Source organism: Stenotrophomonas sp. DR822, assembly GCF_019793815.1.
In the GTDB taxonomy this organism is placed as follows: Bacteria; Pseudomonadota; Gammaproteobacteria; order Xanthomonadales; family Xanthomonadaceae; genus Stenotrophomonas; species Stenotrophomonas indicatrix.
Genome location: NZ_CP081826.1, coordinates 112,715 through 227,123 on the forward strand (window position 1 = coordinate 112,715; position 114,409 = coordinate 227,123).

Here is a 114,409-nt window from a genome sequence, read left to right on the forward strand (position 1 = left end):
GGATGGCCACTGGCCAGATGGTCGCTGGCCTGCCCCTGGCGTGCCGGCCCGCGCCAGACCTGGCGGCCGTCCAGCAGGCGGTCGAGTGCGACGACGGCGCCCATCAGCCGGTCCTCCGGGGGAGGCGCCGGGCTGGCGGGAAGCGGCAGAAGTGGGCGGAAACGGCAGGCATGGAGCGAGTATCGACAGGCCGATATCAGGGGCTGAGACCGGACATGCTACTCGGCTTGTGAGTAATATTACTAATGAAATCGGAGGGCAGGGTTTCAGCTTGCTGAAGGAGGCAAAGCATCCACGCATGGCGTGGATCTACTGGGGAACGGGGGCCTGGATGCGGGAAAGCCGGCCTTCGCGCAGTAGATCCACGCCAGACGTGAATCGCCCACCAAGGTGGGCATTCAACGTGAGCGGACGCGGGGTTGCGCTGTTTGTTCAAGCCGGCAGCCCGCATGCCGCGCCAGCATTCAGGCCCCTCACTTTCAGAGTCAGCCATGAAGCACTGGATGCTCCGCCTGTATGCCCCGTTGTTCCTGCTGGGTTTTGTCACTGCCGCCATCGTATGGGTCGGTCACCATCACGGTGACCCATTGTGGCTGCTTGCCTTGCTGGCTGTCGCCATCGCGGTGTCGTTCGCTGCCGAACGGCTGTGGCCATACGATCCGGCGTTCAACCACGACCAGGGTGACCGCCTGCGCGATGTCCTGCATGCGCTGGTCAATGAAAGCCTGAACCTGCTGTCGATCGCCACGGTGCCGCTGCTGGCGGCAATCATGCCCTGGCACGTATGGCCGACGCAGTGGCCATTCGCGCTGCAGGTGCTGGTGGCGATCATCGCCGCTGACCTTGGCATCACCCTGGTGCATTACGCCAGCCATCGCATCGGCTGGTTGTGGCGGTTGCATGCGGTGCATCACAGCGTGACCCGCATGTATGGCTTCAATGGTTTGATGAAACACCCACTGCACCAGGCCGCCGAAGCGGTGGGCGGCGTACTGCCGCTGCTGCTGTTGGGCATGCCGATGCCGGTGGCCGCGGTGCTGGCGTTCGCCATCGCGATCCAGCTGCTGCTGCAGCATTCCAACGTGGACATGCGCCCGGGAGTGTTGGGCCGGGTGATGGCATGGGCACCGCTGCACCGCTTCCACCACATCCGCTATGGCACCGCAGGTGATGTCAATTTCGGTTTGTTTTTCACCGTGTGGGACCACCTGCTGGGGACCGCGTTTGATGCACCGGGCTATCGGTTGCGGCAGCGTGACCTGGGCATCGGCAGCCAGCCGGACTATCCGCAGGCGTATTCCGCACAACTGCTGGCGCCCTTCCGCGCGCTGCCCCATGGCGAGGTGCCGAAGCTTCCGGAAGGACTGCGCAGGCGCGGGTGATCGATGCGTCAGGCCGCGCGCAGCTGCAGGCCCTGCAGTTGCGCGGCACCGATGCCGAACATGCGGCGCAGGCTGCGCGAGAGGTGGGGAAGATCGGCGAAACCGGCGGCATGCGCGCTGTCGGTCAGGCTGTGCCCGCGCAGATGATGCGCCAGCGCACTGCGCAGCCGTTGCCACAGCACCCAACCGCGCAGGGTCACTGCCAGCTCGGACTGGAAGCGCCGATGCAGCTGGCTGGTCGACAGATGCGCGGCCTCGGCGATATCGGCGGCTGGCACCGGGCCGGGCAGGTGCTGGGTGATGCGGGCCAGCGCCGCCTGCACACGGCGGTCCAGGGGCTGTGGGCGGCTCAGTCGCGGCAGCCACTCGTGCAGCTGCGCAGCATTGCCGGGCAACGACTGCAGATGCTGCTGGATCTGTTCGAGGTCGGCATGTGCCGGTTCGAGGAACACCGTGCAGCCGTCAGCGGGCGCCGACAGGATCGCGTGCGATTGGAAGGAGCGCAGCCACAGCCGTTGGCCCTGCTGCTGCACGCCATCGATCTCGACCTGCCAAGGGTCGCCCTCGCTCAGCAGCAGCTGATGGGCGTAGTGCGCGTGCGTGTCACTGTCACCGGCGTGGCCCTGCAGCACAGCCACGTGTGCATCCAGCAGCAGGGTGCCATTCCAGGGTAGAGCGGGGGAGGACATGGAGGAATTGTAGATCTACGCCATGCGTGGATGACGTATGCCGCAAAAGTTCATGGGAAAAACATCCACGCATGGCGTGGATCTACTGCGCGCCGGGAATCTGTCGAAGGCGGGGTGGGTCCGGTTGCGGGGGCGTGAGCGCCATGGGCCCGAGGCATGCCTCGGGCGGGTTGGGCAGGATGCCCAACCCCGGTCTTGCCGTGTGCGCAGGACAGCGCACACGAGCAAGCGGCGACCGAGGCTACATGGACGTACTTGCGCCGTCCCCCGCAACCGGACCTGCCCCGCCTACCAACAGGAGCCCAGCTTTTGCTTCGGCTATTGCTGTTGCAGTTGCCGTTGCCTCTGCGGGTGCCGGGCGCAGCCCGGCCGCCACCTCACCGCCCCTGCGGGTCCGGCCGGTGGTGCACGTACTCGACCACGGTGCCATCGGGATGCACCGCATTGAACGCCGCACCGGTCGGTACCACCTGCAGCGGAAAGATGATCTCGGCGCCGGCGGCCACCAGCTTGTCGTGATAAGGCCGAACGTCGTCGACCAGCAACGTGCCCGTGGTCGACGTGAACGGCGCCAGCGCCTCGTCGCAGCCTTCGATCAGCAGGAACGCACCGACCATCGCCAGCCGCAGGCCCGCATCGGGAAACGGAAAGCCGGCATCGGCGACCACGCCCTGCAGCTGCTCGTAGAAGGCCACGCTGCGTTCCAGTTCGCCGGGGGCGACGAACACCCGGATCAGCACGCGCGGGCTGCGCTGGCTGGAGGTGTCACAGCGGTCGCGCCAGAGATGGTCGAAGTCGCGATGTACGGTCATGGGCTCGAATCGTCGCCGGGGAGAACCATTATCGGCAGCGCCGTGCAGCCCGTTGATGACCGCCGGTGATGGGCTGATAACCAGTCCGCACATCGCGCCTGTGACTTAGGTCCTGTTGACAGCGATGAACGCCCTCGCACACTCTTCACATGATGGGTCGCCCTGCGCGGCCCGGACAGGCAGGTTGTCACGCACGGGAGGAGGGTCCCGCGCGCAGACCGGCCCGTCCTCTGGCCTGCAAGGCGTTGCCCGGCAACGCATGCGCGGCATGACGCTGCACCCTTCGGCGGCACTTTCCCTGGACCGATTGCCTTGGCAACGGAATTACGCCCGTCGATGAAAACGTTTACAAAGCCGCTCGCCCTGTCCCTGGCCCTGTCTGCCGCACTGGCCGCCCCGGCCTGGGCCGACTCCGCCGCCTTCACCGTGCTGACGCTGGAACAGGCGCCGACCGCGGACGCGATGCCGGCCCTGGCTGCCCAGTTGAAGACCCTGCAGGTGGATGCGGTCAGCGTTCGCCAGGTACAGCGCGGCATCGGCCAGGTCGATCCGCTGCAGCTGCTGGCCGATGGCCTGGGCTACCAGTACCGCTTCATCGCCGCCAGCAAGGATGACGGCCAGACCCAGCACGGCCAGGCCGTGTTGACCCGGCTGCCGATCGCCGCCGAATCCGGCCCCGACCAGCCGGGCCTGAACTACCTGCGCCTGGATGACGGCCGCCATGCAGTGGCGGTGTACACCGACGCTGGCGCCGGTGCTTCGCAGTTGCCGGCACTGGTGTCGCGTTCGCGACTGGGCGCGCCGGCGGTGCTGCTCGGTGCGGTGGCCGGTGAGTCGGCCAAAGCGGCCGGCTTCGATCCGGCACGCGTGGCCCTGGAGGCCGATGCCAGCTATTTCAGCGATGGCTTCCAGGCCGCCAGCAGTGCGCCGTTCAAGGTTGAAGGCAGCGCGCTGCGTGCAACCCTGCTGACCCTGGCCTATGCGGCGGACAAGGGCGGCGAGCAGCCGTGGATGGATACCACGCTCACCGCCGATGCGCGCGCTGCGCTGCTGCTGAAGGCGATGACCGAGGACGAGAAGTTCCAGATGCTGCACAGCTACTTCGGGCTGGGCAAGGACGGTGGCAAGCTGCCGGAAGGTGCAGTGGGTTCGGCCGGTTTCGTGCCGGGCGTAGCGCGCTTGGGCATTCCGTCGCAGCAGTCGGCCGACGCCGGCGTGGGCGTGACCAATCCCGGTGGCATCCGCCCGGGTGATTTCGCCACCGCCATGCCGTCGGGCCCGTCCACGGCGTCCACCTGGAACCGCGGTGTTGCCTTTGCCGGTGGCGCGACGATGGGTCGCGAAGCCTGGCAGCAGCGCTTCAACATCCTGCTGTCCGGCAGCGTCAACCTGCAGCGTGACCCGCGTAACGGCCGCAACTTCGAATACGCCGGTGAAGACCCGCTGCTGGCCGGTTCGATGGTCGGCGCAGTGATCCAGGGCGTGCAGAGCCAGCACGTGATCTCCTCGATGAAGCACTTCGCGCTGAACGACATGGAGACCCGCCGCAACTTCCACGACGTGCGCATTGGCGAGCAGGCCATGCACGAGTCGGATCTGCTGGCGTTCGAGATCGCGCTGGAAGCTGGCCGCCCGGGCGTGGCGATGTGCTCGTACAACAAGATCAACGGTACCTACGGCTGCGAAAACGGCTACCTGATGAACCAGGTGCTGAAGCAGGAGTGGAAATTCCCCGGTTTCGTGATGTCCGACTGGGGCGGCGTGCACAGCGGTTCGAAGGCGGCGCTGGCCGGCCTGGACCAGCAGTCCGCCGGTGAAGTGTTCGATGCGGCGGTGTTCTTCGATGAGCCGCTGCGCCTGGCCGTGCACGGCGGCGTGGTACCGCAGGCGCGCCTGAACGACATGGTCGCGCGCATCCTGCGCACGATGTTCCTGCACGGCAACTTTGACAACCCGCCGCAGCACCAGAAGGTCGACGCCGAAGCCGGTTTCGCCGTGGCCCAGCGCACGGTGGAAGAAGGCAGCGTGCTGCTGCGCAATGAAGGCAGCCTGCTGCCGCTGGCCGACAGCGCCAAGCGCATCGTCATCATCGGTGGCCATGCGGACAAGGGCGTGATCGGTGGCGGTGGTTCGTCGATGGTGGGCGTCACGGCCAAGGGCACCAACGCGGTGCCGGGCGTGCTGCCGACCACCTGGCCGGGCCCGGTGATCTTCCATCCGTCCTCGCCGTTGGAATCGCTGCGTGCCGCGCGTCCGGACGCCACCATCACCTATGTGGACGGCACCAATGCCGCCGCTGCGGCCAAGGCTGCTGCACAGGCGGATGTGGCCATCGTGTTCGCCACCCAGTGGGCGGCCGAATCGGTGGACCTGCCGGACATGCAGCTGCCGGACAACCAGGATGCGTTGATTTCGGCGGTGGCCAAGGCCAACCCGAAGACCGTGCTGGTGCTGGAAACCAACGGCCCGGTGCGTACGCCGTGGCTGGCGCAGGTGCCGGCGGTGCTGCAGGCCTGGTACCCGGGTATCCGTGGCGGTGAAGGCATTGCCGCACTGCTGACCGGCCAGGCCAATCCGTCCGGCCGCCTGCCGGTGACCTGGGTGGTGGACGAATCGCAGTTGCCGCGCCCGCACATCGATGGCCTTGGCTTCAAGCCGGCCAAGCCGTTCGGCGATGTGTTCGATTTCGATATCGAAGGCGCCAACGTCGGCTACAAGTGGATGGCGGCCAAGGGCCTGACCCCGACCTTCGCCTTCGGCCACGGCCTGTCCTACACCTCGTTCGCCTATGAAAACCTGAAGGTGAGCGTGGAGGGTTCGCGCCTGGTTGCCAGCGTCGACATCCGCAACACCGGCAAGCGCGCCGGTGCCGACGTCGCCCAGCTGTACCTGAAGCTGCCGGCCGGCAGCACCACGCCGATCCGCCTGATCGGCTACGACAAGGTCGAGTTGCAGCCGGGCGAGCAGCGCCGCATCCGCATCGAAGCCGAGCCGAAGACCCTGGCCCATTACGATGCACAGGCCCGCCAGTGGAAGATCGATGGCGGCACCTACCAGGTGCAGCTGTCGCGCAACGCCGCCGAGCCGCTGCAGACGGTGGACGTGCAGCTGGTGGAGCAGGTGCTGCGCTGATCCGCTGCGGTACTGATGGTTGAAGACACGGCCCCGCAAGGGGCCGTGTCTGTTTACGGGGTGCCGCTGCGCTGGCCGGGCATGGCCCGGCGCTACCCGATTACGGGCATCCCGGTAGCGCCGGGCCGTGCCCGGCGGGCGAAGGATTCAGCTGGCGTCGTCACCAAACCACCCGCGCAGGAAATCGATCAGCTGCCGCACCTTCGGCGAGGGCTGGCTGCTGTGCGGGTACACCGCGTACACGCTCTGCTGCGGGAATCGATGCTGGCGCAGCACCGGCCGCAGGCGGTCGTGGGCGAGATCGTCCTCGATCAGCCAGCGTGGCAGCACGGTCACTCCTGCACCGGCCACGGCGAACGCGCGCAGGCTGCTGGCCCCATCCACGCGGATCACCGCGTTGCCCGGATTGGTGGCAAACAATGCATCGCTGCCATCCGGCGCGACCACTGGCACATCGGCCAGGCGCGGATAGCCGAGGCGGGGCAGGGTGCCCAGCAGCACCGGATCATCCACCGCCCTGCCGGACCCCAGGCGCGCCAGCAATGCCGGAGCGGCGACTGCGCACAGCGGGTGACGTTCCAGCTCGGTGGCATGCAGTTGCGAATCGGGCAGGCGGCCGAGGCGGATCGCCAGGTCGAAGCGCTCGGGAATCAGGTCGGCCGGGGCTGGCGAGGTCGATAGATGCAGCACCAGCGCTGGATGCTGCGCGCGGAAGGCTTCCAGAGCTGGAATCAGCCGCAGCTGCGCGTACTCCGGGGTGGTGGTCAGGCGCAGTACGCCCTGCAGTTGATGCTGGTCGCGGCGCGCGGCATCGATGGCGGCCTGCGCGGCATCCAGTGCCTGCACGCAGTGCTGCAGGAACTGTTCGCCGGCCTCGGTCAGCGCCAGGTGGCGGGTACTGCGCAGCAGCAGGGTTACCCCCAGCTCCTGCTCCAGCCGCTTCAGGTTGAAGCTGACCACGGCCCGGCTCAGGCCCAGGCGCTCGGCGGCGGCGGTCAGGCTGCCGGCCTCGACCACGGCACGGAAGATATCGAAGCGATCGAGGCTGACCATGGTGGCTGATTGTCAAAACAGGTTTGACAGTGTTGCAGCTGCCGTCGTGTTTTTCCAACAACGCTGGTCCGCGATGCTGTCGCCTTCGCTGCCGGAGCCTGCTGATGCCTTCCCCACGCCTGCGCCATGAGGCGATCTTCCTGCTGGTGTTCGCCCTGGACCTGGTCAACATGTTCATCGCCACCGTGGCCTACCCGGCGCTGGCGGCCGAGCTGCATGCGGACATCGGCACCCTGGCCTGGGTGGGCACGGCTTACATGCTGGGCCTGAGCGTGGTGATTCCGCTCGCCCCGTGGCTGGCCGCGCGCTGCGGCGAGCGTCGCCTGCTGCTGGCTGCCTTGGTGCTGTTCGCAGTGGCTGCGGGCCTGGCCGGCGCCGCGCCGTCCATCGGCTGGCTGCTGGGCTGGCGGCTGCTGCAGGGGTTGGCTGGCGGGCTGCTGATTCCGGTGGCGCAGGCGGCGGCGTACCGGCAGTGCACGCCTGAGCAACGCGGTGCGCTGACCCGGCGCATCCTGCTGGTGGCGTTGCTGGTGCCGGCACTGGCACCGGCTCTTGGCGGCCTGCTGGTGCAGTGGCTGTCCTGGCGCGGCGTGCTGTGGGCCAGCCTGCCGCTGGCGGTGCTGGCGATCGCCCTGGTGCTGGCGTGGATGCCGGCCGATGGCCTGCGCAGTGCGCCACGCCTGCAGGGCTATGCACTGGCCACCGCGATGTCTGCGCTGGGCGCGTTGCTGCTGGCATTGACCTGGCTGGGTGAGCCCGACCATCGCTTCGCCGGCGCAGGGTTGCTGCTGCTGGCAGCAGTGCTGGCCGCCGCCCACCTGCGTAATGCACGCCGGCAGCCGCAGCCGCTGCTGCGCTGGTCGCTGCTGTCCCATCGAGGCCTGCGCATGGCGATGCTGGTCTATCTGGCGGTGCCGGGTGTGTTCATCGGTAGCCAGCTGGCCAGTACCCTGCAGTTGAACCACGCCGGTTACAGCGCCGCGCAGATCGGCGCCTTGATGTTGCCGTGGGCGCTGGCCTCGGCACTGGCAATCACCGGCAGCCGGCGATTGCTGGCGCACTTCGGGCCGGGCGCGGTGCTGCGGCTGGGCATGGTCCTGCAGGCCAGCGGTCTGCTGCTGATGGCGCTGCAATCGCAGCCCCCCTTCGCGCTGGCCGCCATGCTGTTCGCCCTGATGGGCGCTGGCGGCAGCCTGTGCAGCAGCACCGCGCAGACGCTGGCGTTCCAGGGTGTGGACGCCGAGGCGCTGGGCGATGCCAGTGCACTGTGGAACCTCAACCGCCAGCTCAGCTTCTGCCTGGGTACCGCCGCCATTGCTCTGCTGCTGGCCTTGGCCATGCAGTGGTGGCCGGCGCATGCCACCGGCGTGGCGCTGGGCCTGGCGGCCGTACTCACCCTGTTGCCGCTGGCGCTGCTGCGCCGGTCGCAGCTACATTCCCTTTCCGCTCCGGAGACTGCTTGATGGACATGACCGCCGAACACGAAATCCACCTGCTGCACGACACGCTGCAGGCCTGGTTCCGCGCAGAGGTCGCGGCCGATGCACTGGCTGATCTGATGGAACATTTCTGCGCGGACTTCAGCATGGTCGGCATCTCCGGTCGCAGGTTGGACCGCGCCGCCGTGCAGGCGCTGTTCGTGGGCGGACACGGCGGCCGGCCGGGACTGCGGATCGCCATCGAGGCCGTGCAGGCGGTGGAAGCGCCGTCGCCCTTGGCGGTGCTGCGTTATCGCGAGGGACATGCCGTGGGTGGGGGAGAAACCGAATGGCGGGAATCGCTGGCAGTGCTGCGGCAGGAACGAGGGCGCTGGCGCTGGCTTGCCCTGCATGAAGTACCGGTGGCGTGATGGATCCGCCGGGCATGGCCCGGCGCTACCGTGGTTGGCCGTGAACGGGTAGCACCGGGCCATGCCCGGTGAGCGCAGCGGCAGCAGACCGCACATGTGCCATCAGTCCTGCCTGTAAACGCCGCAGAATGCAAAGCAGGCACACGCTTTGCCGGGGGCTACGGGAGTAGGCTGGGGCCTTTCCTGCCCGAGGGGTCGTCCATGCGTGTGCGTGCCGTTGCTGTTGCCGTAGCCCTGAGCCTGTCCAGCGCCGTGCTGGCCGCCGACACGCCGCCGATGACCCCGGACATCAGCGGAAAACCCTTCGTCGCCCCCGATGTGGGCCGCGACTACGACAAGCGCGTGGTGATGGTGCCGATGCGTGATGGCACCAAGCTGTACACGGTGATCGTGGTGCCCAAGGGTGCCCGCAATGCACCGATCCTGCTGACCCGCACACCGTACGACGCCGCCGGCCGCGCCAGCCGCAGCGATTCGCCGCGCATGCGCGATCTGCTGCCGCAGGGCGATGAAGTGTTCGTCGATGGCGGCTACATCCGCGTGTTCCAGGACATCCGTGGCAAGTACGGCTCCGAAGGCGATTACGTGATGACCCGGCCGCTGCGTGGGCCACTGAACGGTACCAAGGTCGATCATTCCACCGACGCGTGGGACACCATCGATTGGCTGGTCAAGCATGTGCCGGAGACCAACGGCAAGGTCGGCATGCTCGGCTCGTCGTACGAAGGCTTCACCGTGGTGATGGCGCTGACCGATCCGCACCCTGCACTGAAGGTGGCCGCGCCGCAGAGCCCGATGGTCGATGGCTGGATGGGTGACGACTGGCTCAACTACGGTGCCTTCCGCCAGGTCAATTTCAACTACTTCGCGATGCAGACCGAGAAGCGGGGCAAGGGCACGCCGCTGCCGTCGCTGGGCTACGACGATTACAGCACTTTCCTGCGCATCGGCTCGGCCGGTGACTACGCCCGCTTTACCGGCGTGGACCAGCTGACCTGGTGGAAAAAGCTGGTACAGCACCCCGCATACGATGCGTTCTGGCAGGGCCAGGCGCTGGATGCGGTGATGGCGAAGACGCCGCTGAAGGTGCCGACCATGTGGCTGCAGGGCCTGTGGGACCAGGAAGACATGTGGGGTGCCAACCACGCCTACCAGGCGATGGAAGGGCGCGACACCGGCAACACCCACAACTACCTGGTGATGGGCCCGTGGCGGCACAGCCAGGTGAACTATGACGGCAGCCAGCTTGGGGCGCTGAAATTCGATGGCGATACCGCGCTGCAGTTCCGCCGCGACGTGCTCAAGCCGTTCTTCGACCAGTACCTGGTGGATGGCGCGCCGAAGGCCGATACGCCACCAGTGCTGGTCTACAACACCGGTGAAAACCACTGGGACCGCCTGCAGGGCTGGCCGCGCAGCTGCGAGAAGGCGTGCGCGGCAAACAGCAAGCCGCTGTACCTGCGTGCCGGTGGCAAGCTGGCGTTCCAGGCGCCGGCGGCGGGCGAGGGCGACTTCGAGGAATACGTGTCCGATCCGTCCAAGCCGGTGCCGTTCGTACCGCGTCCGGTGCGCTTCGGCGACCGCGACATGTGGACCACCTGGCTGGTCAAGGATCAGCGCTTCGTCGATGGACGTCCCGACGTGCTGACCTTCATCACCGAGCCGTTGACCGCACCGCTGCGCATCGGAGGTACGCCGGTGGTGAACCTGCAGGCGTCCACCAGTGGCACCGACAGCGACTGGGTGGTGAAGCTGATCGACGTGTATCCCGACCAGGAGGCATCGACACCGGAAATGGGCGGCTATGAGCTGCCGGTGTCGCTGGCGATCTTCCGTGGCCGCTACCGCGAGAGCTTCAGCGACCCCAAGGCGCTGGCGGCGAACCAGGTGCTGCCGTACCGTTTCGACCTGCCCAATGCCAACCACACCTTCCAGAAGGGCCACCGGGTGATGGTGCAGGTGCAGTCCAGCCTGTTCCCGCTGTACGACCGCAACCCACAGACCTACGTGCCGAACATCTACCTGGCCAAGCCGGGTGACTACCAGAAGGCGACGCAGCGGGTATGGCACAGCGCCGCGCAGGCCAGTTACATCGAACTGCCGGTGTACTGAGACAGAGGGGATGACGCCGGGCACGGCTCGGCGCTACCCCGGTCGCGCGATGTCGGTAGTGCCGGGTGAGGTAGTGCCGGCCGCTGGCCGGCAACGCGATGGTGCGAAAGCGTGTCGACCAAGGTCGACACCTGCCCGGGCAGATGCGCTTCAACCAACCTTCGAAGGGCCGGTGCGCCAGCGGCTGGGCACCAGCCCGAAGCGCTTGCGGAATGCGGCAGCGAAGTTGCTGGGGTGCCGATAGCCGGTTTCCGCAGCCGCCTGTTCCACGCTCCAGCCGGATTCGCGAAGGCCCTGCTCGGCATGTCGCATGCGTTGTTCGTGCAGGTAGTCGAACACCGAGCAGCCATACGCCTGGACGAAGTGCCGGCGCAGTGCGCTGGGGCTCATGCAGGCCAGTTGGGCAAGTTCCAGCAGGCTGTGCGCATGGCCAGGATCGTCGTACAGGAACGTCCGTACGCGTTCCAGCCGCGCCCGCTGGCCACTGCGCAGCGCACGCGCACCTTCGGCGTGCAGATCATCGGCCTGCAGACCGGTGGACAGCAACTGCAGGGCAATGCCCTCGCGCCACAGCGCGTCCAGGCCATCCTGCCAGGGGCTGTCGAACAGCTGCGCGAGAGGCGGCAGCATCGCGTGTGGAATCGCCCAGTGCCTGCATTCCATGTGTGAACCCAATGCCCGCTGCAATTGCGGTTGCCGCAGCAGGTCCGGGTCCAGATCGGCTGGCACCATCAGGCTGATGCCACGCAAGCGCATATTGCCGGGATGGACGCCGACCATTGCCACATGGTCGCGGTGGCTGGTGGTCACTGCGGTGCCTGCGCGCAGGCTGAAGTCACTGCGGTTGGGAACCTGCACGTCGACCTGGCCCTGCAGCATCACACGGATGACCAGGCCGGGCCGTTCGTGCGCTGTGGCGGTGTAGGCGATGCGGTTGTGCACATCCGAGGCGAGCAGGCTCATGCCGCCACGCAGGGTCTGTTCGTGCAGGTCGCCGTGACCGGCCCACTGTTCTTCGCGCAGGTGGCCTGGATCGGCACGGTAGTCATAGCCGTGTCGCTGGCCAAAACGGCGGTAATCGGCAAACGTGAAATATCGGGACATCGCTCGGCGCTCAACCATGGATGATGGGTGCCGGCGACGATGTGCCCGCACGTTCCATCGTGCACCTGCAGCGCGGATCGGTCCTGCGCTTTCAGAGTTGGAAATAGATTCCTGTCATTTTCTCCAATGCGAGCCCGAATGCGATATCCAACGGGTCAATCGATTGGCATTTACGGCCAAGTTGAAGATCGCGCAGCAATGCGCGTGCGTACTGTAACTGCTCGGGACGGGTGATCGATTCGTCTTCGTAGTGGTCAAAGAGCAGGCCGAACCGGGTATTGAGGGCAGTGAGGAAGCCGCTGTCGAACAGCAGATCGACCGTGGCATCGCTGAGCATCACTTCGTACAGGTCGCCAGGCAGGCAGGAATCGGTATCCAGCCGCCGTTCGGCATCGGCAGAAAGTGGAACGCAGGCTGTACGCATGCAAGCTCAGGTGGCGGGCATGCGCGCAAGTATCCCGCATGCAGCGCTTTCGTCACGAAGAAGGGCGTAGTGTCGGTGAGGTCGGACGGTTTGTCCGAATCGATTTCCCAACAGATGGAGACCACAGATGATTGATTACCGACTCAACGGAAAAACCGCGATCGTCACCGGCGGTGTATCCGGTATCGGCCTGGCGGTAGCGGAAACGCTCGCTGCATCGGGTGCGCGCATTTCGGTGTGGGACCTGAAGCAGGATGCGGTGGATGCCACGGTGGCCACGCTGCGCAACCAGGGTGCCGAGGCCATCGGTGTCGCGTTGGATGTCACCGACGAGGCGGCGGTGGAAGCGGCGGTGCAGCGCACGGTGAAGGAACTGGGCGGCGTGCATGTTGCAGTGAATAACGCTGGCATCGGCGGGCCAGCGGCAAGCAGCGGCGACTATCCCATCGATGGCTGGAAGCGCGTGGTCGATGTGAACCTGACCAGCGTGTTTCTGTGCCAGCGGGCGCAGATCCAGGCGATGCGCACGGCGGGCAGCGGCGGCAGCATCATCAACATGGCCTCCATCCTGGGCCAGGTCGGGTATGCCGGTTCGACCGCCTACGCGGCCGCCAAGCACGGCGTGGTCGGCCTGACCCAGACGGCTGCATGGGAGCACGCTGCCGATGGCATCCGCATCAATGCGGTGGGCCCGGGCTTCATCAACACGCCGTTGCTGGAAAAGATGGACGCCAAAGTGCGTGCCACCCTGGAAGGCCGGCATGCACTCAAGCGGTTGGGAACGCCGCAGGAAGTGGCCGCGCTGGTCGCCTGGCTGGCCAGCGACGATGCCTCGTTCGCGACGGGTGCCTACTACGCCATCGACGGTGGTTATCTGGCGCAGTAGTGCCGGCCGCTGGCCGGCAACTCCCGTTGCATGGAACAAGGCGGCATCGCCCGGTGAAGAGGGCGTGCCATCGCCTTCACCCCCGTCCCACGGCCGCCGGGCAACGCTCCGGGAAACTTCCGGAGCCTCCCCATGGAACTTACCCAGGACATGTCCATTCTGCTGCGCGTGGCCGCCGCCATGGTCTTTGGCGGCGTGCTGGGCGTTGAACGTGAGATGGGCAAGCACGCTGCCGGCCTGCGCACGCACATGCTGATTGCCGGTGCCGCCGCGTTGATCGTCGGCCTCGGTGATTCGGTGGCCGAACACTTCCAGCAGGAACGCTACCGCGATCTGCTGCAGGTCGACCCGGTGCGATTGATCGAAGCAGTGGTGGCCTGCGTGGGCTTCGTTGCCGCCGGCACCATCCTGCGCGGCAATCGCGAAGACCAGGTCAGCGGGCTCACCACCGCCAGTTCGCTGGTGATGGCTGCGGCCATCGGTATTGCCGTGGGCATCGGCAAGTACGTGATCGCGCTCGGTGTCAGCGTACTGTGCGTGCTGGTGCTGGCGTTGATACGGCGGGTGGAAAAGAAGTTGTAACCGCTAAATGGTACTACCAATAATTCCGTATAGCCCTATGGTCTAATAGGCTGTCGGCAGGATTGGAGGTTCAATTCGCGCCTGCGGTCCGATTGTTGGTCAATGTGGTACGACCAATATATGGCGGGCCCGACGCCCCCACCCGGTGGGGAACCTCCTGTTCCTGTCGAGAGCCCTATGCAGCCCTGGCAACACGTGTACGACCCCGCCGGCAATCTGTGGTTGTCGAGCCTGATCGCGCTGCTGCCGATCGCCTTCTTCTTCATCGCCCTGGCCGTGCTGCGCATGAAGGGCTGGATCGCCGGCACCCTCACGGTGGCCATCGCGCTTGCCGTGGCGCTGCTGTTCTATCGCATGCCGGTGGCGCAGGCGCTGGGCGCGGCCGGCTTCGGCTTCGTCTATGGCCTGTGGCCGATCGCCTGGATCATCATCGGCGCGGTGTTCCTGTACAAGGTTTCGGTCAAGACCGGCCAGTTCGACGTCATCCGTGCCTCGATCCTGTCGGTCACCGAGGACCAGCGATTGCAGATGCTGATGGTCGGCTTTGCCTTCGGTGCCTTCCTGGAAGGTGCAGCCGGGTTCGGTGCGCCGGTGGCGATCACCGCCGCGCTGCTGGTCGGGCTGGGCTTCAAGCCGCTGTATGCGGCCGGCCTGTGCCTGATCGTCAACACCGCGCCGGTGGCGTTCGGCGCGATGGGCATCCCGATCATCGTGGGGGGGCAGGTGACCGGCCTGGATGCCTTCGAGATCGGCCAGATGGCCGGCCGCCAGCTGCCGTTCCTGACTGTCATCGTGCTGTTCTGGATCATGGCGATCATGGACGGCTGGCGCGGCGTCAAGGAAACCTGGCCGGCGGTGCTGGTGGCCGGCGGTTCGTTCGCCATCGCCCAGTACCTGACCTCCAACTTCATCGGCCCGGAACTGCCGGACATCACCGCCTCGCTGGCGTCGCTGGTCTGCCTGACCCTGTTCCTGCGCCGCTGGAAGCCGGCACGGATCTTCCGCTTCGATACCGAAACCAGCGCCGAGGCGGCCGCACAGGCAATGGAGGCGCCGCGCCACAGCGTCGGCCAGATCGCCAAGGCGTGGTCGCCGTTCCTGATCCTCACTGCGATGGTCACCGTGTGGAGCATCAAGCCGTTCAAGTCGCTGTTCGCAGCCGGTGGCCCGCTTGAAGGCTGGGTGCTGAAGATTCCGGTGCCGGGCCTGGACCAGTTGGTGCAGAAGATGCCGCCGATCGTCGATGCGCCGCTGAGCTATGAGGCGGTGTACAAGTTCGACTGGTTCTCGGCCACGGGTACCTCGATCATCCTTGCCGCAATCATTGCGATCATCGCCCTGCGCATGCCGGCGCGCTCGGCGCTGCAGACCTTCGCTGAAACCGTGCGCGAACTGCGCATGCCGATCTTTTCGATCGGCATGGTGCTGGCGTTCGCCTTCATCGCCAACTATTCGGGCCTGTCGGCAACGCTGGCGCTGGCACTGGCGCACACCGGCAAGGCGTTCCCGTTCTTCTCGCCGTTCCTGGGCTGGCTGGGCGTGTTCCTGACCGGTTCGGATACCTCGTCCAATGCACTGTTCTCGGCGCTGCAGGCGACCACCGCGCAGCAGATCGGCGTGTCCGACGTGCTGCTGGTAGCGGCCAACACCACCGGCGGTGTCACCGGCAAGATGATCTCGCCGCAGTCCATAGCCATTGCCTGCGCGGCGGTGGGCCTGGCCGGCAAGGAGTCGGACCTGTTCCGCTTCACCGTCAAGCACAGCCTGATCTTCACCACGATGGTCGGCCTGATCACCTTGGCCCAGGCCTACTGGTTGACCTGGATGATTCCCTGAGCCATGCAGTACAGGCCGACCAACAGCGGCGTGCTTCGGGCCACAATGGCGCCATGAGCACACAACGGGTTTCGGACAAGGTGGCCGCGCAGCTGCGTGCGCTGGTGCAGGAACAGCAGTTGCAGCCGGGCGACAGGCTGCCGGCCGAGCGCACGCTGGCCGTTCAGCTGGGGGTCTCGCGCACTGCGCTGCGCGAGGCCATCGCGCAGTTGTCCAGCCATGGTCTGCTGACCGCGCGGGTAGGCGGTGGCACTTACGTGAGCGAGCCCGCCGCACGTGCGCGGCAGGCGCTGGATGAACCGCTGGTGCCGTACCTGCCGCTGTTCCAGGGGGACCCGGAATACCGCTTCGATGTGCTGGAAATCCGCCACGCGCTGGAAGGCGCCACGGCCTGGCACGCCGCGCTGCGCGCCACCGACGAGGACCGCGCACGCATCGCCCAGGCGTTCCAGACCATGATGGATGCGCATGGCAAGGACGACCCCGCCGGTGAGGCGCAGGCCGATGCGGCCTTCCACCTGTCCATCGCCGAGGCCTCGCACAACCTGGTATTGCTGCAGGTGATGCGCGGCCTGTTCGAACTGCTGCAGACCAATATCTCGCAGAGCCGCGAAAAGCTCTACACCTCGGCCAGGACCTTCTCGCCGCTGTCCGACCAGCATCGCGAAATGATGGATGCGGTGCTGGCCGGCGACCCCGAACGTGCGCGCGCCGCCGCGCATGCCCACCTCGAGTTCGTGCACACCACCCTGCGCACCCTCGATGACAACGAAGCCCGGCGTGCGCGGGCTTCACGTCTACCTTCCCCACACGGTTGACCCCATGATCATCTCCGCCTCCACCGATTACCGTGCCGCAGCCGAACGCCGGCTGCCGCCGTTCCTGTTCCACTACATCGATGGTGGCGCGTATGCCGAGCACACGCTGAAGCGCAACGTGTCCGATCTGTCCGACATCGCGCTGCGCCAGCGCGTCCTGCGCAACATGTCCGACCTGAGCCTGGAAACCGAGCTGTTCGGCGAGAAGCAGGCGATGCCGGTGGCACTGGCACCGGTCGGCCTGACCGGCATGTATGCCCGTCGCGGCGAAGTGCAGGCCGCGCGTGCAGCCGACAGCCGCGGCATTCCGTTCACGCTTTCCACGGTGTCGGTGTGCCCGATCGAAGAAGTCGCCCCGGCGATCCAGCGCCCGATGTGGTTCCAGCTGTACGTGCTGCGCGATCGCGGTTTCATGCGCAATGCGCTGGAGCGCGCGCAGGCGGCCGGTGTAACCACTCTGGTATTCACTGTCGACATGCCGGTGCCGGGCGCGCGCTATCGCGACGCACACTCGGGCATGAGTGGTCCGAACGCTGCAATGCGCCGCATCGGCCAGGCCATCACCCATCCGCGCTGGGCGTGGGACGTGGGCCTGCGCGGACGCCCGCATGACCTCGGCAACATCTCCACCTACCGTGGCAACCCAACGGGCCTGGAGGACTACATCGGCTGGCTGGGCAGCAACTTCGATCCGTCCATTTCGTGGAAGGACCTGGAGTGGATCCGTGAGTTCTGGAAAGGCCCGATGGTGATCAAGGGCATCCTCGACCCGGACGATGCGCGTGATGCGGTGGCGTTCGGCGCCGATGGCATCGTGGTCTCCAACCATGGCGGCCGCCAGCTTGATGGCGTGCTGTCCACCGCACGGGCGTTGCCGGCCATCGCCGACGCCGTACAGGGTGACCTGAAGATCCTCGCCGATTCGGGCATCCGCACCGGCCTGGACGTGGTGCGCATGCTGGCGCTGGGCGCCGACACCGTGCTGCTGGGCCGCGCGTTCGTCTACGCTCTTGCCGCGCAGGGCGAGGCCGGCGTGGCCAACCTGCTGGACCTGATCGCCAAGGAAATGCGCGTGGCGATGACCCTGACCGGCGCGCATCGCATTGCCGACATCGGCCGTGATTCGCTGGTGCGCCTGCCATGAGTGATCGCAATACGGTGCTGGAACAGTTGCGTGCCGCGGTGGGGGACCGCCACGTACTGACCGGCGACAAGGCCACCCGTCGCTTTCGTCGCGGCTATCGCTTCGGTGATGGCCCGGTACTGGCGGTGGTACGCCCGGGCACGCTGCTGCAATTGTGGAACGTGCTGCAGGCCACGGTGCAGGGCGGGGCCGCGATCATCCTGCAGGCGGCCAATACCGGCCTGACCGGCGGTTCCACCCCGGACGGCGACGACTACGGCCGGCCGATCGTGCTGGTCAGCACCCTGCGCCTGACCGGCATCCAGCTGTTGAACGAAGGCCGCCAGGTGCTGTGCCTGCCCGGCACGACGCTGGACCGGCTGGAGCAGACGCTGGCGCCACTGGGCCGCGAGCCGCACTCGGTGATCGGCTCGTCGTGCATCGGCGCCTCGGTGCTGGGCGGCATCTGCAACAACTCCGGTGGCGCGCTGGTGCGCCGCGGCCCGGCCTATACCGAACTGGCGCTGTATGCGCAGGTCGACGCGCGGGGTGAACTGCAACTGGTCAACCATCTGGGCATCGCGCTGGGCGATACGCCCGAGCAGATCCTGCAACGCCTGCAGAGCGGTGACTACAGCGCTGCCGATGTCAGCGACGGTGATGGCCGTGCCGCCTCCGATCCGCGCTACGCCCAGGAAGTGCGCAAGGTCGATGCCGATACCCCGGCACGCTTCAACGCCGACCCCAGCCGCCATTTCGAGGCGGCCGGATCTGCCGGCAAGCTGGCGGTGTTCGCCGTGCGCCTGGATACCTTCGAGAAGGAGGCCGCCGAGGTCTTCTATATCGGCAGCAACCGCACCGACAGCCTGACCGCGATCCGCCGCCAGCTGCTGACCGGCTTCGAGCGCCTGCCCATCGCCGGCGAGTACATCCACCGGGATGCCTATGACATCGGCGAGCGCTACGGCAAGGACAGTTTCCTGCTGATCGACACGCTCGGTACCGCGCGCGTTCCGGCCGCATTCGCACTGAAGAGCCGGGTTGATGGCTGGTTCGAACGGCTGGGCCTGCGCGGTGTCACCGACCGCGTGATGCAGGCGCTGACCGGCCTGTTGCCCTCGCACCTGCCCAAGCGCATGGGCGAGTTCCGCCAGCGTTACGAGCATCATCTGCTGCTGAAGGTTTCCGCACAGGATGCGGCTGCCACCGAGGCCTGGCTGCGCGGCTTCTTCAACGACCACGAAGGCGGCTACTTCCATTGCACGGCGGACGAAGGGCGCAAGGCCTTCCTGCATCGTTTCGCGGTGGCCGGTGCGGCGGTACGCTACCGCGAAGTGCATCGCGACCAGGTGCAGGACATCGTCGCGCTGGACATTGCGCTGCGCCGCGATGACGCCGACTGGTTCGAGCAGCTGCCAGCCGATATTGATGTGCGCCTGCTGCACAAGCTGTACTACGGCCATTTCCTGTGCCATGTGTTCCACCAGGACTACATCGCGCGCAAGGGGGAAGATCCGATGGCCATCGAGCATGCGATGTGGGCGTTGCTGGACCAGCGCGGCGCGGAGTACCCGGCCGAGCACAACGTCGGCCACCTGTATCCGGCCAAGCCGGCGCTGGCCGGCTTCTACCGCACGCTGGACCCGAGCAATACCTTCAACCCCGGCATCGGCCAGACGTCGAAGGCGAGAGGGTGGGGCAGCTGCGACTGCGACGGGCACTGATGGTGAACTCGTCGAAAATTCGGATTCTTTGTATTCCAGACTCATCGCCTTGGCACTAGCCTGAGCCCTTGCCTTAGGCGGATACAGGATCGATGCAGAGCGCAAATGAAATATGGGTGTCCATCAAGGCGTCGCTTTTCGAGAAGAACTGTCTGGATGAGATGCAGCTACGGCCAGGAGCTTCCGAAAGTGAATTGATTGGACTGGAGACCAAGCTGGGAGTTGTTCTGCCAGATCTGCTGAAGCAGATGCTGATGATTCACGACGGACAGGATGGGTTCGGGCTGCTTTTCGGAAATCAGATGCTCTCGATAGCGGAGATCCTGCGACAGTGGCAGGGATGGCGGGAGATCGAGGCTGACGGGATGAACGAAGACTGCGCTGAGTTCATGGAGGCTAGCCCCCCTGGGGTGGTGAAGCCCATGTACACGAATGCGCGCTGGATACCGCTCACGCATGATGGTGGTGGAAATCATATGGGCCTGGACTTCGATCCGGATGCGGGAGGGGCTGAGGGTCAGATGATTGCATTTGGCGCCGACGAAGATACGAAATATCTTCTCGCACGTACTTTTGATGATTTTGTGGCGAAGGCCTTGGAGTGGATCCAACAGTCGCGTTGGAATGACGGCGACCTGCAATCCATGGCCGATGATGGTTTTGCTCCTCCTGCGATTCTGCGTAGCATCAGCGGATAGCCTTGGATTTCGCTCTCTTGATGGCTCCCTGCATTGCTCGCGACGTGATCGGAAATTGATTCGGGGAGCCCGTTCTTCTCTGCGTTACCATCCGTGTTCCCTAGGCACGCACCGATGCGCAGGAATTGCGATGCAGAGAACGATTGTTCGCACCGTGCTGAGCACGCTGCTGCTGTCCGCTCCGCTGCTTGCGGAGGCTGCCGCGCCCGTTCAACACGATGCCGCAGGCAACCGACTTGAAGCGCTATTGCTGCAGGGCGGGCAGGGGCCGGACGGCCCGGAGCGCTACTGCACTGCTGATGGCCAGTGGTGCGTGCAGGCGCTGCCTTCAGCGGGCGAAGACCAGCCGGCCTCGCTGGAAGTTGCCGAGCGCGCGGATGCTGAAGGCGAGCCGCAGATGCGCTACGTGCCCATCGACGTGGTTGACGATGGCGACCTGCGGGTCTGGCCCTTCATCGTGCGCCTGGCTCCCGGCGCCGGGGCAGCCCAGGCCGTGGCCGATCCACAACAGGCCGCATTGCAGAACGTGCTTGTCGGCGGTCTGGTGGAGGCCCGTGCGATGTATTCCGGCGGCGGTGCCAGCGCATCGACCCTGCACCTGGCACGCATCCGTCATCTCGACGATGGCATCCAGGTGGACGCCGACGTGCTGTCCGTTGCGTGGTCGGCCAACAAGATGATCCGGGCCTGTTTCAGCGAGCGCGATTTTGATCAGCGTGCCGGCGCCTGCCATGACGAGTACAGCTTCGATGCGGAACTTGCGCTGGCAGCCGAAGCGCAGGACATGCCCGTACTGCGCTACCAGGCCGGGGCCACCAACTATCCAGCCGGGGTATCACCGCAGCGGGACTCGCTGGCCAAGGGGCGGTTGACGAAGAAGGACCTGCGCACCGAACAGGATGCGCAATGCAGCTACACGCGCACCTTCCGCTTCACGTCAGGGGCGTACCAGCCGGACCAGCCGCTGCCGGAGTGCTCGGCCTACACCGAGCCCTGAACCATGGAGCCGGGCGCAAGCCCGGCTCTGCGCAACGGCCGTGACGCGCTTACTCGCAGCGGGTGGCGGTGATGATGTTGTCCTTGTCCACGAACACGCGCAGGCGGTCCTGGCGGATGTCCTTGCTGGTGATGGTGGCCGGGCCGATGGGGTTGACCATGCCGGCTCCGCTTTCGCTGGACAGGCGGCGGATGTTCGGCTCGTTGGCCGGCTGGCCGATGGCCCAGCCCAGCTGGCTGGCATCGCAGCGGCCACTGCCCTTGACCTCCGGGCCGGGAGTGCTGACACAGGCCGACAGCAACAAGGCCGAGGCGGGCAGCAACAGAGTCAGGCGGATGGTCATGCGGGCGCTCCTGCGCAGGGGATTGGCGGCACGATAGCACTGACCGCGCGAAACCCGGCAGCGTTCGGGTCATTGCCCGCGCGGCCGCCGCACTGCATAGTGGCCGGCGTTGCCGGCAACGTGCCGGCGGGCAGGCCGGGCCACTCCGGTGCAGGTGTTGGGTCCGGTATGAGGTCAGGCAGTTTCCGTGGCAGGCAGAACGCAGTGAAGGCGACGGCAGTGCTGTCGTTGCTCTGCATGGCAGTGGCAGCCATGGCTGCCGAACCGGCGCCAGCGCCCGCGGCCGAAGCGCCGGTATTTGGTGGCTGGCGCAACCTGCAGACCGAAGCCGGTTACCAGCCGGCGCAGCGCAACCTGGCGTTCGCGATGCTGCCGCAGGCCGCAACCCGTGGTGATCGCTTCGCGATCCTCGACCGTGAAGGCAAGCGCACGGTGTGCTGCCTGCAGGTGGACAGTGAGTCGCTGGGTGTTGCCGCGCTGCGCGAGCAGTACCACCTGCCGCAGGCCGGGGTGACCGATCTGAGCAACGGCCGCAGCCCCGCGCGCCCGTATCTGCCGCATGTCTATGCGATGCAGCGGGTGGATGAACTGGCCGATTATGGTTTCGCCGATGTTGCCGGCGCCTACAGCGACCTGGGCGGGCTGCTGCTGCCCGACGCTGCCGCCTTGGCTGCTGATGGCACTGAAGTGCGCGTGGGCGAGGGCCATTATCGCCTGCAGTTCCACCGCCAGCCGCTGGCCGATGATGACGGCGCACTGGACCGGTACACCCTGCAGGTGCTGCCTGCCGGCGCCCCGGTCGTGGTTGAAGTGCCGTTCGGCACCTACTGATTGCCACATCCCACTGGCTAGAATGGCGCGCGGCGCTGCCTGCGCGCCTGATCCTGCGAGTTGTTGCCGTGCGATTTCTGTTGCTGCCCCTGCTGTTGCTGGTCGGTTGTGCCAGCGTGCCCCCTGCGCCGCCACCGGCCCACTCGGATGCGCTGTGGCGCCTGATCGAACGTGATTGCCAGGGCGCACAGTCGCCACGCGGCGATTGTCTGCAGGTGCGCCCGGCCGTTGATCACCGCGATGTGCTGGTCAAGGACGCACACGGCCGCTATCAGTTCCTGCTGATGCCGCTGGACAAGGTCAGTGGCATCGAAAGTCCCGCGTTGTACCGGCGCGGGGCACCCAATTACTTTGCTGCCGCCTGGCAGGCCCGCGCTCGTACCGAGCAGGCACTTGGCCAGCGGTTGCCGCGCAGCGTCGCCAGCCTGGCATTGAACTCGCCGCATGGACGTTCGCAGCACCAGCTGCACATCCACGTCGACTGCCTGCGCGCCGACGTGCTGCGGGCGCTGGAAGACAATCGCGCGGCCCTCGGCACGCAGTGGGCACCGCTGCCGGTACGGCTGCGCGGCCATCAATACCAGGCGCGGTTGCTGCCGGGCGAGGCGTTGACTGCCAATCCCCTCAACCTGCTGGCCTATGGCCTGAGCGGTGTGGACAGGGTTGGCCAATGGAGCCTGCTGGTGGCGGGGCACGAGGACGTGCATGGCGCGCCGGGTTTCATCCTGCTGGCCACGCAGCTGGATCCCGGCAGCGACAACGATGCCAGCGCCGAGGAGCTGCAGGACCATGCCTGCAGCGTGTTGACCGGCGCGGATGCTTCGCTGGAGCGGGTGCGCTAGTTCTCTGCTGACTGCCGTTGCCGCCAGGCAGGGGCTGTCAGGGCGTAGAGCTGGCGGTCCTGCCAGCCTTCGACATCCAGGTGGTGGTCGCGCAGCAGGCCTTCGCGCTCGAAGCCGATCGCCTGCAGGGTAGCGACCAGCGCGCTGCCTGCATCGGGCGGCAGCAGCACGAACAGGCGACGGATTCCCACCTGTTCGAACAGGAACGTGCACAGCGCCTGCAACGAAGCGTGCAGCTGCCGCCGCTGGGGACAGCCTGCGGCATGCAGCCAACGCAGTTCAACGCTGCGCGCATGCGCGCAATGCAGGCGCAGGTTCAACTGGTCCAGCAGCTCACCCGCTGCGTCGAAGCTGCCCAGCAGCAACTGATCGTTGTCGTGTTGCAGCTGCGAACGCTGAACACCGCAGAGGAAATGGGCTTCGGCATCGAAATGGTCAGGCGGGTTGCCGCTGCGTTCGACCTGACGATAGTGGTGACGCCAGGCGGAAAGGTCTGAACGCTGCAGCGGGCGCAGCACCACAGGCCCGTGCTGGAGCAGCAGGAGGTGGCGGCGCAGCACCGGTCGCAGCGGTGGCAGGGAAGTAGGGAAATACCGGTTCATGGGGTGGGACGATGCCGCAGGCCGCCGAGGGGGAACAATGAAAGAAGTTGCAAATGCAGTGCGGTCGCTGCCTGCGGTCTGATTCGGTTCAGGCATAACGCCATCAAGCCTGGTCATTTCCGTTGCAACCATCCGTTCAGGACACTTTCGTTACGGGATCGTTATGCGCGCACCGTCGCCAGCGCCCCGGACCACCCGCCCAACTCCCCCAGGAAGCCCATGTCCGCCTCTCCCCTGGCGCTGCGCCCGCGTCCGCTGGTGCTTGCCTTGTCGTCCCTGATGCTGGCCTCGTTGCCGGCCTTCGCGCAGGAAAGCGCACCCACCTCATTGCAGGAAGTGAAGGTCACCGGCTCGCGCATCCCGCGTGCCAGTGTCGAGGGGCCGTCGCCGGTCACGGTGATCAGCCGCGAGCAGATCGATGCGCAGGGCTATCGCAATGCATTCGATGCGTTGAGCGCGCTCACCGAGAACACCGGCAACGTGCAGGGCGAGGACTTCGGCAATACCTTCACCCCGGCGGCGAACACCATCAACCTGCGTGGCCTGGGCCCGAACCGCACGCTGGTGCTGGTCAACGGCCGCCGTCAGGCCGACTATCCGCTGGCCTACGAAGGCTCGGTGAACGTGGTCAACCTGGCCAACATCCCCAGTGCGCTGATCGAGCGCATCGAGGTGCTGGCCGCAGGGGCATCTGCGGTGTATGGCTCCGATGCCATCGCCGGTGTGGTCAACATCATCCTCAAGGACCGCTTCGACGGCGTGGACGTCAACGTGCGTGCCGGCGGCACCCAGCAGGGCGGTGGTGACAACCAGCGCGTGCAGGTGGTGGGAGGCAGCTCGGGCGACCGCTGGGAAGGCCTGTTCGGCTTCGAACTGGACGTGCGCAAGGCGATCCATGCGCGCCAGCGCGATTTCATGGATTCGCTGGACGATGACCCCACCGGCAAGGCGCCGCAGCCGACGGCCGTCGCCTATCGTCGCAACGCAGCCACCGGTCGCAACATCGATCCGGGCGCCGCCGGCTGCAATGCGGCTTCGGCCATCTACGGTGGCAGCGTGCTGCGCGCCAACAACCCGCGGCAGGGCTGGTACTGCGGCAGCAACGAAGCCGCTGCCAGCTACTGGACCGTGCAGACCGAGAAGCGCAACCTCAACGGTTACGGCCTGCTGACCTTCCACGTCAACGAGACCACCGACCTGTTCGCCGATGTCGCGCTGGGCAGCGCACGGATCAACAACAATACCCGTGCGCCCACCTGGACCTCGTCACGCAACTACTTCTACAACCAGAACACGGGCAACCTGGAGAGCTGGTACCGCCGCTTCGCGCCGGAGGAAATCGGCGGCCTGCCGCGCAATGCCAATCGCTTCCTGGAAAGCTCGTGGTCGTTCAACGTCGGTGCGCGTGGCCAGATCGGCGACAGCGGCTGGGACTACGAGGCCGTCTACAGCCGCTCGCGCTACGAGAACCGTACGCGCCGCCCGGTGCTGCTGGCCGGCATCAACGAGTACCTGCTGGGCCCGCAGCTGGGCGTGCGCAACGGTGTGGAGGTCTACGCACCAGACCCTGCGCGCCTGTTCCAGCCATTGACGCCCGACGAGTACGGCCGCCTGTCCGACTACCAGGAAAGCCGCAATGCCGCGTGGCTGCAGACCTTCAGCGCGACGGTCAACGGCCGCCTGTTCGCGTTGCCCGGTGGCGATGCCGCATTGGCCGCGGTGGTCGAAGCGGGCAGCCAGGGCTACCGCAACCGCCCGGACCCGCGCTTGGGCACCGGCGAATTCTGGAACACCAGCGCCGGCATCGGTGCTGGTGGCGAACGTGACCGCTATGCGGCCGGTGTTGAACTGCAGCTGCCGTTGCTGCAGTCGCTGACCACCACCCTGGCAGGTCGCTACGACCAGTACCGCGCCGGCGGCGAGCATATCGGCAAGGCGACCTGGAGCTTCGGTGTCGAATTCCGTCCGATCGAAAGCCTGCTGATCCGCGGCACCGCGGCCACCAGCTTCCGTGCGCCGGACATGAACTATGTGTTCGCCACCGAGACCCGAGGCTACAACCCCGGCATGACCGACTACTGGCGCTGCCGCACCGCCGGCCAGTCGTATGACAACTGCGACTACAACGGCCTGTCGATCGACTACAGCAACCGCGCCAACCCGCAGCTGCAGCCGGAGTCGGCCAAATCGTACGGCTTCGGCGTGGTCTGGTCGCCACTGTCCGGGCTGGATTTCAGCGCCGACTACTACGACATCCGCATCGACAACGAAGTGACCAGCCTCGACACCAGCCGCATCCTGCGTGATGAGGCCGATTGCCGGCTGGGCCGCACCCTCGGCGGCGAAGCGCGCGACATCAGCTCGTCGCTGTGCCAGGACGCGCTGTCGCGGGTGATCCGCAACCCCTCCACTGCCACCGTGCAGCCGGACCAGGTGACCCGCGTACTGATCAACCCGATCAATGCGGCATCGGAGTCGGTGCGCGGCATCGACCTGAAGGGCAACTGGCGCTTCGATGCGGGCCGCTATGGCCGCTTCACCACGCGCCTGGCCTACACCCTGGTGCTGGAGCATGAGTACAAGCAGTTCGCCGATGACGAAGTGCGCGACATCCGCAATTCGCTGGATGACTACCAGTGGCGCAGCAAGGCCAATGGCAGCGTCACCTGGAACCAGGGCGATTGGACCACGACGCTGTATGGCAACCGTTTCGGCTCGCTGCCCAAGACCGATGGCAGTGGCCGCATCGCACCGTACATGACCTACAACGCCAGCGTGTTCCGCCAGTTCGGCGAAAACCTGTCGGTGGGCGTGATCGTCAACAACCTGCGCGACAGCCGCCCGCCGGCGGACAAGAACGGTGGCGGTTGGCCGTTCTATCCGGTCGGCAACTACGACCCGTATGGCCGTCAGTTCTGGGTGCAGCTGGATTACCGGTTCCGTTAAGCGATGCAAAACGAAAGGCCCGGCATTGCCGGGCCTTTCTCTATCTGCGGGTGGATCAGGGCAGTGCCTGTGTGAGGTATGACTCGATGACGTAGCTGAAAGGCTGCTGCTGGCGGTCGCGCAGCAGGGCGCGCACTTCCAGGATCACGCCACGGTCGCCTTCGCCGCGCGGCGGCCAGAACGTCTGGTCGGTCACGGTCTGGCGCTGGAAGCCGAGCGGACCGACCACGCGGCCGAACGGCTCGTCGGTGGTGTCCAGGACCTGGTTCATGGCCGCGCTGAGATGGTCGGGCAGGTACCAGTTGTCGGCCTCGGACAGCACGCGGCTGCCGCAGGCCAGCTGCACGCGCCGGTAACGCAGGGGCGTGGAGGCAGTGGCGCCCAGGGCCTGCAGCACGTCGGCCGGCGCGGTCTTGTCCTGGCCGTGCACACGCACGGCACGGACCCGGGCCTGCTCGGCCAGGCCGTGCTCGGCGCACCAGCTTTCCAGGGTGGCGGTGGCGCTCTGGCCGGCCAGCACGCGCTGGTGCAGTACCTCCACCAGCGCGGCGGAGGCAATCCGCTGCTGGCCCGGCGGCGCCTGCAGGGGCGCGCTGGCGCTGGCATCGGTGGCGGACAGGCTGGCGATCGGGGCAGCGGCCAGCAGGGACGCGGCCTGCCAGCGGCGCAGACGATCGTGGCGGTCGGACGGGCCCATGCGGCATCACAGCGGAAACAGGCGCCCATGTTACCCGTTCAGGCGTGTATCCGGTGTCCCTGCGGCGCACGGTCGCGGACGGGATTCATCGTGCCGGTGAATGCATGGCATGCAGATATTTCGTTGGCCGATGGACGCGGCGGCGGGCAGGATGGCGCCAGTGTTGGTTTTCCGGGAGAACCTGATGACCCTGCAGTTCGTCCATGGTGGCGTCGATCGCGACGGTGCCCCGCTGCATTTCCACATCCGTGATGGGCGGTTTGCCGGCATCAATGGCGACGATGCAGCCGTACAGGGAGCCGAAAGCGTCGATCTGACCGGCTTTACCCTGCTGCCTGGACTGGTCGACGGCCATATCCACTTGGACAAGAGTTTCGTCGGCGACCGCTGGCATCCGCATCAGCCGGTGAACAGCCTGCGCGAGCGTCTGGCGGTGGAAAAGGCCGCGATTGCCACCGCCGCACCCATGGCCGATCGTGCCGAGGACCTGATCCGCCAGTGCAGCGGATTCGGTACGGTGGCGATGCGGTGCCACGTCGACATCGATGGCAGCACCGGCCTGCGTCACCTGGAGGCGGTGCGTGAAGCGGCGCTGCGTTGTGCCGACATCATGCGCATCCAGTGGGTGGCATTCCCACAGGCCGGCGTGATGTCGTGCCCGGGTACGGCGGCCATTCTGGAACAGGCGATTGCTGCCGGGGTGGAGGTGCTTGGAGGCATCGACCCGAGCACGCTGGACGGGGATGCCGAAGGCCAGCTTGCGCTGTTGTTCGGGCTGGCCGAGCGCTATGGCGTGCGTCTGGACATCCATCTGCACGAGCCGGGCGAGACCGGGCTGGCGCAGCTGCTGAGGATCGCCGCGCGCACACGCGCGGCGGGCCTGCAGGGCAGGGTGGCGGTCAGTCACGCCTATGCGCTGGGCGAGGTGCCGTTGGCGCGGGCGCTGCAGGTGGGTGAGGCCTTGGCTGCCGCAGGCGTAGCGATCATGAGCAATGCGCCGGGCGACCATCCGTTCCCGCCGCTGCGTGCTCTGCACGACGCCGGTGTGCGCGTGTTTGCCGGCAACGACAACATCCGCGACTGCTGGTGGCCCTATGGCAATGGCGACCTGCTGCAGCGGGCGATGCTGCTGGGCTATCGGTCGGGTTTCTACACCGATGCGGACCTGATGCTGGCGCTGGACATGGTCACCACCCATGCGGCGGAGGTGATCGGGTTGCCGCAGTACGGCATTGCAGAAGGTCGTCCGGCTACCTTCGTGGCGGTGCGTGCCGACCATGGCCCGGCGGCGGTGGCCGCAGTGCCGGCCGAGCGACGCGTGGTGGTCGACGGCCGTTGGCTGTAGCGGCCGGGCGGTGCCCGGTAGCACCTGGTAGTGCCGGCCGCTGGCCGGCAACTTCAACAGCAACAGCCGAAGCAACAGCGGCATGCCGTGGGAGGGCGGTGCGGTGTCGGATTGCGGGGACGCCGCAAGTACGTCCCTGTAGGCTCGGCAGCCGCATCCATGCGGCTGACACCCCGCAATCCGACACCGCACCGCCTCCGACAGTTTTCCCGGTAACCAGTAGATCCACGCCATGCGTGGATGAATCTCCATTGGAAATCGAATATCTCGAAAAGCATCCACGCGTGGCGTGGATCTACTGGTCGACCAAGGTCGACACCTGCCAACAGCATCACAGAGCGCCGTCCCGCAGAATGCCAGCTTCTGCTGTTGCTCTTGCTGTTGCCGTTGAGGTTGCCGGCCAGCGGCCGGCACTACCCATGCGGTACAGGGCGCAGCCCTGGCGACTATTCCGGCTCGCGCTGCACCTGGCGCCACAACTCGCTGGCCAGCGCACGCACTGCATCATCGGCATCGGCACGATGCAGCAGGCCGATCTCGTAGTTGTCGACAAGGGGCAGGTCGCGCTGCCCATCGATGATGCGGTGTTCGCGGTTGACCGCGCGCCGTGGCAGCAGACTGATGCCGATGCCGTCGGCCACCGCGCCCTGGATGCCGCTCAGCGAGGAACTGGTGAACGCGATGCGCCAGCGCAGGCCCAAGGCCTCGACGGCCTGGATCATCTCGTCGCGGTACAGCCCGCGCGGCGGGAAGGTGACCAGTGGCAGCGGGTCCTGCTGCAGGCTGCTGCTGCGCAGGCTGTCGATCCAGTGCATCGGTTCGCGCCGGCAGTGCACGGCCTGGCGGGTGTTGCGACGCTGCTTGACCAGCACCAGGTCCAGCTCGCCATGGTCGAAGCCATGGGCCAGATCACGGCTGAGGCCGCTGCTGATTTCCAGCTTGACCTGCGGGTGGCGGCGACTGAAGGCGGCCAGCATGTGCGTGGTCTGCGGGTTCACGAAGTCCTCCGGCACGCCGATGCGCACCGCGGTCTCCACGGTGGCGCCGGCCAAGGCCTGGGCCAGTTCCTCGTTCAGATCCAGCATGCGCCGGGCATAGCCCAGCAGGGTGTGCCCGGCGTCGGTGGGATGCACGTCGCGGTGGCTGCGTTCAAGCAGGCGGTGGCCGGCAAGCTCCTCCAGGCGGCGGATCTTCTGGCTGACCGTGGACTGGGTTGAATGCAGACGGGTGGCCGCGGTGGTGAAGCTGCCACAGTCGGCGACCATCACCAGGGCCCGCAGCAGGTCCAGTTCGAACACTGTTCTATTCGATTTGGCACTGTCTTGCATTTGAACATTTCACTTCTGGATACCCGTGCCGACTTCTACCATGCAGGGCAGGGGCCGGCAATGGTCGGCGCCATTGCGCATGAGGAGAGTCACCATGCACCACCCTCGCTCCCGGCAGCGCCGTTCGGCAGTGGCCCGCATGCTGCTGCTGTGCCTGCTGGCCATGGTCATCCCGGCGTGTACGGCGACGTCCCGAAGCGACGCCGATGCGCAGCTGCGCGATGCCGCCAGCCGCGGTGACGCCCGGGCCGTGCGCGAGGCACTGGATGCGGGTGCTGATCTGGAGGCGCGTGACGGCCAGGGCCGCACGGCCCTGCTGCTGGCCACCCACGGCAACAACGTGGACGCGGCGCGGGAACTGATCGAGGCCGGTGCCGATGTCAACGCCAAGGACGCGATGCAGGACAGCGCGTACCTGTATGCCGGCGCGCGCGGCCTGGATGAGATCCTGGCGCTGACGCTCGCCCACGGTGCAGACCTGCGCAGCACCAACCGCTATGGCGGTACCGCGCTGATTCCTGCGGCCGAACGCGGCCACGTCGCCACCGTGCGTACGCTGCTGCGCGCCGGCGTGGCCGTGGATCATGTCAACCGCCTGCACTGGACTGCACTGCTGGAGGCGATCCTGCTTGGCGATGGCGGCCCGCGCCACGTGCAGATCGTACAGCTGCTGCTGGACGCTGGTGCCAACCCCGAGCTTGCCGATGGCGACGGCGTAACACCGCTGGCGCATGCCAAGCAACGCGGCTACACCAACATCGAAACCCTGCTGCGCCAGCATGGCGCGACGCGCTGACACCCGCCCCTTCCACCCGCACGCTGCCGTGCCCACCAGGATGCCGTCCATGTTCCGTTCCCATCCGTTGTCCCTTGCCGTCCTTCTTGCCGTTGCACCGCTGTCGGCCTCTGCCGCCGAACGCGCCGATCTGCTGATCCGCAACGCCACGGTGGTCGATGTCGAGCACGCACGCAGCGTGCCCGGGCAGAGCGTGGTCATCCGTGGCGAGGACATCGTCGCGGTCGGTCCCGATGCGCAGCTACGCAGCCAGTGGAGCGCCAGCCGGCAGATCGACGCCAAGGGCAAGTACCTGATTCCAGGCCTGTGGGACATGCACGTGCATTTCGGTGGTGGTCCGGCGCTGGTGGAAGAGAACAAGGCGCTGCTGCCGCTGTACATCGCCCATGGCATCACCACGATCCGCGATTGCTCCGGTGATCTTCCGCAGCAGGTACTGCAGTGGCGCGGCGACATCGCCAACGGCACGCTGTTCGGTCCGCGCCTGCTGACCTCCGGTGCGAAAATCGAAGGCATCAAGCCGGTCTGGAAGGGCACCATCGAAGTGGGCAGCAAGGCCGACGCGGACAAGGCGATCGAGCGCCTGCAGCACGACAAGGTCGACTTCGTGAAGATCACCGACAGCACGCTGACGCCGGAGCTGTTCCTGTACTCGGCCAGCGCGGCGCGCAAGGCGGGTCTCAAGGCCTCGGGCCACATTCCGATGGCGTTGACGGTGGAGCAGGCCGTGGATGCGGGCCTGGCCTCGATCGAGCATCTGGACTATGCCTTCAAGGCTGGCAGCAAGGACGAGGCGCAGATCGCGGCCGATTTCGGCGCCGGGCGCATCGATCGCGCCGAAGCCAACCGCCGGCTCGACGCCAGCTTCGATCGCGAAACCGCGCTGCATGCCTACCGTGATTTCGCCAAGCGTGGCGTATTCGTGACGCCGACCCTCAACGGTGGCCGCATCCTCGACTTCCTCGACCAGGACGACCACGCCAACGACCCGTATCTGGCCTATATCGGCCCGGGCCTGCGCGCGACCTACACCTGGCGCATCGAACGGGCGGCCAAGGCCACCCCGGCGCAGATCGAGGCGCGCCATGCGCAGTACCACCAGGTGGCTGCGGTGCTGCCGCTGCTGCAGGAAGCGGGAGTGACGATCATTGCCGGTACCGATGCCGGCTTCCTCAATTCGTTCAACTACCCCGGCATCGGCCTGCACCAGGAACTGCAGCTGTTCGTGAAGGAAGGCCTGAGCGCACCGCAGGCGCTGTCGGCCGCGACCCGTTCGGGCCCGGCCTGGTTCGGCCAGATGCAGCGCTATGGCGGCGTCGCCACGGGCAAGGCGGCCGATCTGGTGCTGCTGACCGCCAACCCGTTGCAGGACATCGCTGCCACCGAAAAGATCGACAGCGTGATCCTGCGCGGTGATGTGTACGATCGCGCGGCGCTGGACAAGATGCTGGCCGACACCAAGGCAAAGGTCGCTGCATGGAATGCCGTGGCGAAGCAGGACCACGCATCGCAGTGATGCGGCCGGTAGCGCCTAGCGCGGTGCCGGCCGCATGCCATGCAGCTGCGGCAGCGTGGTTTTCATCGCATCGATGAAGGCGCGCAGGCGCAGCGGTTGCTGTCGCGCAGCGGGGAACACCAGATGCACCGGCAGTGGTGGTGCCTGCCAGTCCGCTAAAAGCTGCACCAACCGGCCTTGGGCCAGATCCTCGGCCACCAGCCAGGCCGACACCACTGCGGCCCCCAATCCCGCACGTGCGGCCTGCTGCACCACGAACAGGTTGTCACTCAGCAGGCGCGGCGTGATCGACAGCGTGTGCGCACGGCCCTGCGCATCGTGCAGCAGCAGACGTTCGCGGTAGTAGGTGACCAGCGAGATCCACGGCAATGCCTGCGCCTGTTCGGGGGTGGTGATCGACTCCGCATCGGCCAGCGACGGTGCGGCCACGACAATGCGAGGTACTTCGGCCAGGGGCAGGGCAACCACGCGCGGCTCATCGACCGCGCCGACCCGCACCGCGCAGTCGATGCCTTCGGCGATGAAGTCCGGGCGGCGGTCCTCGAGGATCCATTCCAGGCTCAGTTGTGGATGCTGGGCCAGGAAGTCGAGCATGGTGGGCAGCAGCTGCGCCTGGCCGAACGCATGCGGCACCATCACCCGCAGGCGGCCGCTGAGCCTCTGTGTCTGCCCGTGCAGCTCGGCCTGCAGCGCTTCCCATTCGTCCACCACCCGCTGCGCATGGCGTTGGCAGCGCTGGCCGTCCTCGGTCAGCAGCAGGCCGTGGGTAGAGCGCTGCAGCAGGCGCAGGCCCAGCTGCCGTTCCAGGGCTTGAAGCCGACGGCTGACGGTGGGCTGGGTGGTGCCCAGCTGCACGGCGGCGGCCGAAAGGCTGCCGCTGTCGACGATGCGCAGGAAGGTACGCAGCAGGTCCAGGCGGTCGCCGCCTGATGCAAGGTCATTCATGCGCATCGCGTATGTAAAGTATGTGATTTAGCCTACTACAGGCGATACACGAATGTGGGCACGCTAGGCTCCAATTCTCTCCCTGGTGTCCTCCATGCCCACTCCTTCGCTCTCCATCGTCTCTGCGCCCAGCGCTGCGCCCGCGCCATCACTGGTGGTGGCAATGGCCGCCGGCGCCGGCTTTTCGGTGGCCTCGCTCTATTACAGCCAGCCGATGCTGGGCCTGATCGCGCAGGATCTGGCTGCGGGCGAGCGTGCCGTGGGCCTGGTGCCGACCCTGACCCAGCTGGGTTATGCGCTGGGCATCCTGCTGCTGGCTCCGTTGGGCGACCGCTTCGACCGGCGCAACCTGATCCTGCTGAAGTCGGTGCTGCTGGCGTTGGCTTTGGGGGCGGCCGCCCTGGCCGGCCAGTTGCCGGGGCTTCTTGTTGCCAGCCTGCTGGTGGGGCTGATGGCCACGCTGGCACAGGACATCGTGCCGGCCGCCGCAGTGCTGGCACCGGATGCGCAGCGCGGGCAGGTGGTGGGCAGGGTGATGACCGGCCTGCTGCTGGGCATCCTGCTGTCGCGCGTGGTCAGCGGCGTGGTGGCCGAAGCCTGGGGCTGGCGCGTGCAGTTCGGCCTGGCAGCGCTTTCGGTGCTGGCGATGGGGGCGGTGATGGCACGCGCACTGCCGCACTTCGCTGCGACCAGTACGCTGCGGTATCCGGCGCTGCTGGGTTCGTTGCTGGCGCTCTGGCGTGAGCAGCCGCAGCTGCGCCGCGCCGTGGCCAGCCAGTCGCTGCTGGCGGTGGGCTTCAGTGCGTTCTGGTCGACGCTGGCGCTGATGCTGCACGCACGGCTGGGCCTGGGCAGTGCCGCCGCGGGTGCGTTCGGCATTGCCGGTGCTGCCGGTGCATTGGCGGCACCGGTTGCCGGTCGTTTTGCAGATCGGCTGGGCAGCCCTGCAGTCGCGCGGTTGGCGATTGCCGTCGCCCTGGTTGGCTTTGCGCTGTTGCTGGTTGATTCGTGGCTGCCGGCCGTGGCGCTGCTGCCGCTGCTGGTGGTCAGCGCGCTGCTGTTCGACTTCGGTTTCCAGTCGGCGCTGGTCGCGCACCAGACCTTGGTCTACGGCCTGGTGCCGCCGGCGCGCAGTCGCCTCAATGCACTGCTGTTCACCGGCATGTTCATCGGCATGGCTGGCGGCGGTGCGTTGGGCAGCCTGGCGCTGGCGCAGTGGGGTTGGCACGGCGTGGCGTGGCTGGCGACGATCTGCGCCGGTGGCAGCCTGCTGATCCGTCTGCGTTGAGGGTGGTTCGGCAGGGCTGCGCCCTGCACCTGCTGTGGTGCCGGCCGCTGGCCGGCAACCTCAACCGCAACAGCAACAGCAACAGCGGGTATTCCGTGGGGGGCGGGGCGGTGTCGGATGGCGGGGACGCCGCAAGTACGTCCTTGTAGGCTTGGCAGCCGCATCCATGCGGCTGACTGATCAGACACCCCGCAATCCGACACCGCCCCGCCTTCGACAGTTTTCCGGTGTCTGATGGATCCATCCCATGCTGGATGAATCTCCATCAAAGTCCAATATTTCGACAATTGAACGTAGAGCATCCACGCATGGCGTGGATCTACGTGTCGACCAAGGTCGACACCTACCAAAAGCAGGCCATGTCATCCAGACAGATTGCGGAGATCTGTCGAAGGCGGGGTGGGTCCGGTGGCAGGGGCGTGAGCCGCATGGATGCGGCGACCGAGCTTACATGGACGTACTTGTAGCGGCCCCTGCCACCGGACCCACCCCGCCATCCCGCAGAAAACCCGCTGTTGCTGTTGCAGTTGCCGTTGCTTCGGCCGTTGATTCGGCGGGTGCCGGGCGCAGCCCGGCCGAAACCCCTTCACTCCTGACCGGTGTCATCCAGGCTGATGATTCCGCGACGCAGTGCCTGGGTTACCGCGTGCGTCCGGTCGCCAACGCCCAGTTTTTCCATCAGGCTCTTCATGTGTGCCTTCACCGTCTGCTCGGAAATCTGCATGCGTTCGCCGATGCGCTTGTTCGACAGGCCGCCGGCCACGTGGCGCAGCACTTCGGTTTCGCGTGGCGACAGCCGGTCTTCCACCACGTGCGCGGCGATGCTGGCCGCCACTTCCGCCGGTATCGGTGCGCGGCGGCCACTGGCCACGGTGCGGATGGTGGCCACCAGTTCGTGGCGCAGCATGTCCTTCAGCAGGTAGGCGCTGGCACCGGCCTGCAGCGCGCGCACGGCGCGCACGTCGCCGCGGTAGGTTGTCAGCACGATGATGCGTGCGCGGGGATCGATCGCACGGATCCGCACGATCGCTTCCACGCCATCCATGCGTGGCATCTGCAGGTCCATCAGCACCACATCCGGGCGCAGCTGCTGGTAGCAGGCAAGAGCCTCCTCGCCGTCGGCTGCTTCGCCGAGCAGGCGCAGGTCGGCATGTGCGCCGAGCAGTGCGGCCAGGCCATCGCGCAACAGCGGATGGTCATCAACCACCAGCACGCCGATGGGAGGAAGCGATTCAGTCATGGGAGGTTCTGCTCCAGGGCCAACGCCAGCGCGATGGATGTCGGTGATACAAGCGACGGGCCGGCACGGACAGCGCGACTTCGGTACCCAGGCCGGGGCGAGTCCACAACTGCAGCTCCGCGCCCAGCCGTTGTGCGCGCTCGCGCATGCCCTGCATGCCCCAGTGTCCGCCGCCCGCATTGTCACTGGCGATGCCGACGCCATCGTCGCGCACATGCAGCAGGAAGCAGCGCGTGCCGTAGGACAGTTCCACTTCGATGGCACTGGCATGCGCATGCCGCAGCGCGTTGCGGATGGCCTCGCGCCCGATCAGGAACACTTCCTCGGCGGCTTCGGCCTGCAACGGCGGTGGGGTGCCTTCCATGGTCAAGCGCAGTGGATTGGTGCCTTGGCCTGCATATTCGGCATGCACGTCGGCCAGCGCAGAGGCGAGATCGCGGCCGGCAAACGGTGCGTCGCGCAGCGCGTTGACCCGTTCCCGGCCTTCGGCCAGATTGCGCTCGGCCAGCAGCATCGCCGATTCCAGCTGGGTGCGTACCGGCTCTGGTGTCTGTGCCGACTGGCTGATGGCGTGCAGGCGCAGGATGAGTCCCTGGCTGCCCTGCAGCAGGGTGTCGTGCAGATCGCGCGCAATGCGCTCGCGCTCGCCGTTGCGTTCCTGCAGGCGGGCGCGGAACAATGCCGCCAGCTGCCGGCTGCGGACCCGCACGGCCAGCGCCAGCGCAGCCATCACCACGCAGACGCACAACAGTTTGAACCAGGCGGTCTGCAGGAACGTCGGTGCGATGTGGAAGCTGCGGCTGGCTGGCGTGCTGCTCCAGATGCCATCTTCGTTGGCTGCTTCCACCTCGAAGCGGTAATGGCCCGGTGCGAGGTTGGTGTAATAGGCGCGCGTGCTCGCGCCGGCCTCCTGCCAAGCGTCGTCCACGCCGGACAGTCGGTAGCGGTAGCGGTTGCGCTCCGGCCGCGCCAGCGACAGCGCGACATAGTCGATCTGCAGCTGGGTAGTGCCGGCCGGAAGGCGCAGTCCCTCCTGCAACGGGGCCTGGGTACTGCCATACAGCACGTCGCCGATGCGCACGCCAGGCGCCATGGTGTTGATGTGCGACTGCCGCGTGTCCAGCCACGCCAGGCCTTGATTGGTGGCAAGCCACAGCAGGCCATCAGCCGCCAGTACCGCAGTGGGGATGGGGCCGCTTTGCAGGGCGATGCCCGGCATGCCGTCAACCGCGTCGAACAGGCGGGGGGCTATCGCCTGGTCGTTGCGCAGCGCGCTGCGCAGGGTGGCAACCTGCAGCCGCACCAGGCCGCGGCTGCCGTTGAGCCAGAGCAGCCCGTTCGCATCGGCGACCATGCCGGTGATGCCTTCCAGTACGCCGGCCATGTCGGTGCGCACCGGCAGGAAGCGGCCGTTGCCGAAACGCGCGGCCAGGCCGGCCTCGCCGGCGACCAGCAGCAGATCCTTGTGCTGCAGCAACGCGGTTACCGGGCCTACCGACAGTCCTTCGGCGGCGCCGAAGGTATTGACCGTGCCGCCGTGCAGGCGGCGCAGGGTGCCATCGGCGTAGCCCAGCAGCAGCGCACCGTCATCGGGACGCGCCAGCGACGAACAGGCCTGCTCGGGAAGCCGGGTTTCGCGTCGCCAGCGGTCGTCCGTGTAGTGCAGCACCGCGCGCTCGCCGGCGCAGGCCCAGGCCTGGTCCGCATCGGCAAACAGCAGGGCGTGCAGTGGCTGCCCGGTGAACGGTGCCGGCAGCGGTATGAGGGTGGTGTGGCCGCTGACGGTACGCGCCAGATTGATCCAGTCGAACTGCCACACCGGAGTGGGTGCCTGCCGTGCCGCGGCCTGCAGCTGCGCAGCGCTGCCGCCCAGCAGCGGACGCCGCAGATCGAACAGTTTCAGGTCTTCGCCATAGCCATACACCCGGCCATCACTGGCGCGTACCAATGACCGGTACGGATCGGTAGGGCCCACGGACAAGGTCTGCACGCTGTGCGCACGGAAGCGGTTGAGGCCGAGGTTGGTGCCTACCCAGATGTTGCCTTCGCGATCGGCAAGGACCGGCACTGCCGACGTCGCGGTAAGGCCCTGCGCGGCATCGAAGCGCTCCATGCGCACAGCCTGTTGGCCGTCGAAGGTGACCCGGGCCACGCCACCGTGCGGGCTGAGCGTGGCCCACAGGGCCCCGTCGGCCGTGAACTGCAGGCGCGAGGCGACCAGTCCGGGCAGCCGCCGTGCTTCACGTTCCTCGGCGGGCAACAGGCCATGCGCGTTGGCCAGCGGCGACGTGCCGCGCACGCGGTCGGCCAGCCAGATTTCGCCGCGCGGGCTCTCGACCAGCGAGGCCATCTGCGAGACCGCGATGCCGGTGGCTTCGAAGCGGGCCGCGCCAGGAGGGCGACGCCATATCTGCAGGTCCGCCAGCACCCAGAATGTGCCGTGGCGGTCCTGCAGCACCCATTGCACGCGTCTCTGCGGCAGGCCGAAGGAAGCCGGCGGCTCCTGCCAGCGATGTCCATCGAACCAGCGCAGGCCGCCATTGACGGCAGCCCACAGGCGGCCGTTGCGGTCATGCGCGAAGCGGGGGACCACACCCACCGGCACGCCCTGCGGGCGGCCGAAGCTGCGTAGGCGTTCCTGCGTGAACTGGCTGATGCCTGCCTGGAAGTAGCCGATCCACAGGCCACCATCGCCGCCATCAAGGCCGAGGGTAACCATGTTGGTGGAGGGAAAACGGGTGCCTGCCGGTGCGGCCTGCCGCTCGAAACGCCGGCCGTCGAAGCGGTACAGGCCCGAACCCGTCGCCAGCCACAACATGCCCTGGCGGTCCTGGACGATATCCCAGATATCCCCCGGGGCGCCCTGGCCGACGCGCCAGGCGGTGTGCTGATAGCCGGGCATTCCATCGCTCACTGCGGGTTGCTGCACGGCGAAGACGGGCAGGGCAGTCAGCAACAGCAGGCACGACAGCAGCGCCGGCAGGCGACGCAGGAAGGGGAAGGGGCGGCCACGCATGCGGTCATTCTGGCAGGTGCGGGGCAGGCCGGGGTGACCCGTTCGGGGTAGGCGTACCGCTTCGGTGTCCGCTATCACGCCGTGATGGATGACGGAGCCCGGCGATGCAGCGCTTGTATGTGATGTTCCCTGACCGCGGCCCCGGACTGGGATTGCTGTGGCTGCGCCTGTGCGTGGCAGGAGGGCTGTTGGCGGGCGGAAGCCCGGCCGGTGTGCCGGGACTGATGTGCCTGGCGGCGATCGGCCTGCTGCTGCCTGGGCTGCTGACCCCGCTGGCGGTGCTGCTGGCGGTGCCGGGGTTGTACGGACAGGGCGCGGCGCTGCCCTGGCTGCTGCTGCCGTTGGCCCTGCTCATGCTGGGGCCGGGCGCGTATTCGCTGGATGCGCGGTTGTTCGGCCGCCGCCTGCTGCAGCGCCGGCCTCCCCCGAATGGGTGAGCGCCGGCCTCGACCGACGGGGGTAGGGCGATCGCAGCCGGCGGCACACCATGGGCGCTCCCGTCGCGGCGCTCCTTCATGGCTACCGTCCAGCCTCCTGCCCTGTCCGCAACCACGTTGGCACCGCACCAGTCGGCTGCCCTGCAACGTGCGCTGCGATACATCGACGAGCACCTGTCGCAGCCGCTGCGGGTGACCGAGCTGGCTGCCGTTGCCTGCGTAAGCCGGTTCCATCTGGTGCGGTTGTTCCGCATGGGTACCGGCGCCAGCCCGCTGCGCTACGTGCGCCGTCGGCGCATCGAACGCGCCACGCAGCTGCTGCCGATGGCCGCGCAGTCGATGACCTGCCTGGCCCAGCATCTTGGCTTCTTCGACCAGAGCCACTTCGTCCGCAGCTTCCGCGCCGAGACCGGCTGCAGTCCCGGCCAGTACCTGGCCGATGGCGCGGCACGTTCCCAGCCCCCTGTTGTTTCCTCCACCGGAGTCCACCCATGAGCCTCGCCACCGCCACCCCCGCCAAAGCACTGCTGTCACCGGCCGACCACGCCCTGATACTGATCGACTACCAGTCGCAGATGGCATTTGCCACCCACACCATCGACATCTCCGCGCTGCGCAACAACGTGTCGTTGATCAGCAAGGGTGCCAAGGGTTTCAAGGTGCCGGTGCTGCTGACCACGGTGGCCGAGAAGTCATTCTCAGGCCCGATGTTCCCGGAGCTGCCGGTGATCTTCCCCGGCCAGGCGGTGTTCGATCGCACGTCGATGAACACCTGGGAAGACCAGCCGGTGATCGATGAGGTGAACCGCATCGGCAAGCGTCGGCTGGTGCTCGCCGGCTTGTGGACCAGTGTATGCATCGTCGGCCCGGCGCTGTCGGCGCTGGAGCAGGGGTTTGAGGTCTACGTGATCACCGATGCCTGCGGCGATGTGAGCGAAGAGGCGCACGAACGTGCGATCGCCCGCATGGTGCAGGCCGGTGCCGTGCCGATCACCAGCGTGCAGTACCTGCTGGAACTGCAGCGCGACTGGGCGCGTGCTGAAACCTACGACCTGACCACCGGCATCGCCCGTGACCATGCGGGTGGCTATGGCGTCGGCATCCAGTACGCCAAGACCATGTTCGGCGCGCAGGAAGGCGGGCACTGAGCGTGCGCGATGGCCATGGTCTCGACCTGGCCTTGTTGATCCTGCGTGTGGCGGCGGGAGGATTCCTGCTGCCGCATGCGCTGGGCAAGTTGTTCGGCTGGTTCAACGGGCCGGGCCTGGCAGGTTTTGCCGGCGAACTGCGCAGCTTCGGTCTGCCGTCGTCGGCGCCGCTGCCACTGCTGCTGGCGCTGCTGCAGGTGGTGGCCGGTAGCGCTGTGATGCTGGGCTGGCAGGCCCGGATCGCCGCGCTTGTCGCTGCCGCCTTCATCGCCTTCACCGCCCTGCTGGCGCTGCGCAACGGGTGGTTCTGGATGCGCGGTGGTGCCGAGTATCCGTTGTTGTGGACGCTGGCACTGCTGGCCATCGCCCTGGCCGGGCCGGGTGCATGGGCGGTGGATGGTCTGCTTCTTTCTGGAGACGTCGCGTGAACAACGAACCTCTCGATCCTGGCCGCCGCAATGTGGTGCTGGCCACCAGTGCCGCACTGGCGCTGGGCCTGGCTGGCGGTACCGCCGCGGCCATCCAATCCCCTTCCAAGGAGCGTCGCATGAGCACACTGGTCATCCGCAACGCACGCATCACCACGCTTGATCCGCAACAGCCGCATGCGCAGGCACTGGCCGTGCAGAACGGCCGCATCGTTGCCGTGGGAAGCGACGAGGACATCATGCGCGGTTGGGGCAGCGAAGCCACGATCGTCGATGCGCAGGGGCGGCGCATCGTGCCCGGCCTCAATGACAGCCACACCCACCTGATCCGCGGTGGCCTGAACTACAACCTGGAACTGCGCTGGGATGGCCTGCGTTCACTGGCCGATGCGATGGCCATGCTGAAGGCGCAGGTTGACCGCACGCCCGCGCCGCAGTGGGTGCGCGTGGTCGGTGGATTCACCGCGACCCAGTTCACCGAGAAGCGCCTGCCGAGCCTGCAGGAGCTGAACGACATCGCTCCGGATACGCCGGTGTTCCTGCTGCACCTGTACGACCGCGCGCTGCTCAATCGCGCCGCGCTGCGTGCCTGTGGCTATACCAAGGAGACGCCGGACCCGCCCGGCGGACAGATCGTGCGCGATTCGCTGGGCAACCCGACCGGCCTGCTGCTGGCCAAGCCGAATGCATTGATCCTGTATGCGACCCTGGCCAAGGGGCCGAAGCTGCCGGTCGAGTACCAGGCCAATTCAACCCGCCATTTCATGCGCGAGCTGAACCGCCTGGGCATCACCTCGGTGATCGACGCTGGAGGCGGTTTCCAGAACTACCCCGAGGACTACCAGGTCATCGAGCAGCTGCATCGCGATGATCAGCTGACCGTGCGCATCGCCTACAACCTGTTCACCCAGAACAAGGGCAGCGAGGTCAGCGATTTCCGCGGCTGGAGCGAGATGCTGCAACCGCGCCAGGGCGATGACCTGCTGCGCCACAATGGCGCCGGCGAGATGCTGGTGTTCTCTGCAGCCGACTTTGAACTGTTCAACGAGCCGCGCCCGGAACTGCCACCGGAACTCGAGCCGGAGCTGCACGATGTGGTGAAGCTGCTGGTGGAGAAGCGCTGGCCGTTCCGCATCCACGCGACCTACGACGAAAGCATCAGCCGCATCCTCGACGTCTACGAGCAGGTCAACCGTGAGGTGCCGTTCGATGGCCTGCACTGGTTCATCGACCATGCCGAGACGATCACCCCTCGCAACATCGAGCGTATCCGCGCACTCAACGGCGGCATCGCCGTGCAGCACCGCATGGCCTACCAGGGCGAGGCATTCGTGCAGCGCTATGGCGTGCAGGCGGCGCGGCACACGCCACCGGTGAAGCGGATGCTGGCCGAGGGCGTGCCGGTCGGCGCCGGCACCGATGCTACCCGCGTGGCCAGCTACAACCCGTGGGTGGCGCTGTCGTGGCTGGTGACGGGACGCACCGTCGGCGGCCTGGCCCTGTACGGTGATGAAAACCTGCTGGAGCGCGAGCAGGCCCTGCGCCTGTGGACACAGGGCAGTGCCTGGTTCTCCGGCGACGAAGCGGTGAAGGGCACGCTGAAGGTGGGCCAGCTGGCCGACTTCATCCTGCTGTCGGCCGACTTCTTCCGCGTCGATGAGCAGCAGATCGCCGACATCACCAGCCTGCTGACCGTGGTGGGTGGCCGCATCGTGCATGGCGACGGCGACTACGCCGGGTTGGCGCCGCAGCTGCCTCCGGCGATGCCGGACTGGTCGCCGGTGAACCGCTTCGGGGGTTACCACGTCGGTGGCGGGGCGACCGGGTTGGCTGCGGCGCACCGTCATCACCACCATGGTGTGGCCTGCAGCACCCACGGTGCGCATGGCCACGCGGTCCGTCATCCCGCACCAACCGACGACCTGACCGCGTTCTGGGGCGCGATGGGGTGTTCGTGCTTCGTGTTCTGACCCTGGCATCGCTGGTGTTGCCGTCGTTGGCGCTGGCCTGCGACGGTGGCGCCTGTACCACGGTGGGCGACGGCCAGTTGCAGTGGGATGCATCACTGCGCCTGCGTGGCATGTACTACGCCCCGACCCGGTTTGGCGTCGGTGGTGGCGACGATGGCTACGGTCTGCTGCGTGCGCTGGCTTCTGCCTCCTTCGCGCAGGGTGACTGGCAGGCGAAGCTGCAGCTGGGTACGCATGCCGAGCGCGGCAAGGCCGGTGGCCCAGGTCGTACCGATCGCGGCGCGCTGGACGTGCAGCAGGCGTACTGGCGCTGGTCCGACGCTGGCATGCACGTGCAGCTGGGCCGGCAGGAAGCGGGCTATGGCAGCTCGCGCCTGTTGTCGGTGCGCGACGGGCCGAACATCCGCCTGGCCTTCGATGGTGCGCGGGTGGGGTGGCAGGGCAGGCGGGGCGCACTGGACCTGATGGCGCTGCGCCCGGTCGAGAATCGCCCGGGCGCTTTCGATGACCGCGGTGAGCGCGGTGCACACCTGCTCGGCGCGTATGCGACCACGGCCAAGGGCGCCGGCATCAGCCAGTGGGACCTTTACCTGCTCGACTATCGTCGCGAGGGCGCGCGCTTCGCCGCGGGCAGCGGCACCGAGCGGCGGCAGACCCTGGGCGCGCGCTGGTTCGGCCAGTCGGGTGCGCTGGACTGGAATACCGAACTGGTGGCGCAGGGCGGTGAACTGCGGACGGTGACCGGCGATCTGGACATCCGCGCCTGGACCCTCGCCACCGATACCGGTTGGCGCTGGAGTGCGCTGCCGCTGCAACCGCGGCTTGGCCTGAAGGCCGACATTGCCAGCGGCGACGCAGACCCGGGTGATGGTCGTCTGGGTACGTTCAATGCGTTGTTTCCCAAGTCCGCCTATTTCAGCGAAGCCAGCCTGTTGGCACCGGCCAACCTGATGGATCTGCAACCGACACTGGCACTGCGCGTGCAAGAGGCGGTGACCACCGAGCTGGGTGTGCAGCTGGCCTGGAAGCATCGGCGCGCCGATGCGGTCTATACCACGCCGGCACCGTTGGCAGCGTTGCCCGGCAGTGCCGGAGGCGCACGCCGCATCGGTACCCAGTACAAATCCGAAACCCGCTGGCAGGTCAATGACCACTGGCAATGGCAGCTGCAGCTGGCCTGGGTCGACGCGGGTCCTGCACTGACGCAGGCCGGCGGCCGGGACACGCTGTTCGCCTCAATCGTTGGAGCTTGGCAATGGTGAACGCATCGGCGTCACAACACTCCCCGCAGGTCGATGGCGCATGGTCGCCGTTGAAGATCCGCATGTTCCGCTCGATCTGGCTGGCGATCCTGGCCAGCAACATCGGCACCTGGGTCAACGACGTGGCTGCGGCCTGGGTGATGGCCGAACGCACCGGTTCGGCGCTGATGGTCGCGCTGGTGCAGTCGGCCACCACCGTGCCGATCGTGCTGTTGGCGCTGGCGGCCGGGACCCTGGCCGACATCGTCGACCGCCGCAAGTACCTGCTGTTCACCCAGGGCTGGATGCTGCTGGTGGCGGCAGCGACCGCCGTGCTCACGGCATTGGACCTGCTGACGCCGCAGCTGCTGGTGCTGCTGACCTTCTGCATGGGCTGCGGTGCGGCAATGGCGATGCCGGCACAGGCCGCGATCGTCTCCGAGCTGGTTCCGCAGCCGATGCTGGCCTCGGCCGTGGCACTCAACTCCATCGGCATCAACATTGCCCGTTCCATCGGGCCGGCCATCGGCGGGGTGATCGTGGCCCAGCTGGGTGCGGTGTGGGCCTTCGGGTTCAACGCCATCACCTTTGCCGCCATGCTGTTCGTGGTGTGGGGCTGGAAGCGTGATCCGAAGGCGTCCAGCCTGCCGCCCGAAGGGTTCGGCGCTGGCCTCAAGGCGGGCCTGCGCTACGCCAGCCGTGCCGGTCGCCTGCAGGCGGTACTGATCAAATCGGCCGGCTTCTTCTTCTTTGCCGCGGCGATGAACGCGATGCTGCCGGTGGTGGTGCGCGGGCAGATGCAGGGCGGAGCGGGTCAGTACGGCGTGCTGCTGGGTTGCATCGGCATCGGTGCGGTGGGCGGTGCGCTGCTGCTGCCGAAGCTGCGGGCCAGGCTTGACCGCGACCTGCTGGTGCTGCTGGCCACCTTGTCGCTGGCAGCAAGCCTGGCCGGCCTGGCGCTGACCCGCAGCTGGTACGTGTTGCCGCTGGTGATGCTGGTCAATGGCTTTGCCTGGATCACCGTACTGTCTTCGTTGCAGATCGCAGCACAGACGGCGGTGCCGGCCTGGGTGAGGGCGCGTGCGCTTGCCCTGTACATCATGGTGTTCTCGGCCGGCATGGCGGCCGGTGGCCTGAGCTGGGGTGCACTGGCGCAGCGCACGTCGCCCGAGCTGGCACTGCTGGTGGCTGCAGCCGGCGCGGTCATCGGCGGCCTGCTGGTGTGGCGGGTACGCATTGCAGGCGCCGAAGATCTGAACCTGAGTCCGGCCGGGCACTGGCCCGCACCGGAACTGTCGGTGCCGGTGTCGAATGATCGCGGACCGGTGCTGGTGACCATCGAATATCGCATCGATGCCGCCGACCGCGCCGCGTTCCAGGCGCAGATGCGCACGCTGGGAACGATCCGTCGACGCGATGGCGCCGTGGTCTGGGGCGTGGTCGAGGATGTGGCGACCCCGGGCATCCATCTGGAGTATTTCGTCGCAGCATCGTGGCTGGAGCACCTGCGCCAGCATGAACGCATCACCGCTGACGACAAGGCGATCCAGGAGGCGCTGCGCGCGCTGCATCGCGGCGAGCGCGCGCCGGTGGTGCGTCACTTCGTTGGCGGCCATGATCCATTGCCGGCGGCGGCGCCGCATCACCACAGCGATATCTGATGGACCCGTGATGGAAGCTGGCCGCTGGCCGGCTCCAAGGCAGGAGCGGCGGCGCACGGGCGCCGCCGCGATACGTCATCTGCGTGCGAATGCCAGCAGGTCGGCGTTGAACTGATCGGCATGGGTCAGGGTGAGGCCGTGCGGTGCACCGGCGTACACCTTCAGTTCTGCGTTGCGGATGATCTGCGAGGACAGCTTGGCCGAAGCATCGAAGGGCACGATCTGGTCGTCATCGCCATGCACCACCAGAGCCGGCACGTCGATCTTCTTCAGGTCGTCGGTGTAGTCCACCTCCGAGAATTCGTGGATGCAGTCGTACTGGCCTTTCACGCCGCCCAGCATGCCCTGCAGCCAGAACGAATCACGCATGCCTTCGGTGACGCTGTTGCCATCACGATTGGCGCCGAAGAACGGCGTGGCCAGATCCTTGAAGAACTGCGAACGATCGCCACCGGTGCCCTTGCGGATGCCGTCGAACACTTCCAGCGGGGTACCGGCCGGATTGCCTTCGGTCTTCAGCATCAGCGGCGGCACCGCGCCGACCAGCACCACCTTGGCCACGCGCTTGCTGCCATGGCGGCCGATGTAGTGCGCCACTTCGCCACCGCCGGTGGAATGGCCGACCAGGATCGCGTCCTTCACGTCCAGCGCATCCAGAACGGCAGCAAGGTCATCGGCGTAGGTGTCCATGTTGTTGCCGTCCCATGTCTGGCTGGAGCGGCCATGGCTGCGGCGATCATGGGCGATCACGCGGTAGCCGTTCTGGCCCATGAACAGCATCTGCGGGTCCCAGGCATCGGACGACAGCGGCCAGCCATGGGCGAATACGACAGGCTGGCCGGTGCCCCAGTCCTTGTAGAAGATGCGGGCGCCATCATTGACGGTCACGAAATTGCTCATTGCAGGTTCCTTGGCGAAACGGAGGGAAGACGCCTGCGGGTTGGCCGGCGCCTGCGGCAGTACAGCGCACGATGGGCGATGTGCATTGCACGGCTGTGCCGGATTGGCGTGGTCGTCACGCTGACGCGACTCGCTCTGGCGGCAGGCCGGTGCTGGTGGCAACCATGGCCATCGGACGCGCGAGGGCCAGTCATGAAGATGCCGGGATGGGCAGTGCTGCCTGCATTGCTGTTGGCTGCTGTAGCGATGGCACAGACCAACGTCTACAAGTGCACCGGGGGTGAGCATCCGGTCTACCAGCAGACGCCCTGCCAGGGGCGCGCTGAGTGGCGCTGGGAAGTGCCCGGTGCCGAGTCGAAGGCACGCGGGCCCACACCTGCAGTCGTGCAGCCTGCCCGCAGCGGTAGCAGGCGGACGCCACGGCGCGGGCGCGCACAGGGCGCGCTGATATCGATCACGGCTGACCCGCGTGGCTGCGAGCGGGCGCGCCGGCGGCAGGTGGCAACGCTGGCCAGGCCGCGCAGGCTCGATTACCTGCAGCGCAGGCAGCTGGATGACGCCGTACGCGAGGCCTGTCGTTGAGCACAACGAAAAACGGCACCCGAAGGTGCCGTTCTGGTCTACAGGCCCGGAAGACCTCAGCGGCCGTCGCTGGCGGCGGCCGGTGCCGTCGCCGCATCCGGCTTGGGCAGGCTCAGCTCCGGGTTGCCCTGTTCGGCCTGCAGGATCTGGATCCGTCGCTGCAGCGCATCGAGCTGGCTGTTGGTGCTCTGCACGTCGGTGCTCAGGCTGACCGCCTGCTGCTGGGCCTGCTGCAGCGCTGCGCTGACCTGCGCCGACTGCGCCTGCTGCTGTTCCATTTCCTGCTGCAGGGTGCGCAGGCGTTCTTCGTTGTAGGCCACCAGGCGCTCGGTGTAGCGCTTGCCGGCTTCCAGCCGGGTGGTGTCGATGTAGACCTGCGCCAGCTGTTCGGACTGCTGCGCGAAGGTGCGGTAGACACGCTCGGCGTTGTCGACGGCATCGGTCTTGATCACCCGCCAGAAGTTCTTCTCCTGGAACAGGGCCACGTAGTAGGTCAGGGTATTGGCGTTGAACAGCAGGCTGGCGCCGTAGTTGCCGTTGTAGGTGGTACGCAGCTCGGTGAGCTGCTGCGCATCCATCAACTGCTTGAGTTCGTCGACGGTGTTGCGTACCACCGGTGCGGCCTTGGCCGGTTCGACCGCGGCAGTGCGATCGCCACGTGCGGCCAGCGCCGACGGCGCCACCACCATCATGGCCACGGCCAGCAGTGCTGCGCCGCGCCGATACCGGGCGAAGACGGTGCCCCCTGAAGTTTCTCGCATGTCTAGACCATCCACGGATGTAGTGTGGGTTGAGTTGAATGTGGTTCCCCGCCGCGAGTCTAGCATGGGCGCGGACGCCGCCAACCGGTGCCCGCGCGGGTCAGAAGACCAGCTGCGCCGAGCTGCACTGGATCGACTGCATGCTGACATCGGTGCGGCCCAGTTCCAGCCCGAGCAGGCTGGCCAGGGTGTTGGTCAGCAGGGTGCCGACGCTGTTGAGTACGGGCTTGAGCGCCGCCAGCACCGGGTTCAGCAGCGCACACAGCAGGCCACTGCAGGTGACGTTGTTGCCGGGGGTGGTCACGCCGCCGCCGTTCTGCCCATCCAGGAATCCGGCCGGGGCGGTCTGGATGTAGGACGCCAGGTTGGTGCGCACGCAGCCGTTGTAGTCGATCAGGTTGCCCAGCAGGCTGTCGCAGCGGTTGATCAGCAGGCCGCCGACCAGCGAGCCCAGCAGGCCGTCGAGCAGGCCCAGGCCCTGGCCGGTCACGGTGGCGCGGTAACCGGCCCAGACCGATCCATCTTCCCAGCAGGTGCTCAGGCCAATCAGGCAGGGCTTGGGTACGCCTTTGGTAACGGTCCAGTTGCCCAGCGGTGCGAGGTTGCGTGACGGATCGCCATCGCGCAGCAATGGAATCACCTGGTCCACGTTGTAACGCCCGCCGCTGGGGAAGGCCGCCTGCAGGTAACGGTCGGCCAGTGCCTTGGCGGTGTCATTGGCGCTCATGCCCTGCTTGGGTGAACTGAGCATGCCCGACAGCACGCGCAGCAGTTCGTTGACCAGGTCTGACACGGCGGTGCCGACGGCCAACGGGTTGATCCGGGTCGAGCCGGTCTGGCCTGCGGCCAGGGTCAGGCTCTGCGTGCTGGTCAGCGCCGGCAGGGTGACCTTGTCGTTGATCAGGGGCTGCCCCAGCAGCTTCAACAGCTGCTCGTTCTGCAGGGTCGCGTCGCAGACGTTGCTCTTGGAGAAGCGATCGGCCGCGTTGACCTTGCCGACACAGGCGCGCAGTACCGAGGAATCGACCTGGACGGTGGCCGTCGGCGGCGCCGCACCGCACTGGATGCTGGTCAGTGTCCCCATCGCATTGGCCACATCCACGTGCACTGGCAGATGCAAGCGGGTGCCGAGCAGGTTCAGCAGCGGACCAATCGCGAACAAGCGGTCGCTGTCGACGTCCACCATCAGCCGCACCTGCGCGTTGTACGCGCGCGCGCCGACGCCACCGATGGCGATCGACGGTGGCTCCACCACGCCGGCCTTGACGTCGATGCCCAGCAGGTTCAGGCCCTGCACCTGCACGCCATTGCCATCGTTGGCGATGGAGATCGCGGCGGTGACAAGATCCAGCACGTTGACCCTCGATTCCAGTGCGCTGCCGATGGTGCCGTCCGGTGAGATCACCTGCGCGAACAGGCCGCCGCCGCCGTTCTGGCTGCCCAGCAGAATGTTCAGCTGGTTGATGTCCAACCGCGTGCCGACCAGGTTGGACAACGCCTGCAGTTGTACGCCGACGGCAGTCTCGCGGCCCACCACCGTGGCAGTGGCATTGACCAGCTGTGCCAGTGATATGCGGTTGACCGACAGCAGCCGGTTGAAGTCGGCCACGCTGAGGTCGGCGGTCACCGGGATGCCCAGTGCCGCCAGCAGCCCCGACGGGGTGACGGTGGCCTGGGCCAGGCCGTCGTAGGACAGAATTGTTGCGTTGGTGACGTCCAGGCCGACAAGCCGAAGGGTCGCCATCAAGGGGGAGTTGCCATTGGTGCGCAGCAGCTGCGAACCCACTGCAAACACGGCGGTGGGTTCCGAACGCTTGGCCACCGCCTGCACGCGCAACGTGGGCAGCGTGCTGTTCTGGCCGAAGAACGGCAGCACGCCGCGTTCGGCAATGACCCGCACCGCGTTGCGTGGATTGCCTGCGTCCACGCTTGGGCTGAAGTGGTCAGCCGTTCCGCGGGTGGCATTCCAGTTGCCACACTGGATCTGCACCTGCCCAGGGAAGGTGTTCTGTGCGAGCGCATTCTGCCGGGCCGCGCTGTTGTCGGCGTTGTCGGGCCGGCACAGGTCCAGCCGTTGTGCGCCTGCCAGCGCAGCCAGATCGACCACCTTCTGCGCATCGCGCTTGGCCCAGAACAGGAAGCCGATCTCGATCAGGCCGAGCATGGCCAGCAGCGCGATCATCACCAGCATCATGGTGACCGACATACCGCCGCGCGGGCGACTGAAGCTGATGTGGCGTGCTCGGTTCATGGCGGGCCTCAGCGTCCGGATCGGGAGGATCCTGCGGACTTGGCGACGTCGGTTTCGAAGAATTGCGGAATGTCGTACTGGAAGCTCTTCAGGTAACGCGCGTAGCTGGATGTGGCCTGGTCGCCGAGGATCGGCAGGCGGGCACCGGCCACCTCGCCGGACGCTTGCAGGCGGAACAGGCTGCGGGTGGTGTCGCCGATCTGCGAGGTGTTGGGCTGCAACTGCGTGCCGCCGAAATCAGGCTTGGTTTCAGGGGCTGCGGGGGCTGCGATGGGCGCTGCGGCTGGTGGCGGCGATACGTCCACGGTAGCCAACGGCTCGCTGTGCAGGGGAGCGGCTGCCGGCGCGGGCGCGGCACCACCCAGCATCTGCCCGGTCAACGGTTGCTGCGGCGTCTGCGCCTGCACAACCGCAGCGAAAGACAAGCCGGCAAGCATCGGCAGCAGGCAACGGATCAGCGGCGTCGAGGTCATGGCGTGTTCCCGGTGGGATGGTCGGTGGAGCCGAAGCGTTCCAGCATCGAGGGCGGCAGTCGTGGCGGGTCGCGTTGGTCGCGGCCATCGCGGCGCGGTTCGGCGGCCAGGCGTGGGCCTGCGTTGGCGGGGGTGGCAGCTACCGAAGCAACCGGCCGTGTCGCTGCCGCCGCTGCAGCAGTGGCAGCGGCCTGGCGTTGCTGCAGCCGCGCGCGGATCTGCTGCGCCTGCTGTTCCACGCTGCGGCGGGTCTCCTCGCTGAAGCTGGCCTGTTGGGCCAGCCGTTCGAAGGTGGCCGTGTCGCCACGCAGTAGCGCCCACAGGGCAAGATTGGCGGTGGCCTTGGCATTGCCTGGCGACAGTTCCAGCGCCTTGGCCAGTGGCTCGCGTGCCTGTTCGAAGCGGCCGGCACGAAGCCGTGCATAGCCCAGGTCGCCGAGGTAATCGGTGTTCAGCGGGCTCAGCTGAGTGGCTCGTGCCAGCGCCTGTTCGCCACCCTGGTCGTCGTCGCGAAGGGCAGCGATCAGGCCCATGCCGTGTGCAGCGGCGGCGGCCTGCGGGCCATTGCCGAGTTCGCGGTACAGCGCCAGCGCCGCATCGATCTGGCCGGTCTGGCGCAGTGCGTCGGCCTGCAGCAGTCGCAGTGCAGGGGTATCGCCGTAGCGCTGGCGGAACGCATCCACGTGCGCCAGCGACGCATACCACGCGCCCTGCTGCTGCATCCGCTGGATCAGTTCCAGATAGGCGTTGCGGCTGTCCTGCGGGGCCGGCGTCGGCTCGGCCAGGCTCGGCGCACGCAGATACTTCGGCGTGGTGGAGCTGCAGCCGGTAGCGGCGGCAACCAGGGCAAGCAACAGGCAGGCGGGGCGCAGGACAGGCATGAAGGTCATCCCATTTTCGACAAGGTAGTGGCCAGCGCGACCAGCGCCGGTCCGGCCAGCACCAGCATCAGTGCCGGCAGCAGGGTCAGCATCATCACCACGGTCATCTTCACCGAGAGCTTGCCGACCTTTTCCTTCAGCGCGTTGCGGCGCTGCTCGCGCAGGCGGACGCTGAACTGGCGCAGCGGTTCCTGCACGGCACCGCCGTGGGCGTGCACCTGCAGGATCAACTGCACAAGGCTGGACAGATCGTCATCGCCGTACACATCGCTCAGCCGCCGCAGCGACTGCGCGCGCGTGCGCCCATGGGTGTAGGACACATTCGCTTCCTGGATTTCCCCACCCAGCACCGGCAGTGCATCGCGCAGCTTGTCGCCCAGTGTCTGCAGGCTCTGATCCATGCTGTAGCCCACGCCCTGCAGCAGGCGCAGCAGGTCGATCAACAGCGGCAGTTCATTGTTCACCGCGCGTCGCCGCCGCTTGACCCACGCACTGAGCGCGAACTTCGGCAGCAGCAGGCCAGCAGCCAGCGCGCCGATCACCACCATGATCCTCGACAACCCCGTGGCGTCACTCAGCGTCAGCGCAATACCCAGTACCAGCACCGCCAGCAGCAGCCGCAGGCCGAGGTAGATGGCGGTGCCGCGGCGGGTGTTCCAGCCGGCCAGGTCCAGCAGCAGGCGATCCTCACCGGCCAGCAGCGCCGCTTCCAGGCGTCCGCCGCTCAGTCCGCGGCCGAACTGCTCCAGCCAGCCCAGTGAGTCCTTGCGTGCGTCGGCCGCTGTGTCTTCGCTTTCGCGCGGACGCAGCGCTGTTTTCAACGTGGCCTCGCTGCGATCCTCGCGATGGCTGCGCACCCAGCTGCCAAGCCCCAGCAGGGCCACGCCGGCGGCCAACACCAGCAGGGCAGCCACGAACCAGATGCTGGCGCTCATTGGATGCCTCCTGCGTGGTCGGGGATGTTCATAGCGATTTGGCCAGGCGGTACAGCAGGAAGGCGCCGGTCAACTCCAGCGCCAGCGCGATCAGCAGGATCTTGTGGCCCAGTGGGTCATGCAGCACCGGCTGGAAAAAATCGGGGCTGGAGATCGCCATCAGCACCGCGCTGGCCGGTGGCAGGAGGCCCAGTACCCACGCCGACATGCGGGTTTCAGAAGTGGTTGCGGCCAGTTCCTGCTGCGCCTGTTCCAGGTCACGCATGAAGTCGCCCATGCGCTGCAGGATCTGGTCGGCACGGCCACCGATGCGCACGCTGACGCCCATCACCACCGCCAGCACCTTCAGCACGTCCATGCGGTAGGGCTGTGCGGCCAGGTTGAGCGCACGGTCAAGGTCCATGCCGCCACGTGCATAGCGCACCGTGGTGTCGAGCAGGCCGCGCAGCGGCGCGTTGGTCTGCATCGACGCGACCTGGAAGGCAGCCTGCAGGCTGTTGCCGAGCGCGGTAAGGCGCACCAGGTTGTCGAGGAAGTCCGGCAGCTGGTGCAGCAGCTGCGCCTGCAGCTTGCCGATACGGCGCATCAGCCACAGCCAGCAGCCCAGCAGGTACAGCAGCAGGGTCAGCGGGAACATCCAGAAGGTGCCCAGGCGCAACACTGCGAACGCGGACAGGGCGATGCCCGGCAGCAGCATCAGCAGCGGCAGCTTCCAGCCCGGTGTCAGGCCGGCACGCTGCAGCAGCCCGTTCCAGGGCAGGGCGCGGCGACCCGGCGTTGGCAGCGGCGCCGGCCGTGCTGCATCGGCCGGCGCGGCGACAGCGCCGGTGCCGCGCGCCAGCTGCTGCTCGGCATGCTGCAGCGAGGCCTGGCGCTGTTCGCGGCTGCTGGCCGTCCCCCACAGCCACACCGCCAGCGCCAGCAGCACCGACACGATGCTCAGCACACCCAGCAGCAGGCCGGTACCCATGCTCAGAAGTCTCCGTACAGGGATTCGCGCAGCAACTGCCGGAACGGCTCCAGCTTGTACGAATGTGGCTGGAAGCCGAGGCCGATCCAACGGTCGATTTCCTTGCCGCTGCCGTCGATCTGCACTTCGTGGCGGAACATCTCCTGGGTGGTGATCAGGTTGTCGCTGACGCCGGTGATTTCAGTGATGGATACCAGCACCCGGCGGCCGCTGCCCAGGCGCGAGATCTGCACGATGAAGTCGATGGCACTGGCGATCTGCCGGCGCAGGCTGTCTTCGCTGCCCTGGAAGCCGGCGAAGCCGGCCAGCATCTCGATGCGGTACAGGCAGTCGCGCGGTGAATTGGCGTGGATGGTGGCCATCGATCCGTCATGGCCGGTGTTCATCGCCTGCAGCATTTCCAGCACCTCGGCGCCACGCACTTCGCCGACCACGATGCGGTCCGGGCGCATGCGCAGGCTGTTGCGTACCAGGTCGCGGATGCTGACCGCGCCCTGGCCTTCGGCGCCACCGATGCGGCTCTCCAGGCGCACCACATGCGGGTGGTTGAGCGAGAGCTCGGCGGTGTCTTCCACGGTGATGACGCGTTCGTTGGCCGGCACATAGCTGGCCAGCGCATTGAGCAGCGAGGTCTTGCCCGAGCTGGTGCCACCTGACACCAGGATGTTGCAGCGGCCCAGCACCATCGCCTTCAGCAGCGCCTGCATCGGCGCATCGAAGGTGCCCTTGGCCAGCAGTTCGTCGGGGGTGAACGGATCCTTGCGGAACTTGCGGATGGACACCATCGGCCCGTCCACCGCCAGTGGCGAGATGATCGCGTTGAGGCGGCCACCATTGGGCAGGCGTGCATCGACCATCGGATTGGAATCATCCAGGCGGCGGCCGAGCGGGGCGATGATGCGGCGCAGGATGCGCAGCAGGTGGGTGTCATCGGTGAAGCGCTGTGGCGCGCGTTTGAGCTGCCCGCCCTGGGAGACATGCACATCCTTGAAGCCATTGATCAGGATGTCTTCGATGGTGGGGTCATGCAGCAGGTCATCGAGCGGGCCGAACCCGGTCAGCTCCTTGACCAGGCCTTCGGCCACCACCTGCATTTCTTCTTCGTTGATGGGGATGCGCCATTCCTGGATGAAACTGACCGTCTGCACTTCCACCCAGCGGGCGATGGTGTCGGGGGCCCAGGAATCGATGTCGATGCGCTCGTCTTCGATGCTGTTGAGCAGATGCTCGTGCGCGGCCGACAGCACCTTCTGGTACTGCTCGGTCTGTGCGAACGGCAGGCTGCCCGGTGCATGCTCCGGCACCGTGCTGCGGGCGACAACGTGCGGGAACGGGGTCACTTTGTCTTCCATTGCGATCCACCCAGGGCAAGGGCAAGTCTTTCCCGCAGGCCGTGCGCCTGGACCGGGCAGGCAGCCGGATCCAGGTGTTGCACCAGCGGGGCGAGGGCATGCAGGTACGGGTCGCGCGGCGCATCCTGCAGCAGCAGATGGCCATGGCTGGCGGAGGCGCGTACCCGCGACCGCTCGGGCAGGGTGGCCAGCAGCGGCAGCTCGAAGCGGCGCGCGATCTGTTCGGGGCTCATGCCACTGTTGTCGTCGTGGCGGTTGATCACCAGCTGCAGTCGCTTCTCGCGGTCGCGCTGGCCGGAAAGGTGCTTCAGGGCGTGGTCCAGCGACACCAGGGTGGCGATCGATGCGTCGGCCACCAGCCAGATTTCATCGGCCTGGTCCAGCAGCAGCGGTGGCAGCTGCCGCAGCGGGCAGCCACCGGCATCGCACAGTACGCTGGAAAACACGCCGCGCAGTCGTTGCAGCAGCGCACCAGGATCGGAGGGCGGCAGTGCGTCGCTGCCGCTGGCACGGTCGAGCAGGACCAGCCCGCTGGTGTGCCGGGCCATCGCCGTGCGGGCCAGGGTGGCATCGATGCGGCTGGCATTGCGCAGCGCGTCTTCGTAGTGGAAGCGGCTGTCCAGGTTGAGGTACAGGGCGAGGTCGCCGGCCGGCTGCGCCAGCTCCATCAGCAGCCCGTCCTGCACGGCCGCATCGCCCTGGGCCAGGGTGCGGGTCTGCTGTGCGAGCACCGACAGGTGTGCGGCCAACGTGCTGGTGCCGACGCCAGCGCGCACGCCCAGCAGCACGATCAGGCGCGCCTTGTGCGCCTGCTGTGCGCTTGCGGCGGGGCGCGGTGACAAAGCGCGACGCAGGGCGGCTTCGATGCCGGTGTTGTCACTGTCCAGGTCCAGTACATCGCGCAGGCCGGCGCGCAGCGCCATCACCACGCCTTCCACCTGGCCGGCGCTGGTGGCGCCCACGGCCACCAGAGTCAATTCGGGTTGGGTCTGCTGCAGTTGCTGCGCCAGTACCGTCGATGCCGAGGCATGCTCCGGGCGGAAGTCCAGCAGCACCAGGTTCTGCGGGCCACGCTGCAGGTCCTGGGCCGAGGTCGGCTCGCTGCTGTCCTGCCAGTGCAGTGCCGTGGTCGGCGGCAGCTTGGCAGCCAGGCGCGGAAGCAGTTCACGGTCGATCCCGTACAGGACCAGGTTCATCGGTGGTCCTTGCGGGTGCAGCGGCAGGGCAGTGGCGTAGGGCATGGGCGTAGTACCGGAGACGTCATGCAGGTCAGCGCGAGAAACCGGGAACCGGATCGCGGCTGATCGGGCCAAGCAGCCACGCGCCCCATTCGGGCATGTTCGGCTTGGCTTCGCGATCGCCGGGCAGCGGCAGTTCGGTATTGCGGGCAATCGGCTGTACCAACCGCGGGGTGACGATGATCACCAGTTCCTTGTCCTGGCGCTTGTAGTCGAAGTTGCGGAAGAACGTACCGATGATCGGCAGGTCGCCGAGCAGCGGAATCTTGTTGACCGTCGAGGCCACGGTGGAGCTGACCAGGCCGCCGATGACGAAACTCTCACCATCGCCAAGCTCGACGGTGGTGTCGGCGCGGCGGGTGGTGATCGAAGGGATCTGCACGCCGTTGAGCGCGATCGCATTGGTGTAGTCCAGGTCGCTGGCTTCCGGGGCAACCTTCAACGCAATGCGGTTCGGTGAGAGCACCGTGGGAGTAACGGTGAGGCCGATGCCGAAGGGCTTGTAGGTAACCGTGGTCGTGCCGAGCCCCTGCGGCTCCAGGATCGGCAGTTCGCCACCGGCCAGGAAGCTGGCGCTCTGCCCGGACAGCGCGACGAGAGTGGGCTCGGCCAGCACGCGCGCCATGCCGTTGGCCTGCAGCAGGTCGACATCGGCGTTCCACAAGCCCTTGGTCGAACCGAACACCAGCCTGAACGCCGAGGAGATCGGTGACTCGCTTTCGTTGCTCGACTCACCTTCCTTCATGCCAGGCAGGATGCCGGTGTTGCCTGGCAGCTGCCCGCCCGGCCGCGCGAATCCATAGGCGAAACCACCGTTGCGGTTCTGGAAGTTGATGCCGATCTGCTTCAGCGCGGTCTTGTTGAACTCGACCACCTTCACCTCGACCTGCACTACGCCGCCGCTGCTGATAGTGGAGGCATCGGCCAGGCTGCCGTCCTTGCCGAGCGCCATCACCGCGGTCTTCTGCTCCTGCATGTGCGCCAGCACGCTGTCGCTGCTTCCCTGCAGCAGCCCCTGCTGGTCCTGCTGGGTGAACACCAGCCCGCTGGAGCCGGCATCGGCGGCGCCCTGCACGGCACTCTGCACCCGCACCTGCACGCGCTGCGGTTCGCTTTGCTTGCGGTGCCACAGCAGCAGGGTGGTGGTGCCCGGTGCCTTGCCTACCAGCAGCGCCTGGCGTGCGCCGCGCAGCATCACGATGTCAGCCACGCCGGGGTCGGCGATGGCAACCCGTTCCAGATCGGCCGGCAGCGTCCATGGCCGCTGTTCGCGGGTCTGCAGCAGCAGATCGTCGGCAGCCACGCTCGCACCCGGTGCCAGCAGCACCAGCAGTAGGGCCAGCCAGCGCTGGCGGACAGTGGGGCGTAGGCGGTGGCGACGTTCAGTCATGTGCGCTCTCGGCAAGGGTCAAAGGGAGCCACGGGGGGCAGCAGTGTCACCGCGGATGATTTCGATGCCTGCCGGTCGCGGCGTCGAGCGACGCTGCACCGGTGCACGCGCCGGCGTTTCGTGAACGCTGCGCTGCACGCTGCTGCCGCGGCCAGCCAGCGCATCGCCATCCAGGCCGGCGTAGGCGTTGTTCTCCGGTCGCTGCAGGGCCTGCTGTTGCTCGTTGTCCAGGCCGCGCACCGGGTCCAGCACGCCGCGCGCCTGTGGGAACAGCGCCACATCCGGCAGGCCGGTATCGGCGGGATTGCGCAGGGCGAGGAACAGCTTGCCCTGCTGTGCGCCGAGCAGCAGGCGGTTGGCGTCGGCCACTGGCACCGCCAGCACCGCGGTGCGTGCGGGCTGCGTGGCATCGCTGCCGTTTCCGTTGCTGTGGGCGCTGCTGGAACCGCTGGTGATATCGGCTGCACGTGAGTCGTTGCCTGCCGTGGCCGGGGCCTCGCCCTGGCTGCCCGTCGGGGCTGCTGCGATATCCTGCTGTCCGTAGCTGAGCACGCGCAGGCGTGACAGCAGCAACCGCGTCTGTGCGATGTCCTGCTGGCCGTTGTAGCTGGTAGCGGCGCTGCGCAGGTTGAGGAAGACGTCGACGAAATCACCGGGCAGGATGCGGTTGCCGGCCGCGACCAGCTCATCGACCGGCACCGCCAATGCCCGTTCACCCGGCCGCAGCTGCAGCGAGAATCCTTGTGCGAGCAGGCTGGCAGCAATCGCGCTGCCTTCGCTGATGTCCTGCACCGGCACCTTGCCAACCACCGCCGCCAGGTCGTTCACCGCTCCCGGCACTTCCGCTGTGCGTTGCGTCAGCCGCACGCCATTGGCGCTGATCGGCTCGCCGGCGGGTAGCCGCGCGGTGGCTTCAACGACACTGAAGGTCTGCGCATCGGCCTTCACGATCGTGCTCGGGTTGTCCGCCGAGGCCGCAGGCTTGCGCCCGATCACGAAGGCCACCACGGCCAGCAGCACGGCGAGCGCAATCAGTGCGATGGCGGCGATGCGGGTCAACTTGAGCATGAAGAACGTCTCCTGTACCGATCGTCAGTTGCTGCCAAGGTCCAGCTGGGCGACCGCGACGCTGCGGATGGGGGCCTGCATCACCCAGCCATAGAGCGTGGCGGTGCCGGGCAGGAAGGGATGGGATGCATAGTCGTAGCTCACCGTCACGGTCATGCATTGCACCGTCGCCAAGCCGGCGCAGGGCGCCTGCGGCGAGACCACGATGGCGCCGGTGCCGCCGCCGCTGCAGTCCGGGTTCTGCCCGGAAAACTGCAACAGCCATTGCATGGAGCGGCGGGCCGCCAGGCAGGCGGCGGTGCGCCGCTCGCCGGCGTTGCCAAAGCGCAGCGAAGCACGCGCGCCCTCGGCCGAGGCCGTCGCCAGCGTCTGCTGCGCGGCCATGATCAGCACGCCGGAAAAGGTGAGCAGCAGCAGCGGCACCAGGCCGAGCAGCAGCATCAATGCGAATTCGATGCTGGCCACGCCGCGTTGGCGTTGGCGTTGGCGTGCGAACGCTTTCATGCGACGCCTCCATAGGTGGTTGCCAACACCCAGCCAATCGCCGCGAAGGCCAGGTAGGCTGCGTAGGGAATGCCCTGTCGCCCCTCGCGCGCGGCATGCAGTTCGCGCAGGGCAGGGTGGCCAGTCAAGTGCGTGCTGGCGCGGTTTACCTGCATCTGCAGGCGCAGCGGCAGGTGACCGGCCAACTGCCGGCCGGCCAGCACCAGCACGGCGTGGGCGCCTGCGGCCAGGCTGGCCAGCACCCACACCGGCAGCAATGCCTTCCAGCCCAGCAGCAGGCCGAGCACGGCGAAGAACTTCACGTCGCCGGCGCCCATCCAGCGCACCGCATAGAACGGCAGCAATGCCAGCAGGCCAACGACGGCGCCCAGCAGGTGTGGCGCCCAGGCCGTGGGCGTGGCATTGAACTGGCCGGCGATGATCAGGGGCACGGCGGTCGCGCACGCGGCCAGCAGCCAGGTGTTGGGCACGCGGCGGGCATACAGATCGCTGATCGCGATCCGCAGGCACACTCCCATGGCCAGCAATCCCAGCAGTGTCATCGCACACCCTCGTTGTCCGTCACTGGACAGTTGCAGAACCCCTCATCGGCCACCGCGGCCGCCATCGAAGCGACCGCAGGTGCTGCACCCTGCGCGCTGGCTAGGTGGTGGTGGCGTCGGTGGCAATGGCCTGCAGGCGGGTGAACAACGTGGTGAAGAACGCGGTGATCTGGGTTCTGCCCACCACGATCAGGATGCCGGCGATCACGGCGGCCAGCAGCCCGTATTCGAGCGCGGTCACGCCATCTTCTTCTTTCAGGAACTTGCGGATCGATGCGTTCATGACGGTTGTCTCCCTCTACCTGTCAGTTGCTGCAGGACACCTGCATGGGCGGTGGCCCGGCTCCGCCGGGACCGTCCGTAGGCCCCCGCCATCCTGGCGGAGGAGGCACGGCGGGCAATCCCGCTGTGCTCAAGCAGGGTGATCATTCCCGGGCAGGGCAGCGGCCGCGCAACCACGACCACCCAGCTCCAGGCCGGTGGTCGAGACGGTATCTCGTACGTGCATGGTCATGCTGTCCCCCTGGGTGTGGCCGCTGTCCGCGTGCCCGATCACCGTGTATTCGACTTTGCCTGAATGGCGGTTCCCTGCAACCGGAACCTATATGCAAATTCGGCAGATTCGCTGGATGCCTGAATATTCCGGCGCGGATCTGTGACGTAAATCCGTTCCTGCGCAAAACCATTCATGGTCGTGCAGATAATGTGATGCCCGCCCGCGCATGCGAAAACCATGCCATCGACGCGCACATTTTCTTCACGCAATCGATAATTCCGCAGCGTCGAAACATCCTGTTTACGGCTGTCGATTATCGCGCATACTCGCATTCAAGGTTTTGCATTTTCAGGGAGGGACGCGCGCGCATCGCAGCGTCCATCTCGGCAACGGACGATGCTCTTGGAAACGGCGTGCGCCCTGTCAGGCAGTGGGGGCGGGGTCGTGCGGCAGGCCAAACGGGGGACGACACTGTCATGGTCGATGGTGGGGTGGAAGACAACGACGACGGCGATCTCAGGTCGATCGACCTGGCCACGCTGAGCGGCGTGCTCCGCGTGTGCGATGTGGAACTGTTGCTGCTGGATGGCAATGGTCCGCGCGCGGCATTCGCTTCGCGCGTACACGAGGAAGCCCTGTTCTGCAGCATTACCTGTGGCTTCCACTGCCGCGGCCGCTTCATGCTGCCGCCGGACTGGGCAATGCTCGGCTACCTGCACACCACCGATGATGCATTGAGCTGGTGCCATGGCGTGCCGCTGACGCCGGGCATGGCCTTGACCGTGATGCCTGAAGGCATCAGTGAATTCACTCTCAGCCCTGGTACCCAGATGACGCTGATGCTGGTGCCGGTCGCGCGCGTGCAGCGCAAGTTGACCGAGCTGAGCCTGCGCAGCACGCCACCGGCGGGGCAGGCGCTTTCATTGTTCAACCTTGGCGATGATGCGATGCCGTTGGTACGCCATTACCAGCAACTGCACGCGCAGCTGGGGCAGGGCGGTGGGCTGCAGCCGGAAGAAACCGAGCGCCTGCTGCACGAGCATGTCCAGGCGCTGCTCGGTGCCGGCCCAGCCGATCGGCCCAGTTGCAGCCGCGCCCGCCGCACGCATTACCTGATCGCGCAGCGGGCGGAGAATTTCATGCGCCTCAATCTTCGCCGCAATATCTACATGAATGAAATCTGCGATGCCGCCGGCGTCAGCGAGCGTGGCCTGCGCTATGCGTTCGAGGATCTGTTCGGCACCTCGCCCAATCGCTACCTGTCGATGCTGCGGCTGTGCGCGGCCTGCCGCAGCCTGTCGATGGCCGATTCCAACCGGCGCTCGGTCAAGGCCATCGCCCTCAGTTGCGGGCTGTGGGATCTTTCCCGCTTTGCCGACAACTACCGGAAAGTGTTCGGCGAACTGCCGCGTGACACGTTGATGCGCGCGCCGGCACAGCTCGGCCAGCCAGCCTGAGGGGTATCGGCCGGGCTGCCGCCCGGCACCCGCAGAGGCAAGGGCAACGGCAACTGCCGAAAGCAAAAGCAGGTTTCCTGTGGAATGGCGGGGTGGGTCCGGTTGCGGGGGGCGCCGTAAACCCCCATACCGGCCCAGCCGCTGGCGGCTGTGCGTTCGGGCGCTTGCGAAGCAGTGCTTCGCAAGCAAAGCGCCCTCACCCTTGGGGGCTTGGCCGCGGCATCCATGCCGCGGACACCCCCGCAACCGGACCCACCCCGCCTTCGACAGTTTCCCGCGCGCTTTGGATGTAGCGCCGGGCCATGCCCGGCCGAGGGAAAGTCGGATCATCAATTTCGATTTAGATCGAAATAATCACTGAAAATCAAAGATCGATCATGTCGACAGTGAATGCACGACGGCAGATCCAACCGTCGTGGGGAAACTGTCACAGGTGGGGCGGTGTGGGCTTGCAGGACCGTTGGCGCCATGGATGGCGCCATCGAGCCCCCATGGACGGGTTTACGGCGTGTCCTGCAAGCCCACACCGCCCCGCCAACCCGCAGAAAACCCAGAGCCGGCTGTTGCTTTGGCTTTGGCTTTGGCTTTGGTTTTCGCCTCTGCGGGTGCCGGGCGGCAGCCCGGCCAGCCCTCCCTGCCGGATTTGCATATGTGGCTGCCGAATCCGGCCGTGGATTTGCCGGAATGCGCAATTGCCCTGCCGGAATGAAGTGCGCAGCCCTCGCTGAAAGGCGCGAAATGTCAGTCACCTGCCTAACGGCAAGTCCACTGACATTCAAGTTGTCCGCCTACGGGGGAAATGCTCATGAACCGCATCTACCGGCGTGTATGGAACCGCCAGCTCAATGCTCTGGTTGTGGCCTCGGAACTGGCCACCGGCGATAGCGGTGGTACCGCACCGCGCGACCGTCGTGCCAGCCTTCTGGTGCCCAGCACCCTGGCCATGGCACTGCTGTGCGTGCTGGCCAGCGGACCTGCGGCGGCGACAGAGGCCAATCAATCGCTGCGCGACCTGCAGGCGCTGGCGGCCAAGTACACCCAGCCGATGCCGGTGAAGGTGGATGCCGAAGTGGCGCTGGCCGCGGCTGCACGACAGGCCCAGGCGAACCCGGCGATCAGTGCCAACGCACGCGTCGGCCTGCAGCTGAGCACATCGTCATTGCCGGTCGTGCGCGACGTGCTGCCGGCCACCGTGCAGGTCAAGCTGGCGGCCGGCGCCGCGCCGCGCCAGGTGCCTGCACCGGCGCTGGGCGCAGAAATTCGCGCCAACATCGGCGTTGCCACTGCAGCCGCTACCCGTGTTGATGCCGCGCTTGCCGCGAACGTCGCACCGGCTGCACAGGCGCCGTTGGATCTGGCTGCCAACGCGGCAGCAAAGGCCGATGTCGGTGTCGCCGGCAAGCCGGTTGCCAGTGTTCACGCCGGCACCCAGGTTGCCGCCGCAGCGGGTGCAACGCCGTCCGGCTTGAAGGCGGCCGTTGATGGCAAGGTCGATGCGCAGCTGGTCGTGGCCGGCAATCACATCGAAGGCCAAGGCCAGGCCGGGGCCACCGCAGCGGTCACATTGCCGGCCAAGGAAGAGCTGCCGGGTGACACCGATGACCGCGCGATCACCGCAGCGTTCGATACCGGCGTGGCAGGCAAGGTGCGGGTGCAGGGCAAGGACGGCGAGGAAATCGTCGCCGATCGCAATCTCAAGCTGGCCGGCACCGCAACCGTCGCCGCGCAGAACAGCGCGCTTGGCCTGGGCGGCCTGCTCAACGGCGTCGGCACTGCGCTCAACGGCGTTGGCAGCGCGGTCGGCAGCCTGCTCAATGGTGACCTCAATGGCACCGTCGGCAACCTGACCGGCGCCGTCGGTGGCCTGGTCGGCAATACCCTGGGCAGCCTCGGCCTGACCTCGCCGTCGGCCATTCCGCCGACCAGCCCGAAGGCGCCCGCCGCTGCCGACCCGAACGCGGGCCTGGTGATCGGTACCGGTGGCCTGGTGGGCGGTGTCACCGAACTGGTCGGACCGACCACCGCCAGCCTGTTCGGCGGCACCGGATACCTGTCCAACGGCAACCTGAAGCTCAGCACCGCCAACGTCATGCAGACCTATTCCACGGTCAACGTGCTCGGCCTGCCGGTGGTCAATGCAACGCCGGTTGGCACCACGCTCAACGGACTGGGCGGCGCGGTCACCGGTGGCAGCTCGCACCTGACCCTGATCGGTGGCGTCACCTCCGACAGCTACATCTACAACATCAACAACGGCAATCCCGGTGGCCTGCTCGGCCTGCTGCTGCCGACGGACTCGCCGGCCTGGGCGGCCAAGTGCCTGGACATCGCGCTGGCGGACATCTCCTGCTGGGCGGTCAACGCAGCTCAGGACTACCAGGTGCTGATGGGCGATGGCGCCTATGCCAACGGCTCCAAGGAAGTGGTGATCGGTGCCAACGCCCGCCATGAGCTGCCGAAGGTCGATGCCAACGTCGCCTTCCCCGGCGCGGGTGCGAATGATCCGAGCGATCCGACCGGTGTTCCCACCGCCGACTATGCAGCACGCATGGGGCACTCGGTTGTGGTCGGCGACAGTGCCAGCGGCACTGCCAACGGGCAGACCCTGCTCGGCGCAGAGAGTACCTCCAACCAGGCCAACTCGGTGGCGCTGGGCTACCGCTCGGCCGCACTGCGCGGCGCGCAGGCCAGCTACAGCGCCTATGGCCTGACCACGGCACAGGTGTCGGCGGGCGAAGTGTCGGTGGGCACCGCAGGCGGTGGCGAGCGGCAGATCACCAACCTGGCGGCCGGCAGCGCCAACACCGATGCCGTCAACGTGGCCCAGCTGAAGGGCGCGATCAGCCAGATCGATGCGGTCGGCGCGGCGGCGGTCACCTATGACCTGGATGGTGCAGGCGACCCCGACTACCGCCGTGTCACCCTCGGCAATGGCACCGGCACCACCACCATCGGCAACCTGGCCGCCGGCGCGGTCAACGCCACCAGCAGCGAGGCGGTCAATGGTGCGCAGCTGTTCGCCAGCAACGACACGATGGCAAAGTTCTTCGGCGGACGCGCAGCGTTCGATCCGCTCACCAGCACTTTCACTGCACCGCTGTTTGAGATCAGCACCATCTCCACCGGTGGCGCCGTGGCCCCGGGGCTGTATGACAACGTCACCGACGCCTTCGATGCGGTGGATGGTTCGCTGGTCAACCTCAACACCCAGATCAACGACATCCGCAACACCGGCACCCGGTACCTGCGGGTGAATTCGACCGGTGCCGACGCCGTGGCCAGCGGCGCCGAAGCAATCGCCGTCGGTGCCGGTGCCAGCGCAACCGCCGCCAACAGCATCGCGGTCGGTGCCGGCAGCCTGGCCGACCGGGCCAACAGCGTGTCGATCGGTGCCGCGGGCGCCGAACGCCAGGTCACCAACGTCGCCGCCGGCACCGCCAGCACCGATGCGGTCAACCTGGGTCAGCTGCAGGCTTCCGAAGAGGGCGCGCTGCGCTACGACCTCAACGGCGACGGCAGCGTCAACTACGCAAGTGCGACGCTCGGCCAGGCCGGCACCGCCACCACGCTGCGCAACCTCGGCCCGGGCCAGATCAGCGCGGCCAGCAGCGAAGCGATCAACGGTGCGCAGTTGTTCGCGGCCAACCAGACGGTGGCCACCCACCTCGGCGGCGGCGCTGCAGTGGATGCCAATGGCGTGGTCACCGCACCGACCTACACGCTCAACAACGTCGCCGCCAATGGCACGGTCAGCCAGGGCAGCTACAACGACGTCGGCACGGCCTTCGATGCGGTCAGCAATTCGCTGGCCAACGTGGCCGAGCAGACCGATGACCTGGACGCACGCGCCGTGAAGTACGACGTGGACGGGAGTGGCAACGTGGTCGATACCGTGACCCTCAGCGGTACCGGCGGTGCTCCGGTGAAAGTCACCAACGTGGCCGCCGGCAGCATCCTGGCGGGCAGCAGCGATGCCATCACCGGCGACCAGTTGTTCAGCACGCACCAGACGGTGGCCAGCTACTTCGGTGGCAGCACCGTGTACAACGGCAGCACCGGGCTGTGGACCGCGCCGACCTTCAACATCTCCACCATCGCCACCGATGGCACCATCACCGGCAACGACTACAGCAACGTCACCGCTGCGTTCTCTGCAGTGGACGGTTCGCTGCGGGTGCTCAACCAGCGCATCAGCAGCGGCGGCGGCAGCCCGTACCTGGCGGTGAACTCCACGGCTGCCGCAGCCACGGCCACCGGTGCCGAAGCACTGGCGGTCGGCCCGCAGGCCAGCGCAGCCGGTGCGGGCAGCGTAGCGGTCGGCAACGGTGCCAATGCCAGCGCGGGCAACAGTGTTGCTCTTGGTGCCGGTTCGGTGGCCAGCGTGGGTGCGCAGACCGGCTATACCGGTGCCTATGGCCAGGCCGGCGCCAGTAACTCGTCCGGTGAGGTGGCGGTGGGCAGCAGTGGCAGCGAGCGCAAGATCACCCACGTGGCCGATGGCTCCGACGACCACGATGCGACCAACGTCGGCCAGCTGAAGAACGGCGTGAACTACGCCATCGACCAGTCCAAGGCCTACACCGACCAGAAGATCCAGAACATCACCAACGTTGCCGGCAGCTTCCGCGCCAACAACAGCAACAACCTGGCCGATCCGGCCGCCACCGGCGCCAACTCCGCCGCAGGCGGTGCCGGCTCCACTGCGGCCGGGGCCAACTCGACCGCAGTGGGCAACGGCTCACAGGCGCAGGCAGACAACTCGGTGGCGCTGGGTGCGGGCTCGGTCGCCAACCGCGCCAATACGGTGTCGGTGGGTGCAGCCGGTGCCGAACGCCAGGTGGTCAACGTGGCCGATGGTTCGCAGGCGACCGATGCGGTCAACGTGCGCCAGCTGCAGGCTTCGCAGCAGGGCACGATCCGCTATGACACCACCACCAACGGCACCACCAACTACAACAGCGTGACCCTGGGCAGCACCAGCAGCGGCCCGACCACGGTGCGCAACGTCGCTGCCGGCACCGCCGGTACCGACGCGGTCAACGTCGACCAGCTGAAGTCGGGCATGGCGCAGACCCTGGACTGGTCCAAGGCCTACACCGATGAGCGCATGGGCGGCTTCGAACGCGACCTGCGCAAGACCGACAACCGCGCCTCGGCCGGTATCGCCTCGGCGATGGCAACCGCATCGCTGCCGCAGCCCAGCGAAGCCGGCCGCAACATGGCCTCGATCGCCGCCGGCAGCTACAACGGCGAATCCGGCGTGGCCCTTGGCATATCCGGTGTCTCCGAGGGCGGTCGCTGGATCTACAAGTTCAGTGGTTCCACCAACAGCCGCGGCGAGGCCGGTGTGGCCGTCGGTGCCGGCATCCAGTGGTGATCGCCTGCGCCGGGTCGCATTCGCGGCCCGGCGCAGCGGGCAACGTCTACAGGGGGAATGACATGAAACCGCATCGCATCGCTCGCAGTGGCCGCGTCGCCGCCACGCTGGGCCTGATCCTGGCCGCGGGGCTGCTGGTTGCCTGCCGCAGCCACGCACCGGCCGCCGACGGGCCCGCCGACAGCACCGCCGTCACCTTCCCGGAGGCCAGCAAGGCATCGCTGAAGGAAGGCATCTATCCGGATATCGCCGACCTGCGCCGGTTCGCACCGGGCATGAGCAAGCGCCAGCTGTACACGCTGCTCGGCACCCCGCACTTCAACGAAGGCATGTGGGGCGTGCGCGAGTGGAACTACCTGTTCAACTTCCGCACCGCACAGGGCGCGGAGTACTTCACCTGCCAGTTCCAGGTGCGCTTCGACAACAAGGGCATCGCCCAGGGCGGCTACTGGAAGCCAGAATCGTGCGCAGCGGTCCTCGACCCGCCGCGTCCGCCGCCACCGCCGGCGCCGGCGCCCTTGCCGGAGCAGCCGCTGCGGCTGGCCGCCGATGCACTGTTCGGCTTCGACAGTGCCGTACTCAGTGCCAGCGGCCAGCAGGCCGTGCAGGGTGTACTGGCGCAGGTGCGTGAGGCCAGCCAGGTGCAGTCGATCCAGGTGGTCGGCTACACCGACCGCATCGGCAGCGCTGCCTACAACCAGACACTGTCGCAGCGACGTGCCGAGGCGGTGCGCATGGCGCTGGTACAGGGCGGCGTATCCGCGGCGAGCATCAGCGCTGAAGGACGGGGTGCTGCCGAACCGCTGGTGCAGTGCGACCAGCGCAACCGGCGCGAGCTGATCGCCTGCCTGGCGCCCAATCGCCGGGTGCAGATCGCAGGCGTGGCCCGATCGCACTGAATCCCCGCGCCGGGGCGTGCCCCGGCATCCCGAGTCCCCCCTGTTCCGCCGGCAGGACGTGGAAACGTCTCCCCCGTTTTCCACGCCTGCCGGTGGGCAGGTTTCTTCCCTGGTGCACCTGATGAATGCCCAATTCCTGCCCTTGTCCATGAAGACGGAAGCCACTCTCAGCGTGTACGGCCAGCTCGGCAACCATGCGGTCGTGCGCATTCCCGGGCGCCGGCTGCCGGGCCTCATCCTGCAGGCCGACACCGTTGCCGGCTTCCTCACCCAGCTGCAGGAAGCACAGGCGTGCCTGCGCAGCGGCCGCGCGCAGCGTGCCGACGCCGAGCTGGACATGCTGGTCGACATGCTCGAGCAGTGGTGCGCGCTGATCGAATCGCGCCTGGCCGATGCCGGCGAGGCCTTGTAGAGAAACAGGGGACGGCGGGGATCAAGTCGTTTCCCGCACAACCGGGGCATGAAAGACTTGATCCCCTCCGTCCCCTGTTCTGTTGCTATGCGCGGGCGCGGATCATCCAGCAGGCGGTGTCCACCCGCACACGGTCACCTTCGATGAACGGTGCGAACGCGGTCAGCGCCTGCGGCAGCAGCGCTTCGGCGCGTGCGGCCGGCAACGCACGCAGGGCCAGACCCACAGGTCCGAGCTGGCCGACGTAGCTGGCCAGCGCATCACGGCTGAGGAAACAGGTCAGGTCCAGCGGCGCGATGTCCACGTCCTGCCATCCGGCACGCCGCAGCAGCCGGCGCACCCGTTCGCCATCGGCGAAAGCGAACTGCCCCGGTGCACCGGGTACCCGCGCCGGCAGCACCAGCTGGTCTGCAAGGGCGCGCTCGGCGGTGGTCATGAACGGATTCTCCTGCGCGCTGCGCCAGGCGATGCAGCGCAGGCCCGCGCCCGTTCGGGCAGCACGGTGCAGGTTGGCGAAGGCGGCCTGCGTGTCCTCGAAGAACATCACCCCGAAGCGCGACTGGATCCAATCGTAGTGCGCCGTTGCGAAGGGATGGCGCTGGGCATCGGCAACGATGAAGTCGATCCCGCGCCCGATCGCGGCGGCGCGCTGGCGGGCCAGGCCAAGCATCGGTGCGGAGATGTCCACGCCCGTGCAATGGGCGTCAGGGCGTGCTGCGGCGGCGCTCAGCGTACTGGCGCCGGTGCCGCAGCCCACGTCCAGCAGTTCCGTGACGGTAACCGGCAGCTCGTCGCGCAGGGCATCGGCCATCGGTTGGAACAGGCCGTCCAGCAGGGTCTGCTGCGCGACCCAGTTCTCGCCGGCGGCGCCGTTCCAGAGCGTGTTCTGATCGAGCGGGAGTGAATCGTCCATGGGCTTGCCTTGCGCGGGGAGTGCGACCATGGTGGCGCTTGAAGCCCACTTGAGGTCAAGCACGATGCAGGAACTGGATATCGGTGAGGTGGTCCGCCGCAGTGGCGTACCGGCCTCGACGCTGCGCTACTACGAGCAGCTCGGCCTGTTGCAGGTGCTGGGGCGTCGCGGCCTGCGTCGGCAGTACCACGAGCAGGTGCTGGATCGGCTGGCACTGATCGGCCTGGGGCAATCGGCAGGCCTGTCGCTGCAGCAGATCGGCGCAGCGATGCCGCAGGGGGCAGGGCTTGCACTGGATCGCACGGCATTGCTGGCCCGGGCCGATGCGCTGCAGCAGCAGATCCGCAGATTGCAGCGGGCGCAGGATCGGCTGCGGCGGGCTGCCGCCTGTCCACACGCCGAGGATGCTCGGCGCTGCGCCTCGTTCCGCAGGTTGCTGCGAGCGCAGCAGCGCGTAGCGCGCGGATGAACTGCCGACACCCGCTCAATCGCGGGTGCTGACTTCCCAGGTGGCATGCAGCACGCCCGGCACCTGTTCCATCCGTGCCAGCACCACGTCCAGTTCGTCGGCGCTGACCGCGGTGCTGACCAGCACTGCGATCACATCAGTGGGCGCATCGGCGTGCTCCACCAGTTGCACGTCGCCAACGGGGTACTGCGCGGCTTCCAGCGCATCGACCAGGCGCTCGCGCACGCGCGGCACCGCGTCGGCATCCACGCTCAGGCGCACTTCGTAGGTCGCTTCGCTGGCGGCTTCGTTGATCGGGATGCGGTTGATCGCGTTCACCAGTGGCCGCAGCAGGGTATTGCCGGCGATGATCAGTACGGTCAGCAGCACGCCTTCGGCCAGCATGTCCGCGCCGGTGCAGCTGCCCACGGCAGCCGAGCACCACAGCGTCGCGGCGGTGTTCAGGCCGCGCACGTTCATGCCTTCCTTCATGATCACGCCGGCGCCGAGGAAGCCGACGCCCGAGACGACGTAGGAGATGACCCGCACGGCCTCGGCGCTGCCGGCGATGCGCATGCCCAGGTCAACGAAGGCGGCAGCGCCGACAGCCACCAGCACGTTGGTGCGCAGGCCAGCGGTGCGCTGCCGGTACTGGCGTTCGGCGCCGATCAGGGTGCCGAGCACGAACGCCGCCAGCAGGCTGACCACGGTGTCGGCGAAGGGGCCGGGCTGGAAGGTTTCAATGAAGCGCATGGCCGCAGTCTACCTCCCGCAGGTGACAGTAGAACCACGCCACGCGTGGAGGGGCAGGGGGCATCATCCACGCATGGCGTGGATCTACTCGTCGACGCGCTCGCCCATCATTTCGCGCTGGCGCTTGTCCAGCTCCTCCGCATAGCGCTTGCGCACGAATGCTTCAGACACCACGCCCAGCACCTGGCCATCGTCGGCCACCACCGCCAGCTCGTCGGCCTGGGTCTGGTCGAACCGCTGCATCACGCTCACCACGTCGGCGCTGGCTGCGAGTGCCACGTCGCGGTTCTCGGCGAACGTACCCACGACGTCCTCGGGCTTCACGCCGTCGCCGAACAGGCGCGGAATCTGCACGATGCCGGCATAGTGGCCTTCACTGTCGATCAGGATCACCCGGCTGCCCGAGCCCAGCGGGAAGCGCTGGCGGAAGGCGGCGGCATCGAGGTCGGCCGGGGCGGTGGCCACACCCTTGCGCATCATCCGCCCGGCGTTGAGGTTGTGCACCCAGCCGATGTCACGCGCGCTCTTGATGGTTTCCCCGCGCAGGTGCATGCGCCAGGTCGAGAAGGAATAGCCGAACCACTGCCGCACCAGGGTGCTGGACACCAGCACGGCGCTCATCACCACGCTGGTCAGCAGGAAGTCGTGGGTGCCTTCCAGCACCAGCATGGCCATGGTCATCGGCGCGCCAACCACCGCCGCGGCCAGTGCAGCCATGCCTGCCAGCGCGGCCGAGGTGGCGTCGACCACCGGGACGCCGGTGGCCATCGCCAGCAGCCCGGCAAACAGCGTGCCGACCAGGGTGCCCATGAACAGCGAGGCGAAGAACAGGCCGCCGCGGAAACCGAAGCCCAGCGAAATGCCCGAGGCCAGGCATTTCAGCGTCAGCAGCCCGCCGATCCAGATCAGCGGCAGATGGGTGGTCAGGTCCAGGTGCAGCGCTCCGTGGCCGGACGACAGTACCTGCGGGCTGGCCAGCGCCAGCGGGATCAGCAGCAGGCCGCCCACCACCGGGCGCCCCCACAACGGCAGCGGGCTGCGCTTGACCGTGCCTTCGATGGAGGCGATCAGGCGCATCACCACGATGCCGACCATCGCACAGCAGCAGCCGAGCAGGCCGTAGATCGCATAGTCGGCGGCGCGCACGTCGATGGTCGATGCCGCCGGCAACAGATAGGCCTCCACGCCGGCCTGGTCGGCAACGAAGGCGCCGGCCAGCGCGGCCACCGCAACCGGCGCCAGTGCCGCCGGCGTATAGGCACCGATGACGATCTCGAAGGCGTAGAACGCCCCGGCCAGCGGTGCACCGAAGGCCGCGGCGATCGCACCGGCGGCACCAGCACCGACCAGGATGCGCACGTCGTTGCGGCGCAGGCGCATCACCCGCCCCAGCTGCGAACCGCTGCCGGCGCCCATCTGCGTATACGACGCCTCCAGTCCGACCGAAGCACCGCAGCCATTGGAGACCAGGGTCTGGGTCAACACGATCAGGTTGTCGCGCATCGACATGCGGCCGCCATGCAGTGCATTGGCTTCCACGGCATCCAGCAAGGGGCGTTTCAGGCGCGTGGCAGCCAGGCTGACCAGGCCCACCACCAGGCCACCCAGCGGCAGCACCAGCAGGGCAGTCCAGGTCAAAGCGGGCAGCGAGCTCAGGCGCATGCCCTCGTCCAGCCCATACAACGCCGTCTGCAGGGTACGTGCCAGCCCAGCCTGCAACAGGGTCAGGCCGCCAGCGATCAGCCCGACCACCAGCGCCAGGGCGATGAACCACAGGTCGCTGCCGCGCAGGCGCAGGCGCAGGCCCTGGAAGGCCAGATGCAGGCGCGATGGCGAAGCGGTGGAGGACATGGTGGCGGCATGATACGCCGCCACCGTGAGCGCTACCGTCACCGCATCAGGCGGTTGCCATGCTCAGAAGCGGTAGCGGCCCTGCACGTAGAACGTGCGCGGCGCGGCCACCATGCGCCCGGCGTTGCCATCCACGTTGCGGGTGTACCAGCGCTTGTCGGCCAGGTTGTTCACGCCCACCGCGACCTCGCTGTCGGCCAGCCAGGGCAGCTGCCAGGCGGCCTGCGCGTTCCACAGGCGTACGCCGGGTACACGGCCTACGCGCGCATCGGCGGTCTCGTTCCATGTGTTGGCGGCGTCGGAGAACTGGCCGCTCTGGTGGGTGCTGGACACGTTGAAGGTCCAGCCGGCCAGCGCATAACGGGCGCCGACGCTGTCGGTATCGCGCGCGTAGAACGGCACATCGAGGCCGCGGTTGTCGCCTGACTGCTGGATGGCCTTGGTCCAGGTGTAGTTCGCGTACAGTTCCAGCCCGGCCAGCGCGCTGCTTTCGGCAAAGCGGTACTCGATCGCGCTTTCCACGCCCTTGTGGTCGGTGGCGCCGATGTTCTGGAAGGTGGGCGGGGTGATGCCCGGCACCTGCAGGATCTGGTTGTCGAAGCGCATCTTGAACACGGTCACTTCCGCACGCAGCGCGCCATCCTGCCAACGCGCGCCCAGCTCGGTGGTCCTGGCGATTTCCGGGTGCAGCGGATTGGTCGCGCTCTGCGAGTTCAACTGGATGTTCTGCACCGGCCCGAACGAAGTGGTGTAGTTGCCGAACACGGTCAGCTGCGGGGTCAACAGGTAGGCGACGTTGAGCGAGGGCAGGGCCTTGTCGTTGCGGCTGCTGAAGGTCGCGCCGCCGCCGGCCTGGCGGCGGTCCATGTCGATCCACTCCATGCGCACGCCAGGCGTGATCCGCCACTGGCCGATGGCGATGCGGTCATCAACGTAGAACGCGTGCGCATCGGTGGCGTTGTCGAAGCGGGTGGTCGCGCCGGTCGCACCGGTACGGCGGGTAACGGTGTAGCTGCGGTCGTTGCCGCGCTCGCGCAGGAAGCGGTAGCCGGCGGTGATGTCGTGCACGCTGCTGCCCCAGTGCAGGCGCTGGGTGTAGCGTGGCTCGATGCCGAGCACACGGTAGTCGCGCGGCTGCACCGTGATCTGTGTGTTGGCCGCGTTGATCAGCGAACTGGCCCGGTTGCTTTCGTTGTAATACGCCAGCACCTCGAACTCGCTGTTCTCCGACAGCGTGTTGGTGTAGCCCAGGTCGATGCCGGTGCGATGGCCCTTCCAGAAGTCGGACGGGCGGGTGTTCTGGAACGGATCGGCCTGGTACTGGGCGCGGGTCAGGCCACCCGGGGTCAGCGAACGCACGTCGTAGTACGACAGCTTGGCGCGCAGTTCCTGCTGTGCGTCGATGGCATAGGCGAACTTCAGCGCCAGATCATCGAAGCGGTCATCGCTGCCCTGGCGCCAGCCGCGGCCGTCCTGCCCCGAATACAGCAGGGCCATGCCCAGGCCGTTGTCGGCGGTGCCGCCGAGGAACGCGTTGTACTGGGTGCTGTCGCCGCCGCCGTGGTCGTAAGCGCTGTAGCGCACGCCGGCCTCGCCGTGCAGGCCGGCCGCAGTCGGAATCGCGCGGGTGCTGAAGTTGATGATGCCGCCGACATTCTGCGGCCCGTAACGCACCGCACCGCCGCCGCGTACCACGTCGATCGATTCGATGTTGGCCAGGCTGGCCGGGGCGAAGGAGAGCTGTGGCTGGCCGTACGGCGCAACCGCCAGTGGCACGCCGTCCAGCAGGACGGTCGAGCGCGGCGAGTAACGGCCGGTCAGGCCGCGCACGCCGATGTTGAGCGAGACCGAGCTGCCAGCGGTGCCTGAGTTGTCGGTGACCTGCACGCCGGGAATGCGGCGCATGGCATCGCCCAGGCTGGCGGCGCCGCTGGCCTCGATGCGCTGGCGATCGACCACGGTACGCGCGCCAGCGAAGCTCTTGACGCTGTCGTGCAGGCCGGTGCCCAACCAACTGCCCGAAACCTGGATGCTGTCGAGCGTGGTGGCGCTGTCCTGCGCGAGCGCGCTGGCGACCGGAAACACGCACAGGGCGAGGGCGGCAGCCAGGGGCAGGCGGGCCGATTGCGGGGCAGGAATAGGCATCGGTGCGGGGCGCGGAAGGTCGTAAATGAGAATTATTGCTGATTCCATTCGCCATTGGAATCGGTCCGCCGTTCAGCGCTTTGGCCCGGTGGTAAAGTGGCCGATTGCCTCCTGACCCGCTGAGAACTGCCATGTCCACTGCTGCTTTCTACCCCGTCGGTACCCCTGGCCAGCCGTGGGGCGTTGCGGAAAGGGAGCAGTGGCGTGCGCGCCAGCAGCGCCTGCGCCGTTACGACGAGGAGGTGCTGCCGCGCATCGATGCTCTGGCCGGGCATTTCGACAAGGTGGCCTACGGCCAGCTCGACTATGCAGGCGAGACCTACACCCTGTTCGCCCTGCGCAGCCGCGACTGGAACCCGGCGTTGCCGGCCGCGCTGGTGACCGGTGGCGTGCATGGCTACGAGACCAGTGGCGTAATGGGAGCGCTGGAGTTCCTCGAAAAACATGCCGCCCACTACGCCGGCAAGGCCAACCTGCTGGTCGCGCCGTGCGTGAATCCGTGGGGCTTCGAGCGCATCAACCGTTGGAACTTCGATGCGATCGACCCGAACCGCAATTTCCGCGCGGACGGCCCGGCCCGTGAATCGACGGCGCTGATCGAACTGATCGCACCGTTGAAGGGCCAGTTCGTGCTGCACATCGACCTGCACGAAACCACCGACAGCGACGAGAGCGAGTTCCGTCCCGCACTCGCCGCGCGCGATGGCAAGCCGTTCGAACCGGGCCTGATTCCCGATGGCTTCTACCTGGTGGACGACAGCGGGAATCCGCAGCCGGCCTTCCAGCAGGCCGTGGTCGCCGAAGTGGAGAAGGTGACCCATATCGCACCGGCTGACGACAAGGGCGAGATCATCGGTTCGCCGGTGGTCGCGCATGGTGTGATCGAGTACGCGCTGGTGCCGCTGGGCCTGTGTGCGGGCATCACCGGGGCGAAGTACACCACCACCACCGAGGTCTACCCGGACAGCCCCCGCGCGACGCCGCAGCAGTGCAACGACGCGCAGGTGGCGGCGGTGTGCTCGGCGCTCGATTACGCGCTCGCCCATCGTTGATCGGTAGCGCCGGCCGCTGGCCGGCAACCATGGGGCAAGGGGATGCCGGCCAGCGGCCGGCAGTAGCTCACCCCAACGCCTCGGCCCACCACAACGCTGCCGGCCCCGGTGGCGTATCGCGGCGCCACACCAGGTCGCTGTGGATGCGCCTCGGCCAGCCCGGCACGCGCAGTTCCAGCAGGCGGCCCCGGTCGTAGCGCTGCACCAGCGCACGCGGCAGCTCGGCCCAGCCGATGCCGTCCTCGGCCATCTCCATCACCATCAGGTAGTCCGACGCGGTCCATGCCGGCCCGCTGATCGGCGGTGCGTGGTCGACCTGCGCGCTCAGCCGCACCTGCCGGTGCCGGGCCAGTTGCGCCGCTGCGCGCACGCCGGCCTGCGCCAGCGGATGGTCGCTGGCCACGTACACCGCCAGTTCGCTGTGGTGGGCCAGGGGCTGGGCCACCAACGCATCGGGGTACTGCGCCTGGCGCGGCAGCAGTCCCAGCCCGGCGCGGCCAGCATCAACCAGTTCCAGCACGTCGCGCCCCTCGGCATCCAGCCATTCCAGCTCGATCTCGGGAAATGCCTCGGCAAACCGCTGCAGCACACGTTGCGCCGGATCGAGCTGGTAGACATCGGAGAACACCACGGTCAGGCGTGGCTCCACGGGTGCGGCCAGGCGCACGCTCAGTTGCTGCAGGCGCGCGTCGGCGGCAAGGATTTCCTGCGCGTGGCCCAGCACCTGCCGGCCGGCGTCGGTCAGCTGCGGATAGCGGCCGCTGCGGTCGAACAGAACCATGCCCAGGTCCGCTTCCAGATGGGCAATGGCAGTGCTGACCGTGGACTGGGTCTTGCGCAGCCGGCGCGCGGCCGCCGAGAACGAGCCCAGCGCGGCGGCCTCGACGAAGGCCTGCAGGGATTCGGGAGAATAGGGCATTGATCCATCGCTCCTGTCGATGGAATCCATTTTGATACCACCGTAAAAGACGATGATACTGACCGCCGTCGCCCCTGTCTGCGGGGGCGTTCCGGATCATCCACGCACGGCGTGGATCTACTGATGACGGGGCGCGGTCCCCGTCGCGCAAGGAGCTTCACATGTCCCGACCTGTTCCCGCCCGTGGCGCCTTCGTCGCCTGGGCCTGCCTGACCGTGGCGATCGTCGCCGAAGTGGTCGGCACGTCCTTCATGGCCCATGCCGCCCGCGATGGCGGCTGGACCGGCTATGTGGTGATGGCCGCCGCGCTGGCGCTTTCCTATTACTTCCTGGCGCTGTCGGTGCGCCGCATCGCCGTCGGCGTGGCCTACGCGGTGTGGGAAGGCCTGGGCCTGACCCTGCTGACCGTGGTCGGCATCAGCGTGTTCGGTGAGAGCCTGTCGCTGCAGCAGCTGGCCGGCCTGGTGCTGGCGGTGGTCGGCATCGTCTGTGTCACCCTCGGGGAGGCGCACTGATGAACTTGATGGCCTTGTTTTTCGTGATCTGCTCGGCGCTGATCGATGTGGCCGCCAACATGATGGTGGCCAGATCCGATGGCTTCCGTCGCTGGCGTTGGGGTGTCGGCGCCATCGTCCTGGTCTGGATCGCCTTCGCCCTGCTGGGCCAGGCCGTGCGCTACATGGACCTGGCGACCGCCTATGCGATGTGGGGCGCGATCGGCGTGATCGGTACGGCCACCTGTGGTCGCCTGCTGTTCGGCAACCGCCTGCGCCCGATCGGTTGGATCGGCATCGGCCTGGTCACGGCGGCGGTGCTGCTGCTCAGTACGGCGTGAACCCGGCTTGATTGCGGCGATCAGTGAGGTGGCCGACACTTGGGCTTTCCCGCAACGGAGTGCCCGCATGTTCAGTCACGTCACCGTCGGAACCAACGACATGGCGGCTTCCCGCCGCTTCTACGATGCCTTGTTCACTGCCATCGGCGGTCGCGCAGGCGTGTTCGATGACGAGGGCAAGCTGGTCTACGTCAAGGATGGACGGATGTTCATGGTCATCCCGCCCATCGATGGCCAGGCGGCGTGCCACGCCAACGGCGGCACCATCGGATTTGCGCTGGCAGACCCGCAGGCGGTGCATGCCTGGCAGGAAGCGGGAGTCGCCCACGGCGGTACCGCGGTGGAAGACCCGGCCGGCGTGCGGCACAAGGCTGGACGCCAGTTGTACCTGGCCTACCTGCGGGATCCCGACGGCAACAAGCTGTGCGCCGTGCATGTGATGGGTTGAATCGTCGGTGCCGGACGCGGCGTGTCGTAATCGGACCAGAGTGACAACGCCACCCGGTACGCCCGTCGGTCTGCCGGCGCGCGCGTAGCACGGAAATCCAGCCGATCGTGCCTGCGCGATGCCACGACTTCATCCTGTGTCCACTGCGATTCAGCCAGAATCGGTAGGCTTACTCTTTGATCGATCCGGAGATGGCTGCCCATGGAAGCACTGGAGCCTCAACATCAGCCGGTGCGAACCCTGCGGCCCGTTTTCGCCTTCGCGGCGATCGTCGTCGTTGCCTTCGCACTGTTCGTCAGCCTGTTTCCGCTCGGCGCCGGTCGCCTGCTGGTCAAGGCGCAGGACTGGGCCGCGCTCAACGTCGGCTGGTACTACCTGCTGGCGATGACCCTGTACCTGGTGTTCGTGGTCGGCGTGGCGTTGTCCAAATACGGCGGCATCAAGCTCGGTGCCGACCATGACGAACCGGAGTTCAGCTACCTCTCCTGGGCCGGCATGCTGTTCGCAGCAGGCATCAGCATCACCCTGTTCTTCTTCTGCGTTTCCGAGCCGCTGACCCACTACCTGCAGCCGCCGCAGGGTGATCCGGCCGCGGGCGAGGCCGGTGCGCGCCAGGCCATGCAGCTGCTGTTCCTGCACTGGGGCCTGCATGGCTGGGGCGTGTTCGCGCTGGCGGCGATGGCGATGGCCTATTTCGCCTACCGGCACAACCTGCCACTGGCGCTGCGCTCGGCGCTGTATCCATTGATCGGCAAGCGCATCAACGGCCCCATCGGCTACACCGTCGATGCCCTGGGCATTGTTGCCACCGTGTTCGGCATCGGTGCGGACATGGGCTTCGGCGTGCTGCACCTCAACGCTGGGCTGTCGCACCTGTTCAACGTGCCGCACTCGAACATGGTGCAGATCCTGCTGGTGGTGGCGATGATGGGCGCGGCGGTCGCGGTGGCCGTGTCCGGCGTGGAGAAGGGCGTGCGCTGGATGGCCAACATCAACATGCTGCTGGCGATTGCGCTGGTGCTGTTCATGCTGTGCGCCGGCCCCACCCAGTACCTGCTCAGCACGCTGATGCAGAACTTGGGCGACTACCTGGGCAGCGTGGTGGGCAAGAGTTTCGACGTATACGCCTATGGCGGCCGGCCGGAATGGCTGGGCGGCTGGACGGTGTTCTACTGGGCCTGGTGGATCGGCTGGGCGCCGTTCGTCGGCCTGTTCATCGCGCGCATCTCGCGCGGCCGCACCATCCGCGAGTTCGTGTTCGGCGTATTGCTGATCCCGCTCGGCTTCACCCTGGCGTGGCTGTCGATCTTCGGCAACAGCGCGCTGGACCAGGTGCTGCACCACGGCCAGCAGCAGTTGGCGCAGCTGGCGGTGGATGACCCACCGACGGTGCTGTACGCGTTGCTGGACAGCTACCCGTGGAGCAAGGCGGTGATCGGGGTGACCGTGCTGGTCAGCTTCATCTTCTTCGTGACGTCGGCCGATTCCGGGGCGGTGGTGCTGTCCACGCTGTCCTCGCATGGCGGTGCGCCGGAGGACGATGGCCCGCGCTGGCTGCGCGTGTTCTGGGGCACGGTGATCGCGGTGCTGACCGCCGGCCTGCTGCTGGCGGGCAGCATCGATGCGCTGAAATCCGCAGTGGTGCTGGCCTCGTTGCCGTTCTCGGCGGTGCTGCTGTTGATGATGTGGGGCCTGACCCGCGCCTTCAGTGACGAGTCGCATCGCAAGCGCGCGCAGCAGTTCAGGCCATCGCCGCTGATCGGCGATGACCGCCACCACCAGGGCTGGCGCCAGCGCCTGACCCAGGCCATGCACTTCCCGGTACGCGACCAGGTGTACCGCTTCATGGATGACACGGTGAAGCCGGCGATGGAGGCGGTGGCCGAGCAGCTGCGCGAGCAGGGCTGGGACGTGCAGACGCGGTTCGAAGCGGGCGACATGGAGCTGTCGGTCAACCACGGCGAGCAGCAGGACTTCCAGTACCGGGTGATCCTCAGTGGCTACCTGACCCCGTCCTTCGCCGCGCAGCAACTGCGCAACCAGCGCTACTACCGCGCCGAAGTGCATCTGTACGAGGGTAGCCAGGACTATGACCTGGTCGGCTACAGCCGCAAGCAGATCATCAACGACATCATCAGCCAGTACGAACGGCACCTGCAGTTCCTGCACCTGAGCCGTTGAACCTCGACCGGAGTGAAAGGTGTGATCTACACTTCGCGTTCACATGAACTGCTAACTTATCGATCATGGATGGTAACGATCTGCGCGCGCTGAGCGCGAAACGGACTTGGGCGTTGATTGTAAAAATCGGGCGTGACAAGGAAGAGCGAGAGCCTCTCCTCGCTCTCGTTTACATAATTTGCCTGTATGACTCATTGAATTATGGGTCACTCAAGTCCGAGATTGAAAATTTTCGCGACATTAAGAGTTTCATTGAGCCCGATAAATTCTCTTCGCTTCTGAATGATCTAGTTGGCGAGGAAGATTCCAAGCAGGGACGGTCTGAAGTTGCTTGGAGTAGATTGGTTGGCGCGCTGGTTGCTTGGGCGGGGGCTCCTCAATGGAGGGCGGAGCCACCGAGCCATGAAAATGTGCGCGCTGTCTATTCATCTCTTCGTCAATGGCTTCCGAGCTTCGATGGGCTTGGCATTGTAGTTTTTTTGAATGAACTCTATTTGCGCTATCGAGGTGCGGCATCGTCTCGCACGGTGGAGACACTCTTTTGCGCTGCCTTGGTAGGGGGCAATTCAAGGCTATCCGAATCAACCGCATGGTCGGGTAATGTTGTGTCGGAGGCCGCTATTCGCTCCCGTTCCACCCCGCGCCTCATCGCCCCGCTTGGTGCTCCTGCGTTGAGTCGAGCCGGAGCTGCGCTGTGGTGGATACGCCTTCGATGCAATGGAGTTGAAGTTCAGCAGTCGGCAGACGTGGTCGATCTTCATGTTATTGAGGGTGAGTCCATCTCGGCGAGTTTTGCGGGTCGAGACTTGCCCCCTTCAAGGAACTGGAGGTGGATTGAGCAGTTGCATGAAATCGTTTCGGGCGAGAGATTGGTCGCTCTAATCTTGCCTTCGTCGTCACTGGCGCGGCCAACGTACCAGCGAAAGCTGTCTGAGCTTGCATCCAAGGGTTGGATACATGGTCTCGTCGCGATGCCGACTGGTTCTTCTAAGAGTGCCCGAGTCGTACTGATTCTATCCAGGCATGAGCGCCGGCGAGATGCGGTGCTTGTGACAGATCTTTCCTCCATTCCCGATGGGCTTTCGCTTGGGCTTGAGGATAAAGCCGAGATCGGAGGCCTAATTGTTGGGAGGGCACTTGGTATTGATCGGGTTTTTGATGTTGGTAGTCGCTGGGCACTCAGTCCGTCGGTTGAGAAGGTTGTAAATAGAGAAGGTTTGGACGAGCTTGCGGCGTCTTCTGGGTTGATCGAATACGTCGAGGATCAGGCTGCTGAGGCGGATCCTAGTATTTTGATTCCCCGGGCTGGAGCTGTATCTATTGCGGGAGAAGATCTGTTTTCTCCAATCCGAAGTGATAAGTTATGGTCTGATGTTAATTCTTCTCCCGGGTCTTGCTTTTATGTGATTGGCGACAATGGTGAAGGGAAAAGTTTTCTGTTGGCGGATTTGGCTCGGAGATTTTCCAATGATGGGGTGGTTTGTGTGGCGATTGCCTTTTCAGTGAATGATAGGTTTTGGTCGATAAAGTCCTCTGTTGACATTGGTTTGAAATATGTTTATCGCGGGCTCCTGGATTCAAAGGGTAGGGCTAGTGGAAAGGAGTTTGAGAGAAGTTTGCTTCGAGATATTGAAGCTATCAGCTCAGATCCAGCTAGACTTGAAAGGTTGAGAGGTTTTCTCGGTGAGTGTGGATTCCAGGAGGGTGTGTACCTGCTTCCGGGTGGAGGGCGGTCCGCGAAGGATTCCGCCTTTGTGGAGATAGGTGAGTTGGCGGGTCGATCTATCGCCGGCTATCAGCCATGCTTCCGGCGAAAAATGAGAGATGGTGAAATTGTTCCATTCGCAGGTTTGAGCTCGGGCGAACGGCACATCGTTCACTTGCTGCTTGTTGTTGTGAGGAATATGGGGCAAGGGGTCGTGTTCCTTGTGGATGAGCCGGAGATTAGTCTTCACGCTAAGTGGCAGAGGTTAATGCCAATTCTGTTCTCAAGAATGTCTGGAGAACTCGGAGTAACGTTCGTTGTCGCAACGCACTCGCCAATTCTTATTGCAGGTGCGAACGATGCGGCGGGAGTTGTCTATTCGGCCTCCTCGGGCAGTTTGCAGGAGATGGAGCTCTCCGACCGGAATTCGGTTGGGCGGGCACTGCTGGATGGTTTCAGCGTGTACACCCCTGGCAGTTTGGATCTATATGAAGATTGTGCGAGGATTGTTTCTACGGCTGTTGAGGCTTGTAACGATGATCAGCCGGTTGGACGCAGGGTGGAAATCGCTCTGGCTGACGCGGATCGTCTTTTGCAATTGATTTCGGCTGCCAAAGGGTGCGTGGATGAGGCGCAGAGAGGCAAGGACATGGAGCTCTTAAGGATGGCGCGCCTGGCAATAGGTGAGGTTGAAAGTCACGCACACCTCAATGCAGGGGGCTGATTGAGGATGCCTGGAGTGAATTCTGCTGTGAAACAGTATTGGTCAAAGCCAACTAAGGTTCTGCTTGATGCTGGTCCCGCGAGAAAAGCTTTGCGCAGTCTCTACTTTTCGTCAATGAGGCGCAGGGTTGATCTTTGGGCCGAAAGCCAGAAGTTTGATGAACTGATTGATGGGAGAAAAATTACGTGGCGCATCCTCCAATCAGGATTCAGAGACTATCGCGCCGCAGTTCAGGGTGGGCGCTGCTGTTATTGTAGGGGCGAATTAATTGGATCCAAAGGTGGGAGGCCCGTTGAACACGTCCTGCCTCGTTCACACTATCCCCAATTTAGTTTTTGCTTTTGGAATCTTGCCATTTCTTGCCCAAGATGCAATGGGATTAAGACAAATCATGACTGGATGTTGGCGTTGGATAAAAGCGGTCGAAGGTATCCGAGGCCAGTTGACTCCGTCCATTTTTTCCATCCCGTTTATGATGCTTATGGGGATCATGTTTGGATGCGCCGGGTTAGTGATGGGCACTCGTCCGTCGCCGTCTTCGTCGGCCTGACCGACAAGGGGAGACACCTGTGTAGTTCTGTGCTTAACAAGGTCTCGAAGGTCGAAACTAGAGTCGCCGGAAGCCCAGGGCTAGCCAAATCACTCGATTTAATAGATGGGTTGGTGTCTGGTATCGCCGTGCCTGCTAACGGGGACTACGTGCGGTTTCGTGAGCAATTGAAAGTGGTTCTTGGTGGTCTTTAGATCGCAGTTCGACCGGCCGCTGCTTCAGCGCAATTGCTAAAGTGCAATTGTTCAATGGCGTCCAGGATTACGACCTGGTCGGCTACAGCCGCAAGCAGATCATCAACGACATCATCAGCCAGTACGAACGGCACCTGCAGTTCCTGCACCTGAGCCGTTGATGCAGCCACGCCGGGCATGGCCCTTGTCTTTGGAGGGTGCGGACCGTTGGTCCGCACCCTCCTGCACGGTCAGAGCCCTTCCCCTTCGGAAAGGGATCCGACCCCGTGGGCATCACGCGCGCAGCAGCACCTTGCCATTGCGGCCCGAGCCGGCGCCGGCTTTCGCCGCCTGGGCGATGTCGTCCAATGCGAAGATCTGCTCCACCGGCAGGGTCAGTTCACCCCCGGCCGCACGCTTCAGCAGTTCACCCACCAACCGCCGCTTGTCTTCCACCGCCATTGCCTGGCTGACCTTGCTGCCCCAGAAGCCCTTCACCGTGGCTTCCTTGTAGATCAGGCCGCCGGCGGGAATGCGCATCGGTTCGCCGCTCATCACACCGAAAGAGACCAGGGTGCCGTGGTGGCCGAGCAGGTCGACCAGGTCGCCGCTGGCATCGCCACCGATGGAATCGACTGCAGCAGCGGCCTGCGCTTGCCCGGTGGCTTCGCGCACGCGGTCCTTCCAGCCGTCCACCGAGGTATCGAACACGTGATCGATGCCCAGTGCCTGCAGTTGCGCCACGGCCTCGGCATTGCGCACCAGGTTGGCCACGTGCACGCCGCGCGCCTTTGCGAGCATCGCCAGCGATTTGCCGACGGCACCGTTGGCGGTGTTCTGCACGATCCACTGGCCCTGCTCGACGTGCAGGAATTCCAGCAGCATCAACGCGCTCAGGGGCATGGCGATCAGCTGTGCGGCCGTTTCATCGGCGATCGCGTCCGGCATCGGGATCACCATCCGCGCCGGTGCGATGAACGCCTCGGCCCAGGTGCCGTGCACCGAGGCGGCGGCAACCCGCTGGCCGATCTGCAGGCCGTCGACGCCTTCGCCGAGCGCATCGACCACGCCCAGTGCTTCGCTGCCGCCGATCGCCGGCAGCGTCGGCTTGTAGCCATACAGGCCACGCACGGTCAGCAGATCGTGGTTGTGGATCGAGGCCAGCACGGTGCGGATGCGTACTTCGCCGGGACCGGGTTCGGGCAGGGGGGCATCGGCAACGGCAAGGACCTGGGATGGATCGCCGAAGGAGGAGTACAGGGCAGCGCGCATGGGCGGTGTTCCAATGAAAGTTGACGTTGTACCGAACTGGGGATGCGCCCGGCGTCGACAAGGCCGCGCACGTGCAACACGGCATCCTGCGACCGATGGTCGCGTTGGCGCACGATCACCGCATCTTGTGTTGACGGCTCGGGATATCCCCACTATGTTGGGGCTGTCACTCCCGGTCAGCCGCCGCCGCCGGACATGCAGCAAACGTCCCGCGGCCCGCCCCTGAAGGCTTGCCGTGTCGACGCGGCCGCCACCGTGCGGACGCAGGTCGCCCCCACGGCCCGGATACCGGCCGCAGGCGCAGGCAGATGCCGACGACCTGTGTTCCCGCCCCTTGGCACTTCACCCGTTCGCCCCGTGCGCCGGTATCGCGTGCAGGGCCGCCATGGCATCGGGCGCCGACGCGCGCACGAGCCTGGAGTTCCACCACCATGACCGACAGTACCTTCCGCGTGGCCGACCTGGCCGGCGCCGGCGACGCCATGCGCGCCAGCGGCGAGCGCGTGCCGACCTGGATCACCAAGGAAGCCGGCAATCGTCGCCTGCCGTTCGATGCGGCGCGCCTGCTGCGCAGCATCGATACCATCCACGCCGAGCTGCCGCAGCTGGATGTGGCCGACTATCGCCGCGTGGTGCTGGCGATGGTCGAACGCAAGCCCAGCATCAGCGCCGATGATCTGGTGGATCTGCTGATCCGCGAAGCGGAATCGCGCGTCGACCTTGTCGCGCCGCAGTGGGAACAGTTCGCTGCACGCCTGTACCTGCGCCGGCTGTACAAGCGCGCCAGCCGCAACCGCTTCTACGATGTCAGCCTGAAGTACGGTTCCTACGTGGGCCTGCAGGAAAGCCTGGCCGATCGCGGCATCTACAGCAACGACATCCTGCGCTGCTATTCGAAGGAAGAGCTGCAGCAGGCCGGCGAGATGATCGACCCCGAGCGCGATCGTCTGTTCGCCTACAACGGGCTGTACCTGCTGGCCACGCGCTACCTGGCTACCGATCGCAGCCGCGAGGTGTATGAGCTGCCGCAGGAACGTTGGTTGACCATTGCCCTGTACCTGATGCAGAACGAGGGCGGGGCTGGTGAGAGCGGCCGCGTGCGCCGCATGCAGCTGGTGGGCGAGGCGTACTGGGCGTTGTCCAACCTGTACATGACCGTGGCCACGCCGACCCTGGCCAATGCCGGCAAGGTCGGCGGCCAGCTGTCGAGCTGCTTCATCGACACGGTGGACGACAGCCTGCAGGGCATCTATGACTCCAACACCGACATCGCCCGCGTGTCCAAGCACGGTGGTGGTGTGGGTGCGTACCTGGGGTACGTGCGCAGCAGTGGCGCGCCGATCCGCGGCGTGCCCAACTCGTCCGGCGGCGTGGTGCCGTGGATCAAGCAGCTCAACAACACGGCGGTGTCGGTCGACCAGCTCGGCCAGCGCAAGGGTGCAGTGGCGGTGTACCTGGACATCTGGCACCGCGACATCGAGGCGTTCATGGACCTGCGCCTGAACAACGGCGACCAGCGCCTGCGTGCGCATGATGTGTTCACCGCCATCTGCGTGCCGGACCTGTTCATGGAGGCCGTCGAGCGCCGTGCCGACTGGTACCTGTTCGATCCGCACGAGGTGAAGCAGGCCAAAGGCTGGTACCTGCAGGATTTCTACGACGAGAAGCGAGGGCAGGGCAGCTTCCGCGACCGCTACGCCGAACTGGTGGCCGACGAGCGCATCAGCCGTCGCACGGTGAAGGCGATCGACCTGTTCAAGCGGATCATGCTCAGCCAGCTGGAAACCGGCAACCCGTTCCTGTTCTACCGCGACGAAGTGAACCGGAAGAACCCGAACAAGCATGCGGGCATGGTCTATTCCAGCAACCTGTGCACCGAGATCCTGCAGAACATGAGCCCGACGCGGATGATCCAGGAGATCGTCAGCGGCGACCAGATCGTCACTACCCGCCGCGCGGGCGACTTCGTGGTCTGCAATCTGTCGTCGATCAACCTCGGCCGTGCCATCACCGCCCCCGAGGATCTGCTGGCCAAGGATGTGCTGGAACGGTTGATTCCGATCCAGGTACGCATGCTCGACAACGTGATCGATCTCAATGCGCTGCCGGTGCCGCAGGCCACCATCACCAACCGCAAGTACCGCGCCATAGGCCTGGGCACGTTCGGCTGGCACCACCTGCTGGCACAGCAGGCGATCCATTGGGAATCGCCCGAGGCCGAGGAACTGTCCGATCGCCTGTTCGAGCGCATCAACTTCCTGACCATCCAGGCCAGCGCGCAGCTGGCCAAGGAGAAGGGCAGCTATCCGATGTTCGCTGGCAGCGACTGGCACAACGGCAACTATTTCCGTGACCGCGATTACAGCGGTGCGGCCTGGGACAGTCTTGCGCGCGAGGTGGCCACCAACGGCCTGCGCAATGGCTGGCTGCTGGCGGTGGCGCCGAACATGAGCACCGCGCAGATCGCCGGCTCCACCGCGTCGATCGATCCGATCTACAGCGCGTTCTACTACGAGGAAAAGAAGGACTTCCGACGACCGGTGGCCGCGCCTGGCCTGTCGCTGGACACCTGGCCGTACTACGAGAAGGGTGCCTACAAGGTCGATCAGTTCGCCAGCGTGCGGCAGAACGCACGCCGCCAGCGCCATGTGGACCAGTCGATCAGCTTCAACCTGTACGTGCCCAGCACGATCCGCGCCAGCACCCTGCTGGAGCTGCACCTGAGCGCCTGGCGGGAAGGGTTGAAGACCACCTACTACGTGCGCTCCAACGACATCGACATCAGCGAATGCGAGTGGTGCTCGAGCTGATCGCTGCGCTCCAGCCGCGGTAGCGCCGGGCCATGCCCGGCGAGCGCACTGCGCGGCCACCGCACCTCACCTTCCGCCGGGCATGGCCCGGCGCTACCTCTGCAGGAAAGACCATGGCAACACCCCTGGACCGCATCAAGATCCTCGAACCGCGCCACCCCAACCGCAGCACCGGCATCATCAACGGCCGCACCAGCGGCATCCTGAACTGGAACGACATTCCGTACCCGTCGTTCTATCGCGCCTACAAGGAACTGTCGACCAACTTCTGGATCCCCGACGAAGTGGACATGAAGGTGGATGCACGCCAGTACGGCGAGCTCAACGCGCGCGAGAAGAACGCCTACGATTCCATCATCGGCCTGCTGGCCACGCTGGATTCGCCGCAGACGCGCTTCATCTACAACGTCGCCGAGTACATCACCGATCCGGCCGCGCACGCCAACGCGGCGATCATCGGCCAGCAGGAGGTGATCCACAACGAGAGCTACAGCTACGTGCTGGCCTCGATCACCGACCTGCCCAACCAGAACCGCATCTTCGAGATCGCCCGCACCCATCCCACCATCATCAAGCGCAACGCACCGATCATGGGGGCCTATGACGATTTCATGCGCGAGAAGACCGCCGAAACCCTGCTGAAGTCGCTGATCCAGTCCTCGATCCTGGAAGGCATCAACTTCTATTCCGGCTTCGCGTACTTCTACAACATGGTGCGGCAGAACCGCATGAACGGCACCGGCAAGATCATCAGCTTCATCAATCGTGACGAACTGGCCCACACCAAGTTCATCAGCGAGCTGATCCGCGCCATCATCGGCGAGAACCCGGAACTGCAGACCAACGAGCTGACCGCCTACGTGCACCAGTCGTTCGAACACGCCATCGATCTGGAAACCCAGTGGTCGGCGGAGGTGCTCGATGGCATCGATGGCATCGACGTGGACGAGATGGTGCGCTACGTGAAGTACCGCGCCAACAAGATGGCCGGCATGCTCGGCATCGAGCGCCTGTACAGCGACACCACCGACAACGTGATGCCGTGGATCAAGGCCTACGCCGACAACTTCACCGAGACCAAGACCGACTTCTTCGAGATGCGCAATGCAAGCTACAAGAAGACCAACGTCGACAACGGCTTCGACGACCTCTGAGCGCGGCCCGGCGCTGCGCATCCTGATCGTGGTGGCGTCGCTCAGCGGCAACACCCGTGAGCTCGGCCGCCACATCGCCGCGCGTTGCCGGGCCGCAGGCCACGCCGTGCACTGGCAGGAGGCCGACGACCTGCGCCAGGGCCCGCCGTTGCCGGTGGATGAGGCCGACCTGGTGCTGCTGGGCTGCTGGACCGACAACGCCGGGCGCACGCCATCGGAGATGAAGGCCTGGGTGGCAGGCATCGCCGAGCGCGGCCAGCAGCCGCGGCAGGTGGCGGTGTTCGGCACCGGTGAAACGCAGTGGGGGCAGGAGTACTACTGCGGTGCGGTGCACCGGCTGATCCGCTATTTCCACAGTGGCTACCCGCCGCTGGAGATCGAACAGATGCCACATGGCCGGCGGCATGCCGCGGCCATCGATACCTGGACCGATGCGGTCCTGGATCACTACTGGAGTACCACCGATGCAGATCATCGACGCCACCACGCCTGAGCAGTTCCAGCAGCTGCTGGCCGACCATCCACGCGTGCTGGTGGACTTCCACAAGGACCAGTGCCCGGGCTGCCGGATGCTGGACATGTCGCTGCAGCGGGTGGCCAGCGGCACTGCAGGGCAGGGCACGACCCTGCTGCGGGTGCAGCTGGAGGTGGTGGGCGAGGCGTTCTTCCGCGAGCTGGGCCTGCGGCAGACCCCTACGCTGTTGCTGTTCCTGGACGGTGACGAGCGCATGCGCATGCCGGGTTTCCAGTCGCCGCAGCAGATCGAAGCGGCCATCGCGGAGTTCCTGTAGCGCCGGTCATGCCACATCCACGCGTGGCGTGGATCTACTGCAGGTCGCCAGCGGTAGCGCCGGGCCATGCCCGGCGGATTCCCACCGCGCGGATCAACCGGCTGCGAACGTATCCACCAGCAGCTTCACGTTCAGCACCACGATCACCAGCGCGATCACCCAGGCAATGCCGCCCAGCCAGCGCGGTGCCACCAGCGCGCCCATCGTCACTTTGTCGGTCACGATGCGTACCAGCGGGATGATCGCGAAGGGCAGCTGCATGGACAGCACCACCTGGCTCAGCACCAGCAGCTTCACCGCGCCCTGGTCGCCGAACAGCATGATGACCACCACCACCGGAATGATCGCCAGTGCGCGGGTGATCAGCCGCCGCAGCCACGGTGGCAGGCGCAGGCGCAGGAACCCTTCCATCACGATCTGCCCGGCCAGTGTCGCGGTCACGGTGGAGTTCAGGCCGGAGGCGAGCAGCGCCACTGCGAACAATGTCGAGGCCAGGCCGACGCCCAGCATCGGTGCCAGCAACTGGTGCGCCTGCTCGATGTCTTCCACGTCGAAGCGGCCGTTGGCATGGAATACCGCCGCCGCCAGGATCAGGATGCTGGCGTTGATGAACAGCGCCAGGGTCAAGGCAAAGGTGCTGTCGGTCACCGCCCAGCGCAGCGCGCTGCGACGGCCTTCATCGGTGCGTGGATAGGCACGGGTCTGCACGATGGAAGAATGCAGGTACAGGTTGTGCGGCATCACCGTGGCACCGATGATGCCGATGGCGATGTACAGCGCGTGCGGATCGGTGACCACCTGCGCGCGCGGAATGAAACCGCCCAGCACCTGCATCACCGGCGGCGCGGCCAGCGCGATCTGCACCATGAAGCAGCCGAAGATCACCAGCAGCAGCGCAATCACGAAGGCTTCCAGCGCGCGGAAACCGCGGTTCATCAACAGCAGCACCAGCAGCGTGTCCAGCGCGGTGATCACCGCGCCCCACAGCAGCGGCAGATCGAACAACAGTTTCAGCGCGATGGCCGTGCCGATCACTTCGGCCAGGTCGCAGGCGATGATCGCCGCTTCGCACAACGCCCACAGCGCCAGGTTCACCGGGTTGGGGTAGCGCGCACGGCAGGCCTGCGCCAGGTCCATGCCGGTGGCGATGCCCAGCCGTGCCGACAGCGCCTGCAGGATCACCGCCATCAGGTTGGAGATCAGGATGACCGACAGCAGCAGATAGCCGAAGCGTGAGCCACCTGCGAGATCGGTCGCCCAGTTGCCCGGATCCATGTAACCCACCGACACCATGTAGCCGGGGCCCAGGAAGGCCAGCAGCCGGAACCACCAGTGGCCCTTTTCGGGCACGGCGATCGACGCGTTGAGCGCACCCAGGCTGGCCGCGGTGGAGGCCGGAGAGTCGGTGGGCGCGACAGTGTTCATGGCTGCCAATATAGCCACTGCTATATCGCATAGCAATGTGAAACAATCGTCTTTACTGCGTCACTGGTCCAGAATTCAGGTTCGCACCCGGCTGACAACTGCAGGACAGGCACACGCGTGGGCAAGACGGACGATTCGACATCGCTGAAAAGCACCCCCTTGATCGAGGCCGAGCGCCAGGTCGAGAGCTTCCGGCAAGTGCGCGAAGCACACCGGATGGAGCTGGTGGAGGATTATGTCGAGCTGATCTCCGACCTGCTGGCCGACGGCGGCGAGGCCCGCCAGGTCGACATCGCCACCCGCCTCGGTGTGGCCCAGCCGACCGTGGCGAAGATGCTGCGCCGGCTGGCCCGCGATGGCTGGGTGGTGCAGCGCCCGTACCGCGGCGTGTTCCTGACCCCGGAGGGCGAGGCGCTGGCCCATGCCAGCCGCCAGCGCCACCAGACCGTGGAGCGCTTCCTGCTGGCGCTGGGCGTGGACCCGGATACCGCGCGACGTGATGCCGAGGGCATCGAGCACCACGTCAGCGAACAGACGCTGGCACTGTTCGACGCATTCGTGCGCAAGGCCGAGGGCGGTTCCGCCGAACGGTAGCGCCGGGCCATGCCCGGCGGAGGCGTTGCCGTCTCACGCATTTCGCCGGGCATGGCCCGGCGCTACCAGGGTTGAACGCCTGGCGCTGGGCGTGGACCCGGATACCGCGCGACGTGATGCCGAGGGCATCGAGCACCACGTCAGCGAACAGACACTGGCACTGTTCGGCGCATTCGTGCGCAAGTGCCGAGGGCGGCTGAACCAGGTTTGCTGGGGAGACCAGCCAGGCGCGGCCTGGCTCTACGTTACAGCTGACTCGACATTACACGGTGCGCACACAGGTGTGCCGGTGGTCATGCACCGGAAGCGGTCAGCCGCGGCGGAAGGCGGCGGGAGTGCGCGCGCCGACGATGATCATGCGGATCATCGTGGAGATCTGTTCGACCAGTTCCGGATCGTTCTCAGGGGGCTGGTCCATGGCCGAAGCGCCCATCGCAAACACCAGCCGGGTGATCGCCATCGACACCAGTTCCGGCTTGTACAGCACCGCGCCATCCAGTGCGGCCAAGCGAACCAGGTCATGCTGCAGTTCTTCTTCGAAGTAGTGCAGTTCGCGTTCGACCGCGTGCTTGAAATCGTCCGAGCCGACCGCGCCTTCGCGCAGCAGTACGTGCAGCAGCTTGTCGTCGGCACGCAGCTGTTCCATGAAGGTTTCCACCGACACGCGTACCACGCTGGTGGCGCTGGACGTAGCGCGCTGGCGGGCTTCACCGATGATGGTGCGCAGCGAGCGCCCAGCCACGTCGATCAAGGCGACGGCCAGTTCGTCCATGTCGCGGAACTGGCGGTAGAAGCTGTTGGGTGCGATGCCCGCCTCGCGCGCGACTTCGCGCAGGCTGAGGGTGGAGAGGCTGCGATGCGGGCCGATCAGTTTCAACGCGGCGGCCAGCAGATCCTCGCGGCTCACCGTACGGCGGGCCGGGCTGCTGGCATCTTCAGGCGGAGACAGAACGGTGGCGGCGGCCATGGTACTTCCGGAGGGGCAAGGCTGAATCATACCCAATCCGGTGCAATATACACATGTATACACAGCTGTGTGTGCGGCCGTATAGTGCATCCATGAGCGCTGTCGTCCGTCCTTCCCTGTTTTCCCCGTACCGCTGGCTGTCGCCGTCGCTGTTCGACTTCTGGGCGGGCCAGCTGAATCCGTTGTGGACCCTGCGTGAGCCGATGGCCCGCCTGGTACGGCGCGAGCCGGCCGGCGAGGGCGCCGCTACCCTGGTCCTGCGCTGCAACCGGCACTGGGCCGGGATGCGCGCCGGCCAGCACGTCACCTTGGGCGTCGAGCTTGAGGGGCGTGTATTGCGCCGCAGCTACAGCCCGACCCGCCTGGGCCGTCGTGAGCTGGCCATTACCGTCAAGGCGGTGGAAGGCGGCAAGGTCAGCCAGCATCTGGTCGCGCATGCCAAGCCGGGCGACCTGTTCCGGCTGGATGCGGCCTTCGGTGATTTCCACATGCCCGCCGCAGCGCCGGTGCTTCTGCTGGCGGCCGGCAGCGGCATCACGCCCATGCGCAGCCTGCTGCGCGACGCCTGCCAGCGCCCGCTGGCGGCGCCGGTCGACCTGTTCTACTGGGAACGCAGCGCTGCGGCGTTCCAGTTCCGTGATGAGCTGCAGGCGCTGGCCGCAGCGAACCCGAACCTGCGCGTGCATCTGCTGACCACCCGCGAAGGCGAGGTGCCGGCCGCGCGCATCGACAGCCACACGTTGGCCGTTGCCGGTGACGATACCCCGCTGGCGCAACGCCATGTGCTGGCCTGTGGCCCCGATGGCTTCGTTGCCGCTGCGCGCACGCGGCTGGCGCAGCAGGTGGCCGGTTTCCAGGCTGAAGCCTTTACGCCGCCTGCGGCACTCAGTGATGCCGACAGCCTGGGGGAGGTCGCATTGACCCTGGCCCGCAGCGGCCGGCGGCTGATCGTGCCGCGTGGCCGCTCGCTGCTGGAAAGCCTGGAGGCGCAGGGCATCGCGCCCAAGCACGGCTGCCGCATGGGCATCTGCAACAGCTGTACCTGTGAACGCGTCAGTGGCACCACCCGCCACCTGCGCACCGGTGACACCCAGTCCGAAACGGCCGTGCCGGTGCGGATCTGCGTGAGCGCGCCGACCACCGACCTGACCCTGGATCTCTGAGGACTCCGCTGCCATGACCCGCGCTACCGACCGTGCCCTGAGCCCTGCCGAGATGCAGACGTTTGGTGAGGAACTCGATGCGATCCGCGACCGTGTGATCGGCAGCCTCGGCGCCTCCGACACCCGTTACATCCGCCGCGTCGCAGCGGCTGTGCGCTGGTCCGGCGTGCTTGGCCGCAGCCTGCTGTTCCTGGGCGCGTTCTCTCCGTTGTTCTGGGCGCCGCTGCTGTGGCCGGCCTGCATCGCCGGCACGCTGCTGCTGGCGCTGGCCAAGATCCTGGAAAACATGGAACTGGGCCACAACGTGATGCACGGCCAGTACGACTGGACCGGCGATCCCAAGCTCAACGGCAACACCTACGAATGGGACATCGTTGCCACCGCCGACAACTGGCGCAAGACCCATAATTTCCGCCACCACACCTACACCAACGTGCGTGGCATGGACGATGACATCGGCTATGGCCTGCTGCGCATCTTCCCGGAACAGCGCTGGAAGCCGTTCTACCTGCTGCAGCCGATCATCGCCCCGATCTTCGCGCTGCTGTTCCAGTGGGGCGTGGCGGCGCAGGACCTGCGCCTGGGGCGCTGGTTCAAGGGCCGCATCAGCAGCCGTGCGATGTGGCTGCAGACCCGTCCAGTGGCCCGCAAGATGATCCGCCAGGTGCTGAAGGACTACGTGTTCTTCCCGCTGCTGGCCGGTCCGTTCTTCCTGCCGGTGATGCTGGGCAACATGGTGGCCAACGGCCTGCGCAACATCTGGACCTACGTGATCATCTTCTGCGGCCACTTCACCGCCGAATCGGAAACCTTCCCGAAGGAATGCCTGCGCAATGAATCGCGTGGCCACTGGTACCTGCGCCAGCTGCGCGGTTCGTCCAACATCAGCGGCGGTTTCGTGATCAACGTGCTGTCGGGCAACCTCAGCCACCAGATCGAGCACCACTTCTACCCGGACCTGCCGGCCAACCGCTATGCGGCCATCGCCAAGGAAGTGAAGGACATCTGCCGGCGCTACGGCCAGCACTACAACAACGGCTCGCTGCCGCGGCAGTTCACCCAGGTGGTCTGGCGCATCCTGCGCCACGCGTTCCCGAGCAAGCCGCGCCGCCTGCCGATGCCGGACATCATGCCGGCACCGGCGTCGGCCAACGCCGGCTGAGTCTTCAGCCGGCCTTCGCCAACAGCGCAGGCGAATCGCGATCGAGCCTGCGCAGGAACACCTGCATTTCCCTGCGGGCCTGCTGGTCGCCCTTGCTGCCGGCCACGCTGAGCCCGCGCTGCCACGCTTCGCGCGCCGCCTGCGGCTGGCCACCAGCCAGCCAGGCCTTGCCCAGCAGCTTCCACGCCGCCGAATAGTCCGGGTCCAGCACCACGCAGCGGCCCAGATGGGTGGCTGCGCGCACCGGGTCGCCGGCATCCAGCCAGCTCTTGCCCAGGCCAAAGCGCAGCAGTGCGCTGTCCTTGCCGGCGGCAAGCATCCTCTCCAGCGTTTCGATGTCCATCAGCGCACCTCCAGCAGGGTTTCCACCGGTCCCGCCTGGAAGCGGCCGCGATGGAACAGCAGCGGTGCACCGCCTGCTTCCTGCACATCGACAATGCGCCCGGCCAGCAACAGGTGATCGCCGACCGGCCACTGCGCGTGGCGGGTGCAGGTGAGATGGATCACGGCACCGGCGATACGCGGTGGCGCATCTTCGCCGTCGTCCAGCAAGGGCACATCGGTGAATCGATGGCGCACCTGCGGATCGGCGAATCGGCGCGCCAGGGCTTCCTGGCCAGCGCCGAGCACGCTGATCGCAAAGCGGGTGGCGCGCTGGAACATGGACAGGCTCTGCGCATGCAGGGCGAGGTTCCACAGCACCAGTGGCGGCTGCAGCGAGATCGGCACGAACGAGTTGATGGTCAGCCCCTGCGGTTTTCCCTGTGCGTCGCGGGCGCAGACGATCGCCACGCCGGTAGGGAAATGGCCGAGCAACCGCCGCAGCGCACGCGGTGGCAGGCTGACCGATGGCACCGGTGCCGGAGCGGGGAACACCCCCGCCCACGGCCCGGCGTATGCACCGGAGTCCGCGTTCATGCGGCCCTGGCCTGGCGGTAGCGCCGGCCGACCTCGGCCCAGTTGATGAGGTTGAAGAACGCGCCGATGTAGTCCGGGCGACGGTTCTGGTAATGCAGGTAGTAGGCGTGTTCCCAGACATCCAGGGCAAGGATCGGGGTGTTGCCGGAGGCGCCCACCGCCGCGCCCATCAGCGGGCTGTCCTGGTTGGCGCTGCTCTCGACCTGCAGGCGGCCCTGGTGATCGACGGTGAGCCACGCCCAGCCGCTGCCGAAACGGGTCTGCGCCGCTTTGCTGAATGCCTCCTTGAAGGCGTCGTAGCCACCGAGGTCGCGATCGATGGCCGCGGCAAGCTCGTCATCGGCGGTGCCGCCATTGGCGCTGAGCACGGTCCAGAACAGGCTGTGGTTGGCGTGGCCGCCGCCGTTGTTGCGCACTGCACCGCGGATCGATTCGGGCAGGGCGTCGAGGTCGGCGATCAGGATTTCCACCGGCTGTGCCGGCAGGCCCGCCTGTTCCAGCGCGGCATTGAGGTTGTTGACGTAGGCCTGGTGATGCTTGCTGTGATGGATTTCCATCGTGCGCGCATCGAAGTGCGGCTCGAGGGCGTCGTAGGCATAGGGGAGGGCGGGAAGCGAGTACGGCATCGGGACAGTCTCCGTGGGGAAGGCCAGGGGTATGGTCGTGGGGAGACTGTTATCGCACCTCAACATTGGTTGAGGTCAAGCGGGGTGATGAAAAGAGGGCGCTGCCGGCGCGTTGACTGTCCCGGGATCGCGTGGGCGGATCGGCCCATGCAGGACAGGTCCACGCGCCGGCGCGGAGGCGACGTCAAAGGCGAGAGCAGAAGCAGCAGGGTAGTGCCGGCCACTGGCCGGCAGCGGGTTATGGTCGGGGCTGCCGGCCAGCGGTCGGCACTACCGCCATCCGTCGAATCCTGCGTCTGGCGTCAGCTCAACCATTCCTTGCAGCCGCTATCAACCTGCTCACCACAGGCCGCCTGCATCCGCTGCTGCAGCCGCGCCAGCGTGTCCGCACCCTTGTGCTTGGCGCTCCACGCCTGCAGCTGTCCGGCCAGCCGTTCGAAGCGCTGACGCGTGCGCTGGTGGTAGCCGGACGGCTGCTTGTCCAGCTCGGCGATCAAGGCCTCGGTGGCCTGCTCGATACGCGGTGCATCATCGGGTGCCAGCCGCAGCAGGCCTTCCACGTACAGCACGCCCCACTGCACGCGCGTGGCAGGGCCCTGCGCGCCTTCATAGGCACGCTTCAGCCATTCCAGGGCGCCGGCGGTATCACCACGCTGCTCGGCCAGTTCGGCCAGCTCCGGCATGTAGTAGTAAGGCTGCTCGCTGCGCTTCAGCTCTGCCAGCAGCAAGGCCTCGGCGCCTGCATCATCATCGACCTGACGCAGCGCGTAGACGGCACTGCTGATGGTGGCCTGGCGCGCGTGTGCATCGGTGGCTGCGGCATCGGCGGCGGCCACGCGCTGCTTTACGCGCTGCACCAGTGCTGCCGACAGCGGGCCTTCAGGCTGCTGCTGGCGTGCCAGCGCCAACTCGGTCAACGCACGTGACAAGGCATCGTCTGCGCGATCACCACGCGCGGCGTCGGCACGTTCCAGCGCGACCAGCAACTGCTGGCCAAGGGCATTGCTGCTGGCCGGACCAGCGCTGGCCTGCTTGACCAGCCCGGCGCCGGCATACCCCAGCAACTCGCGGTTGCGACGTACCTCCGCCGGTTGTGCCAGCACCGCCTGCAACAGTTCGCGTACCTGGGTGGGCGCTGCCGTCGGTTTCTCGGCGGTAGCCAAGGCGAGCAGCGCGAAGCGACGCTGCAGCGCAGGCTCGGGTGCGGCCTTGGCCAGCTGCTGCAGCACGTCCTGGGCGCTGCGCTTGCCAGCCAGGCGGTTGGCATCCACCTCCCAGCCGTAATCGCCCAGTACCTGCCAGTCTTCGGCGCCAAGCGTGGCCGGCGTCGCCAGCGCGGTCGCAAGTGTTTCGGCGACAGCGCTGCGGCGGCTGGCGGCGACGGTCAGGGCCCGGGTCAGTTCGGCCGCGTCGTTGCCGCCGGCCACGCGGGTGATTTCGTTGCGCTGCGGGTCGAGCACGATCAGGGTTGGATAGCCGCGCACGCCGAAGCGTTCGCCCCATGCCTGCGCGCCTTCTTCGTCGCCGTCCAGGTAGACCGGCACGAATTTGCCGGTCAGTGCGATGAAGGCCGGATCCTTGAACAGCCCCGCCTTGAGCTGGTTGCACGGCGGGCACCACACCGCGCCCCAGTACAGCAGCACCGGCTTGCCACTCTCGGCGGCTTCGTTGAAGGCATCATCCACGTCGCCCTGGCGCCAGGCGATGGCGGAGGCCGGGGCGGTCGATGCCGCCTTCGCCGTCGGTACCGGCGCGGACGCGGGGGAGCAGGCGCTCAGGGCCGAGGCCAACAGCAACAGGGAAAGCGCGACGCGCATCGGCAGCATCTCAAAGGGCAGGGTGGTGGGCCATTGTAGGAACCGTCGGGGTGCTGGCTGATGCAGTTTGCTTATGTCGCACGCGCAGCACGGCATGTGGGCGGGGTATCAGTGCGGACCAGGGGGCGCAGCCACCGCAGCGGGCACCGCCAACACCAGCGGCTGGTAGATCAGGCCGTGGTACTCGCCGACGTCGCCATCCAGCACGAACCCATAGTGTTCGTAGGCCGGCACCGCGTTGAGCGAGGCGCGCACGGTCATCTGCGGGCCGCGTACCTGCGGCAGCACCGACTGCAGCAGGGCACGACCGATGCCTTGCCCCTGCAGCTTCGGCGCGACGAACAGCATCGCCAGGTGCTGGCCCGCCTTCAGTTCCACCACGCCGACCACACGGCCCTCCTGTTCGGCCACCAGGATGTGGTTGTCACCCTGCAGGCGCTCGGCGAACGCGCTGGCTGCGGCCACGTTGCCGAAGGTGGCGATGCCCTCGGCGGTAAGCATGGGCGCAACGGCTGCAGTGAAGGCCGCCATGCACACCGCGCTGATCGCGGGCAGGTCATCGACGTGGGCGGGACGGATCCTGGGCATGCGCTGTACTTCCTGTTGTGGGACGCCATCAATGCCCCACGCTAAGCTGGCGGCATGACTGATTTCAATCCTGCCCATGCACGTCTGTTTCCAGAGCAGGGCTTGAGCCTTGGCCTGATGACGCCGGTGGCCGCACGCGGCCTGGCCGATCCGCATGAGGCGCGCCGCGTCGCGCGGCTGGCCGACGATCTGGGTTTTGCCGCGTTGTGGACCCGCGATGTGCCGCTGATGGTGCCGCAGGGGCCGGATGCGACCGCCAGTGCGCTGGATGATCCGTTCCTGTGGCTGGGGATGCTGGCCGCGGCGACCGAGCGCATCGTGATCGGCACTGCGGCCATCGTGCTGCCGTTGCGGCAACCGCTGCAGGTGGCGAAATCGGCGCTGACGCTGGACCGGATCAGCGGTGGACGCTTCGTGCTGGGGCTGGGCTCGGGTGATCGACCAGAAGAGTTCTCGGCCTTCGGCGAGGACCTACAGGGCAGGGCGGGCACCTTCCGCGAGCGCTGGTCGCTGCTGCGTGCGGCGCTGTCCCCCGAACCCTCCGAGCGCGCGCCGGTGTTGCAGGCAACCGGTGGATACGACGTACTTCCCGCGCCGGCAAGGCGCATTCCGATGCTGGTGGTAGGTACTGCGCGGCAGAGCCTGCAGTGGATCGCACGCGAGGCCGAAGGCTGGGCGACCTATCACCGCGAAGAGACCGCGCAGGAAGGGCGCATCGGTCTGTGGCAGCAGGCGCTGGCCCAGAGCGGCGGCGCGCCCAAGCCATTCGTGCAGTCGATGCTGCTGGACCTGCAGGCCGATCCAACTGCGCCGGCGGAGCCGCTGCCGCTGGGCCTGAAGGTGGGCCGCGATGGCCTGCGCGGGTACCTGCAACGCGTACGCGCGCAGGGCGTGGCGCATGTGATGTTCAATCTGGTGGACAACGGCCGGCCGGTGGACGACGTACTGGGCGAGATCGGCGAGCACGTCCTGCCCGATACGCTTCGGTAGGTGTCTACCTTGTGGACACAGCTCTACCGTTCGCCGGGCATGGCCCGGCGCTACCCTCGGTGTTCGGATCGTTCGCATCTGCGTATCATTCGCATTTGATATCCAGCGCTGGAGCCCTGCGTGACCCACCGTAACCCGCTGCACCCGACCGGGCGCCTGTTCGCCGTCGTCGCCTTCATCGAGGCCATCACCTGGGCCGGGCTGCTGGCCGGCATGTGGCTCAAGTACGGCCCACAGGCCAACGTGGCGCTGGTGAAGCTGTTCGGGCCCTTGCATGGCGTGGCGTTCCTGGTCTACGTGGCGGTGACTCTGTTTGCGGCGTTGCGCCTGCGCTGGCCATGGTGGGCAACGGGGATGGCGTTGCTGGCTGCGATTCCGCCGCTGGTGACCCTGCCGCTGGAGTGGTGGTTCAAGCGTCGCGGCCTGCTGTCGGTGCGCGCAGGGCAGTGATGCACCCGCAGGTGCGTGCCCGTTAAGCGAATGGGTATCAAATGCAAATGCGAGCCGTTATCATTTAAGAATGGTGTCGCCGCCTGACAGGGCGACGTCGCGCGGGGTGCGGATGCGCCCGGCGTTCCCTCCCTGGTTACGGTTGGTGTTCCATGCATGCACGTCCCGTGGTTCCCGGCTTGCCGGCGCTGGTGTTGGCTGCCCTGATCGGCACCATGGCGATGATGTCCTTCGTCGCCGTCATCGGCCCGGTGGTCCGCCTGCTGGGCCTGTCCGAATGGCATGCCGGTCTATCGGTTACGGCCGCGGGCGTGTTGTGGATGCTGGCCGCGCGCCCCTGGGGCCAGCTCAGCGACCGCATCGGCCGCAAGCGCGTGCTGATGCTGGCGATGAGTGCCTACACCGTGGTCTACATCGCGCTGGCGGTGTTCATCGATGTCGCGCTGCAGACAATACCGCCGGTGCTGGTCTCGGTGCTGGTGCTGGTCGGTGCGCGTGGCCTGATCGGCCTGTTCTACGCGGCCGTGCCGCCGACCGCTGCCGCGCTGATCGCCGACAAGGCACCCACCGGCCAACGTGCGAAATTCCTCGCCCGCCTGGGCAGCGCCAACGCGCTGGGAATGGTGCTGGGTCCGGCTGCTGCCGGATGGCTTGCCTACAAGAACCTGCCGCTGGCGCTGTACGTGGCTGCGCTGTTGCCGCTGCTCGCGCTGGGCCTGCTGGCATGGCGCCTGCCGGCCACGCCGCCGGTGGCAGCCGCACACAGCCGCAACCGCGTACCGCTGTCGCGCCTCGACCCGCGGCTGCGCCTGCCGCAGATGGCCGCGTTCGTGGCGATGGTGTCGGTGACCATCGCCCAGGTCACGGTCGGCTTCTTCGCCATCGACCGCTTCGGCCTGGATGCAGCCGAAGGTGCACGCATGGCCGGCATCGCACTGACTGCAGTCGGCGTGGGCCTGATCCTCGCGCAGGGGCTGGTGATGAAACTGGACGTGCATCCCCGGCGCTGGATCATCCTCGGCGCACTGATCGCAGGCATCGGCTTTGCGTCGGTGGCGGCGGTGCAGCAGACCTGGCAGTTGCCGGCGGCCTACGCGCTTGCAGCGTTCGGCATGGGCTTCGTGTTCCCCTCGTTCCAGGCGTTGGCCGCCGACGCGGTGCAGGCGCACGAACAGGGGGCGGCGGCCGGCACCGTCGCGGCGGCGCAGGGGCTGGGCATGGTGGCCGGGCCGATGCTCGGCACCCTGTTGTATCGCGGCGGCGCCAGCCTGCCTTACCTGCTGGTCGGCGTGCTGCTGCTGGTGCTGTGCGTGCTGGCCGCAGCGTATCGGATGAAGGAGACCCCATGAACGATTCCCTGATGCAGGGCGCGTGGCCGGAGGCTGCGTCGATGCTGCCCGAGCCCGCCGCCGAAGCGTCGCTGTTCCTGCTGCGGCAGGCCGATCAGCAGATGCACGCGCGCGGCTGCCGCGCACCCTTGCCGACCGGTGTGCTGGCGACGCTGGCCGAGCGCGTGGCGACGTTCTTCGCGCAGCAGCGCGGTGGGCCGGGCCTGCTGGTCGGCGCGGTGCCGTTCGAGCCGCGCGCCGATGATGCGTTGTACCAGCCCGAGCGCCTGCTGCCGGCGTTGCCCGTGCAGTCGCAGGCGGCGCCGGCGCTGTCCGGAGCGCTGACTGCCGAGCCCTCGGCGCAGGCGTATGCAGCGGCCGTGGCCGACGCGGTCAGCGCGATGCGCGCGCCGGACCCGGAGCTGCACAAGGTGGTACTGGCGCGCAGCCTGTTGGCGCACACGCAGCAGGCGCTGTCACCGGAAATGCTGCTGGCCCGCCTCGGCACCGATCCTTCGGTGGCGACCTACGCCGTGCCGCTGCCGATGGACGTTGGCCAGGCGCCGGCATGGCTGGTGGGGGCGACACCGGAGCTGCTGCTGCGCAAACGCGGGGCGCAGGTGCTGTCGCATCCGCTGGCCGGTTCGGCCAGGCGCAGTGCCGATCCGGTTGCGGACGAGCGCGCCGCGCAGGCGTTGCTGGCATCGGCGAAGGATCATGACGAACACCGGCATGTGGTCGACGCCATTGTCGATGGCCTCTCGCCCTGGTGCAGTCACATCGAAGCGCAGCCACGCCCGCTGCTGCACGCCACCGCCAGCATGTGGCATCTGGGTACGCGCATCCACGCCACGCTGAAGGACGTTGCCACGTCGGCGGCGACCCTGCTGGCCGAGCTGCATCCCACCCCGGCCGTCTGCGGTACCCCGCGGCTGCAGGCACTGCAGCGCATCCGTGCGCTGGAACCGGTGCCGCGCGGATTCTATGCCGGTGCGGTGGGCTGGCTCGATGCGCAGGGGGACGGCGACTGGTATGTGGCGATCCGCTGCGCGCGCCTGCAGGGCACCCAGCTGCGCCTGTATGCCGGCGCCGGCATCGTCGCCGACTCGCAGCCCGAGGCCGAAGTGGCCGAAACCGCCGCCAAGTTTGCTGCCCTGCTCAACGCATTGGGTGTGCAGGACCCGCTGTCCCTGATCGAGGTATCCGCATGACGCCGTCCACCGTTGATTCGCGCCTGCCGCTGCAGCAGCAATGGCCTGAAGCGCTGGTCACGCGCTATCGGGCCGCAGGTCATTGGCGTGGCGAAACCTTCCCGGGTTTCCTGCGCGAACGCGCCGAGCGCCATGCCGATGACATCGCGGTGGTGGCTGGCGATGTGCGCCTGAGCTATGCGCAGCTCTGGCATGAGGCCGGGCGCATCGGCGCCGGGCTGCTGGCACTGGGCCTGCAACCCGGCGAGCGCGTGCTGGTGCAGCTGGGCAATACCGCCGGTTTCATCGCAACGATCTGTGGCCTGTTCCGCGCCGGGCTGGTGCCGGTGTACGCGCTGCCGGCACATCGCATCACCGAGCTGGCCCACTTTGCGCGCAAGGCCGAGGCCAGTGCCTACATCAGCACCGATGTCCATGAAGGCTTCGATCATCGTGCCCTGGCGCGCGCGCTGCAGGCAGAAGTGCCGGCGGTACGCCACGTGCTGATCGACGGCGATGCGGCCGAGTTCGTCGCGCTGGAATCGCTGCAGGGCGATCGCTGCCAGCTGCCGGCCGATCCTGATCCGCAGTCGGTGGCGTTCCTGCAGATCTCCGGCGGCAGCACCGGGCTGTCAAAGCTCATTCCGCGCACGCACGACGATTACATCTACTCGTTCCGCGCCAGCAACGAAATCTGTGGCATCGACCGCGACAGCGTGTACCTGGTTGCGCTGCCGGCAGCACACAACTTCCCGATGAGCTCGCCGGGTTTCTTCGGTGCGCTGTACGCCGGCGCCCGCGTGGTACTCAGCCCGGGCCCCGGCCCGGATGCGGCGTTTCCGTTGATCGCGCGCGAGAAGGTGACCTGCTGTGGACTGGTGCCGCCCCTGGCGCTGCTGTGGGCGCAGGCCGCGGCGACCAGCAGGCACGATCTGTCCAGCCTGCAGGTGCTGCAGGTCGGGGGAGCGAAGCTGGTGCCGGAAGCCGCGCGACGGGTCATCGATGGCCTCGGTTGCACGTTGCAGCAGGTGTTCGGCATGGCCGAAGGCCTGGTCAACTACACCCGGCTGGATGACCCGCAGGAGCTGATTGTCGCTTGCCAGGGCAGGCCGATCAGCGAGGATGATGAAGTGCGCGTGGTCGACGACCACGACCAGCCCGTTGCCGAAGGCGAGGTCGGGCATCTGCTCACCCGCGGTCCGTACACCATCCGCAGTTACCACAATGACGCGGCGGCCAACGCGCGCTCGTTCACCGACGACGGCTTCTACCGCACCGGCGACCGCGTGCAGCAGCTGCCCGGCGGTTATCTGGTGGTGCAGGGCCGTGCCGGCGACCACATCAACCGGGCGGGCGAGAAGATCTCCGCCGAGGAGATCGAAGACCATCTGCTGGCCCATCCCGGCGTATTCGACGCCGCCGTGGTCTCCATTCCTGACGACTACCTGGGCGAGCGCAGCTGTGCCTTCGTGATCCAGCAGGGCGAGTCCATCAAGGCGCCGGCGCTGAAGGCGTGGATGCGCGGGCGTGGCCTGGCCGCGTTCAAGGTGCCCGATCAGATTGTTTTCGTGGACAGTTTCGACACCACGGCGGTTGGCAAGATCAGCCGCCGCGAACTGCGCGCGCAGCTGCGCGCGCGTCATCTGCAACAGACAGGAGGAACGCGCTGATGGCGCTGCCCCGCATTACCCCGTATTCCCTGCCGACCGCTGCGGAACTGCCGCAGGCGCGAGGCGCCTGGCGCCCCCAGCGTGATCGTGTTGCCTTGCTGGTACACGACATGCAGCGCTATTTCCTCGCCGCATTCGACGCGGGCAACGCGCCGCTGCAGCCGGCGGTGGACAACATCGCGCGCCTGCTGGGACATTGCCGTACGCACGGCATTCCGGTTTTCTACACCGCCCAGCACGGCGACCAGGACCGCCGCGACCGCGGCCTGCAGGCAGACCTGTGGGGCCCGGGCATGGGCCGGCGTGCCGACCACGAGCCGATCATCGACGCACTCGCGCCGCAGCCGGGCGAGCATGTGCTGGTCAAGCACCGCTACAGCGCGTTCCAGCGCAGCAATCTGGAAACGCTGATGCGCGTGCGCGGCCGCGACCAGTTGCTGATCACCGGCGTCTACGCGCATATCGGATGCACCGCCACGGCGGTGGAGGCGTTCCAGCGTGACATCGAGACGTTCATCGCTGCCGATGCCGTGGCCGATTTCTCGCGTGCCGACCATGACCAGGCGCTGCACTGGATCGCCCGCACCTGCGGCGTACCGATGACCACCGACCAGCTGCTGGAGGCAATGTGATGAACGCGACGACCGAAACCCTGACCCTGGAGCGCATGCGCGCCGACGTCGCCCGCGTGCTGGACTGCCAATCGGCTGACATCGGCGATGATGACAACCTGATCGATCTGGATCTGGATTCGATGCGCATGCTGGGGCTGGTGCTGGCATGGGGCAACACCGGGCTGCCACTGGAGTTCGCGCAGCTGGCTGAGCACACCACGCTGCGCCAGTGGTGGGCGGTGGTGCAGCAGCTGCAGGCCGCGCAGACGGCATGAACGGATCGCCGCTGCCGCTGACCGAGGCGCAGGCAGGGCTGTGGTTTGCCCAGCGGCTGGCACCGCAGAATCCTGCATTCAATACCGCGCACGCGGTGTGGATCGAGGGTTCGCTGGATGTGCCGGCGTTCACCGCTGCCGCCAACCAGGCCGCCGTCGAGGCCGAGGCGCTGGCGTTGCGTTTCGCCGAGGCCGAGGACGGCCAGCCCGTGCAATGGCACGATCCCGCGCGGGTGCCATTGCTGCAGCTGCGCGATGTCGCCGCGGCCGATGATCCGCAGCAGACGGCGCGTGCGACGATGCTGGCTGACCGCTGCAGCGCGGTCGACCCGACCCGCGACCGGCTGAGCCAGCAGGTGCTGTTCGACCTGGGTGGCCAGCGCTGGGCCTGGTACCTGCGCGTGCATCACCTGGCCACCGATGGCTATGGCATGGCGCTGTTCACTGACCGCGTCTGCGCTCTGTATGCGGGCCGCACCGGTAGTGCGCTGCCAGGGTTGGCGGGCGTGCTGGCCGATGATGCCAGCTACCGCAGTGATGTGCGCCGCGACGTCGACCGGCAGTGGTGGTTGCAGGCGCTGCAGGGCGCCCCGGCCTCCACCGGCCTGGCCGGCACCGCCGCGGCCAGTGACGATGCACTGCGCTGGGTGCAGCCGGTGGACCCCGCCTTGCGCGAGCGCCTGCTGCAGGTCTCGGCATCGTGGCTGCAGCCGTGGCCGGATGTGCTTGCCGCGTTGGCCGCCGAGTATGTGCGTCGCATGAGCGCGTCCGAGGAAGTCGTGCTCGGCGTGCCGTACATGGCGCGGCTGGGCAACGCGGCGGCGCGGGTACCGGCGATGGTGATGAACGTGCTGCCGCTGCGGGTAGCGGGCGGCGAGGGCGGCGTCGAGGAATTCTGCCGGCGCATCGGGCGCCAGCTCAGCCAGAGCCGCAAGCATGGGCGCTACCGTGGCGAACAGCTGCGTCGTGACCTCGGCCTGGTCGGTGCACAGCACCGTCTGCATGGGGCGTTGATCAACGTGCAGCCGTTCTACAAGCCGCTTGCGCTGCCGGGTGTGCAGGCCTCACTGGAAGTGCTGAGCACCGGCCCGGTCGACGACCTGACACTGGGCTTCCGTGGCGATGGACAGACCCTGCTGGATCTGGAGATTGAAGCAAACCCGGCCCTGTATGGCCTGGATGACATGAAGGCGCATGCCCGGCGCCTGCTGCATTTCGTGTCGGCCGCGCTGCTGGCCGAAGACATCGCGACGGTGCCACTGGCCACGCCGGAAGAATCGAAGCAGGTCGTGCATGGTTTCAATGCCACCACGCATGCGCTGCCTGACACCACCCTGGTCGAACTGCTGCAGCAGGGCATGGACCGCGATCCGTCGGCAGCGGCGCTGGTGTTCGGCGATACGACGCTGGACCATGCTGCGCTGGAGGCCCGCAGCTTCGCCCTGGCCGCGCAGCTGCGCTCGCTGGGCGTGGGCCCGGGCACGGTCGTTGCCGTGGCGCTGCCGCGTTCGCTGGAACTGGTGATTGCGTTGCTGGCGGTGCTGCGTGCAGGCGGTGCGTACCTGCCACTGGACCTTGCCCATCCCGCGGAGCGCCTGGCGCGGATTCTGGCGTCGGCGCAACCGGTCTGCGTATTGGCAGAGGCCGGCGTGCAATCCCGTCTTTCAGATGTGCCGGTGCTGCCGCCGGAGCAGTGGACCGACGTGAGCGTTGCCGCACCCTGGCCGGGCCCGACGGGCGACGATGCGGCCTACGTGATCTATACCTCCGGTTCGACCGGCGAGCCCAAGGGCGTGGTGATCGAACACCGCGCCATCGTCAATCGCCTGCTGTGGATGCGCGAGCACTATGGCATGGGTGCCGACGACCGGATTCTGCAGAAGACCCCGGCAACGTTCGACGTATCGGTCTGGGAATTCTTCCTGCCACTGCTGTGCGGCGCGACGCTGGTGTTGGCGGGGCCGGACGCACACCGCGACCCGACCGAGCTGGCGGGATTGATCCGCGTCCATGGTGTCACCACCGCACATTTCGTACCGTCGATGCTGGATGCGTTCCTGGCTGCACCGGCCTCACAGGACCTGCGGCTGCGGCGCGTGTTCACCAGTGGCGAGGCGCTGGATGCCGCGCTGCGCGACCGCTTCCACGCGAGAATGCAATCCGAACTGCACAACCTGTACGGGCCGACCGAAGCGGGAGTGGATGTGAGCTGGTGGCCGGCGTCGGCCGATGACCGCTCGCGCCCGGTGCCGATCGGTTTCCCGGTCTGGAACACCCGCCTGTATGTGCTGGACGCACGGATGCAGCCCGTGCCGGTGGGCGTGGCCGGTGACCTGTACCTCGGCGGTGTGCAGTTGGCGCGCGGCTATCTCGGCCGCGACGACCTGACGGCCGAGCGCTTCCTGGCGGATCCGTTCCTGCCGGGTGAGCGCATCTACCGCACCGGCGACGTGGCACGCTGGCGGGGCGACGGTGCTGTCGAGTACCTGGGGCGCAGCGACCATCAGGTAAAGCTGCGCGGCCTGCGCATCGAACTTGGCGAGATTGAAGCAGCGTTGCGCGAGCTGCCTGGAATGGACCGGGTGGAAGTGCTGTTGCGCGATGATTTACCCGGCGAGGCGCGGCTGGTCGCCTATGTACCGACGGCGCTGCTCGACGCAGCGGCGCTGCGCAGCCATCTGCTGATGCGGGTGCCGGACTACATGGTGCCGTCTGCGTTCGTGGGCGTGGATCAGTGGCCGGTGACCGCCAATGGTAAGCTGGACCGGTCTGCGCTGCCGAAACCGCCGCAGCAGGACGTTGCGGGGCAGGCGCCGCGTACGCCGCTGGAGCAGGAACTGGCCGGGCTGTTCGCACAGGCGCTGGGGCGCGAATCACCGGTGGCCGTCGACGTGGATTTCTTCAGCATCGGAGGCGACTCCCTGTCGGCCGTGCACCTGCTGCTGGCCATCGAGCAGCGCTGGCGTTGCGAGCTGGGGCTGGGCGCGCTGTTCGCGCAGCCGACCGTAGCCGCGCTGGCGGCACGCATTGCCGAGCCGCCCGCACGCGCCGATCACGCGCTGGGGCCGGTGATTGCGCTGTCGGCATCCGGCGAGGCAACCGCAGCCCCCCTGTTCGTGCTGCACCCGGCAGGCGGCATTGCCTGGAATTATCGCGCACTGGCCCGGGCGCTGCAGCCAACGCGCGCGGTGTACGGGCTTCAGTCGCCCGCGCTCGACCCCACGCAGCCGCTGCCAGGCAGCATCGAGGCCATGGCCAATGACTATGTGCAGCGGGTGATCACGCTGCAGCCACAGGGGCCGATCCATCTGCTCGGCTGGTCGGTGGGGGGCATCCTCGCGCAGGCGATGGCCGTGCGCCTGCACGACATCGGCCGCGAGGTCGGCGAACTGGTGCTGCTTGATGCCTATCCCAGCGAATGCTGGCGTGCCGAACCGGAGCCCGACCCGATCGCGGCGCTGCGGGCGCTGTTGGCCATCGCCGGGCATGACCCGGACGCGCATCCGGAACTGGACGATCGCGAGCGCATCCTCGCCTTCCTGCGGCGCGGTGGCAGCGCGCTGGGCAGCCTGCCCGAGGTGGTGCTCGACGGCGTGGTACGGGCGGTGACCGGAACCAATCGACTGATCCGCGAACACCAGCACCGACCCTTCGTCGGAACGCTGGCGCATGTGCGGGCCGGACGCGATCATCAGGCACGGCCGCAGTTGCAGTCCGCGCTATGGAAGGCACATGCGCTGCAGGTGGATGCCATCGAGCTGCCGTTCCTGCACGCCGAACTGACCGGGCGTGATGCGGTGGCGCAGCTGGCACCGTGGTTGTCGGCGCGGCTGCAGCAGTGGGACAGGCAACAGGAGAGCGCAACATGCAGCTGACGGGTTTTGAAGGAAATGTGGCGCTGGTGACCGGCGCAGCCGGCGGTATCGGTGCGGCGCTGGTCGGGCAACTGCTGGACGCAGGGTGCCGGGTCGTGGCAACCGATCGCGAGCGACCTGCGCTGGCGACCGACGATGGTCGCGTGCAGGCTTTTGCACTGGACGTCACCGACGGCGCGGCCGTGGACGCGCTGGTAAACCAGGTGGAAGCCACGGTGGGACCGATCATGTTGGCGGCCAGCGTGGCGGGCGTGCTGCATGTCGGCGAGGTCGTGGACACCGGTGACGCGGATTGGCGCAGGGTGTTCGCGGTCAATGCCGATGGTGTGTTCCATGTGGGCCGCGCACTGGCACGGGTGATGTCGCCGCGCCGGCAAGGTGCCATCGTGACCGTCAGTTCCAACGCGGCGGGCGTGCCACGGCATGGCATGGCCGCCTATGCCGCGTCGAAGGCGGCGGCGACTATGTTCACCCGTTGCCTGGGCCTGGAGCTGGCACCGTTGGGCATCCGCTGCAACATCGTTGCGCCGGGCTCCACGCTGACCCCGATGCAGACCGGCATGTGGGAAGACGAGCAGGGCGCGGCACGGGTGATCGCCGGCAATCCGGCCACCTACAAGGCGGGCATCCCCTTGCGCAAGCTGGCCACGCCGGAGGACATCGCACAGGCAGTGATGTTCCTGCTGTCCGAGCAGGCCGGGCACGTGGCGATGAGTGACCTGTACGTGGACGGTGGCGCTACGCTGCGCGGGTGACGGGGCCGGGCGCCGCCGGGCGGGGTTCATGGGTTGCCGGCCAGCGGCCGGCACTACCAAGGGGAGTTCCTTGTCCGGTAGTGCCGGCCGCTGGCCGGCAACCCCAGCAGACTGTCAGCAACATCCTCATGCAATGCTGCACTGTTCCCCGACAGCCAGCGATGTCTGCCTGATCCACGATGGGCCATGAGCAGCGATCTCCTGCGCCACGGGCGGCGCTCCATCATCGGTCAGGTATATGTGCTGGCCACGACAACATGCCAGCGCCGCCGACGCTTTGAATGCGGCGCTACGGCAGGTTGCGTCTCCAGCCAGTCTGAGGAACTGGAGCGACAAGGCCTGGTCCAGTCACTGGCATGGGTGGTGATGCCGGATCATGTGCATTGGATGTTGCAATTGCATGCGTCGGAGCTGTCGGGCATCGCCCGTCGGTTCAAATCATCCAGCGCGTTGGCCTTGAATCGGCTGGTCGGTCGTCGCGGCGTGGTCTGGCAGTCCGGGTACTTCGATCATGCGGTCAGGGCAGAGGAATCGTTGCATCGCCAGGCTCTGTATATCCTGGGCAATCCCATTCGGGCGGGCCTGGCCAGGGAGATTGGCCAGTATCCCTATGCGTGGTCGATCTGGTAGTGCCGGCCGCTGGCCGGCAACCAGGCGGTGTTTCCGGAGATTCATGAGGCTGCCGGCCAGCGGCCGGCACTACGGCAGGGTGAGCCGATACACCAGCACCCGGTTGTCGTTGTCGTACGCACTGTCGCAGTGCTCGCCCTGCATGCGGCAGTTGCGGGCGGTGAAGTCGTTGTCGTTGCCGATCAGCAGCAGTACGTCGTTCGGGTGCTCTGGATCAAGCGCCGGCAACACGTCCATTGCTTCCCACTTCTCCGACAGCAATCCCGGGTGAGGGCCACGCCCTGTGTCCAGGTCCAGCCCGGCCCGGGCCAGCTGTGGCCGGTCGAGCAGGTTCAGCACCTCATTGACCTTGGCGGGCACGATGCCGGTCTTCAAGATGGCGTCAGCGGGATCGGCCAGCACCGATGCCGTGCCGGTCTCATGTTCCGTATCCACCAGATTGGAGGCCTGCGCCACGTTCACCAGCAGCACCGATTTATAGACGATCGGGTCGTCGCCATCCTTGCCCAGGCCATTGCCATCGCGCGCCAGCATCAGGAAACGCTCGTTGTCCAGCGCACGCAGCTCGCTCTGTGCAGCGGTACGGTCGAGCTTGCCTTTGCCGTCGTGGGCGTAGGCGGGCAGGATCATCACATGGTGGCCCACCGGTTGCGTCGGCGTCGGGTTGCTGGACACGTCGTAGACCAGCACGCGGGTGTTGATGCGGCCGGCGGCATTGCCTGCCGCGCTGTCCTGCATCAGCGCGCTCTGCAGGGCAACGAACAGCCGTGTGCCGTCGGGCGACAGGCCCATGCCTTCCACGCCCTGGTTGTTGCGGCGCCCGGTCTGCGGCGGAGCCAATGATCCAAAGGCAGGCTTGCCATCACGTTGTGGCTGGATCGCCCACGGCGGCACGATCACGCCCTGCAGCTGCCCCTGTGCGTTGAAGTAATAGACGTTGGCGGTGTACTCGTCGCCGATGTAGAAATGGCCGTCCGCAGTGAACTGCAGCGATTCGGCATCAAGTGCGACCTTGCCGGCCCCCGCGCCCACGGCCGGCGAGGGCAGCACCACGCCACGCTGGATGATGGTGTGATCACCCGGGTCGGCACCGGTGAATGGCTGGCCGTTGTAGTCCTTCAGCACCAGCCCCTTTTCCGGCTTCATCGTCAGCGTGCCGAAGCTCTCTGGCTTGTCCGCCGGCCAGTCGATGCGCAGCTGCATGCGCTCCAGGCGGCCGGCGTAGTCGTAGAACAGGCCGGCCTCCGGATCGTTGCGACCGCGGTCGGGCAGGGTCCACAGCACCCCTTCATAGCCACGCGCGGTACGCCGCCACGTGCCCGGCTGTACCGCCAACGACGAGAACGAGCCCAGCGTATCGCCGAGGAAGTCCACGGTGCCGGCCGGCAATCGTCCGGCGGCGACCAATCCCTTGTCCACGTAAGTGAAACTGGCCACGTCCACGGCGCGTGGTGGCATGCCGCGGGCTTCATGCGGTGCGTTGTAGCCGCTGACCGAGAGCGCGGCCAACAGCAGGGCAGTAACGGACATCAATGGACTCCTCGGCCGGCGATCAGAAACGGATGTCGATGGTACCGAACACCTGGCGAGGTGCCGACGCATGGAACGCATACAGCTTGCCGGCCGGGTCGCTGGGTGCGAACACGCTCGAGTCCAGGTTGCTGGCGTAGCGCTTGTCACCCACGTTGGTCACGTTCAGCGACAGGCGCATGCCCTTGGCGAAGCCAACCTGACCGAAATCGTAGCCACCGGCCAGGTCGAACACAGTGAAGCCACCAAAGCCCTGGTCGTTGGTATAGGTGTAGAAGCGTTCGCCGGTGTACTTGCCGCGCAGGCTGGCGAACCAGCCGTTGTCGCGCCAGGTGATTTCGGTGGCCAGCAGCTGCTTGGGCGTGTCGGTCTGGATCTTGCCCTTGATCTGCTGCTCGACGCCGGCTTGGGTGTAGTTGGAGGCATACGTCGAGCGGTTCAGCGACGCCGAGGTGTACCAGCTGAAGTGCTCGTTCGGTGTCCACAGCACGGTCAGTTCGGCACCGCGACTGTCGACGCCGCCGACATTGTAGAAACGGTTGCCGCAGGTGGGGCCGACCGGCTGCCGGGAATCGCAGGGGTTGTACTGCAGCAGGCGATTGTCAAAGCGCACGCTGTAGGCAGCGACCGACGCCTGCAACGTATCGGTGACGAAGCGATAGCCCGCCTCCAGCGAGCGTGATTCTTCCGGCTTCAGGTTGCCCTGCGCGTTCCAGGTGGCCTGGCTGACCGCTTGTGGGCCAAGTTTGAAGCCGCCCTGGAACATGGCGATGTTCTCGGCGTAGCTGGCGAACACTTCGTGATGCTCGCTGAGGCGGAAGTTGGCGCCCACGCTGGGCAGGAAATTCCTGCCGGCCTTCAGAGAACCGGTGGCGAACTGGTTGTTCGAGCTCGGCAGGATCGGTGTCTTCGCATCGCCCGGCAGCGCCTGCGCATCGGAGGTGGCGTGCGGGCTCTTGGCGCCGAACTCCAGGGTCAGGCGGTCATCGAGCAGGCGCCAGGTGTCCTTCAGGAAGAACTGGTGGGTCTTCCAGCGCGTACGCTGGGCGAACACGCCCACATCCGAGGGCAGGGTGTTCATGCCGCTCAGGTCGCGTGGGCCGTCCACCGCCGTCTGGTAGCGTTCTGCGCTGCTGGTGTTGCGTTCGTACCAGAGGCCACCTTCGAGGCGGTGTGCGCCCAGCTCCCAATCGAAGGACAGCGTGCCGCCATCGCGGTCGATGGTGTAGATGGTGTTGCGGAAGATGATCGGGATTTCCTGCGCGGTGCCTTTGTTGGACCACGCACCACTGTTCCAGTTGTGGCCTTCGCCGCGGTCATCGTGGTGGTAGGCCAGTGCCCGCAGGCTGAAGCCATCAGCCAGGAAGAAATCACCGGCCAGGTAGTACAGGTTGTCATCGCGCAGGATCTGCCCGGCGGTGAATGCGCCGTCGGCGTCCTTGTCCGGACCGCTGTTGTCGCACTTCTTCGCGTTGAGGCTGGCGGTGTTGCAGTAGGCCTTGGCCACGGCCTTGTTCCAGTCCGGTGCGTAGCCGCCCCAGTCCCAGCCCAGACCGCGGGACATCTCGTCCTTGGACAGGTAGAAGTAGTCCGCCTGGCTGGTCCGCGAGGTGTCGACGAAACCTGTGATCTGGCCGCTGCCGAAGTTCCACACGCCCTTCGCGTTGAACTGCTTGGTAGTGGATGTGTTGTACACGGTCTGGTCGTTCCACAGGTCCGAGACCGCGTTCATGCCCGATACGTAGCCGGAGAATCCGTTGTACTCGCCGCTGTCCACGCGCACGAAGGTGCGACGGTTGGCATCGCTGCCGAAGGTCTGCACCACGCGGCCGCCCAGCTCCTGCGCCGGGCGGTCGGAGGTATAGGAGATGGTGCCGCCGAGGTTGCTGGTGGACGGCGTGCCGAGGCTGCCGATGCCCACCGCCAGTTCGGCGCCCGCCATGTTCTCGCTGATCAGCGCACGGTTGATGGTCAGGCCGTTGTAGTTGTTGTACGCACCATCGCCCAGCGGCACGCCGTCCAGCGTGTAGCCCAGGCGGGTGGAGTTGAAACCGCGCAGGCTCAGGGTCATCGACTGTTCGTTGGTGCCCAGCGCGTCGGCCGACTGCGCGTTGACGCCGGGCAGCAGGTTGAGCGTCTTCTGCAGGCTGGTACCCGGCGGCAGGATGTCCAGGTTCTCGCGGGTGATGCGCTGCACCTGGCGCGCCTCGCCACTGCCGATGACTGACACCGCATCGAGTTCGGTGGCCGACGGCGCCTGCTGCGCCCACGCGGTCGATGCAAGGGCCAAGGACAACGCAGAAGCCAACAGGGTCTTGGTCATGGAACAGGCACTCAGGCAGGCGCGAGCCGCCGCATGGAAGCGGAGCTCAGGCAGATGAAAGGGGAAGCACGCGATGCGATCACGGGCGCCTTGGGCGCCGCGCGATCAACGTGAAAATGGTGCGCTAGACAGATGACTGTCTGGTGACATGGTCAACTGCGGACATCACGCGCGGGGAGTTCCGGCCGCTGGCCGGCAGCTGCAGGATGCTGCAGGATGCTGCGGAGGGTTCATGAGGCTGCCGGCCAGCGGCCGGCACTACCGCTATCCGTCAACCTGCGTTGCGCGGCTTGCGTGTGCGTTTGGGCTTGGCTGCATCACCGCTGCTGGCGGCACCATCCTGCAACGCCTGCAGCCACGACAGCGTATCGACATAGTCGATGAAGTGGCGCAGATACCCGGGGCTGGTCGCCTGCATCGTGTCCAGCATGCGCTGCACCAGCACCGCCGAGTTCAGCGGGCCACC

The 114,409-nt window shown here is 66.7% G+C and carries 99 protein-coding genes and 1 pseudogene (2 of these 100 cut by a window edge); 57 read left to right on the plus strand and 43 right to left on the minus strand.

The window, feature by feature from the left end; all coding sequences use genetic code 11:
- Positions 1–104 carry the 5' end (the start) of a translesion DNA synthesis-associated protein ImuA gene (gene imuA / locus K5K93_RS00620; protein WP_033831381.1) on the minus strand. Its footprint begins 511 nt before the window's first position, so only the first 104 of its 615 coding nucleotides appear in the window; its start codon is at positions 102–104; its stop codon lies beyond the left edge, outside the window.
- Positions 105–503: 399 nt separating this feature from the next.
- On the opposite strand from imuA, the gene K5K93_RS00625 reads away from it, so the two are divergent.
- Entirely contained in the window at positions 504–1,382 is an 879-nt protein-coding gene (locus K5K93_RS00625) for a sterol desaturase family protein (protein ID WP_261311888.1), read from the plus strand.
- Positions 1,383–1,390: 8 nt separating this feature from the next.
- Here the strand turns inward: K5K93_RS00625 and K5K93_RS00630 are convergent, their stop codons facing one another.
- Together K5K93_RS00630 and K5K93_RS00635 are read right to left on the minus strand one after the other, a co-directional pair.
- Complete coding sequence (locus K5K93_RS00630; protein WP_261311889.1) at positions 1,391–2,071, minus strand: AraC family transcriptional regulator; 681 nt, start codon at positions 2,069–2,071, stop codon at positions 1,391–1,393.
- Positions 2,072–2,448: 377 nt separating this feature from the next.
- Positions 2,449–2,883, minus strand: a complete 435-nt coding sequence (locus K5K93_RS00635) for a glyoxalase/bleomycin resistance/dioxygenase family protein (protein WP_025878496.1) — start codon at positions 2,881–2,883, stop codon at positions 2,449–2,451.
- A gap of 336 nt (positions 2,884–3,219) precedes the next feature.
- On the opposite strand from K5K93_RS00635, the gene K5K93_RS00640 reads away from it, so the two are divergent.
- A complete protein-coding gene (locus K5K93_RS00640) occupies positions 3,220–6,015 on the plus strand; it encodes a glycoside hydrolase family 3 C-terminal domain-containing protein (protein ID WP_222389123.1) in 2,796 nt (931 codons plus the stop codon).
- Between the two features lie 147 nt (positions 6,016–6,162).
- On the opposite strand, the gene K5K93_RS00645 is transcribed toward K5K93_RS00640, so the two are convergent.
- Positions 6,163–7,068 (minus strand): LysR family transcriptional regulator, encoded by a 906-nt coding sequence (locus K5K93_RS00645; protein ID WP_222389128.1) that lies wholly within the window; start codon positions 7,066–7,068, stop codon positions 6,163–6,165.
- A gap of 104 nt (positions 7,069–7,172) precedes the next feature.
- On the opposite strand from K5K93_RS00645, the gene K5K93_RS00650 reads away from it, so the two are divergent.
- From K5K93_RS00650 to K5K93_RS00660, 3 genes are all read left to right on the plus strand, one after another.
- Complete coding sequence (locus K5K93_RS00650) at positions 7,173–8,531, plus strand: MFS transporter (protein ID WP_222389132.1); 1,359 nt, start codon at positions 7,173–7,175, stop codon at positions 8,529–8,531.
- Positions 8,531–8,917 (plus strand): DUF4440 domain-containing protein, encoded by a 387-nt coding sequence (locus tag K5K93_RS00655; protein ID WP_222389134.1) that lies wholly within the window; start codon positions 8,531–8,533, stop codon positions 8,915–8,917. The genes K5K93_RS00650 and K5K93_RS00655 overlap by 1 nt, the downstream gene beginning before the upstream one ends.
- A gap of 201 nt (positions 8,918–9,118) precedes the next feature.
- Positions 9,119–11,029, plus strand: a complete 1,911-nt coding sequence (locus K5K93_RS00660) for a CocE/NonD family hydrolase (protein WP_059064464.1) — start codon at positions 9,119–9,121, stop codon at positions 11,027–11,029.
- Positions 11,030–11,179: 150 nt separating this feature from the next.
- Here the strand turns inward: K5K93_RS00660 and K5K93_RS00665 are convergent, their stop codons facing one another.
- Both K5K93_RS00665 and K5K93_RS00670 read right to left on the minus strand, forming a co-directional pair.
- The gene (locus K5K93_RS00665; RefSeq protein ID WP_222389136.1) at positions 11,180–12,133 is read right to left on the minus strand and encodes a helix-turn-helix transcriptional regulator; all 954 of its coding nucleotides are present in this window, start codon (positions 12,131–12,133) and stop codon (positions 11,180–11,182) included.
- A gap of 91 nt (positions 12,134–12,224) precedes the next feature.
- A complete protein-coding gene (locus K5K93_RS00670; protein ID WP_222389138.1) occupies positions 12,225–12,557 on the minus strand; it encodes a hypothetical protein in 333 nt (110 codons plus the stop codon).
- A gap of 127 nt (positions 12,558–12,684) precedes the next feature.
- Here K5K93_RS00670 and K5K93_RS00675 point away from each other — a divergent pair, with 127 nt between their 5' ends.
- The 8 genes from K5K93_RS00675 (at position 12,685) to K5K93_RS00710 (ending at position 21,221) form a co-directional block, all read left to right on the plus strand.
- On the plus strand, positions 12,685–13,443 hold the full coding sequence (locus K5K93_RS00675; protein ID WP_025878504.1) for an SDR family NAD(P)-dependent oxidoreductase: 759 nt from the start codon (positions 12,685–12,687) through the stop codon (positions 13,441–13,443).
- A gap of 132 nt (positions 13,444–13,575) precedes the next feature.
- Complete coding sequence (locus K5K93_RS00680; protein ID WP_032975262.1) at positions 13,576–14,025, plus strand: MgtC/SapB family protein; 450 nt, start codon at positions 13,576–13,578, stop codon at positions 14,023–14,025.
- Between the two features lie 177 nt (positions 14,026–14,202).
- Positions 14,203–15,861, plus strand: coding sequence for an L-lactate permease (gene lldP / locus K5K93_RS00685; protein ID WP_222389140.1), 1,659 nt, complete (start codon positions 14,203–14,205; stop codon positions 15,859–15,861).
- Positions 15,862–15,914: 53 nt separating this feature from the next.
- Positions 15,915–16,679 carry a transcriptional regulator LldR gene (gene lldR / locus K5K93_RS00690; protein ID WP_032975263.1) on the plus strand — a complete coding sequence of 255 codons (765 nt, stop codon included), beginning with the start codon at positions 15,915–15,917 and terminating at the stop codon, positions 16,677–16,679.
- 4 nt (positions 16,680–16,683) lie between these two features.
- Positions 16,684–17,823: an FMN-dependent L-lactate dehydrogenase LldD gene (lldD, locus tag K5K93_RS00695; RefSeq protein ID WP_222389142.1), complete on the plus strand. Its 1,140-nt coding sequence runs from the start codon at positions 16,684–16,686 to the stop codon at positions 17,821–17,823.
- Positions 17,820–19,526: a D-lactate dehydrogenase gene (dld, locus tag K5K93_RS00700; protein ID WP_222389143.1), complete on the plus strand. Its 1,707-nt coding sequence runs from the start codon at positions 17,820–17,822 to the stop codon at positions 19,524–19,526. The genes lldD and dld overlap by 4 nt, the downstream gene beginning before the upstream one ends.
- A 92-nt stretch (positions 19,527–19,618) precedes the next feature.
- Positions 19,619–20,224 carry an SMI1/KNR4 family protein gene (locus tag K5K93_RS00705; RefSeq protein WP_222389144.1) on the plus strand — a complete coding sequence of 202 codons (606 nt, stop codon included), beginning with the start codon at positions 19,619–19,621 and terminating at the stop codon, positions 20,222–20,224.
- A 130-nt stretch (positions 20,225–20,354) separates the two neighbouring features.
- The gene (locus K5K93_RS00710) at positions 20,355–21,221 is read left to right on the plus strand and encodes a hypothetical protein (protein WP_222389146.1); all 867 of its coding nucleotides are present in this window, start codon (positions 20,355–20,357) and stop codon (positions 21,219–21,221) included.
- 49 nt (positions 21,222–21,270) lie between these two features.
- Here K5K93_RS00710 and K5K93_RS00715 read toward each other — a convergent pair whose 3' ends face one another.
- Positions 21,271–21,564 (minus strand): hypothetical protein, encoded by a 294-nt coding sequence (locus K5K93_RS00715; RefSeq protein WP_222389148.1) that lies wholly within the window; start codon positions 21,562–21,564, stop codon positions 21,271–21,273.
- Positions 21,565–21,732: 168 nt separating this feature from the next.
- On the opposite strand from K5K93_RS00715, the gene K5K93_RS00720 reads away from it, so the two are divergent.
- Entirely contained in the window at positions 21,733–22,395 is a 663-nt protein-coding gene (locus K5K93_RS00720) for a decarboxylase (RefSeq protein ID WP_222389150.1), read from the plus strand.
- Positions 22,396–22,463: 68 nt separating this feature from the next.
- Positions 22,464–23,237, plus strand: a complete 774-nt coding sequence (locus tag K5K93_RS00725; RefSeq protein ID WP_261311890.1) for a CDP-diacylglycerol diphosphatase — start codon at positions 22,464–22,466, stop codon at positions 23,235–23,237.
- Here K5K93_RS00725 and K5K93_RS00730 read toward each other — a convergent pair.
- Positions 23,234–23,839 (minus strand): GNAT family protein, encoded by a 606-nt coding sequence (locus tag K5K93_RS00730; protein WP_093819196.1) that lies wholly within the window; start codon positions 23,837–23,839, stop codon positions 23,234–23,236. The two genes, K5K93_RS00725 and K5K93_RS00730, sit on opposite strands and share 4 nt — an antisense overlap.
- A gap of 219 nt (positions 23,840–24,058) precedes the next feature.
- Between K5K93_RS00730 and K5K93_RS00735 the strand changes: the two genes are divergently transcribed.
- Positions 24,059–26,785, plus strand: a complete 2,727-nt coding sequence (locus K5K93_RS00735) for a TonB-dependent receptor (protein WP_222389152.1) — start codon at positions 24,059–24,061, stop codon at positions 26,783–26,785.
- A 55-nt stretch (positions 26,786–26,840) separates the two neighbouring features.
- On the opposite strand, the gene K5K93_RS00740 is transcribed toward K5K93_RS00735, so the two are convergent.
- Positions 26,841–27,482 carry a hypothetical protein gene (locus K5K93_RS00740; RefSeq protein ID WP_222389155.1) on the minus strand — a complete coding sequence of 214 codons (642 nt, stop codon included), beginning with the start codon at positions 27,480–27,482 and terminating at the stop codon, positions 26,841–26,843.
- A 184-nt stretch (positions 27,483–27,666) separates the two neighbouring features.
- Between K5K93_RS00740 and K5K93_RS00745 the strand changes: the two genes are divergently transcribed.
- Positions 27,667–28,827, plus strand: coding sequence for an amidohydrolase family protein (locus K5K93_RS00745; protein WP_222389157.1), 1,161 nt, complete (start codon positions 27,667–27,669; stop codon positions 28,825–28,827).
- Between the two features lie 446 nt (positions 28,828–29,273).
- Here the strand turns inward: K5K93_RS00745 and K5K93_RS00750 are convergent, their stop codons facing one another.
- A complete protein-coding gene (locus K5K93_RS00750; RefSeq protein WP_222389158.1) occupies positions 29,274–30,155 on the minus strand; it encodes a LysR substrate-binding domain-containing protein in 882 nt (293 codons plus the stop codon).
- Between the two features lie 94 nt (positions 30,156–30,249).
- On the opposite strand from K5K93_RS00750, the gene K5K93_RS00755 reads away from it, so the two are divergent.
- Complete coding sequence (locus K5K93_RS00755) at positions 30,250–30,951, plus strand: ankyrin repeat domain-containing protein (protein WP_222389159.1); 702 nt, start codon at positions 30,250–30,252, stop codon at positions 30,949–30,951.
- A gap of 49 nt (positions 30,952–31,000) precedes the next feature.
- Entirely contained in the window at positions 31,001–32,467 is a 1,467-nt protein-coding gene (locus K5K93_RS00760; RefSeq protein ID WP_032975277.1) for an amidohydrolase family protein, read from the plus strand.
- 15 nt (positions 32,468–32,482) lie between these two features.
- Here the strand turns inward: K5K93_RS00760 and K5K93_RS00765 are convergent, their stop codons facing one another.
- Positions 32,483–33,412 (minus strand): LysR family transcriptional regulator, encoded by a 930-nt coding sequence (locus K5K93_RS00765; protein ID WP_222389160.1) that lies wholly within the window; start codon positions 33,410–33,412, stop codon positions 32,483–32,485.
- A 94-nt stretch (positions 33,413–33,506) separates the two neighbouring features.
- On the opposite strand from K5K93_RS00765, the gene K5K93_RS00770 reads away from it, so the two are divergent.
- Positions 33,507–34,700 (plus strand): MFS transporter, encoded by a 1,194-nt coding sequence (locus K5K93_RS00770; protein WP_222389161.1) that lies wholly within the window; start codon positions 33,507–33,509, stop codon positions 34,698–34,700.
- Positions 34,701–35,286: 586 nt separating this feature from the next.
- Here K5K93_RS00770 and K5K93_RS00775 read toward each other — a convergent pair.
- Together K5K93_RS00775 and K5K93_RS00780 are read right to left on the minus strand one after the other, a co-directional pair.
- A complete protein-coding gene (locus K5K93_RS00775) occupies positions 35,287–35,940 on the minus strand; it encodes a response regulator transcription factor (protein ID WP_025878524.1) in 654 nt (217 codons plus the stop codon).
- The gene (locus K5K93_RS00780) at positions 35,933–38,956 is read right to left on the minus strand and encodes a sensor histidine kinase (protein ID WP_222389162.1); all 3,024 of its coding nucleotides are present in this window, start codon (positions 38,954–38,956) and stop codon (positions 35,933–35,935) included. The genes K5K93_RS00775 and K5K93_RS00780 overlap by 8 nt, the downstream gene beginning before the upstream one ends.
- Before the next feature lie 104 nt (positions 38,957–39,060).
- Here K5K93_RS00780 and K5K93_RS00785 point away from each other — a divergent pair, with 104 nt between their 5' ends.
- The 7 genes from K5K93_RS00785 (at position 39,061) to K5K93_RS00815 (ending at position 45,841) form a co-directional block, all read left to right on the plus strand.
- Entirely contained in the window at positions 39,061–39,393 is a 333-nt protein-coding gene (locus K5K93_RS00785) for a hypothetical protein (protein WP_032975282.1), read from the plus strand.
- 78 nt (positions 39,394–39,471) lie between these two features.
- Entirely contained in the window at positions 39,472–39,888 is a 417-nt protein-coding gene (locus K5K93_RS00790; protein ID WP_222389166.1) for an AraC family transcriptional regulator, read from the plus strand.
- Entirely contained in the window at positions 39,885–40,541 is a 657-nt protein-coding gene (locus K5K93_RS00795; RefSeq protein ID WP_222389168.1) for a hydrolase, read from the plus strand. Before K5K93_RS00790 ends, K5K93_RS00795 begins: the two co-directional genes overlap by 4 nt.
- 2 nt (positions 40,542–40,543) lie before the next feature.
- Positions 40,544–40,969, plus strand: a complete 426-nt coding sequence (locus K5K93_RS00800) for a DoxX family membrane protein (protein ID WP_093818562.1) — start codon at positions 40,544–40,546, stop codon at positions 40,967–40,969.
- Between the two features lie 119 nt (positions 40,970–41,088).
- Positions 41,089–42,939 (plus strand): amidohydrolase, encoded by a 1,851-nt coding sequence (locus tag K5K93_RS00805; RefSeq protein ID WP_222390913.1) that lies wholly within the window; start codon positions 41,089–41,091, stop codon positions 42,937–42,939.
- Positions 42,918–44,201: an alginate export family protein gene (locus tag K5K93_RS00810; protein ID WP_222389170.1), complete on the plus strand. Its 1,284-nt coding sequence runs from the start codon at positions 42,918–42,920 to the stop codon at positions 44,199–44,201. Before K5K93_RS00805 ends, K5K93_RS00810 begins: the two co-directional genes overlap by 22 nt.
- On the plus strand, positions 44,195–45,841 hold the full coding sequence (locus tag K5K93_RS00815) for an MFS transporter (RefSeq protein ID WP_059064418.1): 1,647 nt from the start codon (positions 44,195–44,197) through the stop codon (positions 45,839–45,841). The genes K5K93_RS00810 and K5K93_RS00815 overlap by 7 nt, the downstream gene beginning before the upstream one ends.
- 75 nt (positions 45,842–45,916) lie before the next feature.
- On the opposite strand, the gene K5K93_RS00820 is transcribed toward K5K93_RS00815, so the two are convergent.
- Entirely contained in the window at positions 45,917–46,741 is an 825-nt protein-coding gene (locus K5K93_RS00820) for an alpha/beta hydrolase (RefSeq protein WP_025878533.1), read from the minus strand.
- Between the two features lie 198 nt (positions 46,742–46,939).
- Between K5K93_RS00820 and K5K93_RS00825 the strand changes: the two genes are divergently transcribed.
- The gene (locus tag K5K93_RS00825) at positions 46,940–47,323 is read left to right on the plus strand and encodes a hypothetical protein (RefSeq protein WP_032975354.1); all 384 of its coding nucleotides are present in this window, start codon (positions 46,940–46,942) and stop codon (positions 47,321–47,323) included.
- A 56-nt stretch (positions 47,324–47,379) separates the two neighbouring features.
- On the opposite strand, the gene K5K93_RS00830 is transcribed toward K5K93_RS00825, so the two are convergent.
- The 13 genes from K5K93_RS00830 to K5K93_RS00890 form a co-directional block, all read right to left on the minus strand.
- A complete protein-coding gene (locus tag K5K93_RS00830) occupies positions 47,380–48,084 on the minus strand; it encodes a DUF2968 domain-containing protein (RefSeq protein WP_222389171.1) in 705 nt (234 codons plus the stop codon).
- Between the two features lie 100 nt (positions 48,085–48,184).
- A complete protein-coding gene (locus K5K93_RS00835; protein WP_222389172.1) occupies positions 48,185–50,335 on the minus strand; it encodes a TadG family pilus assembly protein in 2,151 nt (716 codons plus the stop codon).
- 8 nt (positions 50,336–50,343) lie between these two features.
- Entirely contained in the window at positions 50,344–50,808 is a 465-nt protein-coding gene (locus K5K93_RS00840) for a DUF3613 domain-containing protein (RefSeq protein WP_222389173.1), read from the minus strand.
- A complete protein-coding gene (locus K5K93_RS00845; RefSeq protein ID WP_222389174.1) occupies positions 50,805–51,689 on the minus strand; it encodes a Flp pilus assembly protein TadD in 885 nt (294 codons plus the stop codon). Before K5K93_RS00845 ends, K5K93_RS00840 begins: the two co-directional genes overlap by 4 nt.
- Before the next feature lie 5 nt (positions 51,690–51,694).
- Entirely contained in the window at positions 51,695–52,624 is a 930-nt protein-coding gene (locus tag K5K93_RS00850; protein ID WP_059064415.1) for a type II secretion system F family protein, read from the minus strand.
- 28 nt (positions 52,625–52,652) lie between these two features.
- Positions 52,653–53,594 carry a type II secretion system F family protein gene (locus tag K5K93_RS00855; protein WP_222389176.1) on the minus strand — a complete coding sequence of 314 codons (942 nt, stop codon included), beginning with the start codon at positions 53,592–53,594 and terminating at the stop codon, positions 52,653–52,655.
- Between the two features lie 2 nt (positions 53,595–53,596).
- A complete protein-coding gene (locus tag K5K93_RS00860) occupies positions 53,597–54,946 on the minus strand; it encodes a CpaF family protein (RefSeq protein WP_093818554.1) in 1,350 nt (449 codons plus the stop codon).
- Positions 54,931–56,187, minus strand: coding sequence for a fimbrial protein (locus K5K93_RS00865; RefSeq protein WP_222389178.1), 1,257 nt, complete (start codon positions 56,185–56,187; stop codon positions 54,931–54,933). Before K5K93_RS00865 ends, K5K93_RS00860 begins: the two co-directional genes overlap by 16 nt.
- Positions 56,188–56,215: 28 nt before the next feature.
- Positions 56,216–57,574, minus strand: a complete 1,359-nt coding sequence (locus tag K5K93_RS00870; protein WP_025878543.1) for a type II and III secretion system protein family protein — start codon at positions 57,572–57,574, stop codon at positions 56,216–56,218.
- Positions 57,575–57,592: 18 nt separating this feature from the next.
- Positions 57,593–58,642: a Flp pilus assembly protein CpaB gene (gene cpaB, locus K5K93_RS00875; RefSeq protein ID WP_222389180.1), complete on the minus strand. Its 1,050-nt coding sequence runs from the start codon at positions 58,640–58,642 to the stop codon at positions 57,593–57,595.
- Between the two features lie 24 nt (positions 58,643–58,666).
- The gene (locus K5K93_RS00880) at positions 58,667–59,146 is read right to left on the minus strand and encodes a TadE/TadG family type IV pilus assembly protein (protein WP_093818550.1); all 480 of its coding nucleotides are present in this window, start codon (positions 59,144–59,146) and stop codon (positions 58,667–58,669) included.
- Positions 59,143–59,688: an A24 family peptidase gene (locus K5K93_RS00885; RefSeq protein WP_222389183.1), complete on the minus strand. Its 546-nt coding sequence runs from the start codon at positions 59,686–59,688 to the stop codon at positions 59,143–59,145. The genes K5K93_RS00880 and K5K93_RS00885 overlap by 4 nt, the downstream gene beginning before the upstream one ends.
- A gap of 100 nt (positions 59,689–59,788) precedes the next feature.
- Positions 59,789–59,971, minus strand: coding sequence for a Flp family type IVb pilin (locus K5K93_RS00890; RefSeq protein WP_025878547.1), 183 nt, complete (start codon positions 59,969–59,971; stop codon positions 59,789–59,791).
- Between the two features lie 689 nt (positions 59,972–60,660).
- Here K5K93_RS00890 and K5K93_RS00895 point away from each other — a divergent pair.
- The 4 genes from K5K93_RS00895 to K5K93_RS00910 all read left to right on the plus strand — a co-directional run bounded on the left by K5K93_RS00895 (position 60,661) and on the right by K5K93_RS00910 (position 68,329).
- A complete protein-coding gene (locus tag K5K93_RS00895) occupies positions 60,661–61,641 on the plus strand; it encodes a helix-turn-helix domain-containing protein (RefSeq protein WP_025878548.1) in 981 nt (326 codons plus the stop codon).
- Positions 61,642–62,446: 805 nt separating this feature from the next.
- Positions 62,447–67,018 carry a YadA-like family protein gene (locus K5K93_RS00900; RefSeq protein ID WP_222389187.1) on the plus strand — a complete coding sequence of 1,524 codons (4,572 nt, stop codon included), beginning with the start codon at positions 62,447–62,449 and terminating at the stop codon, positions 67,016–67,018.
- Between the two features lie 62 nt (positions 67,019–67,080).
- The gene (locus K5K93_RS00905; protein ID WP_025878550.1) at positions 67,081–67,917 is read left to right on the plus strand and encodes an OmpA family protein; all 837 of its coding nucleotides are present in this window, start codon (positions 67,081–67,083) and stop codon (positions 67,915–67,917) included.
- Positions 67,918–68,038: 121 nt separating this feature from the next.
- A complete protein-coding gene (locus K5K93_RS00910) occupies positions 68,039–68,329 on the plus strand; it encodes a hypothetical protein (protein ID WP_177177008.1) in 291 nt (96 codons plus the stop codon).
- 85 nt (positions 68,330–68,414) lie between these two features.
- On the opposite strand, the gene K5K93_RS00915 is transcribed toward K5K93_RS00910, so the two are convergent.
- Positions 68,415–69,242: a class I SAM-dependent methyltransferase gene (locus tag K5K93_RS00915; protein ID WP_222389188.1), complete on the minus strand. Its 828-nt coding sequence runs from the start codon at positions 69,240–69,242 to the stop codon at positions 68,415–68,417.
- Positions 69,243–69,306: 64 nt separating this feature from the next.
- On the opposite strand from K5K93_RS00915, the gene K5K93_RS00920 reads away from it, so the two are divergent.
- Positions 69,307–69,711, plus strand: a complete 405-nt coding sequence (locus K5K93_RS00920) for a MerR family transcriptional regulator (RefSeq protein ID WP_049469186.1) — start codon at positions 69,307–69,309, stop codon at positions 69,709–69,711.
- Between the two features lie 15 nt (positions 69,712–69,726).
- Here the strand turns inward: K5K93_RS00920 and K5K93_RS00925 are convergent, their stop codons facing one another.
- The 3 genes from K5K93_RS00925 to K5K93_RS00935 form a co-directional block, all read right to left on the minus strand.
- Entirely contained in the window at positions 69,727–70,443 is a 717-nt protein-coding gene (locus K5K93_RS00925; RefSeq protein ID WP_025878554.1) for an MgtC/SapB family protein, read from the minus strand.
- An 84-nt stretch (positions 70,444–70,527) separates the two neighbouring features.
- Positions 70,528–72,294: a chloride channel protein gene (locus K5K93_RS00930; protein WP_261311895.1), complete on the minus strand. Its 1,767-nt coding sequence runs from the start codon at positions 72,292–72,294 to the stop codon at positions 70,528–70,530.
- 63 nt (positions 72,295–72,357) lie between these two features.
- Entirely contained in the window at positions 72,358–74,439 is a 2,082-nt protein-coding gene (locus tag K5K93_RS00935) for a TonB-dependent siderophore receptor (protein ID WP_222389191.1), read from the minus strand.
- Between the two features lie 131 nt (positions 74,440–74,570).
- Between K5K93_RS00935 and K5K93_RS00940 the strand changes: the two genes are divergently transcribed.
- Complete coding sequence (locus K5K93_RS00940; RefSeq protein ID WP_025878557.1) at positions 74,571–75,491, plus strand: M14 family metallocarboxypeptidase; 921 nt, start codon at positions 74,571–74,573, stop codon at positions 75,489–75,491.
- Positions 75,492–75,558: 67 nt separating this feature from the next.
- On the opposite strand, the gene K5K93_RS00945 is transcribed toward K5K93_RS00940, so the two are convergent.
- Positions 75,559–76,410 (minus strand): LysR family transcriptional regulator, encoded by an 852-nt coding sequence (locus K5K93_RS00945; RefSeq protein ID WP_033831329.1) that lies wholly within the window; start codon positions 76,408–76,410, stop codon positions 75,559–75,561.
- Between the two features lie 161 nt (positions 76,411–76,571).
- Between K5K93_RS00945 and K5K93_RS00950 the strand changes: the two genes are divergently transcribed.
- From K5K93_RS00950 to K5K93_RS00970, 5 genes are all read left to right on the plus strand, one after another.
- A complete protein-coding gene (locus K5K93_RS00950; RefSeq protein ID WP_088100152.1) occupies positions 76,572–76,925 on the plus strand; it encodes an SMR family transporter in 354 nt (117 codons plus the stop codon).
- The gene (locus tag K5K93_RS00955; protein ID WP_222389192.1) at positions 76,925–77,245 is read left to right on the plus strand and encodes a multidrug efflux SMR transporter; all 321 of its coding nucleotides are present in this window, start codon (positions 76,925–76,927) and stop codon (positions 77,243–77,245) included. Before K5K93_RS00950 ends, K5K93_RS00955 begins: the two co-directional genes overlap by 1 nt.
- Positions 77,246–77,312: 67 nt before the next feature.
- Positions 77,313–77,693 carry a VOC family protein gene (locus tag K5K93_RS00960; protein ID WP_093818540.1) on the plus strand — a complete coding sequence of 127 codons (381 nt, stop codon included), beginning with the start codon at positions 77,313–77,315 and terminating at the stop codon, positions 77,691–77,693.
- Positions 77,694–77,894: 201 nt separating this feature from the next.
- Positions 77,895–79,874: a choline BCCT transporter BetT gene (betT, locus tag K5K93_RS00965; protein ID WP_222389195.1), complete on the plus strand. Its 1,980-nt coding sequence runs from the start codon at positions 77,895–77,897 to the stop codon at positions 79,872–79,874.
- A gap of 65 nt (positions 79,875–79,939) precedes the next feature.
- Positions 79,940–82,303, plus strand: a complete 2,364-nt coding sequence (locus K5K93_RS00970; protein ID WP_222389199.1) for an AAA family ATPase — start codon at positions 79,940–79,942, stop codon at positions 82,301–82,303.
- A gap of 1,017 nt (positions 82,304–83,320) precedes the next feature.
- On the opposite strand, the gene K5K93_RS00975 is transcribed toward K5K93_RS00970, so the two are convergent.
- Entirely contained in the window at positions 83,321–84,298 is a 978-nt protein-coding gene (locus K5K93_RS00975) for a zinc-binding dehydrogenase (RefSeq protein ID WP_222389201.1), read from the minus strand.
- Between the two features lie 482 nt (positions 84,299–84,780).
- Here K5K93_RS00975 and K5K93_RS00980 point away from each other — a divergent pair, with 482 nt between their 5' ends.
- The 4 genes from K5K93_RS00980 to K5K93_RS00995 all read left to right on the plus strand — a co-directional run bounded on the left by K5K93_RS00980 (position 84,781) and on the right by K5K93_RS00995 (position 89,053).
- Entirely contained in the window at positions 84,781–87,108 is a 2,328-nt protein-coding gene (locus K5K93_RS00980; RefSeq protein ID WP_223482692.1) for a ribonucleoside-diphosphate reductase subunit alpha, read from the plus strand.
- Between the two features lie 113 nt (positions 87,109–87,221).
- Positions 87,222–88,262 (plus strand): ribonucleotide-diphosphate reductase subunit beta, encoded by a 1,041-nt coding sequence (locus tag K5K93_RS00985; protein WP_222389207.1) that lies wholly within the window; start codon positions 87,222–87,224, stop codon positions 88,260–88,262.
- Between the two features lie 13 nt (positions 88,263–88,275).
- Positions 88,276–88,755 (plus strand): flavodoxin, encoded by a 480-nt coding sequence (locus K5K93_RS00990; RefSeq protein WP_261311984.1) that lies wholly within the window; start codon positions 88,276–88,278, stop codon positions 88,753–88,755.
- Positions 88,727–89,053: a thioredoxin family protein gene (locus K5K93_RS00995; RefSeq protein ID WP_222389212.1), complete on the plus strand. Its 327-nt coding sequence runs from the start codon at positions 88,727–88,729 to the stop codon at positions 89,051–89,053. Before K5K93_RS00990 ends, K5K93_RS00995 begins: the two co-directional genes overlap by 29 nt.
- A gap of 93 nt (positions 89,054–89,146) precedes the next feature.
- On the opposite strand, the gene K5K93_RS01000 is transcribed toward K5K93_RS00995, so the two are convergent.
- On the minus strand, positions 89,147–90,478 hold the full coding sequence (locus tag K5K93_RS01000; RefSeq protein WP_222389219.1) for an Nramp family divalent metal transporter: 1,332 nt from the start codon (positions 90,476–90,478) through the stop codon (positions 89,147–89,149).
- Positions 90,479–90,595: 117 nt separating this feature from the next.
- Between K5K93_RS01000 and mntR the strand changes: the two genes are divergently transcribed.
- Together mntR and K5K93_RS20200 are read left to right on the plus strand one after the other, a co-directional pair.
- A complete protein-coding gene (mntR, locus tag K5K93_RS01005) occupies positions 90,596–91,072 on the plus strand; it encodes a manganese-binding transcriptional regulator MntR (RefSeq protein WP_025878571.1) in 477 nt (158 codons plus the stop codon).
- A gap of 79 nt (positions 91,073–91,151) precedes the next feature.
- Positions 91,152–91,256 (plus strand): annotated as a pseudogene (locus K5K93_RS20200) (transcriptional regulator MntR); the annotation flags it as partial.
- A 126-nt stretch (positions 91,257–91,382) separates the two neighbouring features.
- Here the strand turns inward: K5K93_RS20200 and fabR are convergent.
- Positions 91,383–92,039 carry an HTH-type transcriptional repressor FabR gene (gene fabR, locus K5K93_RS01010; RefSeq protein WP_025878574.1) on the minus strand — a complete coding sequence of 219 codons (657 nt, stop codon included), beginning with the start codon at positions 92,037–92,039 and terminating at the stop codon, positions 91,383–91,385.
- A gap of 92 nt (positions 92,040–92,131) precedes the next feature.
- On the opposite strand from fabR, the gene K5K93_RS01015 reads away from it, so the two are divergent.
- Together K5K93_RS01015 and K5K93_RS01020 are read left to right on the plus strand one after the other, a co-directional pair.
- Positions 92,132–93,202, plus strand: a complete 1,071-nt coding sequence (locus K5K93_RS01015; protein ID WP_051584920.1) for a ferredoxin reductase — start codon at positions 92,132–92,134, stop codon at positions 93,200–93,202.
- A 13-nt stretch (positions 93,203–93,215) separates the two neighbouring features.
- Complete coding sequence (locus tag K5K93_RS01020) at positions 93,216–94,364, plus strand: acyl-CoA desaturase (RefSeq protein WP_100465628.1); 1,149 nt, start codon at positions 93,216–93,218, stop codon at positions 94,362–94,364.
- A 4-nt stretch (positions 94,365–94,368) separates the two neighbouring features.
- Here the strand turns inward: K5K93_RS01020 and K5K93_RS01025 are convergent, their stop codons facing one another.
- From K5K93_RS01025 to K5K93_RS01045, 5 genes are all read right to left on the minus strand, one after another.
- On the minus strand, positions 94,369–94,707 hold the full coding sequence (locus K5K93_RS01025; protein ID WP_222389223.1) for a tetratricopeptide repeat protein: 339 nt from the start codon (positions 94,705–94,707) through the stop codon (positions 94,369–94,371).
- Entirely contained in the window at positions 94,707–95,282 is a 576-nt protein-coding gene (locus K5K93_RS01030) for a flavin reductase family protein (protein WP_222389224.1), read from the minus strand. Before K5K93_RS01030 ends, K5K93_RS01025 begins: the two co-directional genes overlap by 1 nt.
- Positions 95,279–95,908 carry a superoxide dismutase gene (locus K5K93_RS01035; protein WP_222389226.1) on the minus strand — a complete coding sequence of 210 codons (630 nt, stop codon included), beginning with the start codon at positions 95,906–95,908 and terminating at the stop codon, positions 95,279–95,281. The genes K5K93_RS01030 and K5K93_RS01035 overlap by 4 nt, the downstream gene beginning before the upstream one ends.
- 302 nt (positions 95,909–96,210) lie before the next feature.
- On the minus strand, positions 96,211–97,734 hold the full coding sequence (locus K5K93_RS01040; RefSeq protein ID WP_222389228.1) for a thioredoxin family protein: 1,524 nt from the start codon (positions 97,732–97,734) through the stop codon (positions 96,211–96,213).
- Between the two features lie 99 nt (positions 97,735–97,833).
- On the minus strand, positions 97,834–98,313 hold the full coding sequence (locus tag K5K93_RS01045) for a GNAT family N-acetyltransferase (protein ID WP_222389229.1): 480 nt from the start codon (positions 98,311–98,313) through the stop codon (positions 97,834–97,836).
- A gap of 54 nt (positions 98,314–98,367) precedes the next feature.
- On the opposite strand from K5K93_RS01045, the gene K5K93_RS01050 reads away from it, so the two are divergent.
- The 10 genes from K5K93_RS01050 (at position 98,368) to K5K93_RS01095 (ending at position 110,090) form a co-directional block, all read left to right on the plus strand.
- Positions 98,368–99,303, plus strand: a complete 936-nt coding sequence (locus K5K93_RS01050; RefSeq protein ID WP_222389230.1) for a TIGR03571 family LLM class oxidoreductase — start codon at positions 98,368–98,370, stop codon at positions 99,301–99,303.
- Between the two features lie 120 nt (positions 99,304–99,423).
- Positions 99,424–99,753 carry a DUF3817 domain-containing protein gene (locus tag K5K93_RS01055; protein ID WP_261311897.1) on the plus strand — a complete coding sequence of 110 codons (330 nt, stop codon included), beginning with the start codon at positions 99,424–99,426 and terminating at the stop codon, positions 99,751–99,753.
- Between the two features lie 152 nt (positions 99,754–99,905).
- A complete protein-coding gene (locus K5K93_RS01060; RefSeq protein WP_222389231.1) occupies positions 99,906–101,102 on the plus strand; it encodes an MFS transporter in 1,197 nt (398 codons plus the stop codon).
- The gene (locus K5K93_RS01065) at positions 101,099–102,292 is read left to right on the plus strand and encodes an isochorismate synthase (protein WP_222389232.1); all 1,194 of its coding nucleotides are present in this window, start codon (positions 101,099–101,101) and stop codon (positions 102,290–102,292) included. Before K5K93_RS01060 ends, K5K93_RS01065 begins: the two co-directional genes overlap by 4 nt.
- The gene (locus tag K5K93_RS01070) at positions 102,289–103,941 is read left to right on the plus strand and encodes an AMP-binding protein (RefSeq protein ID WP_222389233.1); all 1,653 of its coding nucleotides are present in this window, start codon (positions 102,289–102,291) and stop codon (positions 103,939–103,941) included. The genes K5K93_RS01065 and K5K93_RS01070 overlap by 4 nt, the downstream gene beginning before the upstream one ends.
- Positions 103,941–104,573: an isochorismatase family protein gene (locus K5K93_RS01075; RefSeq protein ID WP_025878587.1), complete on the plus strand. Its 633-nt coding sequence runs from the start codon at positions 103,941–103,943 to the stop codon at positions 104,571–104,573. The genes K5K93_RS01070 and K5K93_RS01075 overlap by 1 nt, the downstream gene beginning before the upstream one ends.
- Entirely contained in the window at positions 104,573–104,830 is a 258-nt protein-coding gene (locus tag K5K93_RS01080) for a phosphopantetheine-binding protein (protein WP_093818524.1), read from the plus strand. The genes K5K93_RS01075 and K5K93_RS01080 overlap by 1 nt, the downstream gene beginning before the upstream one ends.
- Positions 104,827–108,705 carry a non-ribosomal peptide synthetase gene (locus K5K93_RS01085; RefSeq protein WP_222389234.1) on the plus strand — a complete coding sequence of 1,293 codons (3,879 nt, stop codon included), beginning with the start codon at positions 104,827–104,829 and terminating at the stop codon, positions 108,703–108,705. Before K5K93_RS01080 ends, K5K93_RS01085 begins: the two co-directional genes overlap by 4 nt.
- A complete protein-coding gene (locus K5K93_RS01090) occupies positions 108,696–109,460 on the plus strand; it encodes a 2,3-dihydro-2,3-dihydroxybenzoate dehydrogenase (RefSeq protein WP_222389236.1) in 765 nt (254 codons plus the stop codon). Before K5K93_RS01085 ends, K5K93_RS01090 begins: the two co-directional genes overlap by 10 nt.
- A 186-nt stretch (positions 109,461–109,646) precedes the next feature.
- Positions 109,647–110,090 carry a transposase gene (locus tag K5K93_RS01095; RefSeq protein ID WP_222389238.1) on the plus strand — a complete coding sequence of 148 codons (444 nt, stop codon included), beginning with the start codon at positions 109,647–109,649 and terminating at the stop codon, positions 110,088–110,090.
- A gap of 69 nt (positions 110,091–110,159) precedes the next feature.
- On the opposite strand, the gene K5K93_RS01100 is transcribed toward K5K93_RS01095, so the two are convergent.
- The 3 genes from K5K93_RS01100 to K5K93_RS01110 form a co-directional block, all read right to left on the minus strand.
- Positions 110,160–111,620, minus strand: a complete 1,461-nt coding sequence (locus tag K5K93_RS01100; protein ID WP_222389244.1) for an esterase-like activity of phytase family protein — start codon at positions 111,618–111,620, stop codon at positions 110,160–110,162.
- A 22-nt stretch (positions 111,621–111,642) separates the two neighbouring features.
- Complete coding sequence (locus K5K93_RS01105) at positions 111,643–113,943, minus strand: TonB-dependent receptor (protein ID WP_222389246.1); 2,301 nt, start codon at positions 113,941–113,943, stop codon at positions 111,643–111,645.
- 271 nt (positions 113,944–114,214) lie between these two features.
- Positions 114,215–114,409, minus strand: the 3' portion of a protein-coding gene (locus K5K93_RS01110) for a DUF2894 domain-containing protein (protein ID WP_222389248.1). It continues 183 nt past the right edge of the window; 195 of the gene's 378 nt are visible here — the last part of the coding sequence; the start codon falls outside the window, past its right edge — the gene reads right to left on this strand; its stop codon occupies positions 114,215–114,217.

Coding starts and splice junctions, on each gene's coding strand:
- K5K93_RS00750 (WP_222389158.1), bottom strand. CDS start 30,155: ATGCAAGACAGTGCCAAATCGAATAGAACAGTGTTCGAACTGGACCTG.
- K5K93_RS00705 (WP_222389144.1), top strand. CDS start 19,619: ATGCAGAGCGCAAATGAAATATGGGTGTCCATCAAGGCGTCGCTTTTC.
- K5K93_RS01090 (WP_222389236.1), top strand. CDS start 108,696: ATGCAGCTGACGGGTTTTGAAGGAAATGTGGCGCTGGTGACCGGCGCA.
- K5K93_RS00840 (WP_222389173.1), bottom strand. CDS start 50,808: ATGACCTCGACGCCGCTGATCCGTTGCCTGCTGCCGATGCTTGCCGGC.
- cpaB (WP_222389180.1), bottom strand. CDS start 58,642: ATGCTCAAGTTGACCCGCATCGCCGCCATCGCACTGATTGCGCTCGCC.
- dld (WP_222389143.1), top strand. CDS start 17,820: ATGAGTGATCGCAATACGGTGCTGGAACAGTTGCGTGCCGCGGTGGGG.
- K5K93_RS00950 (WP_088100152.1), top strand. CDS start 76,572: ATGTCCCGACCTGTTCCCGCCCGTGGCGCCTTCGTCGCCTGGGCCTGC.
- K5K93_RS00635 (WP_025878496.1), bottom strand. CDS start 2,883: ATGACCGTACATCGCGACTTCGACCATCTCTGGCGCGACCGCTGTGAC.
- K5K93_RS00850 (WP_059064415.1), bottom strand. CDS start 52,624: ATGAGCGCCAGCATCTGGTTCGTGGCTGCCCTGCTGGTGTTGGCCGCC.
- K5K93_RS00870 (WP_025878543.1), bottom strand. CDS start 57,574: ATGACTGAACGTCGCCACCGCCTACGCCCCACTGTCCGCCAGCGCTGG.
- K5K93_RS00795 (WP_222389168.1), top strand. CDS start 39,885: ATGAGCCTCGCCACCGCCACCCCCGCCAAAGCACTGCTGTCACCGGCC.
- K5K93_RS01080 (WP_093818524.1), top strand. CDS start 104,573: ATGAACGCGACGACCGAAACCCTGACCCTGGAGCGCATGCGCGCCGAC.
- K5K93_RS00815 (WP_059064418.1), top strand. CDS start 44,195: ATGGTGAACGCATCGGCGTCACAACACTCCCCGCAGGTCGATGGCGCA.
- K5K93_RS01105 (WP_222389246.1), bottom strand. CDS start 113,943: ATGACCAAGACCCTGTTGGCTTCTGCGTTGTCCTTGGCCCTTGCATCG.
- K5K93_RS00660 (WP_059064464.1), top strand. CDS start 9,119: ATGCGTGTGCGTGCCGTTGCTGTTGCCGTAGCCCTGAGCCTGTCCAGC.
- lldP (WP_222389140.1), top strand. CDS start 14,203: ATGCAGCCCTGGCAACACGTGTACGACCCCGCCGGCAATCTGTGGTTG.
- K5K93_RS00630 (WP_261311889.1), bottom strand. CDS start 2,071: ATGTCCTCCCCCGCTCTACCCTGGAATGGCACCCTGCTGCTGGATGCA.
- K5K93_RS00885 (WP_222389183.1), bottom strand. CDS start 59,688: ATGACACTGCTGGGATTGCTGGCCATGGGAGTGTGCCTGCGGATCGCG.
- K5K93_RS00775 (WP_025878524.1), bottom strand. CDS start 35,940: ATGACTGAATCGCTTCCTCCCATCGGCGTGCTGGTGGTTGATGACCAT.
- K5K93_RS00845 (WP_222389174.1), bottom strand. CDS start 51,689: ATGCCTGTCCTGCGCCCCGCCTGCCTGTTGCTTGCCCTGGTTGCCGCC.
- K5K93_RS00825 (WP_032975354.1), top strand. CDS start 46,940: ATGCCGGGATGGGCAGTGCTGCCTGCATTGCTGTTGGCTGCTGTAGCG.
- K5K93_RS01060 (WP_222389231.1), top strand. CDS start 99,906: ATGCATGCACGTCCCGTGGTTCCCGGCTTGCCGGCGCTGGTGTTGGCT.
- K5K93_RS00770 (WP_222389161.1), top strand. CDS start 33,507: ATGCCCACTCCTTCGCTCTCCATCGTCTCTGCGCCCAGCGCTGCGCCC.
- K5K93_RS00865 (WP_222389178.1), bottom strand. CDS start 56,187: ATGCCCTACGCCACTGCCCTGCCGCTGCACCCGCAAGGACCACCGATG.
- K5K93_RS00855 (WP_222389176.1), bottom strand. CDS start 53,594: ATGGGTACCGGCCTGCTGCTGGGTGTGCTGAGCATCGTGTCGGTGCTG.
- K5K93_RS00805 (WP_222390913.1), top strand. CDS start 41,089: ATGAGCACACTGGTCATCCGCAACGCACGCATCACCACGCTTGATCCG.
- K5K93_RS01095 (WP_222389238.1), top strand. CDS start 109,647: ATGAGCAGCGATCTCCTGCGCCACGGGCGGCGCTCCATCATCGGTCAG.
- K5K93_RS01030 (WP_222389224.1), bottom strand. CDS start 95,282: ATGAACGCGGACTCCGGTGCATACGCCGGGCCGTGGGCGGGGGTGTTC.
- K5K93_RS00710 (WP_222389146.1), top strand. CDS start 20,355: ATGCAGAGAACGATTGTTCGCACCGTGCTGAGCACGCTGCTGCTGTCC.
- K5K93_RS00925 (WP_025878554.1), bottom strand. CDS start 70,443: ATGCGCTTCATTGAAACCTTCCAGCCCGGCCCCTTCGCCGACACCGTG.
- K5K93_RS00880 (WP_093818550.1), bottom strand. CDS start 59,146: ATGAAAGCGTTCGCACGCCAACGCCAACGCCAACGCGGCGTGGCCAGC.
- fabR (WP_025878574.1), bottom strand. CDS start 92,039: ATGGCCGCCGCCACCGTTCTGTCTCCGCCTGAAGATGCCAGCAGCCCG.
- K5K93_RS01050 (WP_222389230.1), top strand. CDS start 98,368: ATGACTGATTTCAATCCTGCCCATGCACGTCTGTTTCCAGAGCAGGGC.
- K5K93_RS00835 (WP_222389172.1), bottom strand. CDS start 50,335: ATGAACCGAGCACGCCACATCAGCTTCAGTCGCCCGCGCGGCGGTATG.
- K5K93_RS01035 (WP_222389226.1), bottom strand. CDS start 95,908: ATGCCGTACTCGCTTCCCGCCCTCCCCTATGCCTACGACGCCCTCGAG.
- K5K93_RS00930 (WP_261311895.1), bottom strand. CDS start 72,294: ATGTCCTCCACCGCTTCGCCATCGCGCCTGCATCTGGCCTTCCAGGGC.
- K5K93_RS01040 (WP_222389228.1), bottom strand. CDS start 97,734: ATGCTGCCGATGCGCGTCGCGCTTTCCCTGTTGCTGTTGGCCTCGGCC.
- K5K93_RS00740 (WP_222389155.1), bottom strand. CDS start 27,482: ATGGGCCCGTCCGACCGCCACGATCGTCTGCGCCGCTGGCAGGCCGCG.
- K5K93_RS00645 (WP_222389128.1), bottom strand. CDS start 7,068: ATGGTCAGCCTCGATCGCTTCGATATCTTCCGTGCCGTGGTCGAGGCC.
- K5K93_RS00655 (WP_222389134.1), top strand. CDS start 8,531: ATGGACATGACCGCCGAACACGAAATCCACCTGCTGCACGACACGCTG.
- K5K93_RS00830 (WP_222389171.1), bottom strand. CDS start 48,084: ATGCGAGAAACTTCAGGGGGCACCGTCTTCGCCCGGTATCGGCGCGGC.
- K5K93_RS00860 (WP_093818554.1), bottom strand. CDS start 54,946: ATGGAAGACAAAGTGACCCCGTTCCCGCACGTTGTCGCCCGCAGCACG.
- K5K93_RS00980 (WP_223482692.1), top strand. CDS start 84,781: ATGCGCGCCAGCGGCGAGCGCGTGCCGACCTGGATCACCAAGGAAGCC.
- K5K93_RS00790 (WP_222389166.1), top strand. CDS start 39,472: ATGGCTACCGTCCAGCCTCCTGCCCTGTCCGCAACCACGTTGGCACCG.
- K5K93_RS00625 (WP_261311888.1), top strand. CDS start 504: ATGCTCCGCCTGTATGCCCCGTTGTTCCTGCTGGGTTTTGTCACTGCC.
- K5K93_RS00715 (WP_222389148.1), bottom strand. CDS start 21,564: ATGACCATCCGCCTGACTCTGTTGCTGCCCGCCTCGGCCTTGTTGCTG.
- K5K93_RS00765 (WP_222389160.1), bottom strand. CDS start 33,412: ATGAATGACCTTGCATCAGGCGGCGACCGCCTGGACCTGCTGCGTACC.
- K5K93_RS00975 (WP_222389201.1), bottom strand. CDS start 84,298: ATGCGCGCTGCCCTGTACTCCTCCTTCGGCGATCCATCCCAGGTCCTT.
- K5K93_RS01015 (WP_051584920.1), top strand. CDS start 92,132: ATGAGCGCTGTCGTCCGTCCTTCCCTGTTTTCCCCGTACCGCTGGCTG.
- K5K93_RS01025 (WP_222389223.1), bottom strand. CDS start 94,707: ATGGACATCGAAACGCTGGAGAGGATGCTTGCCGCCGGCAAGGACAGC.
- K5K93_RS00760 (WP_032975277.1), top strand. CDS start 31,001: ATGTTCCGTTCCCATCCGTTGTCCCTTGCCGTCCTTCTTGCCGTTGCA.
- K5K93_RS01070 (WP_222389233.1), top strand. CDS start 102,289: ATGACGCCGTCCACCGTTGATTCGCGCCTGCCGCTGCAGCAGCAATGG.
- lldR (WP_032975263.1), top strand. CDS start 15,915: ATGAGCACACAACGGGTTTCGGACAAGGTGGCCGCGCAGCTGCGTGCG.
- K5K93_RS00895 (WP_025878548.1), top strand. CDS start 60,661: ATGGTCGATGGTGGGGTGGAAGACAACGACGACGGCGATCTCAGGTCG.
- K5K93_RS00945 (WP_033831329.1), bottom strand. CDS start 76,410: ATGCCCTATTCTCCCGAATCCCTGCAGGCCTTCGTCGAGGCCGCCGCG.
- K5K93_RS00785 (WP_032975282.1), top strand. CDS start 39,061: ATGCAGCGCTTGTATGTGATGTTCCCTGACCGCGGCCCCGGACTGGGA.
- K5K93_RS01045 (WP_222389229.1), bottom strand. CDS start 98,313: ATGCCCAGGATCCGTCCCGCCCACGTCGATGACCTGCCCGCGATCAGC.
- K5K93_RS00665 (WP_222389136.1), bottom strand. CDS start 12,133: ATGTCCCGATATTTCACGTTTGCCGATTACCGCCGTTTTGGCCAGCGA.
- K5K93_RS00650 (WP_222389132.1), top strand. CDS start 7,173: ATGCCTTCCCCACGCCTGCGCCATGAGGCGATCTTCCTGCTGGTGTTC.
- K5K93_RS00935 (WP_222389191.1), bottom strand. CDS start 74,439: ATGCCTATTCCTGCCCCGCAATCGGCCCGCCTGCCCCTGGCTGCCGCC.
- K5K93_RS01000 (WP_222389219.1), bottom strand. CDS start 90,478: ATGAACACTGTCGCGCCCACCGACTCTCCGGCCTCCACCGCGGCCAGC.
- K5K93_RS00680 (WP_032975262.1), top strand. CDS start 13,576: ATGGAACTTACCCAGGACATGTCCATTCTGCTGCGCGTGGCCGCCGCC.
- K5K93_RS00910 (WP_177177008.1), top strand. CDS start 68,039: ATGAATGCCCAATTCCTGCCCTTGTCCATGAAGACGGAAGCCACTCTC.
- K5K93_RS00890 (WP_025878547.1), bottom strand. CDS start 59,971: ATGAACGCATCGATCCGCAAGTTCCTGAAAGAAGAAGATGGCGTGACC.
- K5K93_RS00720 (WP_222389150.1), top strand. CDS start 21,733: ATGAGGTCAGGCAGTTTCCGTGGCAGGCAGAACGCAGTGAAGGCGACG.
- K5K93_RS00755 (WP_222389159.1), top strand. CDS start 30,250: ATGCACCACCCTCGCTCCCGGCAGCGCCGTTCGGCAGTGGCCCGCATG.
- K5K93_RS00675 (WP_025878504.1), top strand. CDS start 12,685: ATGATTGATTACCGACTCAACGGAAAAACCGCGATCGTCACCGGCGGT.
- K5K93_RS00905 (WP_025878550.1), top strand. CDS start 67,081: ATGAAACCGCATCGCATCGCTCGCAGTGGCCGCGTCGCCGCCACGCTG.
- betT (WP_222389195.1), top strand. CDS start 77,895: ATGGAAGCACTGGAGCCTCAACATCAGCCGGTGCGAACCCTGCGGCCC.
- K5K93_RS00670 (WP_222389138.1), bottom strand. CDS start 12,557: ATGCGTACAGCCTGCGTTCCACTTTCTGCCGATGCCGAACGGCGGCTG.
- K5K93_RS00940 (WP_025878557.1), top strand. CDS start 74,571: ATGTCCACTGCTGCTTTCTACCCCGTCGGTACCCCTGGCCAGCCGTGG.
- K5K93_RS00780 (WP_222389162.1), bottom strand. CDS start 38,956: ATGCGTGGCCGCCCCTTCCCCTTCCTGCGTCGCCTGCCGGCGCTGCTG.
- K5K93_RS00820 (WP_025878533.1), bottom strand. CDS start 46,741: ATGAGCAATTTCGTGACCGTCAATGATGGCGCCCGCATCTTCTACAAG.
- K5K93_RS01100 (WP_222389244.1), bottom strand. CDS start 111,620: ATGTCCGTTACTGCCCTGCTGTTGGCCGCGCTCTCGGTCAGCGGCTAC.
- K5K93_RS01085 (WP_222389234.1), top strand. CDS start 104,827: ATGAACGGATCGCCGCTGCCGCTGACCGAGGCGCAGGCAGGGCTGTGG.
- K5K93_RS00730 (WP_093819196.1), bottom strand. CDS start 23,839: ATGAACCGGTATTTCCCTACTTCCCTGCCACCGCTGCGACCGGTGCTG.
- K5K93_RS00920 (WP_049469186.1), top strand. CDS start 69,307: ATGCAGGAACTGGATATCGGTGAGGTGGTCCGCCGCAGTGGCGTACCG.
- K5K93_RS01075 (WP_025878587.1), top strand. CDS start 103,941: ATGGCGCTGCCCCGCATTACCCCGTATTCCCTGCCGACCGCTGCGGAA.
- K5K93_RS01065 (WP_222389232.1), top strand. CDS start 101,099: ATGAACGATTCCCTGATGCAGGGCGCGTGGCCGGAGGCTGCGTCGATG.
- K5K93_RS00970 (WP_222389199.1), top strand. CDS start 79,940: ATGGATGGTAACGATCTGCGCGCGCTGAGCGCGAAACGGACTTGGGCG.
- K5K93_RS00995 (WP_222389212.1), top strand. CDS start 88,727: ATGCAGATCATCGACGCCACCACGCCTGAGCAGTTCCAGCAGCTGCTG.
- K5K93_RS01020 (WP_100465628.1), top strand. CDS start 93,216: ATGACCCGCGCTACCGACCGTGCCCTGAGCCCTGCCGAGATGCAGACG.
- lldD (WP_222389142.1), top strand. CDS start 16,684: ATGATCATCTCCGCCTCCACCGATTACCGTGCCGCAGCCGAACGCCGG.
- K5K93_RS00900 (WP_222389187.1), top strand. CDS start 62,447: ATGAACCGCATCTACCGGCGTGTATGGAACCGCCAGCTCAATGCTCTG.
- K5K93_RS00960 (WP_093818540.1), top strand. CDS start 77,313: ATGTTCAGTCACGTCACCGTCGGAACCAACGACATGGCGGCTTCCCGC.
- K5K93_RS00745 (WP_222389157.1), top strand. CDS start 27,667: ATGACCCTGCAGTTCGTCCATGGTGGCGTCGATCGCGACGGTGCCCCG.
- K5K93_RS00915 (WP_222389188.1), bottom strand. CDS start 69,242: ATGGACGATTCACTCCCGCTCGATCAGAACACGCTCTGGAACGGCGCC.
- K5K93_RS00985 (WP_222389207.1), top strand. CDS start 87,222: ATGGCAACACCCCTGGACCGCATCAAGATCCTCGAACCGCGCCACCCC.
- K5K93_RS00735 (WP_222389152.1), top strand. CDS start 24,059: ATGTCCGCCTCTCCCCTGGCGCTGCGCCCGCGTCCGCTGGTGCTTGCC.
- K5K93_RS00640 (WP_222389123.1), top strand. CDS start 3,220: ATGAAAACGTTTACAAAGCCGCTCGCCCTGTCCCTGGCCCTGTCTGCC.
- K5K93_RS00955 (WP_222389192.1), top strand. CDS start 76,925: ATGAACTTGATGGCCTTGTTTTTCGTGATCTGCTCGGCGCTGATCGAT.